A 115,343-nucleotide genomic window follows, 5' to 3' on the forward strand; every position below is an offset into this window, starting at 1 on the left:
AGTGATCGTGATGCCAGTCATGATCACTAACAGCAGAGGCCCGACTCAGTTTGTACCCCACGACGCCTTCGTCCAGCGCATCGGCCCGCATTCGCCGCTACCCGTCGGACATGACGGACGCCGAGTGGGCAGTGATCGAACCACTGCTGCCCACGGCGGCGTGTGCCAGCCCGGCCGGGGGGCGTCCGGAGAAGCACCACCGCCGCGACATCGTCGACGCGATCCGCTACGTCACCGACAACGGAGTGAAATGGCGCGCGCTTCCCGTGGACTTTCCGCCCTGCAAGACCGTGTACGGCTTTTTCGCTCGCTGGCGCGAGAACGGCACGGTGGAAATAATGCGTGATGCGCTGCGTGAACAGGTCCGCCAGCAGGCCGGCCGGCGCCCGCGGCCCACCGCAGCCGCCATCGACGCGCAATCGGTGCGCGCCGCCGAAACAGTCGGTGACTCCACCCGCGGCTACGACGCCGGCAAGAAGGTCAACGGCCGCAAACGCCACATCGCCGTGGACACCATGGGACTGCTGCTGGTCGTCATGGTCACCGCCGCCAACTTGCAAGACCGGCCCGCCGGGCGCCCTCTGCTGTCGCTGCTGCACCGCGCCCACCACAGGGTGCGCCACATCTGGGCCGACGGCGGCTACACCGGAACCCTGCTGACCTGGGCGAAAACAACCCTGGGCATCACCGTCGAGATCGTGAAAAAACTCGCCGAACAAACCGGGTTCGTGCCCCTGCACCGCCGATGGGTCGTCGAACGAACCTTCGCCTGGATCAGCCAAGCCCGCCGCAACACCCGCGACTACGAACGCCTCCCCGAACACTCCGAGGCCTTCATCAACTGGGCCATGATCACTATGATGAGCCGACGACTGACCCGCCCACAAACGCGGGCCCCCACCCCCTAACCAAGATCAAAGACAGGCTCTCAGACGGCGGACCATCCGTTGTCGACTGGCAGGATCACGCCGTTGACGTTGCTCGCCGCGTCGGAGGCGAGGAACACGATCGCGGCGGCGATCTCGTCCGCCTCGCCGATGCGGACGTCGATGTTGGGGCCGAGGGCGGCGGGGCCGTGTCCCTCGGGGTCCGCGGTGACCTCGATGTTGGTGACCGTGCCCCCCGGAGCGACCGCATTGACGCGGATACCCGAGTCCCGATACATGACTGCCGCCGATTTCGTCAGCCCGGCCACACCGTGTTTGGACACGGTGTAAGCGGTTCCGGAGGCGCCGCCACGCAGGCTGGCCTCCGAAGCGGTGTTGACGATCGAGCCCTTGCCCTTCTCCAGCATTCCCGGCACGACCGCACGCAGGAGCAGGAACGGCGCGGTGAGATTGATCCGCAGCAACCGGTCCCACTCCGCGTCGGTGATCTCGTGCGGGGCGCCCATTCCGTCCATGATGCCGGCGTTGTTGACGAGAACGTCGATCCCGCCGAACTCGGTGCGCGCCGTGTTGACGACCTCGTCGACGACGGCGGGGTCGCTGAGGTCTCCTGCGACGCTCACCGCGGTGCCGCCGGAGTCGCTGATCTCCTTCGCGGTGGCGGCGCCGGTGTCCGGGTTCAGATCGGCGATGAGCACGCGGGCACCCGCCTCGGCGAAACGCAGAGCGCTGGCCCGCCCGATGCCCGACCCGCCTCCGGTGACGATGACGCCCGCTTGATCCAGACCCGATGTGCTCACGTGTGCCTCCCGATGCCGTCTCTCCGCTGGCACATCGTGCCATTCGCCTCGAACACCGATTCGCAGCGGTGCGAACGGCACTTTCGCCTCATGAGACGGGGCGAGAGTGCCGTTCGCACCAATCGCGGTTCAGGTGAGGTCGACTTCGAGAGTGCCGGTGGCCAAGTAGAACGGTGCCGGTACGGGCGGCCGACGGAACCGTGCCAGCCGTTGGAGGAATAACTGTGGCCAGCGGGGTGCTGCTCGCGTGCCGGTGACGTAGACCGTCGCGTGCATGGATTCCGGATCGGCGAAGGCGAGTGCGGGACCGTAGGTTCCGCGCGCACACCAGTTCGGCGTGTCGGACACGTCGGTGTCGAGCAGCCGTCTCGGTTCCGACCAGTCGCCCCGGTCGGCGCTGGGGTGAGGTGCGGTGATCCACCACAGCCCCTGCCCGGGGAAGTCGCGGACACCGTGGAGGTTCGACCCGCGTGCGAGAACCATGACCCAACCGTCGCGGCCTCGGGCGAGCGCGTTGTCGAAGAAGCCCTCGGACGAGTCCGCGAAGACCCGCGGCGGTGACCAGTCGGTGAGTCCGTCCTCGCTGTCGACGCAGCGCAGTTCGTAGTCCGGTTGTTCGCCGGGGCCGATCTCGTGCGGATTCGCCTGATACCACATGCGGTAACGACCGTCGGTGTGGATCACGAAGGGTTCGAGCACGCTCGCCCGTGGAGCTTCGCCTTGCAGGACCGGCTCGTTCCTGCGGTGCCAGCTCCCGTCCCGGTACTCGAGGACACCGATCGAGTAGCGGCTCTTGGGGCCGTAGTGCTTCGACGTCGCGCGGCCGGTGTAGTAGATGCGTGGGCCGTGTCGGCCGGATGCGGGAACATAGCTCGGGGTGTGCATCCCGGCGGCGTCCCATCCGTCGCGCGGCGGGTCCGCTGTGAGTGCGGTGACACGGTTCTTGCCGTCGTGATCGACAATCCACGGCCCTGTCGCGAGTGAACCGTCATCGGAAAGCCTCGCCCGGTAGAGGCGATTACGGAACCCGGTCGAAAAGCCCCCGAGAAAAAGCGTCCAGCGACCGTCGATGCGATGCACATCCGGGTCACCCACGCCGAGAAGTCCGCGAGGCATCGGACCGTCGACCATGTCCCAGAAGACCTGCATCTGGGAACTGCCTTGTGCCCGCCACGAATCCGGGCGTGACGTCTGCATGGAACGCGACCTCCGTGACCGCAGCTCCGCTGCGTCGGTGACTCCCCTGCGGCTCAGGTAGGTCGATGACGGCGATGCTAACAGCGATTTCCAGTTCCATCGGCCGTTTCGCGCATGCCAGGCTGGGGTTCGCCCCTGCCCGCGTCACACTCGGGCTGAAGAAGGGAGGGGCTGTATGACGGCCGCGAACGACCGTGCCGAACGGTGGCGGCGCCACTGGGACAAGAGCGCACCGTCCTACGACCGGACCATGGGAGTGTGCGAGCGGCTGCTGCTGTGGGACAGCCGTGACTGGGTCTGTTCCCGCGCGAGCGGCGAGGTTCTCGAGGTCGCGATCGGAACGGGTCTCAATCTCGCATTCTATCCCGGCGAGATCGCCTTGACCGGGATCGAGTGGAGCCCGGCCATGCTCAGCCGTGCCCGGCAGCGCAGCGGAGAACTCGGCCGGGAGACCACGCTGCTGGAGGGCGACGCGCGGTCGCTTCCGTTCCCGGCGGAGTCCTTCGACACGGTCGTGTGCACGTTCTCGTTGTGTGCGATTCCGGATCAGCCCCAGGCTGTCGCGGAAATGGTGCGGGTCGTGCGGCCAGGTGGCCGGCTGCTGCTTGCGGACCACATCGGCAGCAGCTCCCGGCTTGTGCGGGCTTTTCAAAGCGTGCTGGAGAAGGCGACGATTCCCCTTGCAGGCGAACGTTGGGTGCATCGCCCGCGGAAGGAAATCGAAGCCGCGGGACTCGAGGTCGAGTCCTCGCAGCGATTCAATCTCGGCCTGGTGGAACGCCTTGTCGCGCGCAAACCCGAGGACAAGTGACGCTGGTTCTGCGCCACGCCGCGGCGTCGGGGCACCGAGCTGAGCCGGCGGCCGGTCAGGTTGCGACGACGGGCGCTACTCCACTGCGGCAGGTGTCGGCTATGACATCAATCAGGGTAAGGATCCGACGCAGGCTGTGGTCTCCGGTGGAGCCTCCTTCGTGTCGGGTGCCGTGGCCTGCGGCGATCGGTGCCATGTTCGGTGGTCCGGTCGGTGTCGTCGGTGGTGCCCTGGTTGGTATCGGTTTCGGGATCGCTGTCGATTCCGGCTGGAACCTGTTCGATTGAGCAGTCCACAGAGGACGAAAGGAGTGCCGGGTGCCCCAAGTTGCCCCGCAACCCGACAGTGCCACGGGCGAACCGAGGCCACCACAGGCACCCGTCATCACTCCGTGGAAGAACGAGGGCAAAACCGACCGCAGGCGTGCGAAGTTCCCACAATCTCCAGAAGGCGAAGGACCGGTCCCGGAGTGGTATCAACAGACCGAGTACGGAATGTTCAAAGGGGGTTTAGCGCTGGGCGTCCTCGTGATCGCGTTCCTGTGCATTTTTGACGGTGGCTTCTCGTGAATAGCGCTCGTGGTGTCTGTGGCTCTTCGAGGGTTCTACTTCCTCGGACAGAGCCAGGGATTCTCGGCCGGTGCCGAGTGGTTCGCCCCAGCCTCAAGAGTCACGTCAGGCTGTACGAGCTTTCCAAGGTCGAGGTCGAGTACCAGGCTGGTGGTGCCTCGGTCGCCCTCACGCGACGGCAGAGGGCAGCGGCGGCGGTCTCCTCGGACGGCTACCAGGGCTTGTGGCTGGATACTTCGATCTTCCACGGAGACCTGGCGCCGCCGGAGCCGGATCGGGTCAAATACAAGCGGTAGCTTCTCTGCTCACGGAAAGTGCGAATCGGCCACGGCCCGGGTGCACGAAGCCACGGATCATCGACTGACCGAAGGGCTCAGAAGACCACCCTGCGCAGGCCACGGAGTCACAAGCGCTGTGCGAGACTCACTCTGTTCGTTTTGCCTGGTTGCGCCCCCGGCAGGGTTCGAACCTGCGACCTGGAGATTAGATCATTCCACAGTGGACGTGTGACCACGTGTAGCCGGAATCACGCTTCGGCGAGTGCCCGATGTTGGAGAGGGTGTTGCGGGTCACTCTGTGCTGTTCGGGTGATGAGTAGTAACCCGCTCTTGCGTCGAGGCCGTGTTCGATACGGTGTGCTCGCGATGGACAGCGTAGGCAGTGTGACCGGGGTAGCTGGTCGGTTGAGGGGGAAGTATGTCGCCGGGCGCGTTCAGCGCTGACGACGGGGCGGTGGCGCCTGCGGTGTTCGAACCGGAGCACTTCGACGATGTGGACGACTGGGCTGCCCAGCCTGAGCCGGACGCCGAGCAGAACGCTGAGCAGGGTGCCGAGGATGAGGGCACGGTGCTGGTGCCGACGGCGGAGTTCTCGTCGGTGGGCGATGAGGCCGAGATCCAGTTCCGCCGCACCGATACGGGGCAGTTGGCGCTGCCGATCTACACGAGTGTGGAGTCCTTGGTGGCGTGTTGTGGGGAAGAGCAGCCATGGCTGGCGGTGACGTTGGACTCGCTGCCGGAGATCGTGTCCACGGCTGGCGCGGACGGGATCGTGCAGGACCTGCCGCTGCCTGAGATCAGCGGTAACGAACGGGGAGGGAACTGAACGTGGGCTTTCAAGCCGATCAGGCGGACCTGGACGGGCTGTCGAACACCATCAACGAGTCGTTGAACAGCCTCAATGCGGCGGCCGGGGCTCCGGAAGGCGAGGTCGACGCGGGTGAGTCGACGGCCGCGGTAACGGGCATGATGGCTTCGCTCTACGAGTCGTTGACGACGATGACCCAGGACACACAGCAGGCGGCGGCGGAGGTCGCAGACAGCGGCGGGGTCTACACGCGCACGGATGATCAGGCGGCTTCGGGGTTGCCAACTGGGGGAAGTAACTGATGACCGGCGCGATCAACACCGCAGTGAAGGGCCTGCCGGACTCGTGCCGGGCGACGGCGGAAGAGTTGAGCAAGCTCAGCGCGGGATCTGATGAGGTCGGTACCGGCCTTTATCGGGTGCGCAGCGAGTCCGAGTCATGCTGGACGGGCGAGGCTGGGGACGCCTTCCGGGAGGCGATGCAGAAGCGGGGGCGGGCTGCCAGTGACCTGGCGGAGGCCGCGAGTCGTGGCCAGAAGGCGTTGGAAACCTTCGCCGACGAGTTGCAGACGGTGCGCGGGTGGGTACGTCAAGCACGCGAGGTCGCGGCCAAACACGGGCTGACGGTGACACCGACGACGATCGAGCCGCCCGGACCGGCACCTGCGGCGCCCCCAGAGGCCACCGGCCCGCCGCGACTCGGCGAGGGCTCCCTTGAGCCAATGCTCGCGCATGGCGAGGCAATGGCCGATCACGAGCGCAAGGTGCGCGGGTTCAACGAAGCTCAGCACACCGTGGAGCGTGCGCGTAATAAGGAAAGGGACGCGCACCAGGCGCTCACAGAGGCGATGGACTACGAAAAGAACGTCTTCGAGTCCCTGAAGAGTGGTGCGTTCTGGACGCTCGTGGGCGTGAACACGTCTATGGTCACAACGCCGCAGATCAGCGCGGACAAGTTCGCCGCCAAGGCGGAGGGATTCCACGCCAAGGCCACCCACGCCGCTTCGGCCGCGCAGGATGCGGCGTTGACTCCGGCGCAGCAGCGGGCGCAGGCCGCGAAGGCGGGCAAGATGTCGAGCAGGGCCGCGTGGGCCGAGAAACAGTCCGCGAAGTCTCAGGTCGTCATGGATCGGCTGCACAGCCGGACCGGAATCAGCGGTTCGGCTTCGCGCATGCTCGGCTCGTCGGTGAAGGGCGTCCCGATTCTCGGCACCGCCATTAGCGCGGGTGTCCAGATCGAGCAAGTTGTCAATGATGGGAAACCTGTCGGTAAGGCGGGGTTGAGCCTCGCGGGTGGCACGGCTGGTGGCGTCCTCGGAGCCGCTGCGGTCGGCGCCATGGTCGGCGGCCCGGTGGGCATTGTGGTGGGTGCAGGAGTCGGTGCCGTCGCCGCGGGCGTCGGAAGCTGGCTCGGCGAGGAGGGCTACGACCTCGCAACAGAAGGCGGAGACGGATGACCAAGGGTCAGAGAGTGCGGTTCGGAGTCCTCATCGTCCTGAACCTGGCCGCGATCGTGTGGCTGAGTCTAGGAAACCTGCGAACCGAGTTCGGGCCGCTAACGCTGTTCTTCGTCGCGGCTTCCTGCGCCTACGCGCCTGCGCGAATGATCGCTCTGTGGCGAGCGAACCGAGAAGCTCCGGTTGCCTCTCGCCTAGTGCCTCTCCGCGTGTCCATGGGGGTCACAGGCCTCATTACTTTCGGGCCCGCGATCGCTGCGATGGCAGGCTGGGCCGGAATACTCCCTGCCGTCATTTCCTTCCTCGTTGGCATGATCTTGATGTGCTGGACGACCGCGGTCTTCTCCGATGGCTATCAAGGCTTGTGGCTGGATGCGATGATCTTCCACGGGAACCTGACGCCACCTGAACCGGATTGGGTGAAGTACAAGCGATAGTCGCTCACCCGGACAGCACCACGTCACCCACCCGGAACCGGGAACGGCCCGGCGTGGTCCCGGCCCTGCGATATCAACCGTCCACGATGCACATAGCCACGGATCATCGCCGGGGTGGCGCTGCGGCCCAGCAGACTCGGCATCGCACGAGCGATCTCCGACGCCGAAGCCAACCGGTCCGCGACCGCGTCCAGCAGGAACATCCGCCGCGACTTGGTGTCAAAGCAGGCGCCGCACTCGCGACACCACACGGTGACCGCGTCCGGCGGGGCGTACAGATCCTCGTCGCACTGGTCACACGGACCCGCATACCGCCACGGTCGGGGGCGGTCGACCGCACGCCAGCCACGCGAGACCGCGTCGCAAACCTCGTCGTGCAGCTCGTCGGCCCGCGGATGTGTCCGCAACGCCGAAGCGTGGGTGGCCAAGTGACGAGCGGCGTCGGTGGCTGACGGCGATTCGCGTCCGCCCGGAACCTCACGACCACGCCGCAAGCACGTTCACCAGGTCGCCGTGAGCCTCGGCGGCGGCCCCGTTGAACGGCAACGCCGGATCGACCGCCGCACGTGGCGTACGCACCCGCTCACTCATCTGCGCCAGCTTCGCCGTCGCCGTCTCCAACTCGACAACTTGGTCGACAAGCGCTGTGCGAGACGCACTCTCTTCGTTTTGCCTGGTGGCGCCCCCGGCAGGGTTCGAACCTGCGACCTAGAGATTAGAGCGCGCGGCTTGTCGTTGTTTGACGCTGACGGACCGTTATGTGCCGTGACCAGGAAGGATTGGTCGATCCGAGCGTCCATTGTGCTCGGACGTTTGACAACATTCGACGTCCAAAGATGGGGGTAAAGTGGGGGCGCGAGCCGTCTCGCAGCGGAGGGGTTTGCCTCCATCCCGTCGACCTGGCGTAGCCCGATCACGTCGTGGGGAGGGTGCAACCTGTGAGCTTGACCGTAGCCGATGGTGCCCGGTTTGCGCCCTCCCCACGACGTGATAGCCCTCGGGGAGGTCGTCGGGATGGAGGCTTCCCCGGAACCACCCACCTGACCGCATCGTCCGCGCGGTCGCCGCCATCCTGTTGGCCTGCCCGTCCGGCGAGGACATTTCTTTGCGGTGATCTGGCTCGTCGGGTGCGCGTGTGAAGCGATGGTTACTCATCTAGCGGCCCCTGCGTGGTTCCCGGCCGCCTGCTTTCCGCTCGTGGCCGCGCGCGGGTCGCCGGGACCGGCGCTTGCGCCGCACGCCCGGCGTGCCCGCTTGCGCGGCCACACGAAACAGCAGGCAGGCGGCCCCGCAGGGGCCGCCCTTGATGAAGTAAGGAAACTCTGAACACACGCACTCTGCTGCGGTCTGCTGCGGTGTCGTGATTCGCTGGATGAGTCCCACGCGGTGTTCATGAGTGCCACGCGGTGTTCAGTTGATGGCTGACACTGCCGACAGGCGGTGGTGACTGTGTGTTCCGGCGCCGTCTGGGAATCAGATCCCGTCTTCGGCTCCACCCGTGTCTCACGGGGGATCCCCTGTCGTACACACGGCCTCAGTACCTTGCGGCTCGCCGTAGCAACCGGAGAACCGGGCCCAGTGGCGCCGATCAACCTCACCTGGTGCAGTGGGCGCCGCAAACTTGGCAGATCAATCGTTCGATCACGCCCGCGGCGAACTCGTGGGGGCTGTCTTCGGTCAGTGCGTAGTGGCCACAGACCTGACAGGCCAGCTCGGAGGGGGTCTCAAGGGCGGGTCCGTCGCGGGGACCGAAAATCGGCGAAGCCATCTCCATCACTCCCGACATGTGGCCGAAGCGCGTGTGTCGGCAGCTGGAGGCTTAACTGCCCGTATCGGTCAACGAACACCCCGGCGGGGAGTGTTCCCGCTGGCGGCGGGGTTGGTGAACGAGGTCACCGGGCCGCCCAGGCTAGGGGGCGTGGGGACGGTGGTCGCCGTCGGGGTTGTCGTGCTCGTCGATCATCCACTGGGCGACCTGGGACAGTTTGATGTTGGCGTGCTGTGAGGCTGCGACGAGCAGATTGAACGCCTGCTGGGCAGTGATGTTGTCGCGTGCCATGAGCAGACCCTTGGCTTGGCCGATCGCATCGCGGGTGTCCAGCGCCTCGGACAGCTGGCGGGAATGGCGGGCACCGGCCAGTGCGATGGCCGCGTGGGTCGCGAACACTTCCCCGACCAACTGAGCCTCGTCGCCGAACCGCACCCCGGTGTTGCCGTACAGGTTCAGCGCCCCAAGATTGTCGTCTTGTACGTAGAGCTGAAACGAGATGAGGCTGCCCGCCCCGAGCTCGGTGGCGCGGGCGGCAAAGGACGGCCAGCGGGGCTCGGTGGCGAGGTCGTTGACGATCACCGTGTGCTGCTGCCAGATCGCATCCAGGCACGGGCCTTCACCGAGTTGTTCCTGGGCCTGGTCGCACTGGGCCACTAACGGGTCGGTGGGTACTCGTGCGGTGACATGGCGACCCTGCACCTGGCTGATCCCGCCGTAGCCCACGCCGGGCACCGTGGCCACTGCGGCCTGCACGATCCCGCCCAGCGTGTCGTTCTCGTCGGGCTCGGCCTCCAGCTGCCTGGCCACCGTGCTCAATGTGCGGGCCAACTCATGGCGCCTGCCGCCACCGCTTGCCGCCATCGGCCTCATCCCTTATGGGTTAGCTGAGCTGACGCACGGTCATGCCGGCACGTGTGGTGAACCGGCACAACCTTGACTGTCCAACGCCCGGGCGTCTCACCAGCCCATTCACAGTATTCGGCCCGCGCCTCACCCAGGCAAGGCGTCCCAGCTCGCAATGTGACACCCATGGCGCGGCAGCCTGGCCGCTCGAATGCGGGTGCACGAGTCGCCGCGTTGGTCCGCACTCGTGTGCACGGCAAACGCGGGTTAGTCCGTGTCCGCTCAATGGGGCCGCCCATGTGGTGTCGCGACCTGGTCATGGAGGCCGGGGGCTAGCGCCGAAACCGTTCCCGCTGTTCCTCGAGTGCGTGCCGATACCTCGCTTACCAGTCGAAACGATGCTCAGCGCCAGCTCGTGTACCGCTACTACTCAGACCTCCGCCCGGCCAGGCCTACTACTTCTTGGACTTGGAAGTCCGGCGCAGTCGTGTGTTGACGAACTCTCCCATTCCCCAACGGCCGAGCTCGCGGCCGAAGCCGGACCGCTTCACACCACCGAAGGGCAGGCCGGGAAGCGTGGTGCCGTGCTCGTTGATGTAGGCCATTCCTACCTCGAGCTGGTCGGCGATCTCCTGGGCGCGATCGATGTCGCTGCCCCACACCGAGCCGCTGAGTCCGAAGCCCACGTCGTTGGCCAACGTGACGGCCTCGTCGGCCGAATCGACGCCGTAGATCACGGCCACGGGTCCGAAGATCTCCTCGGAGTAGGCGTCCATGTCCTTGGTGACACCGGTCAGCACGGCCGGACGCATGAAGGCACCTTCTCCTTCGACCGCGTCGCCCCCGGCGTGCAGGGTGGCGCCCTGCTGGATGGCGCGTTCGACTTGTTCGACCACGGTGTCCCGCGCGCCGATGGACGACAGTGGGCCGACCTGCGTGCTCGGGTCCGTGGGATCCCCCACCCGGGCCGACTCGAAGGCCTGGGTGACGGTCGCGACGAAGTCGTCGAGCTTGTCGTTCGGCACGATCATTCGTTTCGGAGAGTTACAGGCCTGGCCGGTGTTGGACAGGCGTGCCCGTGCGGCGATCGTTGCGGTCTGCTCGATGTCGCCGTCATCGAGCACGATGAGGGGATCGGAGCCGCCCAGCTCCAGGACGGCCTTCTTCAGATGCCTGCCTGCGGTTTCGGCCACCGATGCACCTGCGCGTTCACTGCCGGTCAGTGAGATGCCGCGTACACGCGGGTCGGCGATCATGTCGGCGATCTGATCGTTGCTCGCGAACACGTTGGTGTAGGCACCCTCCGGCACCCCGGCAGTGTGCACGATCTCGGCCATGACTTCCGACGACGCCGCACAAATGTGTGCGTGCTTGAGGATGATGGTGTTGCCCACCATCAGGTTGGGGGCGACGAATCGGGCCACCTGGTAGTAGGGGTAGTTCCACGGCATCACTCCGACCAGCGGGCCGATGGGCGCGGTCTGGACCAGCGACTCCTCGGATCCCTGCGGATCGAGTACCTCTCGTTCCAGCAGGTCCGGCCCATGCTCGCCATACCAACGGTAGATCGCGCCAGCCAGCTGGACTTCGCCCACCGCCTCCTTCATCGGCTTGCCCATCTCGGTCGAGATCAGCTTGGCCAGCTCCTCCTGGCGAGCATCATAGGCATCAGCAATCCGAATCAGGAGCTGCGCACGCACGCTCACCGGTGTCGCGCGCCACTCGGCGAAGGCAGCGTCCGACCGGCTCAGGACCCTGCTGACACCCCCATCGTCCAGCTCGGTGAACTCCTGCTCGATCTTACCGGTGGCCGGGTTCAGCGTCACGTACGAAGACAAACCGTGTTCCTTTCCAGCGTCTGCAAACAGGTGCTGAGCGGCAGGGCTCCGAGCACACGTGCCGCGGTGTTGCCCCGTGCCGCCGCGTCTCCTGAATTACCCTCACCGCATGATCAGGAAACATCAATCCGGCTGAGGTGTGCCCTAGGAGGGAACCCCCACCCGACACCAAGGCACCCTGTGGGCGTGGACTCACGAGCGTGACCAGCTATGTCTCATTTACCCCGTCCGATCCGCGGGGCGTAGCCAGCCTGGAACAGCTCGGCACAGTGCGTCGCCACCGCGAGATCGTGACTGCCGAGCCCCACGATCACGTCGCACGGGCGAACCTCGTGGTGCATGTCGTGGAACTCCCACAACGTCTCGACATCGGCACGAAAGGCCGTCGGAATCATCGTCTGCGAGGTGGTCAACGTGGCCTCCGTGATCGTCGGGATCACTCGCTCTTCGGTCCATCGTTTCAGGATCGCCGGGCGACTGCGATCGCCTTGTCGTCGTGTTGTTTGGAGCGCGGGAGGTGATGTCCGTGGGGGTCGTGGTTGGCTTCCCAGCTCCGGCAATAGTCGAGGAGCGCTTCGAGTTCACGCGGGCCATGACGGGCGATGCGTGGCCAGTCGTTGAGGTTGAGGTACTCGATGGTGTTGAAGGCGCCATCAGTGGCCAGTACCGACCATGGGGTTGTGTCGATGGGATGACTGATCGTGAGCGCGTGGTTTGCTGCCTCGGGGTCGGCTTCGGCGATCCAGTAGCCACCGGCGCGGTTCCGCCACTGTGCCTGCTGATCTTGTAGCTCGTGCAGAAGTCGACGGTGGTGTTGGTCGTAACCCGTTCCTGATGCGAGGCGCTGACGGTACTGCTGGCGCTGCGGCAGTTCGAGGGCGTCGATCCGATGATCGGCCAACTGGCCGTGCGGGAAGACGATCGGCGAGTCCCCCAGCACAAGACCATCTACGTGGTCGGTGCAGACACGGACCATCGCGACTGTGCTTGACGGCGAATCGCCTCGACGCAAGTTGAGATCACAGGCGGTCTGCGCGATGGCTTCGCCGAGTGCCGTGCGCAGGTCCGTGTCGGGTGTGTTCGTCAACTGAGCAGCAAGATGTCGGCCCAGTTGGTCGGCGTAGGTCGACGCGCTGACTGGGGCCGGCCGAAACGCCGATGCCCCGTCGAGGACGAGCACCGCACTTGGTGTCGTGAATACCTTGTCGTCACTTGCAGCTTTGGCCGGGAGCTGGGCGCTAGCGCAACATACTTGTTCACCAGACATAGGGTCCTGCTGCAAGCTCGCTATGCGTGATCGTGAGTCCGTCGTAGCTGGCACGTACGGCGAGGCTGAACGACGCTTCACCCACCTTGTCGTACAGTTCGCCGAGGTTCGTTGTGAGGTAGTGGGCCGCTCCGAGCGACCCGATCGCATGGATGCCAGCGATGTGCACGAGTACCCGGCCATCGAAGTTGTGTCGAGCGACGTAGGCGAGATCCGCGTCGGCAGGGGCGCCTTCGTCGTCGGATGGGGAGCCGGTGCGTTCGCCGGTCTCCTGGTGCTCGAACCACCACCGTCCGCCGTCCTTGATTAGTCTGGACTTCGGATCTTCGTCCATGAGGGAACCGGCGACCGGGGCGGACTTCGGACCGCAGACGATTACACCATCGCCTTCGGGAAGGTCCGCGGTCTCGGGGCCAACGTGGTAGCGGTCGACGGCGAAACGCATGGCTGTCAGCAGCTTCTCGAGCTCCTGCCCCGTTGTGGAATCTTCGGCTGCGATCAGCGGCCGCTCTCGGTCCGTCGTTTGGTAGCGGTACGGGATCCCCACACTGACCGGCCCAACCCCGAAAAGCACCCGTTCGGGGCCCGCCGCGTCCTTCCTGACCTGGCTGATGCGCCCCTTGGTGATACCGAGGGCCGTTGCGATCTCGGTATAGCTCATGTCGCGCTCGCGATGAGCTTCCTCGATCGCGGCCTTTCGCAACCGTGCGAGCTCGGCCGACCGGTGCTGATACGTGGTGATCAGGTCAGTCGCCCTCTGCCCACGCCGGATGGGGTCGGCCTCACGCCGCACCGCCTCGAACTCGTCCCTCGATGTCACCGGCTCAGTTTAGGCCCCTTGACAACCAAATGCGACGCCCGTAGCTTGTGTTTAGACCCCTTAACATACGGAGCGTGATAACGAGCCGGTCGTTTAGGGGGATAAACCATAGAGTCACGCACCCATGGAGGCGAAGAACGATGGCTGAGACGTTGCGGAACATCCCGGTGGAGTTGAGTGGGCACAAGTTGCTGGTGTCGGAGGCTCCGGTGGCGAAGACGCGGGAGACGGAGAGCGGGGCGTCGGAGGTGGTGACGAACCCGGTGGATGGGTCCACGTTGTTCGTGGTGTTGCTGTTCGCGAAGCCGCGTCCTCGGGATGGCCGGTCGGCGGGTAAGGGTGCCGAGATCAAGGTGACGTTGGAGACCGACCCGGGTGATGAGGTCGAGGACGGGATGCTGGTCGAGCTGATCAATCCTCGTGTCTCGCACTGGGAGAACGAGCTGGGCGGCCGGACGATGTCGGGCCTGTCGTGGCGCGCGACCGGCGTCAAGCTCGCGGGCTGACCTGAGCCCACCCGACGGCAATTACTGATCGCCGATGTGACTTACTAAGCCCTTTTTTGGGGCTGCCTGTTCTTTGATGAATTCCAGAGTGGACCGAGCTATACCTTTTTCCGGCACGAGTTTGTCGTGTCGGGGGAAGTCATGTTGGCCCCCGGCGGCTGTGTGTTCCGGGGGTCTTCATGGCATCCAGAGAGAGGAGATTCGGTGATGGAGCAGATGACGCAGGGTCCGGTGGGTGTGCGGCGGTCGCGGTTTTGGTATTGCGCGGCGTGCTCGCTGGGCGGTTCCTATGTGCACAGTTTCGATGAGTTTTGCGAGTGGGGTGGTCACACGTGAGCGAGCGAGGCCAGGTGTGGCGGTGCCGCGCCCGGAGCAATGAGGTGTTGTCCCGGGTGTCGACGGTGCGTGCCGATGCCGAGAAGTTGTCGCGGGTGCTGGATGAGAACTGCCCGGCCGCGACGGTGAACATTCCTTTTATCGTTTCGGCGCTGTTGGACGCGGAATCACGCTTGGAGGACACGGCTGAGGAACTGGAGGGGTTGTGATGAGCACACGCAATGGGTTTCACGGGTCCGGCTGCCTCGGCGGCGGCCGCTGACCACGCACGACACCGATTGACCAGCAGGCGAAGGGAGGCAGTGGCGATGGGTGGGCATGACTGTACGGCGTTTTTCTATGTGACTCCGGACGGGAGGGCGACATGCCAGACCTGCGGCAACACCTGGCGCGCATGACCCCCGGGGGTATGGAACGGGTCGGTGAACACACGAGGAAAGGAAGAGCATGGCGCATCCGGCGATCAGTAAGCAGATTGCGATGAAAACTCCGGCGGTGAGTCGCCTGCATGTGTTGGGCAGGTTGATCGAGGAGCTGGACAAGGACTTGGACCGGGTCACGCACCTTCGCGGGGAGGTGGTCGACAAGCGCAAGTACACCGAATTGGAGGACCTGGTGGCGAAGGCCCGGACGCGGTTGACGGCGGTGCGGGACGCGCTCGCGAAAAACGGCGGCACGGTTGTAGCGAAGGGATACAAGTAATGGGACTGCAACGGAGTGACGGGGTGCATCACACGGTGCGCCGGATCGACGGTGACATGAAGATCATGAACAACGTGCTCCGCAAGTTCGGCACCCCACGCTCCATCGGGTCCGAACTACGCGGGTTGAAGGGCGCGGTCGGCGATGTGATCGCGAAGATGGAAATGATCGAACGCCGCCGCTAACCACACACAGTACGACTCGGCGAGGCGCCGCACCCCTCACACACGGGGTGCGGCGCCTCGTCGTGTGTCGAGATCACACATGAGGGAGCAGATACACCATGGGCAAGCAACGCGAAACGAACACGAGTCCGGTCCGGGCCACCGCCGGATGGCTGGCGCGGCACCCCCGGATTGACGCCACCGCCCTAGCCACCGGCGCGGGGGTGTGGTTCGTCGGGTATCAGGCCCTGTTGATCGGCGCGGCCGCGACCGTGGTGGCTGGGGTGTCGTGGCGGGTGCTGGACCGCCCGTCGTTTGATCGGCTGGCGGGCAGGTTGGTGCGGGCGTGGTGGCGCCGGTGGGCGGTGTATCAACGCCAGTGGCACCGCATCCTGTTCGCCTGCGGCCTGATCCAGACGAGCCAGAAGGGCACCAGCCAGGTGCCGAAGGTGCTGTCGGTGCGCAGTACCTGGTGCTGGGACACGGTGCGGGTGCGGATGGTGAAGTCGCAGACCGCTGCGGACTACGAGGCGGTGCTGGACCGGCTGGCGGATGCTTACCGGTGCAGGCGGGCGACGGTGCGCCAGCTCAAACCCGGCGTACTCGCGCTGGATTTCCAACGCCACGAACCTTTCGACACCCTGTCCGTGCCGCTACCGGCACTGCCGGAGAGCGTTGACGAGGTCGACCTGGCGACACTGCCGATCGGGGTCGATGAGTACGGCCAGGACCTGAACCTGAACCTCATCGACGGGATCCACCACCTCTTCGGCGGGGCCACCGGCGCGGGCAAGGGCTCGTTCCTGTGGGGCACGCTGCGCCAACTCGCCCCGCTGATCCGCGAGGGCCTGGTGCGGCTGTGGGTCATCGACCCCAAGGGCGGCATGGAGTTCGGCCAAGGCCAAGCGATGTTTCACCGCTACGCCGACACCGACCACGACGGGGTCGCCCTGACCCGCGAGTACGTGGCCCACATGGACGCCCGCAAGAAACGCCTCGGAACGGCCGGGGTGCGCAAGCTGACGGTCTCGGCGGAGAACCCCATGGAGATCCTGATTTGCGACGAGTTGGCGGCGATGACCGAATACGCCGACCGCGACATCAGCCGCGAATTCGAACCCCTGCTCAGTAAGGCGTTGACGCAGTATCGGGCGGTGCTGGGCCGGGTGCTCGGTGCGGTGCAGGAACCCACCAAGGACAACGTGCCCATGCGCGGCCTGTTCCCCACCAAGATCGCCCTGCGGTTGGACGAATCCTCGTATGTGGACATGTGCCTCGGCGAAGGAGTCCGCGACCGAGGCGCCTTCGCCGACCAAATCCCCGGCTACATGCCCGGCATCGCCTACCTCAAACACGAGGGCAAACGTGAACCCCGCCGGGTGCGGGCCGCCTTCACCGACGACGACGACATCACCGAACTCGTCGCCTTCTGCGCCGACGGACCCGCCTTCGCCGCACCAGCCACCGTCACCCCGCTGACCCGCACCACCAAACCCACCGACGACGAGGACGCCGACGAGATCGAGGACATCGAGTTCATCGACGCCGACGACGACGATCAGGAGGACATCGCATGACCACCGCACTCACTCGACCCGCCCCGCACGGCGGGTATGCGGCTCCCACGGTGGACCGGCATACCGGGGCCGTGTGGTCGCAGACCGCCGACCACCGCGAAGAACTCTGCCGCCTCGTGGTCGACACCCGCTACCCCGAGCAGCCGTTCTACCTGCACGCCAAGGCCGCACTCCGGTTGAACACCGAGAAACCCATGGGGCGGCTGCATGCGCGGGTGTGCCCGACCTGGCGGTGGGCCACCGCCACCGACCTTGACCACCTCACCGAAGGGAGCTGACTCATGCAGCCGTTGTTGCACATCACCTTCACCGGCAAAGGCTTCGCCGTTTTCCTCGCCGTGATCCTCGCCGTGATCGCCGCAATCGGGATCGTCTACCTGGTCTTCGGCCCCACCCCGGCGATCCTGCTCGGCATCGCCCTCGCCCTGTTAATCCAGGGCATCAAAGCCCTGGTCCGCTTCGACTAGAAGGGAGGTGAACACCATGGACACCGACCAGGACAGCGAGGACCTGAAGCCGAGTCGGGCGCATCGCTGGTTGGCGCCGGTCTCGCTGCTGATCGTCGCTTTCGCGGCGGTGATGGGCTGGGCTGCCTCGTTCGTCGGGCTCCATGCCTACGGACAGCACGCGATGGCCGGGTTCGGGTTCTGGACCGCCTGGCTGCTGCCTGCGACCTTCGATGGGGCGGCGTTCGCCTGCACCCTGATGACCTATCGGTCGGCCATCCATGGTCGCTCGGCAGCACGCGGCCGCGCCTTGATGTGGGCCTTCACCGCTGTGTCGGCGTGGATCAACTGGATCCACCAACCCACACCCGACACCCGCCTCGTCGCGGCCGGGCTGCCCGTGGCAGCGGTCGCCGTCTTCGACGTCGTACTCGGCGAACTTCGGGCAGACTACGAAGCCCGCCACGGACGCCAGGCATTCCGGCTGCGCCCCGGCCTGTTGGCCCTACGGTGGCTGGTCGACCGCACCGGCACCGCATCCGCATTTCGCCAGCAGATCACCGGAATCCCGGTGGCCGAACTCGCCGGACTTGCCGCGTCACCAGCCACGACCGAGGCGGCCTCCACGACACCGACACCCCCAGTGGCCCCGGCAGCACCGGCAGCCCCATCCGGAGTGAAACTCCCGGCGGACATGGTCGAGGCCATCCGCCACGCCCACCACGAAGCCACACAGGCGGGCCGGGAGTTCACCGCCGCTGACGTGCGGGCCGTGGTCAAGGTCCCCGAGGCCATGGCCGAGCGAATCGCCACGGATCTGCACACCCGCAACGGACACGCCCTCACCAGCTAACCCGGTGGGGCACCACCACAACTGAATCCCCAACTACTGGCTCGGCGGATGTGTCGAGCCACCCGGGGTTCGGCGCCTCCGCCGCCTTCCGCCACTGGAGGTGACCCCGAATGGCGCCGACGCCCACCGTCGACCGCATGACCCGCCGCCTGCAAGCGGCCGACTACCGCACCTGGCGCGAACAGGTCGAACGCACCGGAGGATGCACCCACCCCGTGCGCATGAGCGGCCACCACTTCATCACCGACAAGCACAGCGGAGACGTGCTCTCCGCCCACCGGGGACAGGTCATGGCCCCCTGCGGCAACCGCCGCGAGAGCGTCTGCGTCGCGTGTTCCGACCGCTACGCCGCCGACGCCTTCCACCTCCTGCGCGCCGGACTCTCCGGCGGCACCAAGGGCATTCCGGAGGCCGTCAGCGACAAGCCCCGATTGTTCGTGACGCTGACCGCGCCGTCGTTCGGCCCGGTCCACAACCGCCCCACCACCCGCACCGGCAAACACCGCCCGTGTGCGTGTGGGCGGTGGCATCACGAACATGACCCCGCCCTCGGCCAACCCCTCGACCCCGAGACCTACGACTACACCGGCCACGTGCTCTGGCAAGCCCACGCCGGAGACTTGTGGAGCCGGTTCCGCACCTACCTGGCGCGGCACCTTGCCCGCGCCGCCGGGATCACCGTCCGCGACTTCTCGAAGCACGCCCGGGTGTCGTTCGCGAAGGTCGCCGAATACCAACGACGCGGGCTGATCCACTTCCACGCCGTCATCCGCCTCGACGGACCCGACGGCGCCGTCGACTCCACCCCCTCATGGGGCTCCACCGAAGTCCTGACCGACGCGGTCCACGCCGCCCACGCCACCAGCCGCCTCACCTCCCCCGACGTCAACGGGCACCGCTGGGACCTGGCCTGGGGTGCCCAGATCGACGTGCGCCCGATCAAACCCGCCAACGCCTCCCACTTCGAGGACGAACACGGCGTGATCACCGACGACCGCCTCGCGAGCTACGTGGCCAAGTACGCCACCAAGGGCACCGGCAAATCCGAAGCCACCGACCGCCCCATCCGCTCGGAAGCCCACATCGACCGATTGCAGGTTTCGCAGCATCATCGGCGGATCATCCACACCGCCTGGACCCTCGCCGCCCCGGTGGCGTGTCCGGCTTGCCACCCGCACGGCGAACACCAAGACGAAGGGTGCGGCTGCGATCCGGGCCACTGCGAGACCTGCAGCGGGGGCGGACTCGTCTCCCGCACCACGAGTGCGCAGTATCTCGGGCAGATCGAGCCGGATGCGGTCGACCCGATCGACTCGCTCAAACTCCGCCGCTGGGCCCACATGCTCGCCTTCCGCGGGCACTTCCTGTCCAAGTCCCGCCACTACTCGGTGACCTTTAAGAACCTTCGCGAGGCGCGGTCGGTGTTCCGTCACGAGGCCGCACTCGACGCTCTCGGGATCGAGGACCCGGACTCGGTGCTCGTGGTCAACCACTGGGACATGACCAGCGTCGGCCACCGCGACGACGACGAACGCGAACTCGCCGCCGCCATCGCCGACAACCACCGCCAAACACGCAAACACCGCCACCACACCGAAAGGAGAGACTGATGATCCGCAACCTCTGGGCACCCACCGACGTCGCCGACTACCTCGGTGTGCCGGTCGGCACCGTCTACCAATGGCGCACCCGTGGCGGCGGTCCTCCCGGGCGCCGCGTCGGCAAACACGTCCGCTACAAGCCCGACGACGTCGAAGCCTGGTTCGACGAACTCGCCGAAGGGGTGATCTGAATGGGACGACCATCATTGCCGCTCGGAACGCACGGTGAGATTCGGTGCTACCTGATAGCAGGCAAGAAGTATAGGGCTCGGACGTTGTATCGCGACTATGACGGCAAAGTTCGGCCCGTGGAGCGCGTCGGATCGAGCAAAACCAAAGCGCGGGACACCTTGCGTGCTGCACTTCGTGATCGTGAACGCGCTGTTGTGGGTGATGAAGTCACGAGGAACACGCGCATGGCGGCAGTGGCAACGTTATGGCTTCGCGAGCTCGACGAGTCCTCGAAGGCGTACCGCACGAAGCGGACGTATCAGGAAGCTTGGGAACGTGATCTGTCTGCTGCTGTGGCGGATCTCCGCGTTTTCGAGGTGACCGTCTCGGTTGCGACGCGGGTACTTCGCAGCATTCGCGACACTGCGGGCACTGGCAGCGCGAAGCACGCAAAGGTTGTTCTGAGCGGGGTCCTTGGCCTGGCAGTCCGCCACGACGCGCTGGACAGCAATCCGATGCGAGAAGTGGTGATCGGAACCCCTGCCAGGGACACCGGCAAGGGGCCCGGAGACAAGATGGTGCTGACCAGCGAAGAACTCGTTGGATTGCGGCGACATCTCCGCACCTCGTGTGATGCCAGCCGCTACGAACGACAGGACTTGCCGGACCTGGTGGACATGCTCTCGGCGCTCGGCTGCCGCATCGGCGAGCTTCTTGCGCTGGACTGGTCGAAGTTCGATGCCGGACGGGCGACCCTCGCCATCGAGGGCACGGTTATCCGTGAGAAGGGTGTCGGCCTCAAAGTCCAGTCGCACACGAAGTCGTCAGCGGGAATGCGGACTGTACAGATACCGAAGTGGGCCGCCAAGACACTCGTTCGCCGTAGCCATGAGGCGACGACCGAGTGGGTCTTCCCGGCCGCGAATGGGCGACTTCGTGACCCGGACAACACGAGGAAGATGCTACGTAAGGCGGTAGCGGCGACATCATGGATGGGCCTGCACCCGCACGCGTTTCGACATCTGGTCGCCACGAGGCTGGACGAGGCGGGGCTATCCGCCCGGGAGATCGCTGATTACCTCGGCCATGAGCAGGTGAGCATGACGCAGGACGTCTACATGAACCGCAAGTCGGTGGGAAGCTCGGCTGCCGACGCGCTCGCGGATATCGAGCCGGAGGGCTGAGCGCAAAGGTGGGGGAAAGATGGGGGTTGATCTTAAGCTAGATCAACCCCCATTGCTGTGACCTGGTGTTTTGTGCCCCCGGCAGGGTTCGAACCTGCGACCTAGAGATTAGAAGTCTCTTGCTCTGTCCTGCTGAGCTACGAGGGCCGGTGCACCCCGGCGGGCATCGTCGACGTGCAGCAAGCAAGGGTAATCCTAGGCCCGCCGCGTGGTCGTGTCTGCGTTGTGGCCGTTGTCGAGCCGGTATCGAACGGCAAGCTGATCGACAGCTCCGTGGGTGAGCGTGGGAGGCAGCCGGGACCGAACCTACGGTTGAGTAGCCTCTCCGGCATGGCTGAACTCGTCTACCCGCCCGTGATCCTCGCCTGCAAGGCGATGTTCCGAGTGCTGGACCTGAAACTCGACGTCCGGGGCGCCGAGCACATTCCGCGCGGGGGCGGGGCGGTGATCGCCTGCACGCATCAGAGCTACCTCGATTTCATCTTCTGCGGTCTCGGCGCGCAGCCCGCGAAGCGGCTCGTGCGGTTCATGGCCAAGCAGGAGGTGTTTTCGCACCGCGTGTCCGGTCCGCTGATGCGGGGTATGCGGCACATCCCGGTCGATCGCAACTCGGGAAGGCGTCCTACGACGAGGCCGTCCGGCGCCTGCGTGACGGTGAGGTCGTGGGGGTGTTCCCGGAAGCGACGATCAGTCGTTCGTTCACCGTGAAGGACTTGAAGTCCGGTTCGGTGCGGATGGCTGCCGAGGCCGGGGTGCCGATCGTGCCGATGGCGATCTGGGGCACCCAGCGCCTGTGGACGAAGGGGCGGCCGAAGAACCTCACCCAGCGTCACGTGCCGATCTCCATCCACGCGGGCGCCCCGATCACCCCGGACACCGAGGCCGTCGACGAGGCGACAGGGCAGCTGCGCGGCGAGATGCAGAAGCTGCTCGACTCGGCGCAGGCCGAGTACCCGGCCTCGCCCGCCGACGCGGACGACCGCTGGTGGCTTCCCGCACACCTCGGCGGCACGGCACCGACACCGGCGGAAGCAGCCGAGATGGACCGCGCTCGCCCCGAGTGAACACTCAGCCGGGCGGGAGCTTGCGCAGCGCGGCTCCGGTGAGGCCGTGCAGTGCTTCGGCGGTGTCGGCGGCGCTGGCCCCGTGCAGCGAGAGCAACGTCACCAGTGTGCTGTCCTCACGCACGGCTGTCGTCGCTGCGCACGTCTGGTAGACCTCCCGCTTCTCGCAGTACAGCCACGTCGAGTGCCCCTCGATCGCGGTGGCGGTCCCGCCCGGCTGACGAGCCGCGGCCTCGGCGAACGGCACGCCGAAACCGGCGGCTGCCGCGTTCTGCTCGAACCGCAGGCCGTGCGTGCAGATGCCGGGCCCGGGATCGTCCGGTCGCGGTGGGCCGACCGGCTCGCCCACGGCGGTGAGGTCCTCGGGTGCGAAAAGGACGCACGGGTCGATGTCGGTTCCGCGAGGCTGCGGAATCGTCGGCGGCGGCACCGGGCTCGCGTTCGACGTGGCCGACGCCGCGGTCTCGTCGGGTGCCCCGAAACCGGCGGCGGGTTCCGGATGGCCCGCGATCTGCGTGCCGCACCCGGACAGGCCGAGCGCGACCGCGGCCAGCGGGGCGAGAAGACGACGGACCGGGCGCACGACGAGCACAGTAGTAGCCGCCTGTGTCGTCGCGCACGTGTGATCACCGCCCGGAGGCACGCCTCCTGGTGGGTACGTCCGCACCTGCGGTTACGCTCGGTTCGTGGCATCGGAATCGGCGGGGGAGACCATCACCCGCAGGCATCGCTCCGGATCGAACACCGTCGGAGTTCTCGTCGTCACGGCCGTGCTGCTGGCCGCGTTCGTCGCCGTGGCGCTTACGGCCTTGTCTGCCAGCGACGTCTACAGCCTCTACGGTCTGCCCGACCCGGGCACGTTCACGAAGTACGGGCTGTCCGTTGCCCGGTTGCTGACCGAGGCGGGTGCCGTCGTCAGTATCGGCTCCCTGCTGCTGGCCGCGTTCGGCATTCCCGCGCAGCGGTCCGGCGCGCTCGCCGCCGACGGGTACGCGGCCGTGCGCACCGCCGGGTGGGCCGCGCTCGTGTGGGCGGTGGCCGCCGCGTCGCTGGCGCCGTTCACCGCGGCCGACGCCTCCGGTCGCCCGGTCACTGAGGTGCTCAGTGCCGAGGTGTTCTTCGGCCTGTTCGGTGCCATCGCCGAGGTCCAGAGCTGGACGTTGACCGCGCTGGTCGCCGCGCTCGTCTTCGTCGGCTGCCGCCTCGTGCTGTCGTGGGGCTGGACGGTGACGCTGTTCGCGCTCGCGCTCGGCGGCCTGATGCCGATGATCGCCAGCGGTCACTCCGCGAGCGGTGGTGCCCACGATCTCGCGACGAACAGCCTGCTCATCCACCTGTACTCGGCGACGCTGTGGGTCGGCGGACTCGTCGCGCTACTCGCCCACGCCGCGCGCGGAGGAGCCCACCTCGGTCTCGTCGCGCGCCGGTACTCGGCGGTCGCGCTGGTGTGCTGGGGCGCGCTCGCGTTGTCCGGGATCCTCAACGCGCTGGTGCGCGTCCCGTTGACGCAGGTGTTCACCACGACCTACGGGGCGCTGGTGCTCGTGAAGACCGCGGCCGTGGTCGTGCTCGGCGTGTTCGGCTACCTCCAGCGGCAGCGGGCGGTGCGGCGCATCGCCGACGGCGGCGCGCGATCGCTGATGCAGCTCGGTGCGGTCGAGTTGCTCACCATGTTCGCCACCTTCGGCGTCGCGGTCGCGCTGAGCCGAACGCCGCCACCGGCCGAGCTCGGGCCCCCGCCGGGGCGCACCGAGCTGCTCATCGGCTATCCGGTCGAGTTCGCGCCCACCGCCGCCCGGCTGCTGTTCGACTTCCGGTTCGACCTGATCTTCGGCACGCTCGCGCTGGTCCTCGCAGGGCTGTACCTAGCGGGGGTGCGGCGGCTGTCGCAACGAGGCGACCAGTGGCCCGTCGGGCGCACCCTCGCGTGGCTGTGCGGCTGTGCCACGATCTTCTTCGCCACCAGCATGGGCGTCGGCGTGTACGCGCCCGCCATGTTCAGTGTCCACATGGGACAGCACATGCTGCTGTCGATGCTGGCGCCGGTGTTGCTCGTGCTCGGCGGTCCCACGTCGCTGGCGTTGCGGGCGCTGCCCGCGTCCGGAAAAGATGCGCCCGACGGGGCGCGCGAGTGGCTCGTCGCGTTCCTGCACTCCCCGGTGACGCGGTTCCTGACGAACCCGTTCGTCGCCCTGGCGCTGTTCGTCGGCTCCTTCTACGCGCTGTATTTCTCCGGCCTGTTCGACGCCGCTCTGCCGCAGCATTGGGCGCACCTGGCGATGAACGCGCACTTCCTGCTCGTCGGCTACGTCTTCTACTGGCCGGTCATCGGGGTCGACCCGGCGCCGCGGCCGCTGCAGCCACTGGCGAAGGTCGGTCTGGTGTTCGTCTCGATGCCGTTCCACGCGTTCTTCGGCATCGCGTTGATGATGTCCAACACCGTGATCGGGCAGAACTTCTACCAGTCGCTGGCCCTGCCGTTCATGACCGACCTGCTCGCCGACCAGCGGCTCGGCGGCGGCCTGGCCTGGGCTTCCGGCGAGGTGCCGCTCGTCGTGGTGATGCTCGCGCTGCTCATCCAGTGGTCGCGCGCCGACGCACGTCAGGCACGCCGGATCGACCGCAAGGCCGACGCCGACGGCGACGCCGATCTCAGCGCCTACAACGCGATGCTGCAGCAGCTCGCGGACAAAGACTCCGGCCGCTCGTCGTCGTGACCCCGGGCGGTGCGAAGCCGACACTGACTCGCCACTACGATTGAGCGTATGGCCGAGTTCATCTACACCATGAAGAAGGTGCGCAAGGCGCACGGGGACAAGGTCATCCTTGATGACGCCACGATCCAGTTCTACCCCGGCGCCAAGATCGGCGTGGTCGGCCCGAACGGCGCCGGCAAGTCGACCGTGCTCAAGATCATGGCCGGACTCGAACACGCGGACAACGGTGAGGCCTTCCTCTCGCCCGGCTACACCGTCGGGATCATGCAGCAGGAACCCCCGCTGAACGAGAACAAGACCGTCCTCGGCAACGTCGAGGAAGGCGTCGGCGAGATCGTCGAGAAGCTGCACCGCTTCAACGCGATCGCCGAACAGCTCGCCACGGACTACACCGACGAGCTGATGGAGGAGATGGGCAAGCTCCAGGAGGAGCTCGACCACGCCGACGCCTGGGAGATCGACTCCCAGCTCGAGCAGGCGATGGACGCGCTGCGCTGCCCGCCGCCGGAGGCCGAGGTCAAGAACCTCTCCGGTGGTGAGAAGCGCCGGGTGGCGCTGTGCAAGCTGCTGCTGAGCAAGCCCGACCTGCTGCTGCTCGACGAGCCCACGAACCACCTCGACGCCGAGAGCGTGCTGTGGCTGGAGCAGTTCCTCGCCAACTACGAGGGCGCCGTCCTGGCCGTCACACACGACAGGTATTTCCTGGACAACGTCGCGGGCTGGATCCTCGAGCTCGACCGTGGCCGCACCTACCCGTACGAGGGCAACTACTCCACCTACCTGGAGAAGAAGCAGGAACGGCTCGCGGTGCAGGGCAAGCGCGACCAGAAGCTGCAGAAGCGCCTCAAGGACGAGCTGGAGTGGGTGCGCTCCAACGCCAAGGCGCGCCAGACGAAGTCGCGGTCGCGCCTCGACCGCTACGAAGAGATGGCGGCCGAGGCGGAGAAGACCCGCAAGCTCGACTTCGAGGAGATTCAGATCCCGCCGGGCCCCCGCCTGGGCAACACGGTCGTCGAGGTCGAGAACCTGCGCAAGGGCTTCGGCGACACGGTTCTCATCGACGACCTGTCGTTCAGCCTGCCGCGCAACGGCATCGTCGGCGTCATCGGCCCGAACGGTGTGGGTAAGACGACGCTGTTCAAGACGATCGTCGGTCTGGAGGAGCCCGACTCGGGCACCGTGAAGGTCGGCGACACCGTCAGGCTCTCCTACGTCGACCAGAACCGGGCGAGCATCGACCCGAACAAGAACGTGTGGCAGGTCGTCTCCGACGAGCTCGACCACATCAAGGTCGGCCAGGTCGAGATGCCCTCCCGTGCCTACGTGAGCGCCTTCGGTTTCAAGGGCGCCGACCAGCAGAAACCTGCCGGAGTGCTCTCCGGCGGTGAGCGCAACCGGCTCAACCTGGCGTTGACGCTCAAGGAGGGCGGCAACCTGATCCTGCTGGACGAGCCCACCAACGACCTCGACGTCGAGACGCTGAGTTCGCTGGAGAACGCGTTGGAGAACTTCCCGGGCTGCGCCGTGGTGATCTCGCACGACAGGTGGTTCCTGGACCGTGTGGCCACGCACATCCTCGCGTGGGAGGGCACCGACGAGAACCCGGCGAAGTGGTTCTGGTTCGAGGGCAACTTCGAGGGCTACGAGCAGAACAAGATCGAACGCCTGGGTGCCGAAGCGGCTCGTCCGCATCGCGTCACGCATCGCAAGCTGACGCGAGGCTGAGCGGGGAGGTGCCGTGCACGGTTCGGGCCCGGGCCGGGCGGAGGACGATCTGCTGAATCCGGCCCGCCGGATGCGCTGGCGGGTCCCCGAGCTGACCTTGCTTCTCGGCGACCGGTTGACCGCGCAGGCGCGGCTCGCCGGTGACCGCTCGTTGCGGTTGCGGGCGGAGACGCTGGCCGTGTTCGCCTCGAACCGGCTGGGACGGTCGATCGCGGTGACCGAGCGGGCGATCGCGGCCACGCACGACGCCGCCGAGGGCCGGGCGGGCGTGCCGCACGAGTCCTTGCCGGAGCTGCGGATCGAGCTGGCGTGCTGCGCCCGGGTCGCGGGAAGCGCGCACACCGCGCTGCGGGTGCTCGAGCCGGTCCTCGCGCAGGACCGGATCGAGCCGTCGATTCGCGCCCACGCGCTCGTCGAGATGAGTGCCGCGCTACCGCCGGACAGCCGGAGCACTGAGCGCGCCGAGGCGTGTGCCGAGGCCGAACGGCTGTACTCGGCGGCGCCGGAGCTCGACGAGGACACGGCCATGCTGCTTCGAGCGCGGGTGTCCGCTGTCCGCGCTGGGCACACACGTCGGGAGGGTGCGGCCTCGGAGGCGGTGACCGCCGCGGAGGCGGGCCTGGAGTTGCTGGCCGCGATGCCCGACCCGGAGGCCGACAGCGGCGAGGTGCGTTCGCTGCTCGTGTTGGAGCGGGTCCACGGGTTGCTGGATCTCGGTCGGCACGAAGCCGCGCTCGCCGCGGCCGACGAAGTCCTCAACCGGCCGGTGCGTGCGGCATCGGCGAAGTCGGTGGGCTGGTTGAGACTGGCGATCGCGACACGGGTGCACCTTCCGGCCGGTGACCACGACGCCGCTCTCCGGTTGCTCGCCGAGTCGTCGACGGATGCCGAGCGACACCACTGCGGTGAGGTGCACGCGGAGTCGTTGAGCGTCCTCTCGCAGGTCTACGAGCGCACCGCCGAGTACGAAACGGCGCTGCGATGCCTGCGCGACGCGTACGGAATCGAGCGCCGGTGGCGGACCGCCGCGCACACGGCGCGGGTGCGCGTCCTCGAAGAGTTCCCGCGGATTCCGGCGCCCACCGTCGTACCGCAGCAAGACAGGCGCGAACCGGTGGCCGAGCCCGAGGCGCCTCCGGGCGAGTCCGCCCCCGCCTTCTCCCCGCAACGGTCGCTGCCCGAGCAGGAGAGCGCACGCGATGCGGCGCGGCGACTCATGGAGACGCTCAGCGGCACTGCGGCCTCCTCCGAGGTCGCTGCGGACCTGATCGGCGATCCTCACGACGAGGTACCGGCGGGACCGGACTGGGCGGTGACGGTCGAGGACCGGATGTTCGGTGGGCCGGAACCGGTGCTCGTTGACGACCTCTCGACAGCGGTCGAGGACACGCCGGGTCACGGGGTCGGCGAGACGTCCGACGGACGATCCGAGGACGAGCAGGTGCGGTCGGCCGGTGACGAGCCGACGGCGTTCTCGTCCTTCGCCGAGCACATCCTCGCCACGCTGGCTGAGGAGTCTGCCGGCGAGCGCGCCGAGTCCGAGCCCGCGCCCTCCGGCGGTGCGTCGCTCGACAGGGCCCGGCCTGAGCAGTCCGAGCGTGAGCCTGAGCGGAACGTGTTGTCCGGCCGGGCACCGGGTGTGCTGGCCTCGATGTTCGGGTTCCCGGTGGACGCCGGCGCTGCCGTCCCGTCGTTCACCGGTAGCAGGCGAGTGGCCGAACCGGACGTTGAACCGGACGAGGAACCCGTCCCGGACGAGCGGAGGGCGGGGTTCGAGCCCGAGCGAGAACTCGACGGACCGGCGGAGCGAGCCGAGGTCACCGCGATCATGCCGGTGATCGCCACGCCACCGGCCGACCCGGCCGTCCCGGATTCGGCTCCGGCATCGGAGAACCCCGGCGGCGAGTCGGAGCCGACGCGCGTCGAGGACCCGGCGCCCCTGGGGACGGGCTCGTTCGAGGCGTTTCCGTCGGCGGCGAGTACGGACGGAACCGGCGCCTTTCCGGCCGCCCTGGCCGAGCCTGGCCCGGATGACCAGGCTGGTGAGGGGCGGCGTTCGCGCGGCAAGTCGCTCGCCGAGATCCGGGCGGGCCTCCGTGGGGCTCCCGAGGCGCCTGTCCCCGGTACCGGTGGCCGCCGCAGGCGCGCCGAACCCGACGAGGAGCCGACAGCGCGTGAAGCCGTGCTGCCCGAGCCGACGGGCCACGAGCCCATCGGGGACGCGCCGACCGAGCTCGAGGTCCTGGGCACCGGGTCGACGGGGTCCGAGCCGACGCTCCACGAACCGCCAGAGCCCGAGCCGAGCGGCGATTCCGTCGCGGCGAGCGCCGAGGGGGACGCTCCTGCGGAGCGCGCGCTGCGCGCTGTCGGTTCGGCCAAGCATTCCCGCGCCGGACTCGCGGACCTGCTCACCGAGGCCCTCATGGCCTACGAGACCGGGCGGCGCGGCGAGCCCGTCGCCGAAGAACGCCCCACCGGAACGGACTCGGGTGGGCGTACCGGCGGCGATGTGTCCGGAATCACGCTCGGATCCGAGACCGGCACCGTGTCGGTCCGGGGTGGTCCGCGCAGGTCAGCCGACAGGGAGGAAGGCCGGGACACGCGGGCACGACACCGGCACGGCGGTTCCGACCAGCACACCTGGACACCTCGCGTCCGGTGAGGTCGTGGGGGCCTTCGAGTGGCGCCGCTCCCGGCCGCTCGCCCACGGGGACGTGCGCAGGCTCTAGGGTGGATGCGTCTTGGCACAACGAGGTGCCGTGAAGCGTGGAGCTGCCTGAAGATGACCTCGAATCCCGGACAGGTGGAGACCGAAGTGACCCGGCGAGCCCAGCGGGAGACCGCGATCACCGCTGCGCACGACGACCCGGAGCAGGCCAGGGACAAACTGCTGGACCGGGCCGCGGAGTCGGCGCCGGAACTCTCGGACCTGTTGCACAAGTATTACCGCCACGTTCCCGCCGAGGAACTCGCCGACGACGACCCGAACGACCTCGTGGGGGCGCTGCGGTCGCATCGTGAGCTCGCCCGCCACCGCGCCTCCGGCAGACCGGTGGTGAAGATCTTCAACCCGAGCCGGGCCGAGGACGGCTGGCAGTGCGGGGCGACGGTCGTGCAGACGGTGGTCGACGACATGCCGTACCTGGTGGACTCGGTGATCGCCGAGCTCGGCCGGGACGGTGCGCAGGTGCGACGCATCATTCACCCGATCATCGTGGTGCGCCGCGACGTCGCGGGTGAACTGCTCGAGGTGCTCGCCGACGCCGACCCGTCGTCGCCGCCCGCCGACGCGCTGGCGGAGTCGTGGATGTACGTCGAGGTGGACCAGGTCACCGACCCCGAGCGGGCGCGCACGCTCGAACAGGGTCTGGGCACCGTGCTCAACGACGTGCGGGAGGTCGTCGAGGACACCGAGCGGATGATCAGCACCGCGCGCGGCCTCGCCGAGTCGCTGGAGGAGAACCCGCCGTCATCGGTGGACCAGGGACACGCGGCCGACGGTGCGGGGCTGCTGCGCTGGCTCGCCGACGGGCATTTCACGTTCCTGGGCTACCGGCACAACGAACTCGTCCGCGACGACGACGGCACCCCCGCGCTGCGTGCGGTGCTGGCCTCGGGGCTCGGGGTCCTGCGCAGCGACAGTCTCGCCGCGCGCAGCCTGACTGCGGGTCCGGACACGGCGGCCAACGCGTTGTCGAAGGACCTGCTCGTGCTCACCCAGGGCAGTGCTCCGTCCACTGTGCACCGAGCGATCCACCCGTACTACGTGGGCGTGAAGACCTTCGACGACAACGGCGAGGTCACCGGCGAACATCGGTTCCTCGGCCTGTTCACCACCACCGCGCTGCACGAGAACGTGCTCGACATCCCGGTGATCGAACGCGGGGTGCGTGAGGTCATCCACCGCGCGGGCTTCCCGATGGAGTCCTACTCAGGGCAGCGGATGCTGGAGGAGATCCAGAACTACCCGCGCACCGAACTGTTCTCCACCGACATCGACACGCTGCAGCAGACGATCACCGGGGTGCTCGCACTCGCCGAGCGTCGCAAACTCAAGCCCTTCATCCGGCGCGACCCGTTCGGCCGGTTCTTCTCGTGCCTGGTGTACCTGCCGCGCGACCGGTACACGACGAGTTCGCGGCTGGCGATGCAGGAGGTGCTGCTCGACGAGCTCAGCGGGTCCAGCCTCGAATACAGCACCCGGGTCGGCGAGTCGACACTCGCTCGGGTGCACTTCATGGTCCACACCGACCCCGACCGTTCGGGCGAACCGGATCCGCGCCGGATCCAGGAGCGGCTGGAGCGTGCCATCCGCACCTGGGACGACGAGATGCTCGACCAGGTCGACCAGGATCGGGCACGCAACGGGCACCGGATGGGTGTCTCGGAGGCGCTCAACGAGGTCGCGCAGCGCTACTCGGCGTCGTTCCCCGAGGCGTACAAAGAGGATTTCGACGCGAGCGAGGGCCTGGTGGACCTGGGCCGCCTGCATTCGCTGGCCGAGCCCGGCGATCTCGCGATGTCCTTCTACCTCCCGAAGGACCCCGAGCCGGGTGAACGCCGGTTCAAGATGTACGTCGAACAACGGGTCACGCTCTCGCAGGTCCTGCCGGTGTTGCAGAGCATGGGCGTCGAGGTCGTCGACGAGCGGCCGTACGAGGTGATGCGCGAGAACGGCACCCGATGCTGGATCTTCGACTTCGGGCTGCGGCTCGAACCGGGGCTGCTCGACGCGGCGGGGCCGGAGCGTCTCGACTCGCTGCGGGAACGGTTCGAGGAGGCCTTCCGCGCCGCGTGGCGGGGGCAGGCCGAGGTCGACCGGTTCAACGCGCTCGTCCTGCGCGCCGGGTTGAGCTGGCGCGAGGTGTCGGTGCTGCGCGGGTACGCGAAGTATCTGCGTCAGGTCGGCACCGCCTACGGGCAGGACTACATCGAGAACGTGATCCTCTCGCACAGCACCACGGCGGTCGCGTTGATGCGGCTGTTCCAGGTGCGCTTCGACCCGTCGGTGGACGACGCGACGCGTGAGTCCCAACAGGACGGTCTGGTCGCCGAAGCCACCCGGCTCATCGACGAGGTCACCGGCCTCGACGCGGACCGGATCCTGCGCGGCTACCTGAACCTGATCCAGGCGACGCTGCGGACGAACTACTTCGTCGCCGACGGGCAGGGGAACCTGCGCTCGTTCCTGGCGTTCAAGCTGGAACCGCAGGCGATCCCCGGGCTGCCGGAACCGCGCCCGCAGTTCGAGATCTTCGTCTACTCGCCCCGCGTCGAGGGTGTGCACCTGCGATTCGGCTCCGTCGCCCGGGGTGGCTTGCGCTGGTCGGATCGTCGCGAGGACTTCCGCACCGAAATCCTCGGTCTGGTCAAGGCGCAGGCGGTGAAGAACGCCGTGATCGTGCCGGTCGGGGCGAAGGGCGGCTTCGTGGTGAAGCGCCCGCCGCTGCCGACCGGGGATCCGGGCGCGGACCGGGAAGCGAACCTGGCCGAAGGGATCGCGTGCTACCGCAGCTTCATCTCCGGGTTGCTCGACCTCACCGACAACCTCGCAGGCGATGGGGTCGCACCGGCCAGAGACGTGGTGCGCCACGACGGCGACGACAGCTACCTGGTGGTGGCGGCCGACAAGGGCACCGCGAGTTTCTCCGACATCGCCAACGAAGTCGCCGAGTCGTACGGATTCTGGCTCGGTGACGCGTTCGCCTCGGGCGGGTCCGTCGGCTACGACCACAAGGCGATGGGCATCACCGCGAAGGGCGCGTGGGAGAGCGTCAAGCGGCACTTCCGCGAACTCGACGTGGACACCCAGAGCCAGGAGTTCACCGTCGTGGGTGTCGGGGACATGGCCGGTGACGTCTTCGGCAACGGCATGCTGCTCTCCGAACACATCCGGCTGGTCGCCGCGTTCAACCACATGCACGTGTTCATCGACCCGGACCCGGTCGCGGCGAGTTCGTTCGCCGAGCGCCGGCGGCTCTTCGACCTGCCACGATCCACATGGGACGACTACGACCGTTCGATGATCAGTGAGGGCGGCGGAATCTGGCCGAGGTCGCTGAAATCGATCCCGCTGAACCCGCAGATCCGTGCGGCGTTGGGCATCGACGAGGACGTCCAGCAGCTCTCGCCGCCGGAGCTGATCAAGCACATCATGCTTGCCCCGGCGGATCTGCTGTGGAACGGCGGCATCGGCACCTACGTGAAGGCCAGCACCGAGTCGCACGCCGACGTCGGGGACAAGGCGAACGACTCGGTCCGGGTGGACGGTGACCAGCTGCGGTGCACGGTCGTGGGTGAGGGCGGCAATCTCGGACTCACCAGCCTCGGGCGCATCGAGTTCGCCCAGAACGGCGGCAAGGTCAACACCGACGCGCTGGACAACTCGGCCGGGGTGGACTGCTCGGACCACGAGGTCAACATCAAGGTGATGCTGGACCAATTGGTCGCGCAGGGCCGGCTCGGCGGCGAGCAGCGCAACGCATTGCTCGCCGAGATGACCGACGAAGTGTCGGATCTGGTGCTCGCGGACAACTACCGGCAGAACGCCGTGCTCGGTGTCTCCCGGGCGCACGCCGCGCCGATGCTGTCGGTGCACGCCCGGCAGATCACGGCGCTGGAACGCAACCGGGGCGTGGACAGGGAACTGGAGGCGCTACCGACGCCGAAGCAGGTCAAGGAACGGGACAAGGCGGGCGAGGGGCTCACTTCTCCGGAATTGGCGACCCTGTTGGCGCACGTGAAGCTTTCGCTCAAGGACGACGTACTCGCCTCGGGGCTGCCTGACGCGGACGCGTTCGCCTCGAAGGTGCGGGACTACTTCCCGACCCCGTTGCGTCAGCGCTACGCCGAGGCGATTCCGGCGCACCCGCTGCGCCGGGAGATCACCTCGACGGTGATGGTGAACGAGGTCGTCGACGGCGCCGGTGTCTCCTACGCGTTCCGGTTGTCGGAGGAGATGAGCGCCGAGACCACCGACGCGGTGCGGGCGTTCTTCGTCGCCACCGGCGTCTACGACCTGCCTGCGCTGTGGCGGGAGATCGACGCTCTGGACAGCGTGATCGCCAGCGACGTCGCGGACTTCATGGTGCTGGAGACGCGGCGGCTGCTCGACCGTGCCTCGCGGTGGTTGCTGTCGAACCGGCCGCAGCCGTTGGCGATCGGTGCGGAGATCAGCCGGTTCCGGCCGGTGGTGGCGGAATTGTCCGGCGCGATCCGCGGAATGCTGCGCGGCGGCGCGGCGCAGGCCGCGGCCGAACAGCGGGACAAGCTCGTCGCCGACGGTGTGCCGGAGTCGCTGGCCGAACGCGTCGCGGTGTTGCTGGACACGTTCTGCCTGCTCGACATCACCGAGGTCGCCGAGCTCGCCGAGCGGGACAGCAGCTCGGCCGAGTACACCGCAGCGGAAGCGGCGGAGGTCTACTACGAGCTCTCCGAACACCTCGACATCGAGCGGTTGCTGGTGGCCGTCGGTGAGCTGGAACGCGGCAACCGGTGGCACTCGTTGGCGCGGCTCGCGCTGCGCGACGACCTGTACGCGTCGGTGCGGGCGATCACGGTCGACGTGCTGCGCGCCGGGGACCCGGGCGAAAGCCCGCAGAACAAGATCGCCTCGTGGGAGCAGGCGAACGCGGCTCGGCTCGGCCGTGCCCGCGCGGCATTGGAGGAAATCAAGCGCTCCGGGCGGCTGGACCTCGCGACCCTGTCGGTCGCGGCACGCCAGCTGCGCAGCATGGTGCGCTGACGGTGAACCGGGTGTCCGGTCGCGCCGGACAGCCGGATCCGTCGAGTTCGAACAGAAGGGAAGTCGGTGGGCGCTTACGTTGCCGAGGTGCCGGTTCGGTGGTCCGACATGGACGCCTACGGACACGTCAACCACGCGCGGACGGTCACGCTCCTGGAAGAGGCACGCGCGTGCCTGCTGTTCCAGGAGGCGGGCCGCCGCGGGCTCCGTGGCTTGGCCGACGGCATGGTCGTCGCCCGAGTCGCGATCGACTACCACTCGCCGGTGGTGTATTCGGCGGGTCCGTTGCAGGTGACGATGTCGGTGCGGGAGCTGCGCGCCGCGTCGTTCATCGTCGACTACACGGCCCACGCGGGCTCGGAGGCGTCGGTGGCCACGGCGGAGACGCTGATGGTGCCCTACGACGTGACCGAGGGGCGTCCGCGTCGGCTCAACGACTCGGAGCGGGCGTTCCTGCAGGAATGGCAGGTCGCCACGACGAACACGGAGCCGCTGCGTGGCTGAGTTGCGGATGCCGGACGCAGTCGAGCGCGACGATCTCGGCGCCTTCGTCGCCCGGGTGGTGCGCCTCGACGATCAGGCCGTGGTGCGGATGCGCAATCGTCCCGGCACGGACCGGCTCGACGTGTGGGCCCAGACGCCGTTCGACGCGCTGTGCACCCGGGTGGTGGGTGGCGAGGTCGAACCGTCGGACGTCACCTCGGCGGGCGGTGAGTTGCTCGCGACGTTGACGGTGGCCGGTGGACCGGTGATGGACCCGGGGCCGCCCAAGGACCTGATGTGGCGTTCGCAGCTGCCGCCGGCGGAAGGCTGGAAGCGGGTCGACGACCTCCCCGCCACGGTGGTGTCCGAAGTGGCCGAACACGGCGTCGGGGTGGCGAAGGAGAACGTCGGTCCGAAGGGCACTCCGCCGGCCTCGCTGATGGATCAGGAGGTGTTCACGGTCTCCGGCTCGGGTTACGAGGTGACGGTGCCGCTGCGCTGCCTGTTCGTGCTCTCGGGCATGGGGTTCCTGCCGCAGCAGCCCGATCCGGACGAGATCGTGCGGGTGAGCGCCACCGACGCGTGGCTGCGGCTCGACTCCCGCTTCGGCGCGGTCGTGCGTCGCCGCCACGCCCTCCTCCCCCTCCTGATGTGAGGCGAACGGCACTCTCGCCTCACCACACGAGGCGAACGTGCCGTTCGCCTCACGGGGTGGAGTGGTGCGAACGGCACTCTCGCCTCGTGTGACGGGGTGAGAGTGCCGTTCGCACCACGGGGGGCCCCGTCAGGCGTCGCGGGGCAGGCTCTTGGGCTTGAGGTGGGGGAGGAGTTCGCAGACCCAGCGCACCGACTCGCTCACCGCCGCCTCGAGCGGCCCGCGGACGAACCGGCGGCGCCACAGCACCGCGAACAGCACCGAGAACACCAGGAACACCTCGGACATGTAGACGTTGAGCCACGCCACGAAACCCGTCGGTTGCGAGCCGTCCTCCGGGAAAGCGGGAAGGTTCGCGATCCCTTCGCTGGCCGGACCCAACGCGGCGATCTCGGCCAACTCGGGTGACACGCCGCTGAGCGGCCAGCCGCCCACGGCGACCTGCCACGCCAGCACCATCGCGTGCAGCGCGTAGAGGGTGAGGCCCATCGAACCGGCGAGCGCGAACGGCTTCAGCGCGCGCCCAGCGTGGTCCGCGAGTTCGAGGCACACGGCAAGCACCGCCATGCACACGCCGAGCCCGCCCACCATCTCGAACGTGCTGCCGGTGTGCGGGGTGGCGGCCAGCAGCCAGTCAGCGTGGCCGACGGCGACCGTTCCCTCCGGCGGCATCAGCCCGTCCGGTCCCCACTGCGGCCGCACGCCCGCGAGCGTGACCAGCAGGGACGAGGACGCGTACGCGACGACCGCAACGACGACTCCACCGAGTCCGAGTTTCAGCCGCACCACCCGGTCGCGCAGGTCGCACCGTCCGATGGCCATGCCCGCGAGCACCAGTCCGAGGTACGAAGCGGCAGGGTAGAAGCGGTACAGCATCATGTCGACGAGCCCGAGGTGCGCGATGAGATGCCCCGGGTCTACCGAGTTCACCATGGCCACCATGTTCGTCAACGCCTCGTCGGAGGCCAGCCAGTTCCGCAGCACGAACGACAACTGCGGACCCAGGACGAGCACCGTTCCCGCCGCGATCGCCAGACCACGCGCCGGCATCCCCACGAACGGCAAGGACAGCAGGAAGTACAGCCCGTAGAACGCGATGATGACCGTCAGCAGGAACCCTGTCGCCTCGGTCGCCTTCGCCAGCGCGACACCCAACAGGATGAGCAGCACTCCGCGCACCGCGATGCGCGTCCGCGCCGCCCGCAGCGCCTCACCGGTCGGTGGTGTCGTCCGGCCGGACAGCAAGGCCAACGACACGCCTGCGAGCACCGTGAACAACGCCGTCGAGCGGCCGCTAAAGGCGAAGAAGGTCACGTGTTCCGCACGGCCGTCGACCACCGGGACTCCGAAATGGACGCCGAGCATCCCGACGATGGCGAGGAATCTGGCCAGGTCCAGGCCGACGAGCCGTCGCGTCCGAGGCGTGCTCGCAGCCTCCGGCAGCACAGCAGTCATGGCGTCCACGAACCGGAAACTCGGGGAATCGGAATACCCCGAAAGATACCCAGCCCCGGTCGACACCCCGCACCGCAGGGGGTTCAGGCGAGGCGTACATCACACAGCGGCGAACAGGCGCGCGGATGGATCTGCCAAGAGGGTGCGGAGCGGGGCTGTGGTCAGCAACGGTGCACCGACGGTTGTCTCGCTGGCTGCGCAGAGCCGCCGCGGAACCACCAACGCAGATCACTTCGCGGGCGGAAGCTCTTGGCGCAGGGTGCCCGACCAGTGCCCGATCCGCGCGACCCGAACATCACAGCAGCCATACCGATGTGTCGGGAGGCAGCTCGCGTGACGTCAACGGCCGACTCGACAGCAACACCTCACCGGGCGGCAACGGAACCGTCGTCGTGGACGTGTTCGTCGCACACACTGGTCCACCGCGGCCGCGCTGGAACGCCAGGCACCCCGAGGGAGCGCCGTACCAGTCGACGTCGTCGTTGTCGGTGAATCCCGGGATCTCCCGGCGCAGTTGCAGCGCGGTCCGGTACAGCGACAACGTCGAGTCCGGTGTTTCCATCTGCGTCTCGACCGTGAACTCCGCCCACTCGCGGGTCGTGGCCTCCCAATGACCGGGCGCGCTGGAGAAACCGAACGGGGGTTCGGTGCCCTCCCACGGCATCGGGCTGCGCACGATCGTTTCCGACAGGCCCGGGATCACTCCGTCCGGCAGCGCCAGCTCTTCGCCGTTGTCGAGCCCCGGAATCCCCGGCAGCGCGCACTTCACCAGTGCCATCGCGCGTGCGCGGTCGCGGCCCAGGTCGCCGCCGCCGTAGCGGGTCACAGGCCGGGTCAACGCTTGCCCCGCCGACACCCACACCGCCGGGCTGCCGAGCGCGTGCGAATCGGCGAGCACGCGCTCGATCGTCTTGCGCAGCTCGTCGGCCTCGAAGCTCACGTCCCCCAGACGCAGGTCGGTCACCAGGTTCGACGAGCCGCTCCGGCCATGGTTGGCGAACCAGTCGTCGATCACCACGCCGACACCACGGTTCGGGTAGGTGTCGAACACCGGCCGGAGGAGGTCGACGAGTTCCTGCACCACAGCGTCCGCGGGCGCGCCCATGCCCGGCTGGGTGCCGACCCGGATCCCGTCGAGATCGCTGCCCAGCCAGAAGTGCACGGCGTCGGCGAACCCGGCCGCCGCATCGGGGCCGACCCGGTCGCGCTCGAACGGCAGGTCGATCGTGAGCCGCATCCCGGATTCGTGGGCCTCGGTCGCCAGCAGTTGCAGCGACGCCAGGTCGCCCACGACCGGGTCCACCCGCATGCCGCGTCCACGACCGTCGACGGCTTCCGAGACCACACCGGTCAGCCAGAGCGCCTCCACACCGAGCAGCTCCAGATAGCCGAGGCGATGCCGGATGCCGTTGAGGTCGCCGACGCCGTCGCCGTCGGAGTCGGCGAACAGGCGCAGGTCGACCCGGTAGAACACGGTGTCGTGCCACCAGGCGCGCCGGGTCCCGTCCGGCGGGTGCTCGTTCATCGACTCAGCTCAAGCCCTCTAGAACCACGAGTTGATCATGCTGTTGGCCGCCATCTCCAGGTACTGCCAGAGCTGGTCGCGATGCGCCGGATCCAGGTTCGCCTCGTCCACCGCGATGCGCATGCACCGCAGCCAGGCGTCACGCTCGGCCGGGCCGATCTTGAACGGTGCGTGGCGCATCCGCAACCGCGGGTGCCCGCGCTGGTCGCTGTAGGTGTGCGGGCCTCCCCAGTACTGCATGAGGAACAACCGGAGCCGCTCCTCGGCCGGGCCGAGATCCTCCTCCGGGTACAGCGGCCGCAGCAGCTCGTCCTTGGCCACTTCCTCGTAGAACCGCGCCACGATGAAATGGAACGTCGCCTCGCCGCCGACCTGGTCGTAGAAGGTGTCCGTGGAAGTCACAGGACCCATCTTCCACGGACCGCCCCGTCGGTGTCACACGGTCGGCAGCATGGGGCGCCCTGCGGGGTACGGCGGCTTGATGTCTTCTTCGTCGTAAGCCTGCTTGATCTCGACCCGCAGTCTGCGCTGCACACTCCACTGCTTGCCGGGGCGCACCTTCACCGTGAGCCGCAGGGTGATCGTGTCCGCGGTGATCTGGTCGACACCCAGCATCTCGGGGGGCGCGAGCACGTCCTGGGCGAGTGGTTCGCGTTCGGTGGCTTCGCCTGCCACCCGCGCGGCCACTTCCAGGGCTTTCTCCACGTTGCTCGTGTGCGAGATCGGAAGGTCGACGACGGCGGTCGCGAAGCCCTGGGAGGAGTTGCCGACGCGCACGATCTCGCCGTTGCGGACGTACCAGACCGTGCCGTTGAGGTCCCGGAGCGTGGTCACCCGCAACCCGACCGCCTCGACGGTGCCGCTGGCCTCGCCGACGTCCACCCAGTCACCCACGCCGTACTGGTCCTCGACCATCATGAACATCCCGGACAGGAAGTCCCGGACGAGGTTCTGCGCACCGAAGGCGACCGCCACACCGACGACACCGGCGGAGGCGAGCACCGGGCCGAGTTCGAAGCCCAGGTCGCTGAGGATGTACATCACCGCGAGGCTGAACACGACCAGCGAGGTGATCGACTTCAGCACCGAGCCGATCGTGCGGGCGCGTTGCATCCGGCGCTCCTGCAGCATCGCCTGCGAGGTGGCGTCGCCCTTCCGCTCGCGCAACGGCTGCAGGACCTTCGGGGGAGATCCGTTGCCCTGGGTCAGCTTGGTGATCGCGCGGTGGACGAACCAGCGGATCGCGAAGGCGACCACGAGGGTCGTCAGGATGCTCAGCGGCTTCGCAATGACCAGGTCCGCGGAACGGGCCAGCCAGTCGCTCTTGGTCAGATCGTAGACCGCGCCGCACCAGCTGCCTTCCTCCTGGATGCAGTTGGGCTGGGACAGGCTCGGAGGAATCATGGATCGGGGGTCTCCACGGGGGTGTGTTCAGGTCTGCGGTGCGACGTGGCGCACGGGTCGGGACGGGGGTGCCCGACGGCCCCCTCGGCGCGTCGGCCGAAAGAGCACTCGTCTGTTTCGATCGGTTCCCGTGACGTCAGCGTTACCGAATCGAACCCAGCGGTACGTGTTGTGTTCAGGTGATCGCGGACGGTGCGCTCACTCCCACGCGAGTCCGGTCGCCTCCGCGAGGAAAGTGAGCTGGTCGGCCGCCAGGCCCACAGTGCGCGAGACCGAACGAGCCGAGTGCCCGACCTCGGTCTCCCGCCGGAGCAGCACGGGCCGGTCGGCGGGATCGGAGATCGTCGCGTACTGCATCGCCGCGCACATTTTCCTGGCGTGGTGGGGATCGACCCGTGTGTCCGATTCGAACACCGTGAACAGCACCGAGGGGTACTCCGTGCCGGCCCGGACGTGGTGGTACGGCGAGTACGACAGCAACCAGGCCAGTTCGTCGGGATCGTCGGCGGTGCCGTACTCCTCGTTCCACGTGCGGCCGAGTAGGAACCGTTCGTAGCGCACCATGTCCAGCAGCGGTGCCGAACACACCACCGCCCGGTACAGCTCGGGCCGCTGCGTCAGCGCCGCACCGACGAGCAGCCCGCCGTTGGAGCCGCCGGTGATCGCGAGCTGCTCCGCAGTGGTCCGACCGGTCGCCAGAAGGTGTTCGGCGGCAGCGTGGAAGTCGTCGAAGACGTTCTGCTTGCTCTCGCGCATTCCCGCGCGGTGCCACTGCTCACCCTCCTCGCCGCCGCCACGGAGCGACGGCTCGGCCCACACGCCGCCTGCGGCCACCCAGGCCAGCGCCGAGGGCGCGTAGCCCGGCTCCATCGACAGCGAGAACCCGCCGTAGCCGGTGAGCAGCGCCGGGCGCGGCCGGTCCGGCCGCTCGGTGGGGCTCAGCACGAACATGCGCACGGTCGTGCCGTCCGCGGAGGTGTAGGAGACCTGGCTCGTGTGCACCTCGGGCAGGTCGGCGGCGCCGGGAGCCGCTTCGTCGAGCACGGTCTCGCGGGCGGCGTGCGAGTAGCGATGCACGGACGGGGGCGTCGCGAAGTCGGTCCAGCCGATCCACAGCTGGTCCCGGCCGGAGTCGGTCCCCTCGTCGACCGTCGTCACGTTGGTGACCTGGCCCGTTCCCGGCAGCGGCAGCACCTCGCTGCGTGCGCCGGTCTCGGGGTCGTGCAGTGCGAGTTCGGAGACCGCGTGCCGCGTCCGCAACACGACGAGCTGTGCGGGAGCGTCGTCGCCCCCGTCGAACCAACGCGCGGCCTCCAGCACCGAGTCCGGGTCCTCGGGGACCAGCTCCGTCCAGTTCCGGCGTTCGGGCGTCTCCGGGTCCGCCACGCACAGTCGCCAGCGCGGCGCGTCCCACGTCGTCTGCACGTAGAGCCTGCCGTCGCGCTCGACCCACGCGGAGGCGCGAATGCCCTCCTCGGTGTCCAGGATCTGCCGCAGCTCCGGACGGTCCGCACTCGACGCGTCCAGGTCCGCGATCCACACCGAGTCGCGCCGCGCCGTTCCCGGGCAGCCTTGCACCAGCAGCCAGCGACCGTCACGGGACACGTTCGCCGAGAAGTAGAACGTGTGGTGCAGACCCTCACCGTGCACCAAGAGGTCCTCTCCCGCGTCGGAGCCGACCCGGTGCCGCCAGACCCTGCGGTGGAACTGCTCCTCGCCGTCCGGCAGGTCCTCAGGCGGGAGGCGCCGAACGTAGAAGAACTCCGCACCGCCCGGGAGCCAGCCGATCGACGAGTAGCGGCAGCGGTCGATCGGCCCGTCGAGCAGCTCCCCGCCGGCCACGTCGAGGACGTGCAGCAAGGACTCTTCGTTGCCGCCGACCGAGATCTGGTACGCGAGCCGGTCACCTTCCAGGCTCGGCGACCACGAGTCCAGCGTCGTCCGTCCCGACGGGTCCATCGCGGCGACGTCGATCAGCGCACGTTCCGAGCCGTCGGCCTCCCGCACGAACAGAACGGGGAACTCCTGCTCGCCCAGTCTGCGTGTGAAGAAGGCGCGGCCCGCACGCCAGACCGGCACCCCCACCGAACCCGCCCGCAGCAGCGACCGCATCCGCTCGGACACGGCCTCCCGGCCGGGTAAGACGTCCAGCCACTCCCGTGCGAGGGCGTCCTGAGCGGTCGACCACTCCTGCGTCCGTGGGTCCTCGGAGTCCTCCAGCCATCGATAGGGATCGGCGACTCGATGACCGTGCAGGTCCTCGACGAGCGCCTCACGCTGGGCATCCGGGTACGGCTGGGTCTCGCGCGCAGTGTCGGTCACGCCGTTCGACGATACGGGCGACGGCGTGTCGAACGGTGGGGCACCGCACGAGGGCGTTCGCCGGTGCGTACGCTCGTGTTCACGGTTCGTTCCACTGGACCGGCGTGATCTGTTGCGGATCACACATGCGCAGCGGGCCCGTTGTGTGTTCGACTATGCGCGATACCCCGGTGGAGGTGGTCGCGTGCACGACCGAATACCGACTCCGATCGGCGCAGCGTCAGGGCTGACGTCGCGAGGCCCGCTGTGTCCGCGCAACCAGTCCGGCGCGAACGGACACGCCGGCCCGAGCTGGCGCAAGCAGCGCGTCCTGCTGCTCAACGCCACCTTCGAGCCCCTCACCGCGTTGCCGTTGCGTCGAGCGCTCGTCCTGGTCGTGTGCGGAAAGGCCGAGGTCGTCCACGGGGACGCGGCGGGCATGGTGGTGCATTCGGCCACCACGAGCGTCGAAGTGCCGTCGGTGATCCGGCTCAGCAACTTCGTCCGCGTCCCCTACCGGGGGCGCGTTCCGTTGACCCGGGCCGCGCTGATGCACCGCGACGGTCACCGCTGCGTGTACTGCGGGGGCCGGGCAGAGACGATCGACCACGTGGTGCCGCGCAGCAAGGGCGGGCCGCACTCGTGGGAGAACTGCGTGGCCTCGTGTACCAAGTGCAACCACCGCAAGGCGGACAAGACCCTCAGTGACCTGGGGTGGCGCCTGCCGGTCGTGCCGCAGGCGCCGCGCGGCAGGCACTGGAGGCTGGTCTCGGGGCTGGCCGAGACCGACCCACAGTGGCTGCCGTACTTGGGAGTGTCCGCGGCCTGACGGGCGTCCGACGTCCTCAGGCACCGATCAGTGCCTTCTCACGCCCGCTGATGCGCACGCCCTGTTGGCCGGAGATGCGCACGCCCTGTTGGCCGGAGATGCGGACGCCGTGTTGGCCGGAGATGCGGACGCCGTGTTGGCCGGAGATGCGGACGCCGTGTTGGCCGGAGATGCGGACGCCGTGTTGGCCGGAGATGCGGACGCCCTGCTGACCGGAGATGCGCACGCCACTGTCGGCGGTACTGATGCGGACACCACGCCCCGCTGAGTCACGCTCCGTATTCGTGCTGCGCAGAACCGTCCGGCTGCTGATACGCACTCCGCGATCACGCATTCGGGGAGTCGCGTTCAAACTCGGAGAGTATTCGACGGTCTTCGAGTCGTGAGAAAAAGGAGTCGTGAAACGAGCCTGGATGGCGGTGTTGTTGTTCGTCATGCTGTGACTCCGTCCGGTTGTTGCACACCCTCAGCAAGCGTGTGCAGCGATGCAAGATCCATACAGGTGAAAACTAAGAGTGGTGGCGGGGAGAAACAAGCCACCAACTCGCCCGGCCGGTGCGACCTTCTGGGGCGACTCCATCCAGCCGCCCGGACTGCTCCGAAAGTGCCACGGTGCGGTGAGAGAGTTGCCGCCCGAGGCAACACGGGGTAGCTGCGCTACGGACGAGGAACGGCGCTCGAAAGGTACGGGCGCCGTCCGCTGAGGTGAGGTTCCGCGGCAGAACCACCAACGCAGGTCACTCCGCGCGCCCTCTACGGCTGCGCGAACGAGGTCCGAAACCGCCCTCTGAGAGACGCCGAGGCTCGGCCGGGCTCGCGGGACAGGTCACGCCCACGAGGCGAAGGTCATCGGATACCGTACGGGCGTGACCGTTCTGCAGACCGTCCTTGCCCTGGTGGTGGCCCCGGCCCTCATCTACGGCGTGATCATGCTGCTCACGCTGTGGCCGAAGTTCGTCCGCTCCCGCCCGCAGGCGGGCGAGGACTGGGACTTCGAGCCCGTGCTGTGGGTGGCGAACCCCGCGGGCGTGAGCGCCGACGGGTCGCGGCAGGACAGCGACCAGGATTCGCGGACGACAGCCGCTCGGGGAGGCGCACGTGGCAACTGGTGACATCGCCACCCAGGCCGAGACCGACCGGGACCTTGATGTCGGGGAGGCGCGCACCCCCACCGGCCGGCTCTCCGTCGCGCGCCGCGTCGAACGTTCGCAGCGGCCGTCGCCGTTCCGTCCCGGGGAACTCGCGCGGCTTGACGAGGCGTTGACGCTCTCCAGCCGGAGCACCGGGTTGGAGTTCGCCGTCTACCTCGGGGATCTCGGTGAGCAGACGCGCGAACAGGCGGAGTCCGTGCACGGCGCGCTCGGGGCCCGTGCGGCCGACGGCGTACTCATCGCCGTTTCACCGGCCCAGCGTGTCGTCGAGATCGTCACCGGCGAGGAGTCGCAGCGCAGGGTCCCGGACCGTAGTTGTCAACTCGCGGTCATGAGCATGGTCGCCTCGTTCAAGGAGAACGAGTACGTCGACGGGCTCACCAGCGCGTTGCGCATGCTCTCGGACGCCGCGGGCGACCGCAGGCGCGACTGAGCCGACCACCCACCGCACCGAGCAGGTCGCATCGACGACCTCGCCGACACGACAGCACTGCGCCCCTCCCGGATTCCCGGTGAGGGGCGCAGTGGTGTGCGTGGTCAGGAGCGGTCGAACTCGCGCGCCGCGAGGGCGCGGACGATCCCGGCCCGCCCTTCGGAGACGAGCCTGCGCAGCGAGGCGGGGTGCTCACCATCGAGCCAGGCGTCGGTCGCGTCGACCGTGTCCTGGTGCACCGCCCACGACGGGAACAGGCCGATCACCGTCGGCTGCGCACGTTCGCTGGAGCGTCGCTGCCAGACCTCGTCGATCTCCGCGAAGTAGCGCTGTACGTACGGCGCCAGCAGCGCGCGCTGCGCCGGGTGCTGGAATCCCGCGATGACGGCGTCGCTGACCGCGTTCGGCAGCTCGTCGTCGTGGACCGCCCGCTGCCACGCCCGTTCCTTGGCGTCCTCGGTCGGGATGAGTGCACGCGCCCGTTCCGCACGGCGACGCCCCGTCGCCGTCTGGTCCTGGGCGAGCTCGGCGTCGATCTCCTGCTCGCTCGCGGCCCCGTGCGCGACGAGTGCCTGCAGCAGCGTCCACCGCAGGTCGGTGTCGACGACGAGCCCTTCCAGCGGGGCGGTGCCGTCGAGCCAACCGCGCACGGCGGTCAGGTGCTCGTCGCTCAGTACCGAGCTGGTGAGGGAATTGACGAAGGCGAGCTGGTGGTCCGAGCCCGGCTTGGCCGCGCGCGCCAGCTCCAGCACCCGCGTGCTGTAGCGCTGCCACCCCTCCGGTTGCCAGTCCTCGGCGCCGTAGGAGTTCAACGCCGTCTGGGCCTGCAGCAGGACCCGCTGCACGACTCCAATCTCGCTCTCCGCGCCGATGCCGCTGTCGGTGGAACGACCCAGCACGAGCGACACGAAGTCGCGGGCCTTCAGCTCCGCTTCTCGGGTCATCTCCCACGCCGTCGACCAGCACAGCGCACGCGGCAACGCGTCCTGCACGTCGCCGATGCGGTCGATGAGGCACGCCAGCGACTCGGGGTCGAGACGCATCGTGCAGTAGGTGAGGTCGTCGTCGTTGACCAGGAGCAGACGGCCCCGATGCACGCCGACGAGGTCCGGCACGTCCGTGCGCTCGCCGTCGACGTCGAGTTCGACCCGGTGGGTGCGGACGAGCCCGCCGCTGCCGTCCTCGTCGTAGATGCCGATGGCGAGTCGATGCGTGCGGAACTCACCCGCTCCGGGGCGGGCGGGGCTCTGCACGACCGTGAACGAGGTGAATCGACCCTGCTCGTCGAGGCTGAACTGAGGACGGAGCATGTTCAGTCCCGTGGTCTGCAACCACTGCGCGCTCCACCAGGACAGGTCGCGACCGGAGGCCTCCTCCAGCGCCGTGAGCAGATCGTCCAGGGTCGCGTTGCCCCAGGCGTGGCGCTCGAAGTACACCCGCAGCCCGGACAGGAAGTTCTCCAGACCGACGTAGGCCACGAGTTGCTTGAGCACCGAAGCGCCCTTGGCGTAGGTGATGCCGTCGAAGTTGACCTCCACGGCCTGCAGGTCCTGGATGTCGGCGGCCACCGGGTGCGTCGACGGCAACTGGTCCTGCCGGTAGGCCCACGACTTCTCGACGCTCGCGAACGTCGTCCACGCGTGCGTGTACTCGGTGGCCTCGGCCTGGGCGAGCACGCTGGCCCAGGTGGCGAACGACTCGTTGAGCCAGAGGTCGTCCCACCACCGCATGGTGACGAGGTCGCCGAACCACATGTGCGCCATCTCGTGCAGGACCGTCTCGGCGCGCCGCTCGTAGAGGTAGCTGGTGACCCGCGACCGGAAAACGTAGTCCTCGAGGAAGGTCACGCAACCCGCGTTCTCCATGGCACCGGCGTTGAACTCCGGCACGAAGCACTGGTCGTACTTGCCGAACGGGTACGGGACACCGAACGCCTGGTGGTAGAAGGCGAATCCCTGCTTGGTCTCGGTGAACAGCCGCTGGGCGTCCAGGTGTTCGGCCAGCGAAGCGCGGCAGTAGAGGCCCAGCGGGATCTCGGGCCTGCCGTTCTCGGCGGGGTAGGTGTCGCGCCACTCCGCGTACGGCCCGGCGACGAGCGCCACCAGGTACGTCGACATGGGCTGCGTGGTCTCGAACGAGTGCCTGCGGGTGCGGCCGTCGACGTCGGCGACCTCGGCCAGGGCGTTCGAGACCACTTTCCAGTCCGCGGGCGCGTCGACGGTGAGCCGGTAGGTGGCCTTCAGGTCGGGCTGGTCGAAGCAGGCGAACATCCGCTTGGCGTCGGCGGTCTCGAACTGGCTGTAGAGATAGGTGCCGCCGTCGACCGGGTCGATGAACCGGTGCAGACCCTCGCCGGTGTTCATGTAGCGGCAGTCGGCGCGCAACTCGAGTTCGTTGTCCTCGGCCAGGTCGGGCAGCCGGATGCCGTCCGATTCCTCGTAGCCCGAGACGTCGAGTTCGATCCCGTTGAGCACCGCCGAGTGCACCCGAGCGGCCACGATGTCGATCCAGCTGTCCGCGCCGACGCGCGTGCAGGAGAACCGGACGGTCGTGGTGGAGCCGAAGGTCTCGACGGCGAGACCGTCGGCGCCGCCGGAGAGGTCCAGGTCGACGGTGTAGGAATGGACCTCCAGCAGCGACGCACGCTGTTCGGCCTGCTCACGTGTGAGGTTCGGCGGGGCCAAGGGACACCTCGTTGCTCGTCGTAGGGGCCGGTCTTGCCACCGGCAGGGCGCAAGGCATCCAATCACGCTCGCGGTGTCGGTGCGTTCCCGACACGGCCGCGGTGATCGGCGTGTCGGCCGGGACGCATCCGCGAGCGGTGGCCGGGAAGATTTCGCGCCTTCAGTCCGTTGTACCTCGGTAGCTGCTCACAGCACATCCGTTCACGCCTTGGAGGTTTTCGACGATGACCAGTGCCGACCGTGCCAGGGTCGATTTCTACTTCGACCCGGTCTGCCCGTTCGCGTGGGTCTCGTCGCGTTGGATCCTGGAGGTCGAGAAGGTCCGTGACATCGACCTGCATTTCCGGGTGATGAGCCTGTCCGTGCTCAACGAGGGCCGGGACCTCTCGGACGACTACGTCGACCTGTTGAGCCGGGCATGGGGCCCGGTTCGCGTGGTGATCGCCGCGGCCAAGCACCACGGGGACGAGGTCGTGGCCCCGCTCTACACGGCGATGGGCACGCGCATCCACAACGAGGGCAACAAGGACTTCACCCAGGTCGTCGAGCAGTCGCTCGCCGAGGTCGGTCTGCCGGCTTCGCTCGCCGAAGCCGCATCCAGCACGGACTACGACGAGGAACTGCGGGCCAGTCACCACGCGGGGATGGATCCGGTGGGAGACGAGGTCGGCACACCGACCATCCACGTGGACGGTGTGGCGTTCTTCGGCCCGATCACGACGCGTATCCCGCGCGGCGAGGAAGCGGGCAAGCTCTTCGACGGCGCCCGGCTGCTCGCCGGCTACCCGTACTTCTTCGAGCTCAAGCGCAGCCGCACCGAAGATCCCCAGTTCGACTGAGTTCCCGCGTCCGCCCGCGCGCCGCACGGCTACCGCGGTGCGCGGAGCGCGGCGGGCATCCACGGATACGGATCGTCGAGCATCGAACGGTCGGCCCGGAGTTCGGCCCGGAGTTCATCCAACACCGGTCCCGCGACGTAATGTCTGCCGCGCGTTTCGCCGACTGCTGTGAGCAAGTTGAACTGGACCATACGAGCAAAGTCCCGGGTTGCAGTTCGCCCCTCGAGTTCGGCGCGTCTGAGGTGCCCGGATCGGCGGACTCGATACCCGAGCACCGCTTCGTAGAGAACGTCGGTGACGCGTTCCGGCAGTGCGTGTTTGCCGACGATGTCGTCCAGTCGTAGCCAGATGCGTTCCGCATTGCGGATTCGACGCCGCAGCGTCTGCGCCTGCATGTGGTGGGCGCGGAGGTTGAACTTGATCCACCAGTGCGCGTCGCGGTGCGGGTTCCAGTGCCCCGCTCCGGTCAGTGCGAGTATCCGGTAGTAGTCGTCGGTATTGTGTCCCAGCCACTCCTCGATGCTGGCGAACGCGGGTTCCACGATGGACGTTCGGGCCAGCACGAGCGTCTGCAGGGCACGTGCCATGCGACCGTTGCCGTCGCGGAACGGGTGGATCATGACCAGATTCAGATGCGCCATCGCCGCTGCAGTGAGTGGGTCGCACGCCGTCTGCTCGTCGAGCGAGCGCGCGAACGTGCTCATGAGTTCCGGAACGTTTTCGGCATCGGGGCCTTCGTAGACGTTCGCACCGAGCTTGTCGTCGTGTACGTAGATCGAACGCGTCCGATACTGCCCGGGATCTTTCGACAGGTCGTGATTGAGCAACATGAAATGCATGCTGCGGATCGCTGAGGTGTCGAAGTGGAAGTGCGGGTCGTTCGCCATGCGCAGTACGTAGTTCAGGGTCTGCCGGTAACCGACGATCTCCGCCCAGGTGCGCTCTTCGGCGCTCAGCGGTTCCTCCTCGTCCACAGCCGCGACCGCATCGTCCACCGAAACGACGTACCCCTCGATGCTGTTGGACCCCTGGATGGCGCGAGCCAGCATCGTGCGACGCAGACCGCCTGCCCAGCGTTGTGGCGCGCGGAGTGCGGAAGCCAGCTCGCGACGCATTCGGTGTACGTCTTCGGCGACTTCGTGATCCGCTGCGTCGAGCGTCGGTAGGGCGAAGAGTTCGGTCAATCTCCGCTCCTTCGGTCGGGTATGTGGTCGGGATGTCTCAATGTCCGAAACATTGAGACACACGGTAGGGTCGATGTCTCAATGTCGCAATCATTCGGCCACCTGCTCGCCCGTTCGTGTAAGGGATCGGTCAGCGGGTGGTGCGATCGAGCGCTGTGCGTGTGGTGGGTCCGGGATAGGGGGACTCGGCTTCCGCTTCGGATGCGGTGATCAGGCCGAGTCGGTGGTTGCGACAAAGTTCGGCGAGTTCGGCGATGTTCGCTTGCTGTTCGCGGACGAAGTCGGCTGTCACGGGATTCCCGTGGCCGGGGACGACGACTTCCGCACCGAGATCGAGCAGCGAGTCCATAGTGGATGGCCAGGATTCCGGGTGTGCGTCCTCGAAGTCGGGCGGGGCGCCTTGCTCGACGAGATCTCCCGCGAACACGACCGCATCCGTCTCGACGACGAGGTCGTGATCGGTGTGGCCGGATCCCAAGTGCAGCAGCCGCACGCGGCGGCCGCCGAGGTCGAGGGTCGTGTGTTCGGAGACCAGGTGATCCGGTCGGACCACCGACGTCCCGACCAGTGCTTCGACGGTGTCGGGTGAGCCTTCGGCGCGGTAGTGCTCGGCCCACGTGGTGCGCTGTACTTCTGCGGTCCTGTCGAGGAAGCGCGCGCAGCGCTCGTGCGCCCACACCGGCGCGGGCAGGAACGCCTCGGTGCCGAAACAGTGGTCGAAATGCCCGTGCGTGAGCACGATCTGCCACGGCAGCTCTGTCACTTCGCGCACGGCAGCCGCGAGTTCCGCACCCTGTGCTCGGTCGCCGCGCGTGTCCACGACGAGGGCTTGCTCGGCGCCGACGACGAGGCCGACGGTGAGGTCCAACTCCGTGTAGCGACGGACAAACACCCCGTCCGCCAATTCAGACCATTCGCTCACGCAGCACCACTCTCCACGTCCTTCCTCCCCGCAACAGTGGCTCGATGATCGCCCCCGCGCCCAGCCCGTCCTCATGCGTGAGCCTTTGTGGTGGTCATAGCCACCAAAAAGACTCACGCCGGTCAGCGGCCGCGTCGTTCGCTCGACGGACTCGCCACCTGTGTGGAAGGACTCGGTCGCCGCGTCCGACGGCTACGTCGACACAGGTACTGAACGAGAGCACTCCACCACGACGGGCCAAGAGAGGCGTGAGCCTTTGTGGTTGCTATAGCCACCAAAAAGACTCACGCTCCCCGCCGCGGATCATGCGCTGGAGGATAGCCAGGTTCCGGGGGCGTCACGGCGTTTGGCACACTGCGCGTGTGCGCGTCTATCTAGGTTCCGACCATGCAGGATTCGAACTCAAGAACCACTTCGTGAAGAAGCTCGCCGAGCAGGGTCACGAAGTCACCGATGTCGGCCCGGCGGCGTTCGACGCCGAGGACGACTACCCGCCGTTCTGCGTCGAAGCGGCTCGCCGCGTCGTCGCCGACGAGGGCAGCCTCGGCGTCGTCATCGGTGGTTCCGGCAACGGCGAGCAGATCGCCGCGAACAAGGTCCCCGGCGCTCGCGCCGCGCTGACCTGGAACGTGGAGACCGCTCAGCTCTCTCGCCAGCACAACAACGCCTTGCTGGCCGGGCTCGGTGCGCGGATGCACACCGTCGAGGAGGCCGAGCGGATCGTCGATGCGTTCCTGTCGACCGAGTTCGAGGGCGGCCGTCACCAGCGTCGCATCGACCTGCTCTCCGAGTACGAGCGGACCGGAACGCCTCCGGCGTTGCCGCAGGCGTGACCCTCCGGAGATGACCACTCGACCGACCCCGGCCGGCTGGTTGCTGACGCCCCTGGTGGCGTTCGGCGTCACGCTGGTCGGGGTCGTCGCGCTGTACGCGTTCAACGCCGGAGCGGTGCCGCCGATGCTGGGCGGGATCGAGGCCGTGTGCGGCAGTCCCGACTGCGGTCTCGGTATCGGTGTCTGGCTCATCGCGGGTGGAGCTCTGCTCACTCTCGCCTCGGTGCTCGCCGGAGGTGTCGTCGGCTACCTGCGTCGCTGGCGTCCGGGTGCGGCGCGGCGTGGGCTTGTGGTCGCCGGGTGGTGCCTGCTGGTCTACGTGCTCGAGGCGATCGTCCTGTGGGTGCTGGCCGGTGCCTGAGGGACACACGCTGCACCGGCTCGCTCGGGAGCACCAGGCCGACTTCGGGGACGGTGCCGTCCGCGTCAGCAGCCCGCAAGGCCGATTCACCGCCGGTGCGGCGCAGCTCGACGGGGTCTTGTTCGAACGTGCCGAGGCGCACGGCAAGCACCTTTTCCACCACTACGCCACGGACGCGGTCGTCCACGTCCACCTCGGGTTGTACGGGGGGTTCACCGGTTTCGCGCTGCCCGCCCCGGAACCTCGGGGGCAGGTGCGGCTACGTCTCGAAGGTGAAGAGCGCGGCACGGACCTGCGCGGACCCACCCGATGTGACCTCATCACGCCGGAAGAAGCCGAGTCACGGCGCGCGAAGCTCGGTCCCGACCCGCTTCGCGACGACGCGGACCCCGAACGGTCCTGGCAGCGCATCTCACGCTCGCGCACCAGCATCGCGGCGTTGCTGATGGATCAGACCGTGCTCGCGGGAGTCGGTAACGTCTACCGCGCGGAAGTGTTGTTCCGTCACGGCATCCCGCCCACGACGTCCGGCCGGTCGCTGGGGCGCGAGCGGTGGGAACTCGTCTGGGGTGACCTGGTCGACCTCATGGCCGACGGGGTGAAAGTCGGCCGGATCGACACCGTGCGCCCCGAACACGAGCCGCAGGTGACCGGCAGGGCGCCGCGCGAGGACCGGCACGGTGGCGAGGTATACGTTTATCGGCGGGCCGGCCTGCCGTGCCTGGTGTGTGCCACGCCCGTCGCTCTCACCGACCTGCACGCTCGCAAGCTCTACTGGTGCCCCACCTGCCAGTCCTGACCGCGGCACCCAGCCGCCGACCTGTGGACAACTCCGCCTCCTGTGGATAACCGGGTGGCAAATTCGCGCGAATTTGCCACCCGGGCTCGGTGGGTGGGTCAGAAGCCGAAGTCGCCGAAGCCGTCGAAGAAGCCGCCGTCGCCGCCCATGTCGCCACCGCCGGTGTCGCCGCCTGCGTCCCCGCCGCCGGGGTCGCCGCCGTCACCGGCGCCGCCGTCCATGGCGCCGGCGCCCTCCGCGTAAGCGGGTGCCCCGGCCATGCCCATGAACATGGCGCTCATCATCATGTACGAACCGGCGACCCAGACGCCGCTGGCCAGCGCCGGCTTCCACCACGGATCGCTGTACCAGCCCTCCGGCACCGGCTTGCCTGCGACACGACCGCCCGGGTAGTAGTGCGGCGTCCGCTCGGTCGGTTCCGGAGAGGCGATCTGTCGTTGCCCGTCGACGTCGACCTCGCGGTACTCGGTCACCCTGCCCGCGTTCCGCTGTCCGCTCAGGTCGGGCAGGTCCGGGCCCGGATCCATGTCCATCGCGGTTCGCGCCGCACGTACGTAGTACAGACCTTCCAGCGAAGTCTCCGTCGTGAGACGACACTGCTCCAGCGAGGTCGCCTGCTGCAGCTGGGACGCCGCCGCGTTATGGCGCTCAGAGGCGTCGGCGAGCGCCTGTTTGGCGGCCTCGTTCGTCCCGACCAGATTCAGCACCTGACCGCCGAGGCGTTCCATCCAGCGCCGCGACTCGGCTTGGGCGTCGGCCAGTTCCCGTTCCCGCACGGTCGCGCGATGGCGTACCCACCACACGGACGCGAGGATCACGGCGAGCACGATCACGCCGAACCAGATGGCTGTGTCCATGAGCCCTCCGCAGGTCAGGCCGGTCGGCACCGGTCACGATTCGGATGATTCCGACAGTACGCGTCGTCACCCACCGTTTCCCCTAACAGGCGTACGTCAGCCGAGGGTGATCTCGCCGGCCTTCTCCCATTCGAGGGACGAGTGATCTCGGCTGAGCTTGACCAGGGTGACAGCGGGGACTGTCGCGGTGGTCGCCTCGACGCCCGTTCCGGACAGCACCGCGGCTGCGAACACGCCCGGCCCCTCGGCGGTGGAGTGCGCGAGGCTCACGTGCCGGTCGGTCTCGTCCGGCTCGGCGGGTATGGCGGAGCCGAGGACGCTCTCGGAGGCCGAACGCAACGCCTCGCGCAGGTGTTGCACCGTGGCCTGTGGCTCGGCGGGCAAGGCGAGGGCCTCAGGAAGGACGACGCTCTCGTGAAAGGACAGGGTGAGCGGGTCGATCCCGTTCAGCGACTTGCGGCCGGCCGCCAACAGATCGTCCACTGTGGACTCGGGGAGTTCGTCGGTGAACCCGACCTCCTGCAGCAGAATGTGCATCCACTCGAGCGGGACCAGGTCGAAACCGGGAAGGTCGCGCAGCGCGTACTGGTATTCGTTGACCAGATTGCGCAGGCCGGGTTGTTCGGTGAGGGGGAGCAGCCAGGCGTAGGCGGTGCGCCCGGAACTCCAGTCCTGACGCCAGCGGGAGTGGACGCGAACCTGGTCGGCGTGCTGCATGTCGGTCACCTTTCCGATAGTGCACCGGCGGAGCGTCGTGTGGAGCGTTCATGAGTTATCTCATGAGCGTTTCGGTGCCACGACGACCGGTCCGTCGCTCCCGTGCCGGTCGCCGTGCTCAACCGACCCGTCCGGTCTGTTCGGGTTCGACCGCGCGATGCGTGGGGTCGAGCGTGGGCGCCGCGTCGGAGTCCCGTAGCCGCAACGCGACCAGGACCCCAAGCACACTGAACCCGAGCGTGACGAGGTAGGCGCCGCGAAAACCGGCCATCTGCGCCTGCGCCGCCAGCTCGGGCCGAGCCGGGTCTAGGCCGGCGAGCGCGAGATTCGTGGCCGCGACGAGCACCGTGGCCACGATCGCGGTGCCGAGCGCCATCGCGACCTGGCGGCCGGAGTTGAACAGCGAGCTCGCGCGGCCCATCGACGCGGACGCGATCCGCGCGAACGTGGCCGTCTGCACCGGCGTCATGAGCAACGCCATCGCGACACCCTGGGCCGTCAGGCACGTGATCAGCCACCAGATCGGCGTGGTCTCGGTCAGCGTCTGCAAGGCGAGGCCGACCAGGAGCTGGACGCCGAATCCGGCGAGGATGAGCCGTCGCGGCCCGATGCGTCCGTAGACCCGGCTGACGACCTGGGTGACCAGCAGCATGCTCAGCGCCTGCGGCATGAGCACCAGCCCGGCCAGTGTCGGCGAGCCGTCCCGCACGTTCTGCACGTACAGCGGGGTCAGGAACAGTACGCTGAACATGGCACCCGTCATGCACATGAGCAGTGCGTTGCCGGTGCCGAACATGCGGTCCCGCAGCAGGCGCAGGTCGAGCATCGGGTGCCGCACCGACAGCTCACGCCAGGCCAGGGCGCCGATGAGCAGTGCGGACGCGGCCAGCGGGGCCCAGGACGCCGGGGAGCTCCACCCGCTCCCGGCGCTCTGTTCGAGCCCGACGAGCAGCAACGCCAGTCCGGCACCGGCGAGGACGAAGCCGGGCACGTCGAACGCTCCGGGGCGTTCCTGCCGTTCCTCGCGGAGGAACAGCACCGTGAACGTCAGGGCGAGCGCACCGACCGGCACGTTGATGAAGAAGATCCACCGCCAGCTGGCGAACTGCACCAGCACGCCCCCGATCAGCGGTCCGAGCATCGGCGCGATCGTGATGGGGATCGCGAGGACGGCGGACGCCTTGGCGCGCTCGTGTGGTGGGAACGCGCGGAAGAGCATGGCCTGGCCGACGGGCACCAGCATGCCGCCGCCGACGCCTTGCAGGACGCGTGCTGCGATGAGGGCCCACACGTTCGGTGCGAGACCACAGAGCACGGACGCGACGGTGAAGATCACGACGGCGGACAGGAACGCCCGTTTGCTGCCGAATCGGTCGGCGATCCAACCGGAGGCGGGGATGAACACCGCGAGGCTGACCATGTAGCCGGTGAGGACCCACTGCAGCACGCCCGCTCCGACGTCGAACTCACGGCCGAGCGTGGCGAGGGCGACGTTGAGCACCGTGACGTCGAGGATCTGCATCACGAGTCCGAGGACGAACGTGATTCCGACCAGCCACTTGTACTCCAGGTGTCGCACGCACGTCCCTCGCTGTCGTCTCCGCCGCAATGATGCCGGGCAATCGGCCCACCCCCCAGAATGCGCGCAGCCACCGACAGCGACCAGGTGGGGGCCCACGAGCGGTACAGTGACCATGATCACGACGCGCGGGGTGGGTATGGAGTCGAGCGGGTGGCGGTCCGGATTCGTCGAGTGCGACGAGGGTCGGCTCCGCGTCCTCCTGGCGGGCGAGCGGGGCAGCCCGGTGCTGTTGCTCAGCGGCGCCGGTGTCGACAACGCCCTGTTGAGCTGGCGCCACCTCATCCCCGCGCTCGCCGAACGGCATCGGGTGTTCGCACTGGACTGGCCGAAGCAAGGGGCGAGCAGACCGTGGCGCGGGCACGCCGGTCACGAGCGGATGCTGCGCTGCGTCACCGAGGTCCTCGACCACTTCGGTGTGGACGCGGTCGACCTCGTCGGGCTCTCCCAGGGTGGTGCGCTGACGCTCGCGTACGCCATCGACGAGCCACAGCGAGTGAGCAGGCTCGTGGCCATCGCGCCCGCCGGAGTCGTGTCCTTCCCAGTGGGTGTGCACCAGTTGTTGTGGCTCACCGCGAAGGTCGCCTTGCTGAACCGCACGGTGCCGAACTGGATGCTGCGGTCGCGCGCGAGCGTCCGCTCGTTCGTGCGGCGCGGACTCGTGCCGACCCCGCCGGACGACGTCGACGACCTCGTCGACGAGGTCCAGGCGGAGGTGCGGGCGCACGGTGCGGCTTCCTCCGACTGGCAGAACTCGTCGATCGGCTTCCGGCGGATGCACGTCGACCTCCGCCCACGACTGCAGGAGATCTCCTGTCCTGCGCTGTTTCTCCAAGGTGACCGGGACGTCGCGATCAGGCCGAAACACACCCTGGCGGCTGCGGCGCGGGTGCCGAACGCGCGGCTCGAACTGCTTCCCGGCCACGGGCACTGGCCGAACCGGCAGAGCCCGGCGCGGGTGAACACGATGATCGGGAACTTCCTCGCCGAGTGATCCGGTGCGACCTCCTCGGTCGTCGAGTGGTGCGCCGACGGTTTCCGCTGGCTACGCAGACCGGCCATCGGCGGGTTCGCCCCTCGTGGCTGGCGAGACAGCATCGAGCTGGTGTCAGTGGCCACTCGATGTCGACGATCCCGCAGCCAGCCGGGAGGTGAGGTTCCGCGAGGGAACCGGCTACGCAGAACGATCCGCACACCCTCTCACCGTTGAATCGCGGGCTCGGCCGCGGTCGCGGCGGTCGCCCGTGTGAGTGCCGCCGTGATCGTTTCCGGCGTCGGATCGGTGAGTACCGCGGCGACGTGGGCGTCCGGACGCACTACCCAGAGCTCTGTCGGTGCCGTCGCGAGTGCGTCGCGGACCGTGCCGTCCGGGTCGATCTCGTCGAGTGCGAGCACCCGCACGGGCGTGTCCACGTGCGCGACGGTTCTCCGTGCCGCCGCCGTCTCGACCTCGGCACCCGCCAGCAGCAGGAATCCGTCCCTGGCCAACGCGCGGAGACGACTCGGGCCGTCCGGGGTACGGACCGGGACGTCCGGCAGCAGCACTCCCGGGCCCGCTGGTGGAACCTGCCCGCGTGGCGGTCTGTCCACGGCGGGGCGACGTGGATCCGGGGTCGTCAGCGGCGAGACGCAGTACCAGAACGGCTCGGACAGCCGACCGGAGTCGACGTCGGCCCGAGCGCCGGGCTCGGTGGTGGCGCTCTCCAGGATCTCGGTGCGCCGCTGCGCACGTTCCTCGTCCGGCGGCACGAGGAAGTTCATCGTCGCCGTGGTGACGGCGAGGTTCTCCCTGGCCGCCGCATGGCGTTCGTCGTGGTAGGTCTCCAGTAGGCCCTCCGGTGCCCAGCCACGTCCGACGTAGGCGATCTTCCACGCCGCGTTCTCGGCGTCCCCGACCCCGGAGTTCAGACCGCGCGCACCGAACGGCGAGTACAGGTGTGCCGCGTCCCCGGCGAGCAGGATCCGATCGCAGCGCATCCGGCTCGCGACCCGCGAGTGGAACCGGTACACCGACTGCCACACGATCTCGTACTGCCGGTCACCGATGATCGCCCGGATCCGATCGTCCAGAGCCCCGGAGGCCTCCTCGGCTTCGAGGTCGTAGTCGCCGGGGACCTGCCAGTCGATCCGGTACGTCGAGTCCGGGCACGGGTGGATGAGCACCTGGCGACCCGGGTTCCACGCCGGGTCGAAGTAGAACCGGCGCTCGGTGTCCCAGCCGGGAAGGTCCGCGCGGATGTCGCAGATCAGGAACCGGTCGTCGAAGGAATGCCCGTCGAAACGGACGCCGAGCATCCGCCGCAGCAGCGCACTGTGCCCTCCGGTGCACACCACGAGATAGGAGCTGCGCAGTACCGTCCCGTCGGTGCAGTGGACCTCGACCCCCGTGGTGTCCTGCTCGACGCCGATCGCCTGGGCGCCCCACCGCACGTCGATCAACGGTTCGGCGGCGAGGCAGTCGTCGAGAATCTGCTCGGTGCGGCTCTGGGAGAGGTTGACGAACGGCGGGAAGGCGGGATGACCGCTCGTCGCGAGGTCGACGCTGAACAGTTCGGTGTCGCGGTAGAAGGTGCGCGCCGTGGACCAGGTGAGCCCTTCCGCCGCGATGCGCCCGCCCGCGCCGACGGCCTCCCAGACGTCGAGGACGTCGCGTTGCTGGCAGATGGCCTTGGACCCGTGGGCGTCCCGTCGGGGGCGCTGGTCGACCAGGATCGCGGGTACGCCCCAGCGCGCCAGCAGCAGGGCGGTGGTCTGGCCAACGGGCCCGGCACCGAGGACGAGGACCGGTTCCCCCGGCCAAGTCCCCGGTGTGGGCAGGACGTTCGATGCGGTCTCCGACATCGGTTGCTCCCGTCGTCACGAAGGGACTCATCCCTGCAGCTGGGCCCAGACCTCCCGATCGCGTTCGGCGGTCCAGATCACCGGACGGTCCACACCGGACAGCTCGTCCCACAGTCGTGAGACGTCGAACGGCAGGCAGTGCTCGAAGATCGGCCAGTGCCCGTAGTCGTCGTTGAGCGCGGCATGGGTGGCGTCGAAGGCGTCCTTGAGGCTGCCGCCGCGCCGCCGTACCGCGTCGACCTCGCTGATCATGACCCGCAGGAAATGGCGGGTTTGTTCGATCGCGGCGTCGACCTCAGCGCGTCCGCGGCTGACGGCACCGCGTCCGCCGACGAGCTGTTCGGCCTCCAGTGCCTTGAGTTGGTCGAGCGTGCCGGACGCCCACTCGCGGTGGAAGGCGTCGCCGGTGTAGAGCGCGGCCTGTGCCTCGACGAGATCGCCGGCGAACAGGATCTTCTGGCGCGGCAGCCAGGCGGTGATGTCGCCCTCCGTGTGGCCCCGGCCGTGGTACTGCAGGACCAGCTCGCCCCGGTTGCCGCCGAGGTCGATGGTCATCCGGTCGGCGAACGTCAGCGTCGGCCACGTCAGGCCGGGAACGGTGTCGGCCGCTTCGGCGAGGCGCGGCATCCGGGCGAACTCGCTGTCCCAGTCCTGTTTCCCCCGCTCGGCGACCAGGTCGCGGGTGATCTCGTGCGAGACCACGGCGTCGGCCCCGAACGCGCTCGCGCCGAGGACGCGCACCGCGTGGTAGTGCGAGAGAACGAGGTACCGCACCGGTTTGTCGGTGTGTTCGCGCAGCATGGCCAGCCACTTCCCGGCGGCGACCGGCGTGGCCAGCGCTTCGAAACAGACGAGGAAGTCCTCGCCCTCGATCGCTCCGATGTTGGGGTCGCCCTCGGCGGTCAGCGCGTAGACGCCGTCGGCGAGGACTTCCAGCGTCTGTTCCTTGGCGGCGGTGTCGGCGGAGGAGGCGAACGGTTTGGCCATCGGGATCGTTCCTTTCGTACGGAGGGAGGTGGTGTTCAGTCGGTGGCGAGGACGAAAGCCTCGCGTTCGGCGGCAGGCCGTTCCCGCAGCGCGAGCACGGCGGCCAACGTGACCAGGCAGGTCGCGAGCATGTAGCCGGAGACGGACAGCGAGGTGCCGGTGACGTCGATCAGCCAGGTCGCCACCATCGGGGCGAATCCGCCGCCGAGGATGGCGCCGAAGGCGTAGGCGAACGAGACGCCGCTGTAGCGGATCGGCGTGGGGAACAGTTCGGCGTAGGTGGCGGCCTGCTGCCCGTACGTCAGGCCGAGTCCGAACCCGAGCGTGACCACGGCTAGCAGCATCAACGGCAGTGAGGCGGTGTCGATGAGCAGGAAGAACGGGATGCTCCACACGCCAAGCGCGAGCGTGCCGAGGAGGTAGGTGTGCCGTCGTCCCCAGCGGTCCGACCAGTGTCCGGCCAGCAGGGTGAACACTCCCCACGAGACGGCCCCGACCATGCCGACGAACAGCATCGTCGAGCTCTCCAGGTCGAGTTGGCGCGTGCCGTAGGAGGTCAGGAACGCGATCAGGATGTAGCCGATCATGTTGTTCGCGATGAACAGGCCGATCGCGACGACGAGTTCGCGTGAGTTCGAGCGGAACACCTCAGTCAGCGGGGCCGAGCGCCGCTCGCGCCGTTCGCGGAGCTCGGTGAACACCGGGCTCTCGGAGACCTTGGCGCGCACGAAGAATCCGACGGCGATGAGCACGACCGACAGCAGGAACGGCACCCGCCATCCCCAGGCCTGGAACTGCTCGGGCGTGGTGATCGCGGTGACGGTGAACAACACCAGGTTGGCCAGCAGCAACCCGATCGGGACGCCGATCTGCGGGAAGGAGCCGAAGAAGCCGCGTCGCCCGGGACTGGCGTGCTCGACGGACATCAGTGCGGCACCGCCCCATTCGCCGCCTGCGGAGAATCCCTGCACCAGGCGCAGCAGGACGAGCAGGATCGGTGCCGCGACGCCGATCGTCTGGTACCCGGGCAGCAGGCCGACTCCCACGGTCGCCCCGCCCATCATCAGCAGCGTGACGACCAGCACGATCTTGCGGCCGAACCGGTCACCGAGGTGCCCGGCCACGACGCTGCCCAGAGGGCGGGCGATGAAGCTGACACCGAGGGTGGCGAAGGCCGCGAGCAGCCCTGCCGTTCCGTCGAGTGCCGGGAAGAACAGATCGCCGAAGACCATGCCTGCGGCCGAGGCGTAGATGAAGAAGTCGTACCACTCGATGGTGGTACCCACGAGGCTCGCGCCGACGACGCGGCGGAGCTGGCTGCCGGAGGCGCTCGGCGGCGGTGTCGCCGCCGGCTCGGAGGACGCATGGGGAACGCTGCTCATCGGGGCCCTTCCCGTCGTGCGGGCGGCTTCCGGCTTCGGACTCGGAAACCAATCAAAGGTTTGACAAACGGAGGAAAGCACAGAGAGCTGCGTCACACCAGAGCCCGGCGAACCTGTGACCATTCAGATAGACGTGATGTCCGTCACAGCGAACGGGCGGTTTCGCGAGTTCAGGGCAGGACAGGCGCCTCAGCTCGAGGCGGTGCGCCATGAGGCGAACGGCACTTTCGCCCCACCACACGAGGCCAAAGTGCCGTTCGCTCCGCGCGCTGCCGGCAAGGGGTGGCAAATTCGCGCGAATTTGCCACCCCGCTGTCCACAGGGGGTGGAGTTGTCCCCACTCGGGCGGGTGGTGCTGGGGTTCAGCGCCGGCCGGCGAGGCAAGCGTCGACGTGGTGTAGGGCGTTACCTGATGTCGACGATCCGGCAGCTCGTCGTGAGGTGAGGGGTCCGCTACGGAACCGCCAACCCGCGCGCCTTCATCAGGACCGGTGGCTGACCCAGTTCGCCGTCTGCGCGGCGGAGGCCAGCTTCGTCAGAAGCACGTTCAGCGTGGCGACCTCGTCCGCTGTGAGAAGGCCCGCCCACTCCGCTTCACGAGCGTTGTGCGCCTGGAACGTCGACTCCAACCGCTCGGTGCCTTCGTCCGTCAGCGAGAGCACCACGGCGCGACGGTCGCGATCGGCCGGCGTGCTCCGCACCAGTCCGGACGCGCTGAGCGTCTTCGACAGGCTCGACACCGCCGCGCGGCTCATCCCGGTGAGTTCAGCGGCCCGGCTGGATTCCTGCGGCCCGCTCGCCCAGAGCGTGAACACCAGGCGGAACGCCGACCAGCTCCACCCGGCGGGCCGGTGGACGGTCGACTCCAGGTCGTAGACGACGGTGTTCGCCACACGGTGCAGCAACAACACCATCGTCATCGCGGCACGGTCGACGTCCGGCAGTCGCTCCGCCGTGCGTCCGAGCGCCCTTTCCACGACGGGAAGGGCCCCGCGCGGGGTGTCCTCGAACACCGGGTCGACCCGGTCGGCGTCGTCGCGGTCCGATCCGCCGTCCTGGGCTTGAGACATGGCCCGATGGTAGGCGCGACGTGATCGCCGAGCCCGGACGCGCCGACGACGCACTCGGCCGTCCACTTCGGGCAGTGTCGTGTTCGGCCTGTCTTGATCGGCCCCGTCGCGTACCTCTCGCTAGTGTGTCCCTGTGAAGCTGAGCTGGGAAGCACTGACGATCGACGCCCGCGACCCTTCGGCCTGCGCTCACTGGTGGGCCGAAACCCTCGGCTGGGAGGTCGTCTCCGAAACGTCGGCCGGAGTGGAAGTGCGTTGCCCTGGCAGCGCGACGGCGAGCTTGTTCTTCGTCCCGGTTACGGACGAGAAGATCACCAAGAATCGGCTCCACCTCGATCTTTATGCGGAGGACCAGGCCGCGGCCGTGGAACAGCTGCGAGCTCGTGGAGCGGAACGTGTCGACATCGGTCAGGGCGAGGACGCCGACTGCGTAGTCCTCCGCGACCCGGAAGGCAACGAGTTCTGCCTGCTGGAACCTCGCGAGGGTGCCGACACCATCGACCCGGAGGAACATCGTGCCTGAGCTGCAGAAGCTGACCCCGTTCCTAATGTTTCAGAAGGGCGACGCGGAGGCGGCGGACGGCGGCAACCCGCTGATGCCGTTGGACGACTACGGCTTCGGCTCGTTCGGCTGGACCAGTGACCGGTTCGGTGTGTCCTGGCAGCTGAGCCTCGCAAATGAGGCGTGAGCCTTTTTGGTGGTCATAGCAACCAAAAAGACTCACGCGCTGGTCGGAGCGGGCGACGGGAATCGAACCCGCGTAGCCAGTTTGGAAGACTGGGGCTCTACCATTGAGCTACGCCCGCGTGCAGGGCTTCTCCGAGTGGTCCGGTTGGCCGGGGCTCGGTTGACCTTGCGGGACCCAGCTTAACGGGTCGGGGTAGGCTCCTTGCAACGCACCCGGGTATTCGGGTGCGGACGGGGCGCGACCGGGGTGTGGCGCAGTTTGGTAGCGCACTCGCTTTGGGTGCGAGGGGTCGTGGGTTCAAATCCCGCCACCCCGACGGTCGACGGGTCGGTCATCCGCCACGCGGGTGGCCGATTCCTCATTTCGGCCCTTGTGAGCTGCGATTTCGCTGATGTTCTCCGGCGGTCGGCTGGTCTCGGCTGATTCCTCGTGTGCTGCGACGGAGCGCTGCGGTAACGGTTTGTGCTGCGGTTTCGATGACTCGAACGTGCAGCAAGAGGTTTCGCCCGTTCCCTCGGCGACGTCGGCCCGACTGGTGCGCCCTGCGGTCGTCGTGGTGGCCGCGCTCGCTGTCGTCGCAGCGGCATTGATCGCGGTGTCCGTTCTGGTGGAAACCCCCGACGGCTCGGGCACGCGGTTGCCTGGCGAGGTCGTGACGGCCGTCGCGCCGAACTGATCCGGGGCGGACCGCCGTCATTCGGCGTCGATGCGTTCGACGTGATGAGTCGCCGGGTGCCCCGCGGCTTTGCCGCAGCTGGACGGCCGGGCCGGGTGAAGGTGCTCCGTCCGGGTCGTGACCTCCCACCGGCGTCCGTCCTGATGGGCGATCCGCACGACTCCGTCGTGCTCGCCGAGGACGTCGACGGCGTCGGCGAGGTGCTCGCCGAGCCGGGCGCGCACGGCGAGTTCGGCGGCCTGCGCGGGTTGGCTCCACGTCGCGCGACCCCGGCAGTGGTCGAGGACGACCTTGCCTGCGCTCGCCGACGACAGCACGGCGTCGGCGAGCCGGGCGTCGAACCGCCCGTAGGTGTAGCCGCTGGGGAGGACGACGGCGGCGGGCGCGAACCGGTGACCGCCGGTGTGCGTGGTCTCCCACACGACGCCCGCGTGCCGGGGGCCGAGCTCGGCGATGAGCGTTCGTCCGTGCACCGCGCAACACAGATCGCGTCGGCCGTTGGTGCAGACCAGCAGCACGGGCTCGGGAGCGTGGCGGCCCCAGTCCTGGTGGTCCCCGCGAGCGAGAGCGTCGAAGTCGAGATCCAGCAGCTCGTCGGGTGCGGCCACCTGCGTCGTGCGCAGCCAGCCCTCGCGCGGGTGGGTGCGCGCGAGGTAGACCTGGCGAGCCGTCCCGGGCCCCGTGTCGGGGTGCCGTCCGGGTCGCCGGATGAGCTGAACGCGGATCCCGGCCGCTGCTGCGCGTCCGGCGATCGCCGCGCCGACGTCGGGATCCAAGCGGCTCTCGTGCAGCGCATCGGGACCCCACGGCCCGCGTTGCTCCAGGCACAGCCACGTCGGTGCGACGGCGGCCGTACCCGGAAGCGGCTCGCCGAGTCCGGCCGACAGCGCCGAGCAGGTGTCCGCGCAGCCCGCCGCAGCTGCGCTGCCTGCGATGTTGCTGCTGCCGGACTCCACATCCCCACTGAAGCACGCCCTCGCACGGTCGGACGCGCCGGGCGTCGGGAGGCCGTGCTCCGGTGCCGTGGCAACCCCCGACCGGGCACTCGAGTGCGACGAAATAGACTCGGAGGTCAGCCCGGCGTCGACGGAGCACGAGTCGGCACGTCCGCCCGTCCGCTCCCACCGGCACCGCCGGGACCGCAAGCACGTTCGTACTAGGAGACCACGTGAAGAGCACCGTCGAGCACCTCAGCCCGACGCGCGTCCGGTTCAACGTCGAGGTGCCGTTCGACGAGCTCAAGCCGAACTTCGACGCCGCGTACAAGGAACTGGCCCAGCAGGTCCGCATCCCGGGTTTCCGCCCCGGCAAGGTGCCTGCCAAGGTGCTGGAGAGCCGTATCGGCCGGGCACCCGTGCTCGACCAGGTCATCAACGACGCGGTGCCCTCCAAGTACCTCGAAGCGGTGAACTCCTCGGAGGTCCGCACCCTGGGCCGCCCCGAGATCCAGGTCACCAAGATCGAGGACGGCGACGAGGTCGCGTTCACCGCCGAGGTCGACGTCCGGCCCGAGATCACCCTGCCCGCCTTCGGTGAGCTGTCGGTGTCGGTGGAGGACGTCGAGGTCACCGAGGACGAGGTTCAGGAGCAGCTCGACGAGCTGCGCGCCCGCTTCGGCACTCTCACCGGGGTGGAGCGCCCTGCGCAGCACGGCGACTTCGTCAGCATCGACCTCTCCGCGACCGTCGACGGCCAGGAGGTGCCGGAGGCGCAGACCAGCGGGCTCTCGTACGAGATCGGGTCCGGCCAGCTCGTCGACGGCATCGACGACGCGCTCATCGGCGGCAACGAGGGCGAGACCCACACGTTCACCACGAACCTGGTCGCAGGCGAGTACGCCGGACGTGACGCCGAGGTGAGCGTGACGCTCGAGTCGGTCAAGGAGCGCCAGCTCCCCGAGGCCGACGACGAGTTCGCCCAGATGGCCAGCGAGTTCGACACCGCCGAGGAGCTGCTGGCGGACCTGCGCGAACGCCTCGGGCGTGTCAAGCGCATGCAGCAGGGCATGGAGGCCAGGGACAAGATCCTCGACGTGCTGCTGGAAACCACGGACGTTCCGCTGCCAGAGGGTGTCGTCGAGTCCGAGGTCGAGGCCCGCACGGAGGACGCGATGCAGGGCTTCGAAGGTGACGACGAGCGTTTCGCAGAGCACCTCAAGAGCCAGGACTCGTCGCGGGAGCAGTTCGACGCCGACACCCGCTCCGAGTCGGAGAAGGCGGTCCGAACCCAGCTCATCCTGGACACCATCGCCGACACCGAGGGCGTCGAGGTCTCGGACAACGAGCTCACCGAGCGGATCATCTACCAGGCGCAGCAGTTCGGCGTGAGCCCGGACCAGTTCGTCCAGCACGCCCAGCAGTCGGGTCAGCTCGGCGCGATCTACGCCGACGTGCGGCGCAGCAAGGCGCTGTTCTCGGTCGTGCGCCAGGCCACCGTCACGGACGCTTCCGACAACGCGTTGGACCTCGACGCCCTGTTCGGCACCGAGTCCGACGAGAGCGGTGAGGCGGACGAGGCGGCGGAGTCCGGTGACAACGGTGAGGCCGACGGCGACTCCGACCAGAAGAGCACCGCCGGTTCCGCGGCGGAATGACTTGGGCGGTTCCACCGCGGTGGACCTGCGCGGTTCCACCGCGAAGTGGGACGCGGCGAGCCGTTGTGAGCTGAGAGCGAAAACGGGCGGTACCGGGAAGCTGGTGCCGCCCGTTTTCGTTAGGGTCGTGAGTAACGGATCATCCGCTCACCGCCCGTGGTGATCGTGTGGGTGCGGCCCTCGTTCCGGGACGTACCGATCCTCAAGCACAGACGACATCCCAGAGCTGTCCCGGCCGGACCGATCCGCGGCCGGGTCCACTGTGGAAGAAGGCAGGGAGACGTGACGCAGCACCTGACCGACGCGCAGACACCGCAGATGCGCTCGGCACCCAACGGACTCTCGCTCAACGACTCGGTGTACGAGCGGTTGCTGCGGGAGCGCATCATCGTCCTCGGGGCGCAGGTGGAAGACACCATCGCCAACCAGATCTGCTCGCAGTTGCTGCTGCTGGCCGCCGAAGATCCGGACCGTGACATCTCGCTGTACATCAACTCGCCGGGCGGATCGGTCACCGCGGGCATGGCGATCTACGACACCATGCAGCTGGTGCGGCCGGACATCACCACCGTGGCGATGGGATTCGCGGCCTCGATGGGGCAGTTCCTGCTCTCGGCCGGTGCTCGGGGCAAGCGCTTCGCGCTGCCGCACGCCCGGATCATGATGCACCAGCCGTCCGCCGGCCTCGGGGGTACGGCCTCCGACATCGCCATCCAGGCCGAGGTCTTCTCCAAGCACAAGCTGGAGATGGCGCAGCTGATCGCCGAGCAGACCGGCCAGACCGTGGACAAGATCACCGCCGACTCCGACCGCGACCGGTGGTTCACGGCCGAGGAGGCCAGGGACTACGGCTTCGTCGACCACATCGCCACCGCCGCCAACCTGCCGTCGAGCTGATCGGGCGCCCGAGCACAGGGTCCGCACGATCACGATCAACGAGGAGTCACCGACGTGAGCTCATTCCAGCTTCCGCAGTCCCGGTACGTGCTGCCGTCGTTCGTCGAACGCACCGCGTACGGAGTCAAGGAATCCAACCCGTACAACAAGCTGTTCGAGGAGCGCATCGTGTTCCTCGGCGTCCAGGTCGACGACGCCTCGGCCAACGACGTCATGGCGCAGCTGCTGTTCCTGGAGTCCGACGACCCGGACCGGGAGATCCAGATCTACATCAACTCTCCCGGCGGGTCGTTCACGGCGCTGATGGCGATCTACGACACCATCCAGTACGTCCGCCCGGACGTGCGCACCATCTGCCTCGGGCAGGCCGCCTCGGCCGCCGCGGTGATCCTGGGCGCGGGCACGAAGGGCAAGCGCCTGGCGCTGCCGAACTCGCGGATCCTGATCCACCAGCCCTCCACCGAGGGCATCTACGGCCAGGTCTCCGACCTCGAGATCCAGGCCAACGAGGTGCAGCGGATGCGCGACCTGATGGAGGCGACGATCGCCCAGCACACCGGCAAGCCGCAGGACGAGATCCGCAAGGACGTCGAGCGGGACAAGATCCTCACCGCCCAGCAGGCTCTCGAGTACGGGCTGGTCGACGAGGTTCTTCCGTACCGGAAGCTCTCGGCCCAGACGTAACGAACGGGCGGGACGACACGCCCGGACGTCACGGGAGCCAGCATCCGGGAGGGTGCGGCGAGACTGTGACCCTTGCAGGGAGTCCGGTGTTCGAGCACCGGCTACCACCGGGTCACAGTCTCCCCGAACCCGGGCAACGGCAGGTACCGTCGAGGACGGCATACACGGTCAGGCACCGATATCGACGCGGTGCCGGAGGGGACGAGGTCAGCGGTCATGGCACGTATCGGTGACGGCGGCGACCTGCTGAAGTGCTCCTTCTGCGGGAAGAGCCAGAAGCAGGTCAAGAAACTCATCGCCGGTCCCGGCGTGTACATCTGCGACGAGTGCATCGATCTCTGCAACGAGATCATCGAGGAGGAGCTCGCCGAGGCGGGCGAGGTCAAACTCGACGAGCTGCCCAAGCCCAGCGAGATCCACGATTTCCTCGACCAGTACGTCATCGGCCAGGATCCCGCGAAACGCAATCTCTCGGTCGCCGTCTACAACCACTACAAGCGCATCCAGGCCGGAGAGCGCACCAGTGGCCGGGACAGCCGTGAAGAGAACGTCGAGCTGATGAAGTCGAACATCCTCATGCTCGGCCCGACCGGCTGCGGTAAGACCTATCTGGCGCAGACCTTGGCGAAGATGCTCAACGTGCCCTTCGCCATCGCCGACGCCACGGCCCTCACCGAGGCGGGCTACGTCGGCGAGGACGTTGAGAACATCCTGCTCAAGCTGATCCAGGCCGCCGACTACGACGTCAAGCGTGCCGAGACGGGCATCATCTACATCGACGAGGTCGACAAGATCGCCCGCAAGAGCGAGAACCCGTCGATCACCCGGGACGTGTCGGGTGAGGGTGTGCAGCAGGCGCTGCTGAAGATTCTGGAGGGCACCAGCGCCAGCGTTCCGCCGCAGGGCGGCCGCAAGCATCCGCACCAGGAGTTCATCCAGATCGACACGACGAACGTCCTGTTCATCGTGGCGGGCGCGTTCGCCGGGCTGGAGAAGATCGTCGAGGACCGGGTCGGCAAGCACAGCGTCGGATTCGGCGCCGACCTGCGGTCCAAGGCGCAGGCGGACGAGACGGATCACTTCGCCGACGTGATGCCCGAGGACCTCATCAAGTTCGGCCTGATCCCCGAGTTCATCGGCCGGCTGCCCACCGTGGCGAGCGTGACGAACCTCGACAAGGAATCGCTCGTCCAGATCCTCACCGAGCCGCGCAACGCACTGATCAAGCAGTACAAGCGCCTGTTCGAGCTCGACAACGTGGAGCTGGAGTTCACCAAGACCGCGCTGGAGGCGATCGCCGATCAGGCGATCCTGCGCGGTACGGGCGCTCGCGGGCTCCGCGCGATCCTCGAAGAGGTGCTGTTGCCGGTGATGTACGACATTCCGAGCCGGTCGGACGTGGCCAAGGTCGTCATCACCGAGCAGACGGTCCGCGAGAACGTCAACCCGACGATCGTGGCTCGGCAGGCGTCGCGGCGGGAACGTCGCGAGAAGTCCGCCTGAGTCCACGTTGCGCAGGTGAACGCTAGCCCTGCCTTGGTGCGCGAGGGGCTGGTGGTGCGCGCCTTCCCGTTGGATGATCATGGTGGGACACGACCGTCACAGAGGGGGAGCGGCGCCATGAGCCGGACACAGGTCCTCCTGATCCCTGACCGCTCGGACGTGGGGCCGTGGCACTGGATGCGGTGGCTGGTTCGCGAGCTGGATCATCACGAGGGCGCCGCGGCTGAAGTGGTCGGCGTCGGTCGTGCTCCTCGACCGGAGTGGGACGAGGGCGTTGCCGCGTTGCGGGCCGCGTTGTCCTCGGTGGCCGACGACGCTCACGTGGTGGTGGCCGCACAGGGCAACGCGGCCGCGTTGTGGCTGCAGCACGCGGCCACCGTGGACACGGATGCGCGTCGGGCGGACCAGGTGCTGTTGGTGGCGCCACCCGAGCCGTCGCGACGGGGACCCGCCGCTCGTGGTGTGATCCCGTACCCGGTCGACGCTCACGCGCTGCGCCGCGCGGCGGGAGTGACCCGACTGGTGGCGGGCTCGGGTGATCCCACGTTGCCGCTGTCGAGTGCGCACGCACTGGCGGACGCGTTGCAGGTGGAATTGGACGTGATCCCGGACGGTGAGCGGCTCGACACGGCGGCGGGGTACGGCCGATGGCCGTCGGCATTGCGCTGGGCGCTCTACGGGACCGTGCCGTTGCTGGACCGGTTCGACGGCGAGGTCCACACGGTCGGTTATCTGCCTGGCAAGTTGCGGCCGGCCTGAGAACTTCTTTCAGAAGGGCGCAAGCTCAGCGTCCTTCTCGCTGCGGGATCGATTCGCGAGTAGCGCGCAAGGCCCCTCGAGTCACTCTCGGCGGAGGCGCTGGCCTTGCGCGTGGGCGCCGGTGAACCGGACGGCCTCGGGAAGCGCCTTCCGGTAGTAGCGGCTGTTGTGTCCGCCGGGTGTTGTGGAGGCGAACTCGGGGTCGGCGAGTTCGATGAAGCGCCGGGTCCCCTTGATGAACCGGTCCCGAGTGCCGCACCAGACCCCGAGGGAGACACCGTCGAGGGCGTCGACGTGGCGCAGCGGGTCGATCTCGGCCCATTCGGCCTCGTCGGCGAACGCGCGGCGTTTGCGCATGTCCGACCAGTTGGTGAGGAGTGCGGGCGCGATGACCGATGTGGTCCGGAGGGGGCTGCCGAGTTCGTTCCGTCGGCGGGCGTACACCAGGGAACCGAAACCGCCCATGGACATGCCGATGGTGGCGAACGGGAGCCCGTCGGCCCCGCCGAGGTTGCGTTCGGCGAGCCAGCGCGGCACCTCGTCGAGCAGCATCCACATCGGATCGTCGCCGTCGCGGTGGTGCCAGTAGCTGTTTCCGCCGCCGTCGACGGAGAGGATCGCGTACGGGGGGATCTTGCCCGACCGGACACTGTTGCTGAGCCAGTCGGGGACGCCGGCCGCCGCGTTCCGCGCGTCGCCCCACCGGCCGTGCAGCATGAGGCAGGTGGGCAGCCGTGCCCGGTCCACTCCCTCCGGGTACATCAGGACGAGGTCGACTTCACGGTTCCGGGCCACGGAGTGCACCCGTTCGAGCGAGACGTTGTTGCGGTTCGCGAACGCTTCGACTTCCCCGGGGCCGGAAGCCGCCGTGGTGTCACTGCCGAGACCGGTGACCAGGGCCGCGGAGCCTGCGACTCCGGTGGTGAGCATCGTGCGACGGGACACCATCCGGGTGCGCTGCTCGCGCGTCATGCCACCTCTCCCTCGAATCACTGCTGCGGACCGTCCGGGGGCATGCCGTGGGCGGCGCCGTGCCCGTCCTGGCCCGCGTCCACGCTACCGGTTCCGATGTGCTCCGCGCTCACCCGCTGATGGCCGGTGTAGAGGTTCATCGAACGGCCACGAAGAAATCCGACAAGCGTCATCCCTTGGTCCTCGGCGAGTTCCACGGCGAGGGAAGATGGAGCGGAGACGGCGGCGAGCGTGCTCACACCCGCCATCGCGGCCTTCTGCACCAGCTCGAACGACGCGCGCCCGGACACGAGCAACACGGTCTTCGTGAGCGGGACGCGCCCGTCGAGAAATGCCCATCCGAGGACCTTGTCGACGGCGTTGTGCCTGCCGACGTCCTCGCGGGCGGCGAGCAACGTGCCGGACGCGTCGAAGAGCCCGGCCGCGTGCAGTCCGCCGGTGCGGTCGAACACGCGCTGGGCATCCCGCAGCGTGTCGGGCAGCCCGGCGAGGGTCTCGGCGTCGATGACGAGGGGGTCCTCGGCAGGGGAGTGGTTCGTGGTGAGACGGACCGAGTCCAGGGCGGCTTTGCCGCACACGCCGCAGGATGACGTCGTGTAGAAGTTCCGTTCGACGGAGGTGTCCGGTGGCGCGACGTGCGGCGCGAGGTGGAGGTCGAGGACGTTGTAGGTGTTGCGCCCGTCGGGTCCGGGGCTGTCGCAGTAGCGCGCGGTGGCGACGTCGCCGGACGCGAGCACGACTCCTTCGGTGAGCAGGAACCCGTGGGCGAGTTCGATGTCGTGCCCTGGTGTGCGCATCGTCACGCTCAGCGCTCGCGAGTCGATGCGCAGTTCCAGCGGCTCTTCGGCGGCGAGCGTGTCGGGACGGTCCCGGCTCCCTCGGTCATCGATCCGTACCACCGGACGCCGCACCGTGATCCTGCCCATTGCCTGCCTCCCGAGTCCGCTACTGACTCGATCGTCCCTTTTCCCTGCCCGCGGTTGCCAGCAGGATGATTCGCGTGCCTCGAGTCCGATCGTTCCCGCGATCGGGCTGTGCGAGACTCACCCATCGTGTGTGCCGTCGCCGAGCGAGGGAGGACCGGGTGGACCCGCACAAGTTCTTGGCGGACTTCGAGCGCAAGTCGGAGCAGATGCAGCAGCAGCTCGCCGAGTCCCAGGAGCAGCTGGCCTCCGCTCGCAGCGAGGTGACCAGTTCGGACGGCACCGTCACCGTCACGGTGGCCGGAGGTGGCGGCATCGAGTCGCTCACGTTGAGCCCGAAGGCGACACAGCTCGCGCACACGGTGCTCGCGGACCGGATCATGGACACGATCCGTCAGGCCCAGGTCGAGGCCGCCCGCTCGGTTCAGGAGAGCATGCGGCCGCTGCTGGGTGACGGGGAAGGCATGGACTTCCTGACCGAGCAGGTGGATCAGGGGATCGCCCGGATGCAGCGGTCCGAGCACGCGCCGGGAACCGAACCGCGCCGTTCGGCCGTCGAAGACATCGAGTTGGACTGGGACGACGACGAGGACGACTGGGACGAGCGGGGTGGTCGATGATGTCGGGACTGCAGACGAACACCGAGGCGATGAACGCGCACGGCAAGCAGCTGACGGGTGACATCGCGTCGGGTCTGCAACAGGCGCACGACGCGTCGACTTCGGTGCAGTTGGGGCCGGAGGTCATGGGCGTGCTGTGCCAAGCGTGGTCGTTCATCTTCACCGACGAACTGGACTCGACGAAGCAGATGCTGGGTCAGTTGCCGAAGGCGATGGAGGAGTCGGGGCACAAGGTGCTCGACGCCGCCAAGGACATCCGGGATCGCGACGACCGTGCGGGACAGGACTTCGGGGGTCTGCAGGCATGAACGATCTCGTGGCGAAGGCCCAGGACGACGGGAAGTCGTTCACCGGCGCGGGCCCGTTGGACGGCATCGAGGACATCGGCAACAACGTCGACAACGTCTTCGAAGAAGGCAAGAAGATCGACCCGGTCCAGCTCGGCATCGACGGTGCGGGACTCGCGCTCGACACCGCCGGTGCCGTCGTCGACCCGCTGGGCACGCTCGCGTCGTCGGCGGTGGGCTGGATCATCGAGAACGTCGGGTGGATTCGGGAGCCCTTCGACGATCTGATGGGAGATCCTCCGGCGATCGAGGCCGTCGCCGCGACGTACGAGAACATCTCCCAACGTCTTCAAGAGATCGCCGACCAGCACAAGGGTTCGCTGTCGCAGGTCAAGGACTGGCAGGAGCAGTCGGGCGCGGCGTACCGCGGAGAAGCCGCGCAGCTCTACGAGCACGTGTCCAACGGGGCGGCGGGTGCCGCCTCGGCCGCGAACAAGATCAAGACTGCTGGGGCGCTGGTCGCGGCCACTCGAGCGTTGATTCGTGACGTGTTGGCCGAGATGGCGGGGACGTTGATCGTCTGGGGCCTCGGGGCTCTGGCGAGTTCTGTTCCCACAGCGGGTGCATCGGTCGCCGCGTTCATCGCGCGTGCGGTGGCGAAGGGCGCCGAGGTCGCGGGCCGGATCGCCCAGTTCCTCAAGAAGCTGTTCAAGGCGCTGGACGACCTCGGCGGGTTGGCGAAGTCCTCCAGCGACGCGCTCCGCAAGCGCGCCGACGACCTCGCCGACATCAGCAGGCAGCGCCCGGACGTCGGTCTCGGTGGGCGGCTGAAGATGCGGGAGCAGCACATGGAGGCCGACTTCCGCGCCAAGGCCGACGGGCGCGACGCGCTCGGCGACAAGCTCCAGGGCGACGGGCTCGAGGCTCGCAACCAGAAACTCGACGACTTCACCGACCGGATGAACGACAAGGCCGCCACGAAACGGGACGAAGCCGCCGCGCACGACCGCTCCGCCGCCGAGAACTGGCAGGAGAGCGCACGGGACCGGTGGGCAGGACGCGATCATGCAGGAGCTGGATGGGACCGGTTGACCACGTCCGCGGATCAGACATCGAATGGCCCGCTTAGTGACTCCACCGTCGGGAAGGCTGCTGAGTGGGTTGACAGCAAGCTTGGTAAGACGGCGACCGATGGTCAGAACTGGATCCGTTCGGTGATGTCCGGAGACCTCGGGCATGTCAAACCGGAGGCGCCATGGGTCGGTGACGTGGTACCCGGGGCCAAGGAAGGAGCGAAAGAGTTCAACAAGGCTTTCACTCAGGACGATGACGAGAAACCGTATGATGAAACGCCTCGGCCGTAGCGTGGGCACATCTCGACGAACGCCGATGCGTAGTCGCATGTTCGAGACTGAATAACCAGAAAGAACGTTACCTCCGACGATGAGAAGCGAGAGGCTGGGGTTGTGAGCCGTCGTGAAACGCGCGGGCTGCAGAAGGGTTCGAGAGAAGGTGATCCAGGGGCAGGGGCTCCGGACGGCCTGGGGCGTGGCTACACGCTTCGGGTGCGCCAGCGGGAACTGAAGCGCCCTGGACGAAACATCGTCATCGCGCTGTTGCTGGCATGTGCGACCTTTTATCTCTATTCCCTATTTCTCGCCAACACTTCGTTTTTGCATAGTGGGGACCAAATCGGCGCGAGACAGGAAGGCGTCTTGACCATCGAATCCTGTGAGCCGAACTGGCTTCTGTTCGGTGCGCGGTCGGTGTGCTCCGGTACCATTGTTCCGGAGGGCGCTCAGGGGCGGTCCGACGAGTTCGTCAAGTACGTTAACAAGTATTCTGACTTGAGGGGCGGCGCCGTCGGAACAGCGGTTCCGGCGAAAGAAGTATCGGGCGTGTTCGGAATGAGCTGGAAGGCCGTACCGGTTCCGGAAGCCGGGTTCGTTCCGTCGTTGCTGATCGGCCCGTTGGCGATCGCCGCCTGTTCGCACGGTGTCTTCGCAGCTGGGCTTGCTGTGCGCTGGTGTTTCGGAGTGGTGCGTTCTTCGCTGGCAGGGGCGCGCCGGTAGTGCACGAAACTGTGAACAATCGGGACAGCAATCGGTGACGCAAACGCGTGGGGCGACATCGGTCGAGAGCCCGGGCCGTTCCGGGATCCGGGGGAAGACGATTGCTCTGGGGCTCGTGGTGCTGGGCGTGGCGCTGCTGCACTACGGCTGGTTCCTGGACAGCCGTGGTCACGGCGGCCCGGTGAACGGGACCGGTGAAGTGACCGTGTGTGACTCGAATTGGCGCTATCTCGGTGTCCTGCAGACCTGTGAGGTCCGGCTTCCGGACAGCGCGTTGACGCTGGCGGTTCCGCGGCATGTGCTGGCGGTTGCGTTCGCGATCACGGTGAGCGCGCTGTGGTTCGGTTCCGCACACTTGGTGCACGGCTTCTTCGTCGCGGGTGCCGAGTCCACCGCGCCTCCGACCGGTGTCGCGACTGTCGAGTCTCAGCCTGCCACCGCGACGCGTGGATGTTGGGTCTGGTGTGGACATGCGACGCGGTCATCGTCCACGACAGTGGCCGCAGGATCGAGTACACGTTCCACAACTCGACGCTGACACCCGAGAATCGGCACCGCCCGCAAGCTACAACGACCCCGGCAATGCCTCGGGGCCGAGCGTGGCGTGGGCCCCGCACGGCAACTGGCCCGGCCGGTTCGGCTACGTGATCGCGATCGTGGTCGTGGTCCTGTTGAACCTGGTGGGACTCGGCCTCCTGCTCGGTGCGTGGCGGACGTCTGGGCCTGTCCTGCCGAGCCGTTCCGCCCGTGCCCGAAACGGCGCGAGCACCGAAACCGCCAGTCGTACCGTGACTGTCGCGCGCCCCGTGAGTTGGGAGAATCTCGCTTCGGCCGCGAACTCGTCGAGGCCGTCACGTCCGAAGCCGGACCGGCCGTCGAGGCCGGGGTTCATGTCGACGTGGCCGAGGCCGGTGATGTGGGCACTGCCAGTGGCGCTGGTGTATGCCACGTACTTCAACTACGGGTACATGCTCGGAGACGTGAGCTACGGCGGGACTGCCAACGGCACACTCGTTCTGGAGTCCTGCCAGGCCGACTGGTCGGTGTTCGCGACTCGGTCGACCTGCGTGGGCGAGGTCGTTCCGGACGAGGGCGAGCCCGAATCGTTCCGGCACGAGTTCGCCAGGTTCACCGTGGACGACGTCGGCATGCCGATCCGCGTCACCGACGACCGGACTCAAAGTGGACGGGGCTGGCACACAGTGGACGAGTTCGTGCCGTCCCCGCTGTTCCGCGTCCTGCTGCTGGTGCTGCCGATCGCGGCACTGCTGACGTTCCTGCGAGCTCTCGCAACGGTACGACCGCGCGAATGATCATCTTCCCGCTGTGTGGAAACCTCGGAAGGTGATCGGTGTTCGACATGGTTACCCTGGGCACCCTTTGCGTGTGATGTACGTCGCAACGGAAGGGTGACGTAGTGGCTCTCGGATTTCTCGGGCCGGACAGGATCGTGGCCTCGCCGGGGTGGAGCCGGTGGCTCGTCCCTCCTGCGGCCCTCGCGGTGCATCTGTCGATCGGCCAGGTTTATGCCTGGAGTGTGTTCAAGTCGCCGCTCGAATCGGCGATGGGCCTGTCCGGCACCCTGAGTGCCCTGCCGTTCCAGCTCGGCATCGTGATGCTCGGACTCTCCGCCGCTTTCGGCGGAACGCTGGTGGAACGCAACGGGCCCCGCTGGGCGATGGCGGTCTCGACCGTGTGCTTCGTGGCGGGCTTTCTCATCTCGTCCGCGGGCATCGCGCTCGGTCAGTTCTGGCTCGTCGTGCTCGGGTACGGCTTCGTCGGCGGCATCGGGCTCGGTATCGGCTACATCTCACCGGTGTCCACGCTGATCAAGTGGTTCCCGGACAGGCCTGGGATGGCCACCGGGATCGCCATCATGGGCTTCGGTGGCGGCGCATTGGTCGCCTCACCGTGGTCGTCCGGCATGCTCACCGCGTTCGGCGAGGACCGCGGTGGGATCTCACAGGCGTTTCTGGTGCACGGTGTCGTGTACGCGGCGGTGATGCTCGTGGGCGTGTTCCTGGTTCGGTTGCCTGCCCCAGGATGGAAGCCGAAGGGGTGGGAACCCTCGGAGCCCGGAGACAGCACGATGATCAGCTCCGGGCACGTCTCGGCGCAGAACGCGTTGCGCACGCCACAGTTCTGGCTGCTGTGGGTGGTGCTCTGCCTGAACGTCACCGCCGGTATCGGCATCCTCGAGAAGGCTTCGCCGATGCTGGTGGACTTCTTCGCGGGCACCAGCACACCGGTGGCGGCCACGACCGCCGCCGCGTTCGTGGCGCTGCTGTCGCTGACGAACATGGCGGGCCGGTTCGTGTGGTCGTCCACATCGGACTACGTGGGGCGCAAGAACATCTACCGCCTCTACCTCGGCGGTGGTGCCTTGCTCTACCTGTTCCTCGTGGTCGCGGGTTCCGCGAGCGTGCCGCTGTTCATCATCGCGGCGATGGTGATCCTGTCGTTCTACGGCGGCGGTTTCTCCACGATTCCGGCGTACTTGAAGGACCTGTTCGGGACCTATCAGGTCGGGGCGATCCACGGTCGGTTGCTCACGGCATGGTCGGCGGCCGGGGTACTCGGGCCGCTGATCGTCAACGCGATCGCGGATTCCCAGGAGGCGTCGGGCGCTTCGGGCGCCGGCCTGTACACGCTGTCGCTGTCGATCATGACCGGGTTGCTCGTCGTCGGGTTCGTCGCCAACGAACTCGTCCGGCCCGTCGACCCGAAGTTCCACGAACCCGAATCCGGACCGCAGGCCGAGCCCGCCGCCCGATCCTGAACCGCATTCGGTGAGGCGAACGGCACTTTCGCCCCGTGAGACGAGGTGAAAGTGCCGTTCGCCTCGTGTTCAGCGGGGGTCGAGGCGGACGACGAGGGCCTTCGACACGGGGGTGTTCGAGTCCTCGGCGACCGAGTCCCGCGGGACGAGGGCGTTGGCCTCCGGGAAGTACGCCGCGGCACAGCCCCGCGCCGTGGGGTAGCCGACGATGCGGAACCGCTCGGCGCAGCGTTCCTCCACACCGGACGGACCCTGCCACTCCGAGACGAGGTCGACGAGTTCTCCGTCGGACCGGCCGAGCGCCGCGATGTCCTCCGGGTGCGCCAACACCACCCGCCGCGCGTCCTCGATTCCCCGGTAGCGGTCCGAGAGCCCGTAGATCGTGGTGTTGTACTGGTCGTGGCTGCGCATCGTCTGCAACAGCAACCGCCCTTCGGGGACCTCGATGGGCTCGACCGTGTTCACCGTGAACAGCGCCTTCCCCGCCGGGGTGTCGAAGGTGCGTCGGTCGCGGGGCTGGTGCGGCAGCACGAAGCCGTCCGGCTCGCGGACCTTCGCGTTGTAGTCCGCGCATCCAGGAACGACGTGAGCGATGTGCTCGCGGATGAGGTCGTAGTCGCGCTCGAAGTCCTGCCACCGCACCGGATGCCCGGGTCCGAACAAGCGACGTGCGAGACCCGACACGATCGCGACCTCCGACAACAGGTGCGGCGAGGCCGGGTCGAGGCGTCCGCGTGAGGCGTGCACCGCCGACATCGAGTCCTCGACCGTGACGAACTGGTCGCCGGAGGCCTGCGTGTCGCGTTCGGTGCGGCCGAGCGTCGGCAGGATCAGCGCGGTACGGCCGGGAACCACGTGCGACCGGTTGAGTTTCGTCGAGATCTGGACGGTCAGCCTGCACTGCCGTAGCGCCTCTTCGGTGCCCGCCGAATCCGGTGTCGCCGCGGCGAAGTTGCCGCCCATGGCGACGAAAACCTTCCCCGGTTCGTCCCGCATCGCCCGCAGCGCCGTGACCGTGTCGTGGCCGTGTCGGCGCGGGACCGAAAGCCCGAACTCGGAATCCAGCGCGGCGAGGAAACTCTCCGGCATCTGCTCCCAGATGCCCATCGTTCGGTCTCCCTGCACGTTCGAGTGGCCGCGAACGGGGCACAGGCCGGCGCCAGGCTTGCCGATCATGCCGCGCAGCAGCTGCACGTTCACGATCTCGCGGATCGTCGGGACAGCCTGTTTGTGCTGCGTGAGGCCCATCGCCCAGCACACCACGATCCGTTCCGACTGCACGAACATCCGCGCGACACGCTCGATCTGGTCACGGTCGAGGCCGGTGGCGCGTTCGACGGCGGGCCAGTCGAGGTTCTTCGCGTCGGTGAGGAAATCGTCGAGACCCTGAGTCTGTTCGGCGAGGAACTCGCGGTCGAGCACCGTGCCGGGCGACTCGGCGTCGGCCTCGACCAGGAGGCTGCCGATAGCCTTGAACAGCGCGAGGTCGCCGCCGAGCCGGATCTGGGCGAACTCGTCGGCCAGCGGCGTGCCCGAACCGACGACCCCCCGGGGATGCTGCGGATTGCTGAATCGCATCAGCCCCGTCTCCGGCAACGGGTTCACCGCGAGGATCCGGCCTCCGTTGTGCTTGACGCGTTCCAGCGACGTCAGCATGCGCGGATGGTTCGTGCCCGGGTTCTGGCCGACGACCACCACGAGATCCGCGTTCTCCACATCGGACAGTGAGACCGAGCCCTTGCCGACGCCGATGGTCTGCGTCAACGCCGCACCCGAGGACTCGTGGCACATGTTCGAACAGTCGGGCAGGTTGTTGGTGCCGAACGACCGCACCAGCAGCTGGTACAGGAACGCGGCCTCGTTACTGGTGCGGCCCGAGGTGTAGAAGATCGCGTCGTCCGGACTGTCCAGACCGCGTAGCTCGTCGGCGACGAGGTCGAACGCTTCGTCCCACGGGATCGGCCGGTAGTGCGTGTCGCCCTCGCGCAGCACCATCGGCTCGGTGAGTCTGCCGCGCTTGCCGAGCCAGTGTTCGGTCTTGTCCGCCAGGTCGGCCACCGAGTGCTGCGCGAAGAACTCCCGCCCGATCCGATCCCGGGTGGCTTCCTCGGCCACGGCCTTCGCGCCGTTCTCGCAGAACTCGGCGACGCTGCGGCTGCCGCCGTCGGCGGCCCGGTGCTCCGGCCACGCGCAGCCGGGGCAGTCGAAGCCGCTGCGCTGGTTCAGCAACGGCAATGTCTTGACGGTCCGGGCGAGGCCCATCTCCTTCAGGCTGCGTTGCAGCGACACCAGAACGCCCTTGACGCCTGCCGCGGAGCGGCCTCGCTCGCGGACGCGCAGGTCGGATTCATCGACGTCCTGATCAGCCTGGTGTGCTCGCATGCGATCAGCGTGCGCGGTGTAAGGCATGCTCTGCAACGACCGATGTGTTGAAAGGGTGCGCGGGGTGAGGTTCCGCTACGACAACCACCAACGCAGATCACCCCACGTACCTCGAAGCTAAGCCGACACCGTGCACGACGCCGGTGAGCGGTTCGTAGAATCCGGTCCGTGACTGAGACCTCCGCTACCCAGGCCCGTGAACTCCCGTCGAGCTGGAACCCGGCCGACGCCGAGGCGGAGCTGTATCAACGCTGGGTAGCCGCGGAGTACTTCACGGTCGATGCGCACAGCGGCAAACCGCCGTTCTCGATCGTCATCCCGCCGCCGAACGTCACCGGTAGCCTGCACATCGGCCACGCGTTCGAGCACACGCTGATGGACCTGCTCACGCGTCGGCGGCGGATGCAGGGCTACGAGGCACTGTGGCTGCCGGGGATGGACCACGCCTCGATCGCGGTCCAGGCGCTGGTGGAGAACCAGCTCCGTGCGGAGGGGGTCGACCACCGCGAGCTCGGGCGCGAGGGCTTCCTTGACCGGGTGTGGCAGTGGAAGGAAGAACACGGCGGCGCGATCCTGGCGCAGATGCAGCGCCTCGGCGACGGCGTCGACTGGACCCGTGAGCGCTTCACCATGGACGACGGGCTCTCCCGGGCCGTGCGCACCATCTTCAAGCGGCTCTACGACGACGGCCTCATCTATCGCGCCGAGCAGCTGGTCAACTGGTCGCCGCAGATGCGCACCGCGATCTCCGACATCGAGGTCGAACACCGTGAGGTCGAGGGCGAGCTGGTGTCGATGCGCTACGGCTCCGGGGCCGCCTCGGTCGTCGTGGCGACTACCCGGGTGGAGACGATGCTCGGCGACACCGCCGTCGCGGTGCACCCCGACGACGAGCGCTACCGGCACCTCGTCGGCACCGAGATCGAGCTGCCGCTGACCGGCAGGACGATCCCGGTCGTCGCCGACGAGCACGTCGACCCGGAGTTCGGCACCGGCGCGGTCAAGGTGACCCCGGCGCACGACCCGAACGACTTCGAGATCGGCAAGCGGCACGACCTGGCGATGCTCACGATCATGGACGACACCGGCCGGATCGCCGATTCGGGCACCCGGTTCGACGGCATGGACCGGTTCGAGGCGCGGGAGGCGGTGCGCGAGGCTCTCGCCGCACAGGACCGTGTCGTCGCCGAGAAGCGCCCCTACGTGCACAGCGTCGGGCACAGCTCCCGGTCGAAGGAGCCGATCGAGCCGCGGCTGTCGATGCAGTGGTTCGTCAAGGTCGGCCCGCTGGCCCAGGCCGCCGGCGACGCCGTGCGCGACGGCAGCGTCGCCGTGCACCCGCCTGAGATGGCGAAGCGGTACTTCGACTGGATCGACAACCTGCACGACTGGGCGATCTCGCGGCAGATGTGGTGGGGCCACCGCATCCCGATCTGGTACGGACCGAACGACGAAGTCGTCTGTGTCGGGCCGGACGAGCAGCCGCCGACCGGCGAGGGATGGCGCCAGGACGAGGACGTCCTGGACACGTGGTTCTCGTCGGGGTTGTGGCCGTTCTCCACGATGGGCTGGCCCGAGGACACCGCCGACCTGCGGACGTTCTATCCGACGTCGGTGCTGGTCACCGGCTACGACATCCTGTTCTTCTGGGTCGCCCGGATGATGATGCTCGGGTTGTACGCGATGGACGGCGTCCCGCCGTTCAACGTGATCGCGCTGCACGGCATGGTCCGCGACCCGCACGGCAAGAAGATGTCGAAGAGCGCGGGCAACACGGTCGATCCGCTGGAGTGGATGGACACCTACGGCGCCGACGCGCTGCGGTTCACCCTCGCGCGTGGCGCGAACCCGGGTGCGGACGCGCCGATCAGCGAGGAGTGGGTCGCGGGCTCGCGCAGCTTCGTCACGAAGCTGTGGAACGCCACCCGCTTCGCGCTCGCCAAGGGAGCGGTGGTTCCGGATTCGTTGCCGGAGCGCGGCACGCTCACCGACGCCGACCGGTGGATCCTCGACCGGACGGAGGCGTTGATCGGGGAGGTGGACGAGCTGCTGGAGGACTTCCAGTTCGCCAAGTCCACCGAGGCGCTCTACCACTTCACCTGGGACGAGTTCTGCGACTGGTACGTGGAACTGTCGAAGGTGCAGATCGACGAGGGCGGTGACCGGGCCGAGTCGACGCGGGCCGTGCTCGGGCACGTGCTCGACGTGGTGCTGAAACTGCTGCACCCGACGATCCCGTTCGTCACCGAGAAGCTGTGGACGACGCTGACGGGCGGTGAGTCGGTCGTCGTCGCGGACTGGCCGAAGCAGCTCGGAGTCGAGGCCGACGACGCGGCGGCCGAGCGGGTCGCGGCGATGCAGAAGCTGGTCACCGAGATCCGCCGCTTCCGTTCCGACCAGGGACTCAAGCCCGGCCAGAAGGTCGCGGCACGGCTCGGTGGAGTGGCGGCGCTCGGGCTGGCCGAGCACGTCCCGCACGTCCGGTCGCTGGTGAAGATCACCGAACCGGGTGAGGATTTCACGTCGTCCGCGTCCCTCGAGGTCGCTGTGGCCGGCGGCACCGCCGACGTCGAGCTGGATCTCTCCGGCGCGATCGACGTGACGGCGGAGCGCAAGCGGCTGGAGAAAGACCTCGCGGCGGCGGAGAAGGAACTGTCGGGCACCGAGAAGAAGCTGGCGAACCCCTCGTTCACCGACAAGGCGCCCGCCGAGGTCGTGGACAAGATCAAGATTCGCCGGGACACGGCGCAGGCGGACATCGACCGCATCACCGCGCGCCTGGAGTCGATGCCCGGCAAGTGAGTTCGACACACCCGGAGACCCGGAGTCGCGCACGTCACTGGACGGCACGGCGCCTCCGGAGAGTGGCGGGCGCGAGCCGTAGACTGCGCACAGGCGGAACATTGGCGACGAGCAGGGGAGTCGAAGCGTGTCCGACCCCGACCCGAGTGGGTTGCACGAGCTGCGAGTGGTGGAGGCCGAGCTCAACGAGCGCTGGCCGGAAACCAAGATCGAACCGTCCTTGGACCGGATCCGGGCGCTGACCGACCTGCTCGCAGAACCCCAGCACACCTATCCGGTGGTGCACGTCGCGGGCACGAACGGCAAGTCCTCGACCTCGCGCATGATCGACGCGCTGCTCGGCCGGATCGGTTTGCGCGTGGGCCGCTACACGAGCCCGCATCTGCAGCTGGCCACCGAGCGCATCAGCATCGACGGTGGCCCGATCAGCCCGTCGGACTACGTTGAGGCCTTCCGGGACATCGCTCCGTACGTGACCATGATCGATTCTCGTGGTGACGTGCCGATGAGCAAGTTCGAGGTGCTCACCGGCATGGCGTTCGCCGCGTTCGCCGAAGCCCCGGTCGAGGCGGCGGTGCTGGAGGTCGGGCTCGGCGGTGGCTGGGACGCCACGAACGTGGCGGACGGTGCCGTCGCGGTGCTGTGCCCGGTGGCGCACGACCACGCCGAGTACCTCGGCACCGACCTCGCCGGGATCGCCGCGGAGAAGGCGGGCGTGATCAAGCCGGGGTCGGTCGTGGTGATGGCCCAGCAGGCGCCGGAGGCGGAACGGGTCATCCTGGAGCGGGTCGCCGAGGTCGACGCGACCGTCGCGCGTGAGGGCCACGAGTTCGGCGTGCTCGAACGCCAGGTCGCCGTGGGTGGCCAGATGCTGCGCCTGCAAGGCCTCGGCGGCGTCTACGAGGACGTGTTCCTGCCGCTCTACGGCGAGCATCAGGCGCGCAACGCGGCGCTCGCGCTGGCCGCGACCGAGTCGTTCTTCGGTGCGGGGGTCGCACATCAGCTCTCCGTCGACTCCGTGCGCGAGGCGTTCGCGGGTGTGGTCACCCCCGGGCGCATGGAGCGGGTCCGCGCCGCGCCTGCGATCTTCGTCGACGCCGCGCACAACCCGCACGGGGCTCGTGCGCTGGCGGGCGCGTTGACCTCGGAGTTCTCCTTCCGGCGGCTGGTGGGCGTGGTGAGCGTGCTCGGTGAGAAGGACGCGCGGGGCATGCTCGCCGAGTTGGAGCCGGTCGTCGACGAGCTGGTGATCACCACGAACTCGTCGCCGCGCGCGCTGGATCCGGACGCGCTGGCCGCGATCGCCAAGGACGTGTTCCCGAGCGAGAAGCTCGTCGTGGAGCCCCGGTTCGACGACGCGGTCGAGACCGCCATCCAGATCGCGGAGGAGACCGACGATCCGGACGAGTCGATCTCCGGTGGGGGAGTGATCATCACCGGTTCGGTCGTCACCGCGGGTGAGGGACGGGCCCTGTTCGGCAAGGAGCCCGCGTGAGCAGCGAGGACCCCGACCGCGTGCACAGCGAAGACACCGACCGCGTGCACAGCGAAGACACCGACCGCCCGGAGCTGGGCGTCGACGAGCACGGGATGCCGATCGCCCCGGAGCACGTCCGCGACCCGTGGAAGGGGCTGCGCGGGGTCATGGCCGGGACCTTGGTACTGGAGTTCATCGTGGTGGGCCTCGCACTGCCGATCGTGTGGCAGTTCGGTGCCGGGGTCTCGAGCGTGGGCTTCGGGGTGGTGATCGCCCTGGCGTTGGCGATGCTGGCGACGGCGTTCGTGCAGCGAAAGCCGTGGGGTCTGTGGCTGGCGGTCGGATTGCAGCTGGCACTGGTCGCGTGCTGGGTCATTCACCCGACGATCGGGGCGATGGGACTGCTGTTCGCGGCGGTGTGGGCGTACATGCTGTACCTGCGTCGGGATGTGGCGATCCGGATGCGGGAGGGTCGCCTCGCCGACCAGCTCGGGCACCCGCCGGCCGACTGACCACCGCATCGAGCCCTGGTGCATCATGATGCGGAGTGTCTACACTTGAGTGCATGAATACCCGCACGACCATCACGATCGACGAGGATCTGCTCGATCGACTCAAGATGAGGGCGACTCGCGACAAGACCACCGTGAGTGCACTCGTCGAGGAGGACCTGCGACTGGCCGAGGCACGCCGTGCCGCACAGAGTGATCCGTCTCGACCTCGTTTCACCCTGCCGACGTTCTACATCGAGCCCTTGCCCGGCGTGGATCTCAACGACAACGCCGCTCTGTTGGACCTGATGGAGTCCGACGAGTGATCGCATGCGACGTCAACATCCTGCTGAACGCACAGAACACGGCTCTACCGGAGCATGAGCGCTACAACGCCTGGCTCGAGAATGCTCTGAACGGCACCGTGCCGATCGGGTTTCCGTCGCTCGTGTTCAGTGGCTACCTGCGTATCGTCACCAATCCGAAGGCGTTCGTTCGGACGTTGCTCCCGGCGCAGGCACTGGAGATGGTGGCCGCCGTTCGGACTGCCCCGGCGTTCACGCCGGTCGAACCCGGACCGCGGCACTGGGAGATCTTCACCGAGCTGTGCCGGAAGGCGGAGGCGAAGGGAAACCACGTCCCGGATGCCTACCTCGCCGCGATCGCGATCGAGCACGGCTGCGAGTGGATCACCGCCGATCGCGGGTTCGCACGGTACCCCGGGTTGCGGTGGCGGCACCCGCTCGACTGACGGAACCGATGACGGATGTCATGGTGGGTTGTGCACCCACCCGCCGGGACCGGTGAGGGACAGGACTACTGGGGGAGGACCGGCTCCGCCACGATGGGAGCCATGACGACGCCGATGGAACAGCACGAGCCGAAGCCGTCCGACGGTACGGAGCGGACGGGACAGGCCGCTGACGCGGAGAGGCTGCCCACCCCCGAGGAGAAGAAGGCGCAGCAGCGCGAGGAAGCCGCCGAGGCGTTGCGCAAGATCAAGCCGTGGGGCCCGGGCGCGGCGAGCCGTACCGACAAGGCGTTGATGTGGGCGATCGTCGGCGTGACGGTCTTCGGGATGGCGATGTGGCCCGCACGCCCGTTCCTGCTCGGGTCGCACCCCGTGGTGCTGGAGTTCCTCACCGGCAGCAAGGCCGCGGTCGGGGCCGGTGCCGCCTTCGCGAGAGTGGGCGAGGTCTCGCTCGCACTGGTCGTGTTCGCCGGCGTCGTCGGCATGATCAAGTTCGACTGGTTGTTCTGGTGGGCCGGTCGCCAGTGGGGACGCGGCATCGTGAACCTCTTCGCCCAGACCGAGCGCTCACAACGCTTCGCCGAGCGCATCCGCACGATGAACCCGTGGTGGATCCGTCTCGCGGTGGTCTTCGCGTTCGTGCCGGGAGTGCCCGCCGGGCTCGTGTACGCGCTCGCGGGATGGACCGGGATGCGCCTGACGAGTTTCCTGTTGTTGAACGCGATCGGGTCACTGATCATCACCGGTATCGTCGCCGGGCTCGGGTACGCGCTCGGTCAGTACGCGGTGGACGCGGTGATGGCCGTGGACCAGTACGCGATCTGGATCAGCGTCGGAATCGCCCTGGTGGTCGCGTTCATCGCCCAGCGCGAGGCCAACGCCAAGCAGCGGCGAGCTAGCTGACGTCGACCACGGCACGTCCTCGCGTCTCACCCCGGTTGAGCGCGTCGTAGGCGTCCTGCACCTCGTCGAACGAGTAGCGGCGGCTGATCGCGTCCTGCGGTCGCAGCTTGCCCTTCGCGACCAGGTCGAGCAGGACCGGCATGTCCCGTCGGGGTTTGGCGCCGTAGGAGCCTTTGATCTGCAGCTTGCGGCGGGCGATGGTCGCGAGGTCGAACTCGGCGCTGGTGCCTCGTGGTGCGATCCCGACGATGACGACCTGTCCGCCCTCGACGACGGAGTCGCGGGCGATGCCGAAGGTCGTGACGTTGCCGAGCGCTTCGAACGCGACGTCGACGCCGCGCCCGCCGGTCAGGTCGCGAATCGCTTCGGCAGCGTCGACCTCGGCGGAGTTGACGGTTCGTGTCGCGCCGAGAGACCGGGCGGCGGCGAGCTTGTCGGTGGCGACGTCGACGGCGATCACCTCGGACGCCCCGAAGGTCGTGGCGAGCTGGATCAGCGCCGAGCCCACGCCGCCTGCCGCGACCACCGCCACGGTGTCGCCGACCTGCACGTTCGCGGCGTGGCGCAGTGCCCCGTAGGCCGTCATGGTCGAGCAGCCCACGGAGGCGACGTCGGTGAGTTCGACGCCTTCCGGAACCCGGTACGCGGAGGTGGCGGGCGTGACGCAGCGTTCGGAGAGCCCGCCCATCGAGTACATCCACACCGGCTCGCCGTCGGGACGGAACAGTCGCGTCTCGCCGTCGTAGAGCTGCCCCTTGCCGCGGTTGTAGGCGAAGAAGTCGACGCAGAGATCCTCGTTGCCGCGGGAGCACTGTGCACACGTCCCGCACGGCATGATGAAACTGGTGATCACCGGGTCGCCGACCCGCAGGTTCGCCACACCCGGCCCGACCTCGGAGATCACCCCGGCCACCTCGTGCCCCAGCACCGACGGTGTCGGGAACGGCAACTCGCCCTTGAGGACATGCAGGTCGGTGTGGCAGGCGCCGCAGGAACGCACGTCGATCGCGACCTCACCGGCCTTCGGGTGCGGATCCGTGAGGTCCTCGATCCGCATCGGCTCGTTCGGCGCGGTGTGCACTGCGGCGCGCATCGGCGTCCTCCTGTGGCGGGTGGCCCGACCGGCCGGTCGGTACGGCCGCGCCGACGCTATCGCGGTGGTCTCCGCCACACCAGCCTCGAGCGGTGGGCTCGGGGTGATCCGCGTTGGCGATTGCGTGACGGAACCTCACCTCGCGCCTGGTTGCCCAGGCACCTGCCCCACAGGTGGGAGAGCGACCTGCGTCGCTACGCTTGCGGACACATCGGACGCGTGGCTGTCGACGGACCGCGCGCAAGCACGTGAAGGAGACAAGTCGTGAGTGAGCGCACCCTGGTCCTCGTCAAGCCCGACGGCGTGCAGCGAGGCCTCGTCGGCGAGGTCGTGAGCCGCATCGAGCGCAAGGGCCTCTCGCTGGCCGCGCTGGAGCTGCGCCAGGTCGAGCAGCAGGTCGCCGAGCAGCACTACGCCGAGCACGACGGCAAGCCGTTCTTCGGCTCGCTGCTGGAGTTCATCACCTCCGGGCCGGTCGTGGCGATGGTCGTCGAGGGCCCGCGCGCGATCGCGGCGTTCCGGCAGCTCGCCGGTGGCACCGACCCGGTGGACAAGGCCGCGCCCGGCAGCATCCGCGGCGACTACGGGCTCGAGGTCCAGTTCAACCTGGTGCACGGTTCGGACTCGGCCGAGTCGGCCGAGCGGGAGATCAAGCTGTGGTTCCCGGATCTCGGCGAGTGAGTAGCGGTTTCGTCACCGGCCCGCACCGCGTCGACCAGCCGCATCCCGACCTCGTCGACGGTCTCACCGACCTGTGGGGGCGGGTGTCGGTGGCGGGTGGCGCGGTCGGTTTCCGGCCGTCCGATCCGCTGGAGAAGGTCCGCGAGGCCGCCGCGAAGGTCGTCGACGACGTCTCGCAGCGTCGCGCCTTCCTCATCACCGTCGGCCGGGACCGCGAGCTGGTCGGTGCGGCGGTCCTGACGCCCCAATCATTGCCCGCGCGGGCGCACACCGGGGAACTGTCCTGGCTGATGGTCGACCCCGACCTGCAGGGCACGGGGTGGGGCCGCCAGTTGCACGACGCGGTGCTCGCCCAGGCTCAGGCGGTCGGTCTCACACAGCTGGAGCTCATCACCCGCAGTGGTCAGGACCTGGAGCGCTACTACGAGGCACTCGGCTGGGTCGAACGCGGTCGGTGGCCCGGCGCGGTCCGCCTCGACGACGGCGACACCCGCGACGAAGTCTGGCTCACCCGCGACACCTGACGCCGGGTGGCAAATTCGCGCGAATTTGCCACCCCGCTGTCCACAGGGAGGGGAGTTGTCCACAGGTGGCGGGGTGGTGAGCGCCTCGGTGGGGTGAAGGTTGGCCTCGGTGGGGTGAAGGTTGAGCCGGGGGATGACTGGGCCGGTGGGGTGAGGTCGGTGTCGGCGCGGCACAGGCCTCTACCCTGGGAGCCGTGTCTGTGCAGTCCGTCTACGACCAGCTGGAGCCGCTGCTCTCCCGCGTCTCCAAACCCGTCCAGTACGTCGGCGGTGAGTTGAACTCGACAGCCAAGGACTGGGACGAGACCTCGGTGCGCTGGTGCTTGATGTACCCGGACGCCTACGAGGTCGGCCTGCCCAACCAGGGCGTCATGATTCTCTACGAGGTCCTCAACGAGCTGCCCGAGGTGCTCGCCGAGCGCACCTACTCCGTGTGGCCCGACCTCGAGAACCTGATGCGCGAGCACGGCATCCCGCAGTTCACGGTCGACAACCATCGTCCGGTCGGCGGGTTCGACGTCCTCGGCGTCAGCTTCGCGACCGAACTCGGCTACACCAATCTGCTCTCGGCGCTCGACCTCGGTGGCATCCCGCTGAACGCGGCGGACCGCACGGACGAGCATCCGATCGTCCTCGCGGGCGGGCACGCGGCGTTCAACCCGGAGCCGATCGCGGACTTTCTCGACGCGGTGGTCCTCGGTGACGGAGAGGAAGCCGTCCTGGAGGTCACCTCCCAGATCCGGCGCTGGAAGGACGAGGGCCAACCGGGCGGCCGCGAGGAACTGCTGCTGCGGCTCGCGGAGAGCGGCGGCGTCTACGTCCCGCGGTTCTACGACGTCAGCTACCGCGCGGACGGCGCGATCGACGCGGTCGTGCCGTACCGGGTGTTCAAGCGCACCACGATGGAGCTCGACGAGTGGCCGTATCCGAAGAAGCCGCTGGTTCCGATGGCGGAGAGCGTGCACGAGCGGATGAGCGTGGAGATCTTCCGTGGCTGCACCCGGGGCTGCCGCTTCTGTCAGGCGGGGATGATCACCCGCCCGGTGCGGGAGCGTTCGGTCGAGGGCATCGGCAACATGGTCCAGTGCGGTCTGGAGGCGACCGGGTTCGAGGAGGTCGGGCTGCTGTCGTTGAGTTCGGCGGACCACTCCGAGATCGGTGACATCACCAAGGGTCTCGCCGACCGCTACGAGGGCACCAACACCGGCCTGTCGCTGCCCTCGACGCGGGTGGACGCGTTCAACATCGACCTCGCCAACGAGCTCTCGCGCAACGGTCGCCGCTCCGGTCTGACCTTCGCGCCCGAGGGCGGCAGCGAGCGGATCCGGCGCGTGATCAACAAGATGGTCTCGGAAGAGGACCTGGTCCGGACGGTCGCCGCCGCGTTCGCGAACGGCTGGCGTCAGGTGAAGCTGTACTTCATGTGCGGACTGCCGACCGAAACCGACGACGACGTGCTGCAGATCGCCGAGATGGCCAAGGAGGTCATCCGGACCGGCAGGCAGGCGGCGGGCCACAACAACATCCGCTGCACCATCTCCATCGGCGGGTTCGTCCCCAAGCCGCACACGCCGTTCCAGTGGGCGGCGCAGTGCGATCCGGACACGGTCGACGACCGGTTGCGCAAGCTGCGGGCGGCGGTGAACTCCGATCGCAAGCTGGGGCGCAGCATCGGCATGCGGTACCACGACGGCAAACCTTCCCTGGTCGAAGGCCTCCTCTCGCGCGGCGACCGTCGACTGGGACCGGTCATCGAGCGGGTGTGGCGTGCGGGCGGCCGCTTCGACGGCTGGAACGAGTACTTCTCCTACGACCGGTGGAGGGAGTGCGCGGACGCCGAGTTGCGGCCGCTGGGCGTGGACGTCGACTGGTTCACCACTCGCGAGCGCGGCGAGGACGAGGTACTGCCGTGGGACCACCTCGACTCCGGTCTGGACAAGGAGTGGTTGTGGACCGACTGGCAGGACGCCCTCGACGCCCAGGAGCAGGACGACTGCCGGTGGACTCCCTGCTTCGACTGCGGTGTGTGCCCGACGATGGGCACCGACATCGAGGTGGGACCCTCCGGCCGGCCCCTGCTTCCGATCTCACCGGTGGGCAAGGGCTCACCGGTCGCCAACAGTGCGTTCGGCTGAGGAGGAGCCCTGAGTCGTCAGGACAAGCCCAACCCGTCGGCACCGCCGGTGCAGAAACTGCGGGTGCGCTACGCCAAGCGCGGTCGGATGCGTTTCACCTCGCATCGCGACCTGGCCAGGGCGTTCGAGCGCACGCTGCGTCGCACCGGGGTGCCGATGGCGTACTCGCAGGGCTTCAACCCGCACCCCAAGGTCTCGTGGGCCGGAGCGGTGCCGACGGGTGTGGCCAGCGAGGCGGAGTACGTCGAACTTCAACTCGTCGAGCGGGTGGATCCGGGGGTGGTCCGTGACGAGCTCGACGCGGCGCTGCCTGCCGGGATGGACGTGCTCGACGTCGTCGAGGCCACGTCCGGGTCGTTGGCGGATCGGCTGGAAGCGAGCCGCTGGTGCATTCAGGTGCCCGGTGTGTCCGCCGACGAGCTGCGACATGCCGTGGAGCGGTTACTTGCCGAGTCCGGCGTCGAGGTCGAACGCATGGGCAAGGACGGGATGCGTACTCTCGACGCGCGGGCCGCGGTCGTCGCCGCCGAGGTCGTGGAACCGGTGACCGTCGCGGGTTCCGTGGCTGCGGACAGTGACGGTCACGACACGTTCACCCCTCGGATGGACGATTGGCCGACTAGCTGTGAACCGTATGGGATACTCGTAACGGTCGTACGGCAGACAACACCGGTCGTGCGGCCCGACGACGTACTGAGCGCGTTGCGTGTCGTCGCCGACCTGGCACCTTCCGCCGCCCCTCGGGCGGTGCGGTGGGAGCAAGGCCGGCTCGACGACACCGGGGTGCTGGCCGACCCGTTGGCCCAGGACAGGGCGGCGGCCGGAGCCCGGCGGGGAGAGCCTGCGGCCGGGTGACGGGTGTCGGCGCGGACGTCGCCGTACCCGCCGTGCTGCCGTCCCGGGCGAGGACCCGGGAGCAGGGGGGAACCAAGAATTGCCGTCACCACGGTGGCGGAGAACAGAAGAACACACAGGCCCCTGTGCGGCTCGCGTCGTCGAGGACGCGCCCGGGGGCGGAGGAGCTGGATGTTGAACATGGATACGCCCGCTGGAAACTCCAGCGGGCAGTCGCCCACACCTACCGACGACTCGCCCCAGGCGACGGTCGAGCTTCCCGCGAAGCTCCGGGTGCACGCGCTGGCCAAGCAGCTCGGCGCGAGCAGTCGCGAGGTGATCACGACACTCGAGTCACTGGGTGAGTCGGTGCGCAGCGCGCAGTCGAACATCACCCGTGACGTGGCCCTGCGTGTCGTCCGGGAACTGCGCCCTGAGCAGCTCGTGGACGACACGGACGAGCAGCAGGCATCCGTCGCGCCGAGCGACGGTGGCCAGGTGTCTGCCTCCGCCGACGGCGACCGGGCCGAGCCCACGGAACCGCACACGCCTACCGAGTCGGCGAGCACGCCGTTCGCGGCCGCCGCCGATACGCAACCGAGTGCCGAGCAAGCGCCCGCTCCTGCGGGCCTGTCGCCGCTGTTCGAGGCTCCGCAGGCCACGTTCCTCGCCGCGGCCGAGACGGCACCGGCCAAGTCGAAGCCGGAGCGGTCGGCGACGGAGGACTCCCAGGACACGAGCCAGGGGTCGGACTCGGACGACGAGGACGACACCGACGACGAGGACGGCGACCAGTCCGGCCGCCGCCGGCGTCGGCGTGGTCGGCGTGGCCGTGGCCGGGGCCGCGGTGGTGACGGCGACGACGGCGGCGGTGAGGAGTCGTCGGACGAGCAGCCCGACAAGCCGGGGCGCCAGGACAAGAACGACAAGGGCGACAAGAGCGAGAAGAAGTCCAAGAAGGACAAGAAGTCCGACAAGGACGGCGGGTCCGAGCAGGCGGACGGCGCCGGGCCGAAGGAGGAGAAGTCCTCCGACGACTCGGGTGACGGATCCAGTCGGCGTCGCCGCCGCAGGCGTCGCAAGGGCACGGGCGACGACGAGTCCGGCCGGGACGACGATCCGCCGAACACCGTGGTGCACACGCGCGAGTCCGCGCCGGAGAAGGACTCGGGCGGCGACGACGAGGTCCGTGCGATCAAGGGCTCGACCCGTCTGGAAGCCAAGCGTCAGCGCCGCCGTGACGGTCGCGAAGCGGGGCGTCGCCGCGCGCCGGTGCTCTCCGAGTCGGAGTTCCTCGCCCGCCGCGAGTCCGTCGAGCGCCGCATGGTGGTCCGGGAGCACGGCGAGCAGACCCAGATCGCGGTGCTGGAGGACAACGTCCTCGTCGAGAACTTCGTGACCTCGTCGGGCAGCGGTTCGCTGGTCGGCAACGTCTACCTCGGCCGCGTGCAAAACGTGCTGCCGAGCATGGAGGCCGCGTTCGTCGACATCGGTAAGGGCCGCAACGCGGTCATCTACGCCGGTGAGGTCGACTGGGACTCGGCGGGACTCGCGGGCAAGTCGCGCCGGATCGAGCAGGCGTTGAGCTCGGGCGACAGCGTTCTCGTGCAGGTCACCAAGGACCCGATCGGGCACAAGGGTGCGCGGTTGACCACCCAGATCAGCCTGCCAGGACGCTTCCTGGTGTACGTGCCGGGCGGCAGCGCCACCGGCATCAGCCGCAAGCTGCCGGACACCGAGCGCAAGCGCCTCAAGGAGATCCTCAAGCGGATCGTTCCGGAGAACGCGGGCGTCATCATCCGCACCGCGTCGGAGGGCACTAGCGAGGACTCGCTGGAGCGTGACGTCAAGCGGCTGCAGGCGCAGTGGGACGTCATCAAGGAGCGCTCCGAGCAGCCGAAGGCGCAGGCTCCGCAGCTGCTCTACGAGGAGCCGGACCTGCTGATCAAGGTCATCCGGGACCTGTTCACCGAGGACTTCACGTCGTTGACCGTCCAGGGTGACACCGCGTGGGACACCATCGAGGCCTACGTGAACCACGTGGCACCGGACCTGGTGGACCGGCTGTACAAGCACACCGGCAAGAACGACGTGTTCACCGAGCAGCGCATCAACGAGCAGATCTCGAAGGCTCTGGACCGCAAGGTGTGGTTGCCTTCCGGCGGATACCTGATCATCGACCGCACCGAGGCGATGACGGTCATCGACGTCAACACTGGCAAGTTCACCGGCTCCGGCGGCAACCTGGAGGAGACGGTGACCCGCAACAACCTGGAGTCGGCGGAGGAGATCGTCCGCCAGCTCCGGTTGCGCGACATCGGCGGGATCATCGTCATCGACTTCATCGACATGGTGTTGGAGTCGAACCGGGATCTGGTCCTGCGGCGGCTGACCGAGTGCCTCGGCCGCGACCGCACGCGGCACCAGGTCGCCGAGGTGACCTCGTTGGGTCTGGTGCAGATGACCCGCAAGCGAGTCGGCACCGGTCTGCTGGAGGCGTACAGCAACACGTGCGAGCACTGCCGTGGCCGTGGCGTGCTGGTGTCGACGGATCTGCCCGCCACGGGTGGCGGTAAGCACGAGCACAAGGGCGATCAGAAGTCCGAGCAGAAGCACGACGGTGGCAAACAGGACGGGGGCAAGCAGGACAAGCAGGAGCGTCGTAAACGCGGCAAGGGCCAGCAGTCCGACGCTCCGGCCGCCGAATCCGCTGCGGACGCCACGCAGACGGAGAAATCCTCGTCTCCGTCGGAGGAACCGAAGTCCAACTCCAGCGCGGATCAGCAGGACGGGTCCCCGAAGGGGCGCGATCGGCGAAACAAGGCCGGTCGGCAGGACAAGGCAGACCAGCGTGCGGGTCGCGACGAGTCGCAGGCCGCTCCCGTGTTGGAACCGCGGGGCATGGCCGACTCCGGCTCGCAGAGATCCCGGTCCGAGGAGCCTGTGGCGGACTCGTCCGGAGCCCGTGACCAGCAGGCGGGCACGGCAGCAGCGGCAACGGGAGCGGCGACAGCCGGTGACAAGGCAACCGGTGAGAAGGCGCCCTCCGGCCGGTCACGTCGTCGCAAGGTGAGTCGCCCCGCAGGCAGCGCGGGCGAGGCGGTGACCCCGGTGGTCGCCGAACCGGTTTCCACCGAGCCGACCACTACCTCCGAGCCGACCACTACCTCCGAGCCGACCACTACGTCCCCGGCCGCCGAGCCGAGCACGACGCCGGACGGCTCGGCCCCGTCCACGAGTGGTGCCGCTGGTGACGCCGAGCCCTCGCAGGCTGCCGAGCGCTCGCGTCGTCGCAAGGTGAGCAGGCCCGCAGGCAGTGCGGGCGCGTCGTCCGAGCCGGTGGTCGTGAACTCTGCGGCTGCCGAGTCGTCGGCGGCACAGCCGAACGGCGCCGCCGCACCCGAATCGGCGCATTCGGGGTCGGCCGAGTCCGACGTCGTCACAGCGGTTCCGGAGGCGGCTCCGGCTCGTCGTCCGCGCAGGCGAGCCGCGTCGCGGCCCACCGGTCCCGCCGGGGGCGACGCCTGATCGAAGAAGTACGAGAGCGGGGCGGCGCCGATCCGGTGCCGCCCCGCTCTTTCGTGGCCGGTCGGCGTAGACCGGCGCACTGTGCCTGACCGCTGCTTCGATCCGCGCCCCTCTCAGCTAAGCTGATGGGACTCACACCGGCGCGTGTCCTGGACGGCGTCGCCGCGTGCTGGGGGTCGTGCTCGAGAGGATCCCCCTCGTGGTGAACACGGGTGGGCAGGTCTGTATGATGGTTGAGAACTTCTCGCCGCCGGTGGGGCGGAGAGGCTAAACGCCTGGTGAGTTCGGATCCGCCCGCAGGGGACGGCAGTTGCCCGGATTCGGCCAGGAACCCGCCGTACACGCTGTGCGAACGGCGCGGCCGGATCACGGACCATCCCGGTCGGTGCGGACGCACGTCGCAGACCGGGTGAACAAGCGAAACCGAGCAGCAGGAGACTTCCGACTCATGTACGCGATCGTCAAGACCGGCGGCAAGCAGTACAAGGTGGCTGTCGGGGACGTCGTCGAGGTCGAGAAGCTCGAAGGCGAACCGGGCTCCGAGGTCACGTTCCCGGCGCTTCTGGTCGTCGATGGCTCCCAAGTCACCGCCGACGCCGATGCGCTGGCGAAGGTGGCGGTGACCGGCAAGCTGGTCGAGCAGACCAAGGGCCCCAAGATCCGCATCCACAAGTTCAAGAACAAGACCGGATACCAGAAGCGTCAGGGTCACCGGCAGAAGCTGACCCGCGTCGAGGTCACCGGCATCAACAAGTGAGGACTTGAGTAGGTATGTCAACCAAGAAGGGTGCATCCAACTCCCGGAACGGCCGCGATTCGAACCCCAAGTACCTCGGGGTGAAGCGTTTCGGCGGTGAGGCGGTCAACGCCGGTGAGATTCTCATCCGGCAGCGTGGCACCAAGTTCCACCCGGGCGACAACGTCGGCCGCGGCGGCGACGACACGCTGTTCGCTCTCGCGACCGGTGAGGTGCTGTTCGGACAGAAGCGCGGTCGCCGGATCGTGAACATCGTCCCGGCTGAAGCCTGAGCCGGACTTTTCCTTCGAGCAGGCCCGGCACTCGCCGGGCCTGCTTTGTCGTGTCCGGGTCCGGAGTCAGCGGGCCTGCTCCGAGGGTGCTGGAGTGGCACGCTCGCGGGTAGCGGGACATCCCTTTCCTGATGATGTCTGGAGGCATCCGTGTCGCGGTTCGTCGACCGCGTGACCATCCACGTTGCGGCAGGCAACGGGGGTAATGGCTGCGCTTCGGTCCATCGGGAGAAGTTCAAGCCCCTCGGGGGCCCGGACGGGGGCAACGGTGGCCGCGGCGGGGACGTGACCCTGGTGGTCGACTCGCAGGTGCACACGCTGCTCGATTTCCACCACCGGCCGCACCTGCGGGCGAAGAACGGCAGGCAGGGGCAGGGTGGGCACCGCAACGGTGCCGTCGGCGCTGACCTGGTGCTGTCGGTGCCGGACGGCACCGTCGTGTTGTCCCAGGACGGCGAGGTCCTCGCCGATCTCGTCGGCGTCGGGACCACGTTCGTGGCCTCGCAGGGTGGCCGCGGCGGTCTCGGCAACGCCGCGCTGGCGTCGAAGGCACGCAAGGCTCCCGGTTTCGCCCTGCTCGGCGAGGAGGGCGATCAGGCCGAGCTCGTCCTGGAATTGAAGTCGGTCGCCGACGTGGGGCTCGTCGGGTTCCCTTCTGCGGGCAAGTCCTCGCTGATCTCGGTGTTGTCGGAGGCGAAGCCGAAGATCGCGGACTATCCGTTCACCACGTTGGCGCCGAACCTGGGTGTGGTCACCGCGGGAGAGACGGTGTTCACGGTCGCCGACGTGCCCGGGCTGATTCCGGGCGCGAGCGGTGGGCGCGGGCTCGGATTGGAGTTCCTGCGCCACATCGAGCGCTGCGCGGTGCTGGTGCACGTGGTGGATTGCGCGACGCTCGAACCGGGACGCGATCCGCTGTCCGATGTGGACGCTCTGGAGAACGAGCTCGCCGAGTACACGCCGGCGTTGAGTGCGGAGCTCGGTGCGGTCGATCTCGAGTCGCGGCCGCGCATGGTCGTGCTGAACAAGATGGACGTCCCGGAGGCTGAAGAACTGGCCGAGCTGGTGCGCCCCGACCTCGAAGCGCGTGGCTGGCCGGTGTGGGAAGTCTCCACGCAGAGCCGAAAGGGCTTGCGGGAGTTGAGTTTCGCGCTCGCCCGTACCGTCGAGCAGTACCGCGCCGAGCAGCCGGAGCCGGAGCCTGCACGGGTCCTCGTGCGTCCGAAGGCAGTCGGTGGCGACGCTGACTTCACCGTCGAGCCGGACCCGGAGACCGAGGACGCGTTCGTCGTGCGGGGGGACAAGCCGGAGCGCTGGGTGCGGCAGACCTCGTTCGACAACGACGAGGCCGTCGGATTCCTGGGTGATCGACTCGCGAAGATCGGTGTCGAGGAGGCACTCGCGCGGCACGGCGCGCAGCCCGGCAGTCAGGTCACGATCGGCGGCGTGACCTTCGACTGGGAGCCGTCGACGCCGGCAGGGGTGGCCGCCGTCATGAGTGGGCGCGGCACCGACGCGCGCCTGGAGAGCAACGATCGCGTGCCGGCCTCCGAGCGCAAAGCGGCCAAGCAGGCTCGGTACTACGCGGGCAAGGAGTCCGTCGACGCGGACGAGTTGCGGTGGGCTGAAGAGGAAACCGGCCCCCGCGCGGGCGACCGCGACGACGATGTCTGGGACGACGTGTGGGACGACGACGCGGCGGAGGGCCCCGCCGAGGTAGTCGACGACGCCGACGACCGGGAAGACCGGAGCGGACGATGAACGCGCCCACGAGTTCGTTGACCCGGCACGCGGTGTCCGTGGCCAAGCGGCTCGTGGTGAAGGTCGGGTCGTCGTCGCTGACGACCGCCGGCGGCGGGTTGGACGCCGAACGACTCGACGCGATCGTGGACACGCTCGCGTGCCGCGTGGCGGCCGGGACGGGCGTGGTACTGGTGTCGTCGGGTGCCATCGCGGCGGGAATCGCCCCGCTGAAGTTGCGGCGCAGACCAAAGGACCTGGCCACGCAGCAGGCCGCCGCGAGTGTCGGGCAGCAGGCGCTCGCGCACGCGTATGCGGAGTCGTTCGCGCGGTACCAGCTCACTGTGGGCCAGGTATTGCTGACTGCGGACGACGTGGCCCGCCGGGCGCACTACCGCAACGCTCAGCGGACGTTGCACCGGCTGCTCACACTGGACACGGTGCCGGTGGTCAACGAGAACGACACGGTCGCGACGAACGAGATCCGGTTCGGCGACAACGACCGTCTCGCCGCGATGGTCGCACACCTGGTCGGCGCCGATGCGTTGGTGCTGCTGTCCGATGTGGACGCACTTTACGACGGTGACCCGAGGCTGCCGGAATCCAGTGCGATCCGTGAAGTGCACGGGGAGAAGGATCTCGAGGCTGCGAAGATCGGCGACTCCTCGTCCGGTCTCGGGACCGGCGGAATGGTGTCCAAGGTGGACGCTGCTCGTCTGGCGTGCACGTCGGGTATTCCGGTGCTGCTGGCTTCGGCGGCGGAGTCGGGACGCGCTCTCGGTCCGGCCGACACCGGTACGGCGTTCCGGGCGCGCGGTTCGCGTCTGTCGGTCCGCCGTTTCTGGCTGGCTCATGCGGCGACTGCGCACGGCCGGTTGTGGCTCGACGAAGGGGCCGTGACCGCTGTCGTGGATCGGAGGCGCTCGTTGCTGTCGGCAGGTATCACCGGGGTCGAGGGCGCTTTCCACGGGGGAGACGTGGTCGAGATCGCGGACCCGCACGGCACTGTGGTTGCCAGGGGTCTCTGTTCGTTCGATTCCGAGGAACTGCCCGAACTCGTCGGTCGTTCCACGCACGAGCTCCCCGACGATCAGCGGCGTGAAGTCGTCCACGCCGACGACCTCGTGCCGCTGCCGTGACCTGGCGAGCGTCGGTCAGCGCAGGGGGATGTTCCTGGTTTCCGGCAGCGTGAGGATGATGGCGAATCCGATCGCGGACCCTGCGGCGACGTACCAGAAGAACGCCACGGGTGCGCCGAGCGCGGCGAGTCCCTGCAGCACGAGGGGAGCGGTGCCGCCGAAGACCGCGACGGTGAGGTTGTACCAGGCTCCGATGCCGAGTCCCCGCAGTTCGGTGGGGAACAGCTCCGACATGATCGCCGGGGCGATCGAAGTCATGGCCGTGTACAGCACGATTCCGACGCAGAACACGACGAGCAGCCCGCCGAGCCCGGGGCGTACCAGAGTGGACAGTGGAACGATGAGCACGGCGGTGGCACCGGACCACACCAGCAGCTGCGGTTTGCGTCCGTAGCGGTCCGAGAGCAGCCCGACCGGATACTGCAGCGCGATGAACAGTGCGGTCGCGATCGACAGCGCGAGGAAGACGTCGTTGGCGTCGGCTCCGCGATTCTCCACGGCGAACGGGGTGAGCGCGCTGAAGAACGTGTAGTAGCACAGTGTCGAGACCATGCTGAACCCGACGAGCTGGCCGACCGCCTTCGGGTGCTGGGTCAGCGTGAGCCACAGTGGATTCTTCAGCGCCTTCGCGCGCTTCTTGTTCTCCTCGAACTGTTCGGTTTCGTTGAGCGTGCGGCGCAGCCACAGGCCCACGATGCCGAGGATCCCGCCGATGATGAACGGGATCCGCCAGCCGTAACTGGTGAGTTGTTCGTCCGTGAGTGCCGACGTCAGTCCGAACCCGAGCAGCGACGCGACCAGCAGTGCCGCACCCGTCGAGATGTAGAAGAACGACGAGTACCGGCCCCGGTGCGAGGCGGGGGCGATCTCGGCGAGGTAGGCCGAGGCGTTCGAGACCTCGCCGCCGAGCGAGAGTCCTTGACCGATCCGCGCCAGCACCAGCAGCAGTGGGGCCGCCCAGCCGATGGACGTGTAGGTCGGCAGTAGTCCGATCAGCAGCGAGCCGCCCGCCATCAGCGAGATCGTCAGCAGCATCGCCGTCTTACGGCCCCTGAGGTCCGCGAACCGTCCCAGCATCCACCCACCCAAGGGGCGGAAGAAGAAGGCGAGCGCGAACGTCGCGAGCGTGTTGATCAGCGAGAGGGTGGCGTTGTCACTGGGGAAGAACGCGCCGGCGAAATAGACGCTGAAGGCCGCGTAGATCGTCCAGTCGTACCACTCCACGGCATTGCCGATGCTGGCAGCGACGAGTTGCCGGATGGGGAGTCGGTGCCGCTCGGTGCGCCCGGAACTCACCGTCTCCGTCGCGTCGTCGGTCATCGCTGCCTCCCGCCCTCGCGCGGATCAGTGAAGTGTGGACACAGTACGGCCCCGCTTTCCTCAGGGGAAGAGGGCGATTCACACGGAGCGAACGGCACTTTCGCCTCGTGTGCTGAGGCGAAAGTGCCGTTCGCTTCAGAGTGCATTTTGGAACTGGCTTTTGTGCCCGTAGGGCACGGTCATACGTGCCCAGCCTCGACAGGGTGAGGGGCTCCGGCGTTCGGAGTTCGTGCCTCGCAAGGCTGGGGTTCTCGCCGCGTACGTGTGGTACTCAAGAGGACCCCAACGCGGCGAGGCGCGAACTGGGGCGGCGGTACCGGACCACCCACCCAAGATCCACAACGCCCCCTCAGCGGGAACGTGGCGCGGGAGGCGTCACGCGGCGGTGGCGAGGGTGAAGGGCAGGACGGCAGGGGCTCCCGACTGGCGGAGCATGCGGCTCACGACGGTGACTGTCCATCCGGTGTCGGCGAGGTCGTCCATCAACAGCACCGGGCCGTCCACACCGAACAGCGTGCTCGCCAGCTCGTCCGATACCCGGAACTGGTTCCACACCGACGCGACGCGCTGGGCACTGTTCGTCGCACGACGCACCGGAGCGCTCACGTCCGTGTCGACCTCGCCGAGCAACGGCAGCCGACCGACCGAGGCGATCTTCGACGCGAGGCTGCGCACCAGCTCGGGACGTGTCCGTGAGCCGATCGAGACGACACCCACGGGTCGCTGTTCCCAGTCCCAGGCCGCGAGAACCTGCACACACGCCTGGAACACGTCGTCGGGCAGTTCCTGATCCGGTGACGCGGTGCCGAGTAGGTCGCGGAGCCGGTTGCCCCAGCCGATATCGGTCAGCCGGCCGAGCGCACGGCCCTGCGACGCCTGCTCGTCGGCGGGAATCTTGCCGGCGACGTCGATCCCCAACGCCGCCATGCCACTCGGCCACATCTTGCGTGGGGTGACCTCCACGCCGGGCCGGTTCAGCCGATCGGAGGCTGCCTGCACCGACCGCTCGTCGACGCTCGCGGACAGCGGCGAGCCCGTGCAGTTGTCGCAACGGCCGCAGGGCTGCGCGCCCGGGTCGTCCAACTGCCGCCGCAGAAACTCCATGCGGCAACCGGTGGTCGCGACATAGTCGAGCATCGCCTGCTGTTCGGCCTCGCGGGCCTGCGCGATACGGCCGTAGCGCTCGGCGTCGTAGGACCACTGCTCGCCGGTCGCCTCCCAGCCGCCCTTGACCCGGCGCACCGCACCGTCCACGTCCAGGACCTTGAGCACCATCTCCAGCCGGGACCGGTTCAACTCGACCCGAGGCTCCAACGCCGCCGTGGACAGCGTGCCGCCTTCGGACAGTGCTGCCAGTACCGCGCGGACCGTCGGCTCCGGCGGGAACGCCATCGACGCGAAGTAGCTCCAGATGTCGCGGTCCTCGCGGCCCGGCATGAGTAGCACCTCGGCGCGCTCGACACCGCGCCCCGCTCGCCCGATCTGCTGGTAGTAGGCGATGGGGGAGGACGGTGCACCCAGATGCACGACGAATCCGAGGTCCGGCTTGTCGAAACCCATACCCAACGCCGAGGTCGCGACCAGCGCCTTGACCCGGTTCTGGAGCAGATCGTCCTCCGCCCGTGCTCGCTCCGCCGGATCGGTGCGCCCCGAGTACGAGGCGACCTCGAAACCCTGGTCACGCAGGAAACCCGAGACCTCGTCGGTCGCCGCCACGGTGAGCGTGTAGATGATTCCGGAGCCGGGCAGCTCGCCCAGATGCTCGGCCAGCCACGCCAAGCGGGCTTGTGTGGTCGGCAGCGACACGACGCCGAGCCGCAGGCTCTCCCGGTCCAGGGTCCCCCGTAGCACCACCGTCGAGCTGTCGTCCTCGTGCCCGGTGAGCAGCTGCTCCGAGACGTCGGCGACCACGCGGTCGTTGGCGGTCGCGGTCGTCGCCAAGACCGGGACGCCGTCCGGCAGCTCGGCGAGCAGCGTGCGCAGCCGGCGGTAATCCGGGCGGAAGTCGTGACCCCAGTCGGAGATGCAGTGCGCTTCGTCGACCACCAGCAACCCAGCGGACTGGGTGAGCTCGGGCAGCACGGTGTCCCGAAAGTCGGGGTTGTTCAACCGTTCCGGGCTCACCAGCAGGACGTCGACCTCGCCGACCGCGACCTGCTCCTCGATCGACGCCCACTCCTGCGGGTTCGCCGAGTTGATCGTCGCCGCGTGCACGTCCGCCGCAGCGGCTGCCTCGACCTGGTTGCGCATGAGGGCGAGCAGCGGCGAGACGATCACCGTCGGCCCCTCGCCCAGCTCGCGGAGCAGGGCCGTCGCCACGAAGTACACGGCCGATTTGCCCCAGCCGGTGCGCTGAACCACCAGCGCACGGCTTCTTTCCAGCACCAGGGCTCGGATCGCGCTCCACTGGTCCTCGCGCAACGTCGCGTCGGGACCGGCGAGGGCGCGGAGGTGCTCTTCGGCCTGTTCTCGCAGTACGGCTTCGTCCACGTCCTGATTCCTACCGGATGCCTCCGGCCACGGCCGGGCACCCCTGGGTATCGGCATGTGGGAAAGCCGTGGAGGTCGGTTCTACCCTGGAGAGGTGACCAGCACCGTCCAGTCTCCCGACACTGTCCCCGACGCTCTGCGCGAACAGGTGCACGGAGCCGCACGCCGTGCCCGCACCGCCGCCGGCGACCTCGCTCTGGCCACCCGTGCAGAGAAGGACGCTGCGCTGCACGCCATGGCCGACGCGCTCGTCACGCGCACGCCGGAGATCCTCGCGGCCAACGCGGAGGACGTCGACGCGGCGCGCGAGTCGGGGATGACCGAAGCACTCGTCGACAGGCTCAACCTCACCGCCGAGCGCGTCGCGTCCGTCGCGGACGGCTTGCGCAGCGTCGCCGGGCTCGCCGACCCCGCCGGGGAGGTCGTGCGCGGCAGTGTGCTGCCGAACGGGGTGCAGCTGCATCAGGTCCGGGTGCCGCTCGGTGTCGTCGGCATCGTCTACGAAGGCCGACCGAACGTGACGGTCGACGCGGCCGGGCTCACCTTGAAGTCGGGCAACGCGACGCTGCTGCGGGGTTCGTCGTCGGCGGAGCGCTCGAACACGGCGTTGGTCACGATCCTGCGCGAGACCCTCGCCGCGCAGGGACTTCCCGCGGACTCGGTGCAATTGCTGCCCTGCCACGACCGTGCCTCGGTGACGCACCTGATCACCGCGCGGGGCCTCGTCGACATCGTGATTCCGCGCGGTGGCGCCGGACTCATCCAGGCCGTCGTGCAGCAGGCGACGGTGCCTGCCATCGAGACCGGCGTGGGCAACTGCCACGTGTTCGTCGACGCGAGCGCTGACCTCGACATGGCGCTGCGCCTGCTCGTGAACTCGAAGGCGCGTCGGCCGAGCGTCTGCAACGCCGCCGAGACGTTCCTGGTGCACCGTGACGTCGCCGCCGAGTTCGTGCCGAAGGCCGTCTCCGCGCTCGCCGAGGCGGGCGTGACGGTGCACGGCGACGGCCCGGTGCAGCAGCTCGGGGGCCCCGGAGTCGTCGCCGCCACCGAAGGCGACTGGGACACCGAGTACCTCGCCCTGGACATCGCCGGTCGGGTGGTCGACTCGTTCGGGGACGCCCTCGAGCACATCGCCGACCACGGCTCCGGGCACACCGAGGCGATCGTGACCTCCGACGTGCGGTCGGCGCGGCTGTTCACGAGCCGGGTGGACGCGGCGGCCGTCATGGTCAACGCCTCCACCGCGTTCACCGACGGTGGCGAGTTCGGGATGGGCGCGGAGATCGGGATCTCCACGCAGAAGCTGCACGCGCGCGGGCCGATGGGCCTCACCGAGCTGACCTCGACGAAGTGGGTGGCGCACGGCGACGGGCAGGTTCGCGGCGGGAGCTGAGGCGGACTGCGGCAGCCGGAGGAACCTCGGCGCGATCCGTCCACATCAAGGTCAACAGCACGTACCGTCACCGGCGAGGCCGCTCAGTCCGTGACGGGGGAATGGCATGACCACGCAGCCGCGCCACTATCCGTTCAGTTCCGCGAACCGTCTGCACCTCGACCCGTTCTACGCGCATCTCCGCGAGCACGAACCGCTCTCGCGAGTGCGGCTGCCCTACGGCGACGACGCCTGGCTGGCGACTCGCTACGACGACGTGAAGTTCCTGCTGTCTGACCCGCGTTTCAGCCGCGAGGAGTCGACCCGGCGCGACGAGCCGCGGCTCAATCCACACCAGCAGTCCTTCGGCATCATCGCGATGGATCCGCCGGACCACACGCGGCTGCGCAAGCTCGTCGCCAAGACCTTCACCTCGCGCCGCGTCGAGCAACTCCGGCCACGGACCGAACGGGTCGCCGACGACCTGGTGGACGCGATGGTCGCCCGCGTCGCGGCGGAAGGGGGCCCGCCGATCTCGTCGACGAGTTCGCGATGCCGCTGCCCGTGATCGTGATCTGTGAGCTGCTCGGTGTGCCGCACGAGGACCGCGCCCAGTTCGAACAGTGGTCGGAGGCGTTCACCTCGCTGACGAAGCTCTCGCGGCAGGAGATCGAGGACTACGGCGTCCGGATGTACGGCTACATGGGTGAACTCATCGCCCAACGCCGACAGGATCCGCAGGACGACCTGATCAGCGCGTTGGTCTTCGCCCAGAGCGACCAGGGGCGGATGAGCGAGGAGGAACTCATGCTGCTCTGCGTCGGGATTCTCGTCGCCGGGCACGAGACCACCGGGTCGCAGATCTCGAACTTCGTCTACCTGCTTCTGCAACACCCCGAGCTGCTCGCACAGTTGCAATCGGACCTGGACCTCGTCCCGTCGGCGGTCGAAGAACTGCTGCGGCACGTTCCGCTCGGCGCGAGCTCGGTGTTCCCCCGATACGCCACTGAGGACGTCGACATCGGTGGCGTCACAGTGGGCGCGGGCGATCCGGTGTTGGTGAGCCTGCCCGCGGCCAACCGGGACCGGTCGGTGTTCTCCGAGTCCGAGACGCTGCTCCTCGACCGTCACGACAATCCACACGTGACGTTCGGACACGGTCCGCATCATTGCCTCGGTGCTCATCTGGCGCGCGTGGAACTGCAAGTCGCGGTCCGGACTCTGCTGGAACGGTTACCGGGACTGCGTCTCGCGGTCCCGGAACCGAAGGTGCGGTGGAAGACCGGGCTACTCGTGCGCGGGCCGTTGGAACTGCCGCTCGACTGGGATTCCGGGCGGGACTCATGATGTGGTCCGTCGAGGTCGATCAAGACACGTGCGTCGGTTCGGGCATGTGCAACGCGGCCGCTCCCGAGCTCTTCCTGTTGGAAGGGTCCACGTCGGTCGCGCTGAGGCCCACCGCCGAGCCTGCCGAGGACGTTCGTGACGCTGCCGAGTCGTGCCCGGTGGAAGCCATCACCATCCGTGACACGGACACCGGGGCGATCGAAGCCCCGACCGACACGTGACTCCGACCGAGTGAACTGCGACACGAATCGGACGAAAGCGCGTCATAGCCGCGGCGGCCGGGTATCTCACTCGGTGCGCGCCTGCAACGGCAGCGCCCGCAACCCCGGTGGACCCCCAGTCGCCGGCACGAGGTTGCGAGGGGCCGTGGGCTCGGTCACCGGGGGAGCGGTGGCCGAGCCCACGTGCGTGATCGTGAGTAATTCTCGGCAGAAGACGGTGCGCGGTGGCCGCGGGGTCGATGTCGCGAGTGGCTCCGCCACGGAACCGCCGACGTAGATCAACCCGTGCACCCTTTAAGCTGGGCGACCATGGCTGGACGGCGCCGGATCGGGGTCATGGGTGGCACCTTCGATCCGATTCATCACGGCCACCTCGTGGCGGCCAGCGAGGTGCAGGCCCAATTCGGTCTCGAACAGGTCGTGTTCGTGCCCACCGGGCAGCCGTGGCAGAAGAGCGGCAGCGAGGTCAGCGCAGCCGAGGACCGCTATCTCATGACCGTCATCGCGACGGCCTCCAACCCGAGGTTCTCGGTCAACCGGGTCGACATCGACCGCAGCGGACCGACGTACACCATCGACACGCTCAACGACCTGCGTGCCCTCTACCCGGACGCGGAGCTGTACTTCATCACCGGCGCGGACGCGATGAGCGCCATCCTGTCGTGGCACCGGGTCGAGGAACTGTTCCAGCTCGCCCACTTCATCGGCGTCACCCGACACGGCTACGCGCTCGACGACGACCACCTGCCGGACGGCGCGGTGACCCTCGTCGAGATCCCGGCGATGGCGATCTCCTCCAGCGGCTGCCGCGAGCGAGTCGCCGGCGGCCTGCCGGTCTGGTACCTCGTTCCCGACGGCATCGTTCAGTACATCACCAAACGCGGCCTCTACCGGCCCGACGGGCTCACCACGCCCGAGTGGGGACCATGATCATCCGGTAGGACGTCGGTACAACGCACGCGGTCCTTCTCGCTGAGACAGCGTCATGCTGACGCGCAAGCAGGCTCATCATCCGTAGCGGCAACGTCTCGCTGGAGACCCGTGAAGACAGCGAGACCGGATTCCTAAAGTGCCTGTGACCGGCGAAAAACCGTGTAGGCGGCGTACTGTCAAGAGTCCACCCGGGCACCGCCTGAGCCCGGCGATTTTGGGGGAGCCGTCATGAGTACCCACAAGCAGGACGACCGTGCCCCGGTCACTGCGACCTCGGATCTTCCCTTCGCTGATCTTGCTGTGCCGGGACTCGCCGCCACTGACTCGCGGGTGACGTGCGCGGTCTGCGGGCATAGCGACCACCTGCGTGCGGGAGCACGACCGGCCACGACGCGCTGGGCCTGCCCACACTGCGGGGCGCACCACCACCTCTGGGTATGACCCGCGAAAACACCGAACGGTCGCGGGAGGGTGGGGCCGGTAGCGGCTCGGACGAGGTGGTGCACGCTCCCCCCGCGCACCACCTCACACCCCGAGTCCGCGCTGCCACCGGCACGGCAGGCGGTGGCCCCTCGTGCCCACCACCTCCGACCCGACCGGACACCGCAGAGACCCGGTCGGCCCACGGGTCGTGACTCCCCCTCCGACGTCACGGCCCCTCTGCAGCGTAGAAAGCAGTGGGAACATCGGTAACCCACCTATCGGGTGACAGGGCCTTGCTCAGCAGCACCGTTGTCCCATCGCACCCACCCTGGCGTACACGACGATGATCGTTCCGGTACGCGGGGCACTTTCTCTCCGCCCCCATCGTGGTCATCATTCAGTGGCAGCGTCCTCACTGTCGGCCCCACGAGGCCACCGGTCGGGGCGTCAGGGTTCCGCCCATGACCCTCGTGTGGGCGGAACCAACGAGCGAGAGCAACTCCCAGTGACTTGGAGGGCGTATGTGCGAGGCTGGCGAGCGTGCCCTGACCACTTGCCCATCCGCCGTCACCGAACCGGTGCAGCGCACCTGGCAACGTTGCCGGACCACCACTGACCCGGTCGAACGCGCCGCACTCTATGCTCGGCTGACCAGCGCGCTTGAAGAGGCTGCCGCGGCGGCCACCGGTCCCGCAGCCGCCGAAACGCTCTACGACGCGGCCGCCACAGCTCGCCGCACTGCCTACGCAGCGCGCCGCGACCAGATCACCCGCGCCACCCGTCAACCCGGGAGTTGTCGCTGACGATCACGACGCGGATCGAGTGGCCGCCCGGACGCGAGCTCCTGTGGAGGTTGTCAGAGGAGGTGGCCGACGGCACTGTAGCTGTTGACGGGGGGTTCTTCGCCCGTGCAGTGCGGCCAGTGGTTGGTGGCGACCAGCCCGGGGTCGACCAGGGGCCATCCGTCCAGCAGTGCGGTGACTTCGTCGTGGCTGCGCAGGGTGATCGGTGTGGTGGTGTTGCGGTACAGCCGGGTGCCGGTGGTGGCTTCGACTCCGGTGAGGGTGACCGAGGCGCCGTGGGAGCACACGAGGTAGCTGCCCGGATGGCAGGCGGCGCGGTAGCTGGCCAGTATGCCGATGGGGTCGTCGGCATCGGCGACGAAGTGCAGGACCCCCACCGCGAGCAGCCCGACGGGACGGGTGAAGTCCAGCAAGTCGGCGACGCCGGGGGCAGTGAGGACTCCGTTGACGTCGCGGAGGTCGGCGTGGGTGATGCTGGTCCGCACGTTGCCTTCGAGGAGTGAGTGGGCGTGTGCGACCGCGACCGGTTCGTGGTCGACGTAGGCGACCCGAGCCTGCGGGTTCTGCCGGTGGGCGATTTCGTGGACGTTGCCCACGGTGGGGATGCCTGAGCCGAGGTCGAGGAATTGATCGATGCCCTGCTCGCAGAGGTAGGTCCCGGCTCGGGAGAGGAACGAGCGGTTGGCGCGGGCGGCTTTGCCGACCTCGGGGGTGAGGGCGAGTACCTGATCGGCGGCGTCGCGGTCGATGGCGAAATTGGCGGCGCCGCCGAGGTAGTAGTCGTACATGCGGGCGGCGTTCGCTGCGGTCACGTCGACGTTGGTGATCGCGCCCGGTGAGAACGCGGTGTGCTCGTGGCGATCGCGTCCTTGCATCTCGGTCCCTCCTGATCAGCGCGGCCTGGCCCTCGGTACTCGATCATTCCACGCGAGCCCGCCCGCTCATACGGCATACCGGTCATAAGGCGCAGTTCGTGCCGGTCGTGCGGAACCGCGGATCCGTGAGAGGTGCGTCGGTTAGGGTCTGCGCCGCACGTTTCACATTGAGCTGGAGGCCGTGATGGCCGAACTCGCCGAGAAGTTCCGGGTGTACGACCCGGACGAGACCGATTTGCTGCCTGCGCAGCTCTACCTCGCCTGTCGCCCGGACGAGGACAGCGGCGGGCTGATGCTGGAGACGAGGGAGCTGTCCGGACAACTCGTCGTTCTGGGGTATTCCACGCTGGATACGTTCCTCTCCGGGTGTGGAGCGGATCAGCCGTGGATTCTGCTGCCGGTCGACAAGATCCGTGACTTCGCCTGCATCAGCGAGGGATCGGCCCTGGAGTCCCCGGAGTTCCGTTTCGGCGTGTTGTTGGACGGCCCGATCCCCTCCGAGCTGCGTGGAACCGCAGGCGGTTGGGCTGCAGACGAGGCGGACTGGAACGAGGCTGAGTCTCCGGACTGGACCACCGTCTACCTCGCCTCTCGCCCGTTCAGCGGGCGGCCGGAACAGGTCGGCCTCGAACTGCAACCGATGCCGGGCGAGCGGTTGGCTGTCATGGCATACACCTCGCAGGCGGCTGTGCGTGAGGGATGCGGCCCGTACCAGGCAGCGGCGCCGGTGCCTGCCCGGTTGCTCGGCGATATCCGGCGCCGAAGCGGGGCGCACACGATGTGTCTGGATACGCCGTTGCCGGAGCACCTGCGGCACAGCGGAGGGGAGTGAAACATGTCCGACGAAGTCCGTGTCGGCCAGGAACAGCTGCGTCAGATGGCGTCCGCTTTGCGAAGCAGTACGGACGAGCTTGACAGTGCGGCGAAAAACGCGCCCGGCATGCCGGAAGTGAGTACCTCGGCCGACAAGATGAGTCACACGCTGGGGGAGCTTTCCCAAGCCGCCGCAGGGTTGATCGCCACGATCGAGGAAGTCGCGGGCAAGATCGACGCGAGCGACGGGAGTTACGGCGACGTGGACAACCGCAATGCCGAACGCTTGCAGAAAGAAATCTACGACGAGTACGGCGGCCGGCCGGACTGAGCGGGGAGTGGGACATGGCTGGGGAACTGGAGACCGAGGTCCTGGACGACCCGGGCTCGTGTCGGCGCAGCGCCGAGTGGCTGGGGACGATCGCCGACGGCATTACCCACGTCGTCGATGCGGCCAACCAGCAGCGAGGCGGTTCCGACGGCTTCTGGCGAGGCACGGCGGGTGATGCCGCGCGGGGTGAGCTCGGCCGTGAGGCCAAGAACGCGGACGAGCTGGAAACCGGAATCACGACGATCAAATCGGCGCTGACGGTCTTCGCCGACGAGATCGACACCGTGACACGTCGCATGGCCGATGCGCGCAGCGCCGCCCGGGAGGCGGCATTGGTGATCAACGGCGAGAAGATCCTGCCGCCGAAGCCAACGCCTACCGGTCCTCCCGGGCAACCGGCGGGCCCCAGCGGCGCGGACGAACAGAAGCGAAAGGCGTTCGAGCAAGCAGGAGAGATCGTCGAGGACGCGCGGACCAAACAAGAGCAAGCACACCGCAAACTCGAAGCTGAGCTGAATGACCCGAACGAGACGTTCAACGCGGCCAAGACCCACGCCATGCGGGCCGTGACCGGCGGCTTGACCGCCATCAAGGCCTCCAGCGACGGCGCTGCGGCGCTGTTCGACAAAGCGGACGACTTGCGCGGCACAGCGAAGGAAATGGAGCGGCTCGCGAAGACAGCGGACCACAGCACAGACGCCGCCAAGGCGAAAGTCGCCGCCATGCAGACCCGAGCCAAAGCCAACGTCGCTGAGGCACGCGGAGAAAGAACCGGTCGACTCGCGAACAAGCTCGGTCGCGTAAGTGAGTTCGTCGCCGCGGACGCGAGCATTCATGTGAAGGGCGGTTCCAAACTCGCGACAGGAGCGCGTTCCGCGCTGCGCGGGGTCCCGTACGTAGGTACAGCGATGACGGTGTCCTCAGAGGCTCTAGATTACGGGACAGGGACCGATACGGCAGGCGAAGCTGCGATGGATGCAGGTGCCAGCCTCGGCGGAGCCGCGGTGGGTGGTGCTGTAGGCACCGCGGTCGGCTCGGCGATCTGCCCTGGTGTTGGCACCGTGGTGGGTGGTGCTATCGGCAGCATGGCCGGGGATTTCCTCGCGACCGAAGCAGAAAACTTCCTGACGGGCGAGTAAGAGCAGGGCAAGAAGAACATGTCTGAAGAAATGCCGACGTACCCGACGCAGTTGCCGCCAAAACCTAATCCGCTGACGGGTGAGCCGCGACCGCCGCGGGCGCCTGGATTCTTTAAGAGGGCAAAGCCGCCGAAGGATCAGGATTCCGAGCGGGATCGGGGTGAGCGTCGGAAGCCTGCGCCGCCTGAGGGGTGTGGGCCGGTGCTGGAGTGGTACCGGCACAGTCAGCGGTACGCGATCGGCATGGGCCTCGCGGCGTTTGTGGTGATCGGAATCGGGGTTGGAATCCGGCAAGGGTTCGACTACAGTTTCCTACAGTACTGGTGGATGTGGGTCATTCTCTTCGTGGCCGCGCTGGGAATGTACAGTATTTTCCGCGCAGTGGACCCAGCGGTGGGTTCAGACTGGCTGCGGGTCGGGCGCATGTGGGTCTTATTGTATGAGCTCAAGGAAATCAAGGTCCGCCACCGAGGGCTGTCGATGCACCTCGACGTCAAAGACAGCGGGAACCGAATTCTACAGGTGCGGGTCGATCATTTGCAGGAGGATCGCGATATGTGGGACCTGGTCTATAATGGTCTGATGCATTCGGTCCTTGTGAACGGGGCGAACACTAATCGCGGAGTGCATTCGCGGCTGAAGGTGCCGGAGCCGCCTGAGTGAGAGCGCCGCTGTGGTGGTGGAGAAGCCGGTGGCGTCGGAAGAGTTACCGCCGCGATCTGATCGGTTCACGGGTGAGCCGCGGCCGCCCCGTGCGCCAGGCTTCTTCAAGTGGGACAAGCCGCAGAAAGACCAAGACTCCGAACGTGACCGCAGTCAACGTCGCAAACCTGATCCGCCGGAGGGGTGTGGGCCCGTGCTGGAGTGGTACCGGCACAGCCAACGTTATGCGATCGGAATGGGCGTCCTGGGTGCCATTTTGATCGGTGTTTTTGTCGGTTTGCGGCAAGGACTCGATTACAGCTGGCTTAGCATGCCGTGGACCTGGGCTGCCATCGCCGTGGCGGGGTTGGGTATGTACGGGATTTTCCGAAAGGTTGGGGCTGCTGTGGGAGCGGACTGGTTGAAAGTCGGCAAGATGTGGGTTTTGCTGTACGAACTGACCGACATCAAGGTTCGTCACCGGGGTATGTCGATGCACCTCGATCTCAAGGACAGTAGAAGTCGTAGTCTGCAGGTGCGCGTGGATGAACTCCAGGAGGATCGCGATATGTGGGACCTGGTCTACAACGGCCTGATGCATTCGGTCCTTGTGAACGGCGCGAACACTAACCGCGGAGTGCATTCGCGACTGAAGGTTCCGGAGCCGCCTGAGTGAGTGTGTCGCTGTAGTGGTGGAGAAGCCGGTAACGTCGGAAGAGTTACCACCGAGGCCTGATCGATACACGGGTGAGCGGCGGCCGCCGCGGGCACCGGGGTTTTTCAAAGGTGTGAAGCCGCCGAAGAATCAGGATCCGGAGCGGGATCGCAGGGAACGTCGCAAGCCTGATCCTTCGGAGGGTTGTGGGCCGGTGCTGGAGTGGTATCGGCACAGCCAGCGTTACGCAATCGGCATGGGACTTGCGGCGTTCGTGGTGATGTGTATCGGAGTCGGGTTCCGGCAAGGGCTCGATTTCAGCTTTCTCGGGTTCTGGTGGATGTGGGTATTCCTCGCCGTAGCTGCGTGGGGAATGTACGGGATTTTCCGAAAGGTTGACCCTACAGTGGGAGCGGACTGGTTGAAGGTCGGCAAGATGTGGGACTTTCTGTACGAGCTTGCCGACATCAAGGTTCGTCACCGGGGCATGTCGATGCACCTCGACCTCAAGGACAGTGGAAATCGCATTCTGCAGGTGCGCGTGGATGAACTCCAGGAAGACCGGGATTTGTGGGACCTGGTTTACAACGGCCTGATGCATTCAGTGCTCGTGAACGGTGCGCAAACCAACCGCGGAGTGCATTCGCGGCTGAAAGTGCCCGAACCCGCGGCCACTGTCGGCGTCACCGACGAGCGGCGCAGGCCTCACACCGAGTGCCTGTCATCGCCGACAAGCTCAGAGGTCGCGGACCACGCGGGCGGGGTTGCCGACTGCGACGACGTTCGGTGGCAGGTCGCCGGTGACCACCGCTCCGGCCCCGACAACGGTGTTCTCTCCGATGGTCACCCCCGGGCAGACGATGACCCCACCGCCCAGCCACACGTTGTCGCCGAGAGTGATCGGTCGCGCCGACTCCCACTTGGCACGGCGCGGCTCTGGATCGACGGGGTGGGTCGGGGTGAGCAGCTGGACGTACGGGCCGATCTGCACGTCGGAGCCGAGGGTGATCTCCGCGACGTCGAGCAGCACGGCACCGAAATTGACGAAAGTGCCTGGGCCGATCTTCGTCCGGTAGCCGTAGTCGACGTACAGCGGCGGCCGCACGTCCGCACCCTCGCCGACTTCTCCGAGCAGCTCATTCAGAGCCTTGTGGCGCGCTCGCGGGTCGCTCGCCGGGGACGTGTTGAACCGTTCGCTCAGTTCGGCCGCGCGTTGCTGGTCCGCTATCAGCTCGGGGTCGTCGGCGATGTACTGCTCACCGGCGAGCATGCGGTCCTTATGGTCGCCCACAGCGCTCCCTTCGGCGCGACTCCGGTCGGTTCCGCTCCTCAGTCTGGTACAGCGTTGCCGCCCCTGTGCCTGCCTGCGGCGAGTGATACGTCACTGCGGGCCCCTCGGCCGGGTCAGTCGTCCAGGCCGGGCGGGGATTCGCTGAGGACCCAGTACTCGGTGAACCGTTCGCCGTCGTGGCGGAGGATGTCGTGGCCGTGGAACTCGGTAGGCTTGCCCCGGTAGTGCCCTCGTGCGACCCAGCGCGCGGTGATGAGGCCGCCCTGCGCGACGGGCCCGATCTCGGTGGTGAACGTCAGGTCGTCGTCGAACATCGTCCTGCCTTGACGGACGACTGCCGCGAGTGCGTCGGGTCCGTGGACGAGACCGGGGTTGTTCGGCCAGTTGCCGACGAAGGTCGGGGTCACCACCCGCGCTGCGATGCCTTCGAGCGATCCGAGGTCGCCGCTCCACAGCTGGTCCAGCCAGCGTGAGTACAGCTCGTCGGACATGCTGCTCCTTCCGTCGTGTGCTCTCGCTCCGAACCCTAGAACGTCACACCGGCATGCGTCCGAACAGCACCGCACCGGAGGAGCCGTTGCCTGCTCGACGTGTGCAGGTCCATACCTGCGCCGGGTGCTGGAGTGCGTGCTGCGCTGGATATCCTCTAGGGCGGCGTGGGTCGGACGGTGCCCACCTGGAAGGAGAGACGTGGCAGCCACCGAAGAGGCCCGCACGCTTGCCCTGGTCGCAGCGCAGGCCGCGGCGGACAAGAAGGCCACCGACGTGGTCGTGCTCGACGTGTCCGGCCAACTGGTCATCACCGACTGTTTCGTGATCGCGTCCGCCTCCAACGAACGGCTCGTCGGGGCGATCGTGGACAACGTCGAGGAGAAGATGCGCGCCGCCGGTCACAAGCCTGTGCGCAGGGAAGGGGCACGTGAGGGGCGTTGGGTGCTGCTCGACTACGTCGACGTCGTCGTGCATATCCAACACGCCGACGAGCGCTCCTTCTACGAACTGGAACGTCTCTGGAAGGACTGCCCCCGCGTCGACTTCGTCGACGCCACGGGTGGTCGCGGTGCGGACCCCGACGAGGACCGGCAGTGAGTTTGCACCGCCTCGTCCTGTGGCGACACGGCGAGACGGACTACAACCTCGCTGGTCGGTTGCAGGGGCACTTGGACAGCGCCCTGACCGACAACGGCCGTCAGCAGGCGCTGGTGGCCGCGGAAGCCGTCGGCGAGTTCGAACCCGATGTCGCCGTGAGCTCGGACCTGCGCCGGGCGCGGAGCACAGTATCGGCGTTGGGCGAGGTCAGCGGGATTCCGGCCGCGTTGGACAAGCGGCTGCGGGAAACGAACGTCGGAGACTGGCAAGGACTCAGCGGCGCCGAGATCGAACATTCGTGGCCCGGCGCGATGACCCTGTGGCGCTCCGACGCGACGTGGGCACCGCCGGGCGGAGAGTCCCGGGTGGAGGTCGCCGAGCGCGCACTGTCCGTCGTGACCGAACTCGACCACTCCCACCACGGCACTGCGTTGTTGTGCACGCACGGAGGACTGATCACCTCGCTGACCGCGCGGCTGCTGGACCTGCCCGTGCGACTGTGGCCGTCGATCGGCGGCGTCGGGAACTGTCACTGGGTGGTTCTCGTTCGCAGGGACCGGCACGATCACACGTGGCGGCTGATGACCTACAACCACGGCGTCACGAACTGACCGGCCCGACGTCGAACTGTCTTCTGCCCCGGCCGAGAAAGTGAGGTCCTCGTGCGCATCGCCGTGGTCACCGACTCGACCGCCTATCTCCCCGGTGGGTACGCCGAGCGGTATTCGGTGCGGACGGTTCCGCTGCACGTCAGCGTGGACGGCGCCGAG

At 68.0% G+C, this 115,343-nt stretch carries 107 protein-coding genes, 3 tRNA genes and 2 pseudogenes (1 of these 112 running past the window's edge); 76 read left to right on the forward strand and 36 right to left on the reverse strand.

Annotated elements, in window-relative coordinates; all coding sequences use genetic code 11:
* Window positions 1-110 precede the first annotated feature (110 nt).
* Window positions 111-908, forward strand: a complete 798-nt coding sequence (locus GIY23_RS05955) for an IS5 family transposase (protein WP_154075648.1) — start codon at window positions 111-113, stop codon at window positions 906-908.
* A 20-nt stretch (window positions 909-928) separates the two neighbouring features.
* On the opposite strand, the gene GIY23_RS05960 is transcribed toward GIY23_RS05955, so the two are convergent.
* Window positions 929-1,687 (reverse strand): SDR family NAD(P)-dependent oxidoreductase, encoded by a 759-nt coding sequence (locus GIY23_RS05960; RefSeq protein ID WP_154075741.1) that lies wholly within the window; start codon window positions 1,685-1,687, stop codon window positions 929-931.
* A gap of 129 nt (window positions 1,688-1,816) precedes the next feature.
* Entirely contained in the window at window positions 1,817-2,884 is a 1,068-nt protein-coding gene (locus tag GIY23_RS05965; protein ID WP_222850247.1) for a hypothetical protein, read from the reverse strand.
* A 175-nt stretch (window positions 2,885-3,059) separates the two neighbouring features.
* On the opposite strand from GIY23_RS05965, the gene GIY23_RS05970 reads away from it, so the two are divergent.
* From GIY23_RS05970 to GIY23_RS05995, 6 genes are all read left to right on the forward strand, one after another.
* Entirely contained in the window at window positions 3,060-3,695 is a 636-nt protein-coding gene (locus GIY23_RS05970; protein ID WP_154075742.1) for a class I SAM-dependent methyltransferase, read from the forward strand.
* Between the two features lie 646 nt (window positions 3,696-4,341).
* On the forward strand, window positions 4,342-4,560 hold the full coding sequence (locus GIY23_RS05975; RefSeq protein ID WP_154075743.1) for a hypothetical protein: 219 nt from the start codon (window positions 4,342-4,344) through the stop codon (window positions 4,558-4,560).
* A gap of 400 nt (window positions 4,561-4,960) precedes the next feature.
* The gene (locus tag GIY23_RS05980; protein WP_154075744.1) at window positions 4,961-5,368 is read left to right on the forward strand and encodes an SAV_915 family protein; all 408 of its coding nucleotides are present in this window, start codon (window positions 4,961-4,963) and stop codon (window positions 5,366-5,368) included.
* 2 nt (window positions 5,369-5,370) lie between these two features.
* The gene (locus GIY23_RS05985; RefSeq protein ID WP_154075745.1) at window positions 5,371-5,652 is read left to right on the forward strand and encodes a hypothetical protein; all 282 of its coding nucleotides are present in this window, start codon (window positions 5,371-5,373) and stop codon (window positions 5,650-5,652) included.
* Window positions 5,652-6,806, forward strand: a complete 1,155-nt coding sequence (locus GIY23_RS05990; protein WP_154075746.1) for a WXG100 family type VII secretion target — start codon at window positions 5,652-5,654, stop codon at window positions 6,804-6,806. Before GIY23_RS05985 ends, GIY23_RS05990 begins: the two co-directional genes overlap by 1 nt.
* Window positions 6,803-7,243: a hypothetical protein gene (locus GIY23_RS05995; protein ID WP_154075747.1), complete on the forward strand. Its 441-nt coding sequence runs from the start codon at window positions 6,803-6,805 to the stop codon at window positions 7,241-7,243. The genes GIY23_RS05990 and GIY23_RS05995 overlap by 4 nt, the downstream gene beginning before the upstream one ends.
* Window positions 7,244-9,152: 1,909 nt before the next feature.
* On the opposite strand, the gene GIY23_RS06000 is transcribed toward GIY23_RS05995, so the two are convergent.
* The 5 genes from GIY23_RS06000 to GIY23_RS06020 all read right to left on the reverse strand — a co-directional run bounded on the left by GIY23_RS06000 (window position 9,153) and on the right by GIY23_RS06020 (window position 13,782).
* Window positions 9,153-9,875: a GAF and ANTAR domain-containing protein gene (locus GIY23_RS06000; RefSeq protein ID WP_154075748.1), complete on the reverse strand. Its 723-nt coding sequence runs from the start codon at window positions 9,873-9,875 to the stop codon at window positions 9,153-9,155.
* Window positions 9,876-10,312: 437 nt separating this feature from the next.
* On the reverse strand, window positions 10,313-11,695 hold the full coding sequence (locus tag GIY23_RS06005) for an NAD-dependent succinate-semialdehyde dehydrogenase (RefSeq protein ID WP_154075749.1): 1,383 nt from the start codon (window positions 11,693-11,695) through the stop codon (window positions 10,313-10,315).
* A gap of 215 nt (window positions 11,696-11,910) precedes the next feature.
* Window positions 11,911-12,108: a hypothetical protein gene (locus GIY23_RS06010; RefSeq protein ID WP_407646833.1), complete on the reverse strand. Its 198-nt coding sequence runs from the start codon at window positions 12,106-12,108 to the stop codon at window positions 11,911-11,913.
* A 47-nt stretch (window positions 12,109-12,155) separates the two neighbouring features.
* A complete protein-coding gene (locus tag GIY23_RS06015; RefSeq protein WP_267313237.1) occupies window positions 12,156-12,875 on the reverse strand; it encodes a protein phosphatase 2C domain-containing protein in 720 nt (239 codons plus the stop codon).
* A 76-nt stretch (window positions 12,876-12,951) separates the two neighbouring features.
* Window positions 12,952-13,782 (reverse strand): hypothetical protein, encoded by an 831-nt coding sequence (locus tag GIY23_RS06020; protein ID WP_154075751.1) that lies wholly within the window; start codon window positions 13,780-13,782, stop codon window positions 12,952-12,954.
* 140 nt (window positions 13,783-13,922) lie between these two features.
* Between GIY23_RS06020 and GIY23_RS06025 the strand changes: the two genes are divergently transcribed.
* The 11 genes from GIY23_RS06025 to GIY23_RS06075 all read left to right on the forward strand — a co-directional run bounded on the left by GIY23_RS06025 (window position 13,923) and on the right by GIY23_RS06075 (window position 21,322).
* Entirely contained in the window at window positions 13,923-14,288 is a 366-nt protein-coding gene (locus tag GIY23_RS06025) for a hypothetical protein (protein WP_154075752.1), read from the forward strand.
* Window positions 14,289-14,680: 392 nt separating this feature from the next.
* A complete protein-coding gene (locus GIY23_RS06030; protein ID WP_154075753.1) occupies window positions 14,681-14,833 on the forward strand; it encodes a hypothetical protein in 153 nt (50 codons plus the stop codon).
* Between the two features lie 286 nt (window positions 14,834-15,119).
* Window positions 15,120-15,326, forward strand: coding sequence for a hypothetical protein (locus GIY23_RS06035; protein WP_187352043.1), 207 nt, complete (start codon window positions 15,120-15,122; stop codon window positions 15,324-15,326).
* Window positions 15,326-15,511: a hypothetical protein gene (locus tag GIY23_RS06040; RefSeq protein ID WP_154075755.1), complete on the forward strand. Its 186-nt coding sequence runs from the start codon at window positions 15,326-15,328 to the stop codon at window positions 15,509-15,511. The genes GIY23_RS06035 and GIY23_RS06040 overlap by 1 nt, the downstream gene beginning before the upstream one ends.
* Before the next feature lie 98 nt (window positions 15,512-15,609).
* Complete coding sequence (locus tag GIY23_RS06045; RefSeq protein WP_154075756.1) at window positions 15,610-17,067, forward strand: FtsK/SpoIIIE domain-containing protein; 1,458 nt, start codon at window positions 15,610-15,612, stop codon at window positions 17,065-17,067.
* On the forward strand, window positions 17,064-17,345 hold the full coding sequence (locus tag GIY23_RS06050; RefSeq protein WP_154075757.1) for a hypothetical protein: 282 nt from the start codon (window positions 17,064-17,066) through the stop codon (window positions 17,343-17,345). The genes GIY23_RS06045 and GIY23_RS06050 overlap by 4 nt, the downstream gene beginning before the upstream one ends.
* 3 nt (window positions 17,346-17,348) lie before the next feature.
* Window positions 17,349-17,534, forward strand: a complete 186-nt coding sequence (locus tag GIY23_RS06055) for a hypothetical protein (protein ID WP_154075758.1) — start codon at window positions 17,349-17,351, stop codon at window positions 17,532-17,534.
* Window positions 17,535-17,550: 16 nt separating this feature from the next.
* The gene (locus GIY23_RS06060) at window positions 17,551-18,366 is read left to right on the forward strand and encodes a DUF2637 domain-containing protein (protein WP_154075759.1); all 816 of its coding nucleotides are present in this window, start codon (window positions 17,551-17,553) and stop codon (window positions 18,364-18,366) included.
* Between the two features lie 110 nt (window positions 18,367-18,476).
* Complete coding sequence (locus tag GIY23_RS06065; RefSeq protein ID WP_154075760.1) at window positions 18,477-19,976, forward strand: replication initiator; 1,500 nt, start codon at window positions 18,477-18,479, stop codon at window positions 19,974-19,976.
* Complete coding sequence (locus GIY23_RS06070; protein WP_154075761.1) at window positions 19,976-20,158, forward strand: helix-turn-helix domain-containing protein; 183 nt, start codon at window positions 19,976-19,978, stop codon at window positions 20,156-20,158. Before GIY23_RS06065 ends, GIY23_RS06070 begins: the two co-directional genes overlap by 1 nt.
* Before the next feature lie 117 nt (window positions 20,159-20,275).
* Entirely contained in the window at window positions 20,276-21,322 is a 1,047-nt protein-coding gene (locus GIY23_RS06075) for a tyrosine-type recombinase/integrase (RefSeq protein ID WP_187352044.1), read from the forward strand.
* A gap of 73 nt (window positions 21,323-21,395) precedes the next feature.
* Here GIY23_RS06075 and GIY23_RS06080 read toward each other — a convergent pair.
* Window positions 21,396-21,469, reverse strand: a tRNA-Arg gene (locus GIY23_RS06080).
* Window positions 21,470-21,697: 228 nt separating this feature from the next.
* Here GIY23_RS06080 and GIY23_RS06085 point away from each other — a divergent pair.
* A pseudogene (locus GIY23_RS06085) lies at window positions 21,698-22,386 on the forward strand (lysophospholipid acyltransferase family protein).
* 4 nt (window positions 22,387-22,390) lie between these two features.
* On the opposite strand, the gene GIY23_RS06090 reads toward GIY23_RS06085, so the two are convergent.
* Window positions 22,391-22,969 carry a DUF3558 domain-containing protein gene (locus GIY23_RS06090; RefSeq protein WP_228717572.1) on the reverse strand — a complete coding sequence of 193 codons (579 nt, stop codon included), beginning with the start codon at window positions 22,967-22,969 and terminating at the stop codon, window positions 22,391-22,393.
* A 130-nt stretch (window positions 22,970-23,099) separates the two neighbouring features.
* Here GIY23_RS06090 and GIY23_RS06095 point away from each other — a divergent pair, with 130 nt between their 5' ends.
* The 6 genes from GIY23_RS06095 (at window position 23,100) to GIY23_RS06120 (ending at window position 35,710) form a co-directional block, all read left to right on the forward strand.
* A complete protein-coding gene (locus GIY23_RS06095; RefSeq protein ID WP_407646864.1) occupies window positions 23,100-25,103 on the forward strand; it encodes a cytochrome c oxidase assembly protein in 2,004 nt (667 codons plus the stop codon).
* 48 nt (window positions 25,104-25,151) lie between these two features.
* Complete coding sequence (gene ettA, locus GIY23_RS06100) at window positions 25,152-26,828, forward strand: energy-dependent translational throttle protein EttA (RefSeq protein ID WP_154075764.1); 1,677 nt, start codon at window positions 25,152-25,154, stop codon at window positions 26,826-26,828.
* 13 nt (window positions 26,829-26,841) lie between these two features.
* The gene (locus GIY23_RS06105) at window positions 26,842-29,490 is read left to right on the forward strand and encodes a hypothetical protein (protein ID WP_154075765.1); all 2,649 of its coding nucleotides are present in this window, start codon (window positions 26,842-26,844) and stop codon (window positions 29,488-29,490) included.
* 120 nt (window positions 29,491-29,610) lie between these two features.
* Window positions 29,611-34,572 carry an NAD-glutamate dehydrogenase gene (locus GIY23_RS06110; RefSeq protein WP_154075766.1) on the forward strand — a complete coding sequence of 1,654 codons (4,962 nt, stop codon included), beginning with the start codon at window positions 29,611-29,613 and terminating at the stop codon, window positions 34,570-34,572.
* Window positions 34,573-34,638: 66 nt separating this feature from the next.
* The gene (locus tag GIY23_RS06115; RefSeq protein ID WP_154075767.1) at window positions 34,639-35,076 is read left to right on the forward strand and encodes an acyl-CoA thioesterase; all 438 of its coding nucleotides are present in this window, start codon (window positions 34,639-34,641) and stop codon (window positions 35,074-35,076) included.
* On the forward strand, window positions 35,069-35,710 hold the full coding sequence (locus tag GIY23_RS06120; RefSeq protein ID WP_154075768.1) for a hypothetical protein: 642 nt from the start codon (window positions 35,069-35,071) through the stop codon (window positions 35,708-35,710). The genes GIY23_RS06115 and GIY23_RS06120 overlap by 8 nt, the downstream gene beginning before the upstream one ends.
* 129 nt (window positions 35,711-35,839) lie before the next feature.
* On the opposite strand, the gene GIY23_RS06125 is transcribed toward GIY23_RS06120, so the two are convergent.
* The 5 genes from GIY23_RS06125 to GIY23_RS06145 all read right to left on the reverse strand — a co-directional run bounded on the left by GIY23_RS06125 (window position 35,840) and on the right by GIY23_RS06145 (window position 42,416).
* Window positions 35,840-37,165: a heparan-alpha-glucosaminide N-acetyltransferase domain-containing protein gene (locus GIY23_RS06125; RefSeq protein ID WP_154075769.1), complete on the reverse strand. Its 1,326-nt coding sequence runs from the start codon at window positions 37,163-37,165 to the stop codon at window positions 35,840-35,842.
* Window positions 37,166-37,460: 295 nt separating this feature from the next.
* Entirely contained in the window at window positions 37,461-38,690 is a 1,230-nt protein-coding gene (locus GIY23_RS06130) for an alpha-amylase family glycosyl hydrolase (protein WP_154075770.1), read from the reverse strand.
* Between the two features lie 18 nt (window positions 38,691-38,708).
* A complete protein-coding gene (locus tag GIY23_RS06135) occupies window positions 38,709-39,092 on the reverse strand; it encodes a globin (RefSeq protein ID WP_154075771.1) in 384 nt (127 codons plus the stop codon).
* 33 nt (window positions 39,093-39,125) lie between these two features.
* On the reverse strand, window positions 39,126-40,094 hold the full coding sequence (locus GIY23_RS06140; RefSeq protein WP_154075772.1) for a mechanosensitive ion channel family protein: 969 nt from the start codon (window positions 40,092-40,094) through the stop codon (window positions 39,126-39,128).
* Window positions 40,095-40,292: 198 nt separating this feature from the next.
* Window positions 40,293-42,416, reverse strand: a complete 2,124-nt coding sequence (locus GIY23_RS06145) for a prolyl oligopeptidase family serine peptidase (RefSeq protein ID WP_154075773.1) — start codon at window positions 42,414-42,416, stop codon at window positions 40,293-40,295.
* Window positions 42,417-42,600: 184 nt separating this feature from the next.
* Here GIY23_RS06145 and GIY23_RS06150 point away from each other — a divergent pair, with 184 nt between their 5' ends.
* The gene (locus GIY23_RS06150; RefSeq protein WP_187352046.1) at window positions 42,601-43,224 is read left to right on the forward strand and encodes an HNH endonuclease; all 624 of its coding nucleotides are present in this window, start codon (window positions 42,601-42,603) and stop codon (window positions 43,222-43,224) included.
* A 16-nt stretch (window positions 43,225-43,240) separates the two neighbouring features.
* Here the strand turns inward: GIY23_RS06150 and GIY23_RS06155 are convergent, their stop codons facing one another.
* Window positions 43,241-43,576: a hypothetical protein gene (locus GIY23_RS06155; protein WP_187352047.1), complete on the reverse strand. Its 336-nt coding sequence runs from the start codon at window positions 43,574-43,576 to the stop codon at window positions 43,241-43,243.
* A 514-nt stretch (window positions 43,577-44,090) separates the two neighbouring features.
* Here GIY23_RS06155 and ctaJ point away from each other — a divergent pair.
* Complete coding sequence (gene ctaJ, locus GIY23_RS06160; RefSeq protein ID WP_154075774.1) at window positions 44,091-44,336, forward strand: aa3-type cytochrome oxidase subunit CtaJ; 246 nt, start codon at window positions 44,091-44,093, stop codon at window positions 44,334-44,336.
* Window positions 44,323-44,808 (forward strand): DUF5130 family protein, encoded by a 486-nt coding sequence (locus tag GIY23_RS06165; RefSeq protein ID WP_154075775.1) that lies wholly within the window; start codon window positions 44,323-44,325, stop codon window positions 44,806-44,808. The genes ctaJ and GIY23_RS06165 overlap by 14 nt, the downstream gene beginning before the upstream one ends.
* Window positions 44,809-44,912: 104 nt before the next feature.
* On the opposite strand, the gene pepN is transcribed toward GIY23_RS06165, so the two are convergent.
* Window positions 44,913-47,492: an aminopeptidase N gene (pepN, locus tag GIY23_RS06170; RefSeq protein WP_154075776.1), complete on the reverse strand. Its 2,580-nt coding sequence runs from the start codon at window positions 47,490-47,492 to the stop codon at window positions 44,913-44,915.
* A gap of 224 nt (window positions 47,493-47,716) precedes the next feature.
* Here pepN and GIY23_RS06175 point away from each other — a divergent pair, with 224 nt between their 5' ends.
* Entirely contained in the window at window positions 47,717-48,331 is a 615-nt protein-coding gene (locus GIY23_RS06175; protein WP_154075777.1) for a mycothiol-dependent nitroreductase Rv2466c family protein, read from the forward strand.
* Window positions 48,332-48,360: 29 nt separating this feature from the next.
* Here the strand turns inward: GIY23_RS06175 and GIY23_RS06180 are convergent, their stop codons facing one another.
* Complete coding sequence (locus tag GIY23_RS06180; protein WP_222850248.1) at window positions 48,361-49,515, reverse strand: Fic family protein; 1,155 nt, start codon at window positions 49,513-49,515, stop codon at window positions 48,361-48,363.
* Between the two features lie 130 nt (window positions 49,516-49,645).
* On the reverse strand, window positions 49,646-50,437 hold the full coding sequence (locus tag GIY23_RS06185) for an MBL fold metallo-hydrolase (protein WP_154075778.1): 792 nt from the start codon (window positions 50,435-50,437) through the stop codon (window positions 49,646-49,648).
* A 362-nt stretch (window positions 50,438-50,799) separates the two neighbouring features.
* On the opposite strand from GIY23_RS06185, the gene GIY23_RS06190 reads away from it, so the two are divergent.
* From GIY23_RS06190 to GIY23_RS06200, 3 genes are read left to right on the forward strand one after another with little or no spacing between them, the layout of a single operon-like run.
* Window positions 50,800-51,270 carry a ribose-5-phosphate isomerase gene (locus GIY23_RS06190; RefSeq protein ID WP_154075779.1) on the forward strand — a complete coding sequence of 157 codons (471 nt, stop codon included), beginning with the start codon at window positions 50,800-50,802 and terminating at the stop codon, window positions 51,268-51,270.
* Between the two features lie 10 nt (window positions 51,271-51,280).
* A complete protein-coding gene (locus GIY23_RS06195) occupies window positions 51,281-51,631 on the forward strand; it encodes a hypothetical protein (protein WP_154075780.1) in 351 nt (116 codons plus the stop codon).
* Window positions 51,624-52,430 carry an Fpg/Nei family DNA glycosylase gene (locus tag GIY23_RS06200; RefSeq protein ID WP_154075781.1) on the forward strand — a complete coding sequence of 269 codons (807 nt, stop codon included), beginning with the start codon at window positions 51,624-51,626 and terminating at the stop codon, window positions 52,428-52,430. Before GIY23_RS06195 ends, GIY23_RS06200 begins: the two co-directional genes overlap by 8 nt.
* A gap of 98 nt (window positions 52,431-52,528) precedes the next feature.
* Here the strand turns inward: GIY23_RS06200 and GIY23_RS06205 are convergent, their stop codons facing one another.
* The 3 genes from GIY23_RS06205 to GIY23_RS06215 all read right to left on the reverse strand — a co-directional run bounded on the left by GIY23_RS06205 (window position 52,529) and on the right by GIY23_RS06215 (window position 55,583).
* Entirely contained in the window at window positions 52,529-53,287 is a 759-nt protein-coding gene (locus GIY23_RS06205; RefSeq protein WP_154075782.1) for a hypothetical protein, read from the reverse strand.
* A gap of 96 nt (window positions 53,288-53,383) precedes the next feature.
* The gene (locus GIY23_RS06210; RefSeq protein ID WP_154078651.1) at window positions 53,384-54,004 is read right to left on the reverse strand and encodes a 2'-5' RNA ligase family protein; all 621 of its coding nucleotides are present in this window, start codon (window positions 54,002-54,004) and stop codon (window positions 53,384-53,386) included.
* A 118-nt stretch (window positions 54,005-54,122) separates the two neighbouring features.
* The gene (locus GIY23_RS06215; protein WP_154075783.1) at window positions 54,123-55,583 is read right to left on the reverse strand and encodes an MDR family MFS transporter; all 1,461 of its coding nucleotides are present in this window, start codon (window positions 55,581-55,583) and stop codon (window positions 54,123-54,125) included.
* A 115-nt stretch (window positions 55,584-55,698) separates the two neighbouring features.
* On the opposite strand from GIY23_RS06215, the gene GIY23_RS06220 reads away from it, so the two are divergent.
* Complete coding sequence (locus GIY23_RS06220; protein ID WP_228717573.1) at window positions 55,699-56,577, forward strand: alpha/beta fold hydrolase; 879 nt, start codon at window positions 55,699-55,701, stop codon at window positions 56,575-56,577.
* Window positions 56,578-56,783: 206 nt separating this feature from the next.
* On the opposite strand, the gene GIY23_RS06225 is transcribed toward GIY23_RS06220, so the two are convergent.
* From GIY23_RS06225 to GIY23_RS06240, 4 genes are all read right to left on the reverse strand, one after another.
* Window positions 56,784-58,424, reverse strand: a complete 1,641-nt coding sequence (locus tag GIY23_RS06225) for an FAD-dependent monooxygenase (RefSeq protein WP_154075784.1) — start codon at window positions 58,422-58,424, stop codon at window positions 56,784-56,786.
* 27 nt (window positions 58,425-58,451) lie between these two features.
* Complete coding sequence (locus GIY23_RS06230) at window positions 58,452-59,411, reverse strand: MBL fold metallo-hydrolase (RefSeq protein ID WP_154075785.1); 960 nt, start codon at window positions 59,409-59,411, stop codon at window positions 58,452-58,454.
* A gap of 35 nt (window positions 59,412-59,446) precedes the next feature.
* Window positions 59,447-60,793, reverse strand: a complete 1,347-nt coding sequence (locus GIY23_RS06235; RefSeq protein ID WP_154075786.1) for an MFS transporter — start codon at window positions 60,791-60,793, stop codon at window positions 59,447-59,449.
* A 482-nt stretch (window positions 60,794-61,275) separates the two neighbouring features.
* Complete coding sequence (locus GIY23_RS06240; protein WP_154075787.1) at window positions 61,276-61,863, reverse strand: MarR family winged helix-turn-helix transcriptional regulator; 588 nt, start codon at window positions 61,861-61,863, stop codon at window positions 61,276-61,278.
* A 133-nt stretch (window positions 61,864-61,996) separates the two neighbouring features.
* Here GIY23_RS06240 and GIY23_RS06245 point away from each other — a divergent pair, with 133 nt between their 5' ends.
* Together GIY23_RS06245 and GIY23_RS22955 are read left to right on the forward strand one after the other, a co-directional pair.
* On the forward strand, window positions 61,997-62,386 hold the full coding sequence (locus GIY23_RS06245; protein WP_154075788.1) for a VOC family protein: 390 nt from the start codon (window positions 61,997-61,999) through the stop codon (window positions 62,384-62,386).
* Window positions 62,379-62,552, forward strand: coding sequence for a VOC family protein (locus tag GIY23_RS22955; RefSeq protein WP_228717574.1), 174 nt, complete (start codon window positions 62,379-62,381; stop codon window positions 62,550-62,552). The genes GIY23_RS06245 and GIY23_RS22955 overlap by 8 nt, the downstream gene beginning before the upstream one ends.
* A 47-nt stretch (window positions 62,553-62,599) precedes the next feature.
* On the opposite strand, the gene GIY23_RS06255 is transcribed toward GIY23_RS22955, so the two are convergent.
* Window positions 62,600-62,670 (reverse strand) — tRNA-Gly (locus tag GIY23_RS06255).
* A 124-nt stretch (window positions 62,671-62,794) separates the two neighbouring features.
* Here GIY23_RS06255 and GIY23_RS06260 point away from each other — a divergent pair.
* Both GIY23_RS06260 and GIY23_RS06265 read left to right on the forward strand, forming a co-directional pair.
* Window positions 62,795-62,868, forward strand: a tRNA-Pro gene (locus GIY23_RS06260).
* A gap of 171 nt (window positions 62,869-63,039) precedes the next feature.
* Window positions 63,040-63,228, forward strand: coding sequence for a hypothetical protein (locus GIY23_RS06265; protein ID WP_154075789.1), 189 nt, complete (start codon window positions 63,040-63,042; stop codon window positions 63,226-63,228).
* Between the two features lie 17 nt (window positions 63,229-63,245).
* Here GIY23_RS06265 and GIY23_RS06270 read toward each other — a convergent pair whose 3' ends face one another.
* Window positions 63,246-64,184, reverse strand: coding sequence for a sucrase ferredoxin (locus tag GIY23_RS06270; protein WP_228717575.1), 939 nt, complete (start codon window positions 64,182-64,184; stop codon window positions 63,246-63,248).
* A 212-nt stretch (window positions 64,185-64,396) separates the two neighbouring features.
* Between GIY23_RS06270 and tig the strand changes: the two genes are divergently transcribed.
* The 5 genes from tig (at window position 64,397) to GIY23_RS06295 (ending at window position 69,664) form a co-directional block, all read left to right on the forward strand.
* Entirely contained in the window at window positions 64,397-65,821 is a 1,425-nt protein-coding gene (gene tig, locus GIY23_RS06275; protein WP_154075790.1) for a trigger factor, read from the forward strand.
* Window positions 65,822-66,139: 318 nt separating this feature from the next.
* Window positions 66,140-66,718 (forward strand): ATP-dependent Clp protease proteolytic subunit, encoded by a 579-nt coding sequence (locus GIY23_RS06280; RefSeq protein WP_154078654.1) that lies wholly within the window; start codon window positions 66,140-66,142, stop codon window positions 66,716-66,718.
* A 54-nt stretch (window positions 66,719-66,772) separates the two neighbouring features.
* Window positions 66,773-67,402: an ATP-dependent Clp protease proteolytic subunit gene (locus GIY23_RS06285; protein WP_154075791.1), complete on the forward strand. Its 630-nt coding sequence runs from the start codon at window positions 66,773-66,775 to the stop codon at window positions 67,400-67,402.
* Window positions 67,403-67,618: 216 nt separating this feature from the next.
* Window positions 67,619-68,905 (forward strand): ATP-dependent Clp protease ATP-binding subunit ClpX, encoded by a 1,287-nt coding sequence (gene clpX / locus GIY23_RS06290; protein WP_154075792.1) that lies wholly within the window; start codon window positions 67,619-67,621, stop codon window positions 68,903-68,905.
* Window positions 68,906-69,022: 117 nt separating this feature from the next.
* The gene (locus GIY23_RS06295; RefSeq protein ID WP_154075793.1) at window positions 69,023-69,664 is read left to right on the forward strand and encodes an RBBP9/YdeN family alpha/beta hydrolase; all 642 of its coding nucleotides are present in this window, start codon (window positions 69,023-69,025) and stop codon (window positions 69,662-69,664) included.
* An 81-nt stretch (window positions 69,665-69,745) separates the two neighbouring features.
* Here the strand turns inward: GIY23_RS06295 and GIY23_RS06300 are convergent, their stop codons facing one another.
* Both GIY23_RS06300 and fdhD read right to left on the reverse strand, forming a co-directional pair.
* On the reverse strand, window positions 69,746-70,636 hold the full coding sequence (locus GIY23_RS06300; RefSeq protein WP_228717576.1) for an alpha/beta hydrolase: 891 nt from the start codon (window positions 70,634-70,636) through the stop codon (window positions 69,746-69,748).
* Between the two features lie 17 nt (window positions 70,637-70,653).
* Complete coding sequence (gene fdhD, locus GIY23_RS06305) at window positions 70,654-71,562, reverse strand: formate dehydrogenase accessory sulfurtransferase FdhD (protein ID WP_154075794.1); 909 nt, start codon at window positions 71,560-71,562, stop codon at window positions 70,654-70,656.
* Window positions 71,563-71,720: 158 nt separating this feature from the next.
* Here fdhD and GIY23_RS06310 point away from each other — a divergent pair, with 158 nt between their 5' ends.
* The 7 genes from GIY23_RS06310 (at window position 71,721) to GIY23_RS06340 (ending at window position 77,317) form a co-directional block, all read left to right on the forward strand.
* Window positions 71,721-72,179, forward strand: a complete 459-nt coding sequence (locus tag GIY23_RS06310; RefSeq protein WP_187352048.1) for a YbaB/EbfC family nucleoid-associated protein — start codon at window positions 71,721-71,723, stop codon at window positions 72,177-72,179.
* The gene (locus GIY23_RS06315) at window positions 72,176-72,487 is read left to right on the forward strand and encodes a type VII secretion target (RefSeq protein WP_154075796.1); all 312 of its coding nucleotides are present in this window, start codon (window positions 72,176-72,178) and stop codon (window positions 72,485-72,487) included. The genes GIY23_RS06310 and GIY23_RS06315 overlap by 4 nt, the downstream gene beginning before the upstream one ends.
* Complete coding sequence (locus GIY23_RS06320) at window positions 72,484-73,830, forward strand: WXG100 family type VII secretion target (RefSeq protein WP_154075797.1); 1,347 nt, start codon at window positions 72,484-72,486, stop codon at window positions 73,828-73,830. The genes GIY23_RS06315 and GIY23_RS06320 overlap by 4 nt, the downstream gene beginning before the upstream one ends.
* 201 nt (window positions 73,831-74,031) lie before the next feature.
* Window positions 74,032-74,538 carry a hypothetical protein gene (locus tag GIY23_RS06325; protein WP_154075798.1) on the forward strand — a complete coding sequence of 169 codons (507 nt, stop codon included), beginning with the start codon at window positions 74,032-74,034 and terminating at the stop codon, window positions 74,536-74,538.
* Window positions 74,539-74,572: 34 nt separating this feature from the next.
* Entirely contained in the window at window positions 74,573-75,076 is a 504-nt protein-coding gene (locus GIY23_RS06330; protein ID WP_154075799.1) for a hypothetical protein, read from the forward strand.
* Window positions 75,077-75,428: 352 nt separating this feature from the next.
* The gene (locus GIY23_RS06335) at window positions 75,429-75,851 is read left to right on the forward strand and encodes a hypothetical protein (protein ID WP_154075800.1); all 423 of its coding nucleotides are present in this window, start codon (window positions 75,429-75,431) and stop codon (window positions 75,849-75,851) included.
* A gap of 104 nt (window positions 75,852-75,955) precedes the next feature.
* Entirely contained in the window at window positions 75,956-77,317 is a 1,362-nt protein-coding gene (locus GIY23_RS06340) for an L-lactate MFS transporter (protein WP_154075801.1), read from the forward strand.
* A gap of 69 nt (window positions 77,318-77,386) precedes the next feature.
* On the opposite strand, the gene GIY23_RS06345 is transcribed toward GIY23_RS06340, so the two are convergent.
* A complete protein-coding gene (locus tag GIY23_RS06345; RefSeq protein ID WP_154075802.1) occupies window positions 77,387-79,699 on the reverse strand; it encodes an FdhF/YdeP family oxidoreductase in 2,313 nt (770 codons plus the stop codon).
* Window positions 79,700-79,867: 168 nt separating this feature from the next.
* On the opposite strand from GIY23_RS06345, the gene GIY23_RS06350 reads away from it, so the two are divergent.
* The 6 genes from GIY23_RS06350 to GIY23_RS06375 all read left to right on the forward strand — a co-directional run bounded on the left by GIY23_RS06350 (window position 79,868) and on the right by GIY23_RS06375 (window position 86,123).
* Window positions 79,868-82,501 carry a valine--tRNA ligase gene (locus GIY23_RS06350; protein WP_154075803.1) on the forward strand — a complete coding sequence of 878 codons (2,634 nt, stop codon included), beginning with the start codon at window positions 79,868-79,870 and terminating at the stop codon, window positions 82,499-82,501.
* A 100-nt stretch (window positions 82,502-82,601) separates the two neighbouring features.
* The gene (gene folC / locus GIY23_RS06355; protein WP_407646865.1) at window positions 82,602-83,996 is read left to right on the forward strand and encodes a bifunctional tetrahydrofolate synthase/dihydrofolate synthase; all 1,395 of its coding nucleotides are present in this window, start codon (window positions 82,602-82,604) and stop codon (window positions 83,994-83,996) included.
* Window positions 83,993-84,490 (forward strand): DUF4233 domain-containing protein, encoded by a 498-nt coding sequence (locus tag GIY23_RS06360; RefSeq protein ID WP_228717577.1) that lies wholly within the window; start codon window positions 83,993-83,995, stop codon window positions 84,488-84,490. Before folC ends, GIY23_RS06360 begins: the two co-directional genes overlap by 4 nt.
* Window positions 84,491-84,543: 53 nt before the next feature.
* A complete protein-coding gene (locus GIY23_RS06365) occupies window positions 84,544-84,795 on the forward strand; it encodes a DUF6364 family protein (protein WP_154075805.1) in 252 nt (83 codons plus the stop codon).
* On the forward strand, window positions 84,792-85,220 hold the full coding sequence (locus GIY23_RS06370) for a type II toxin-antitoxin system VapC family toxin (RefSeq protein ID WP_154075806.1): 429 nt from the start codon (window positions 84,792-84,794) through the stop codon (window positions 85,218-85,220). Before GIY23_RS06365 ends, GIY23_RS06370 begins: the two co-directional genes overlap by 4 nt.
* A gap of 102 nt (window positions 85,221-85,322) precedes the next feature.
* Window positions 85,323-86,123: a DedA family protein gene (locus GIY23_RS06375; RefSeq protein ID WP_222850249.1), complete on the forward strand. Its 801-nt coding sequence runs from the start codon at window positions 85,323-85,325 to the stop codon at window positions 86,121-86,123.
* Here GIY23_RS06375 and GIY23_RS06380 read toward each other — a convergent pair.
* The gene (locus tag GIY23_RS06380) at window positions 86,116-87,216 is read right to left on the reverse strand and encodes a zinc-binding dehydrogenase (RefSeq protein ID WP_154075807.1); all 1,101 of its coding nucleotides are present in this window, start codon (window positions 87,214-87,216) and stop codon (window positions 86,116-86,118) included. The two genes, GIY23_RS06375 and GIY23_RS06380, sit on opposite strands and share 8 nt — an antisense overlap.
* A gap of 264 nt (window positions 87,217-87,480) precedes the next feature.
* On the opposite strand from GIY23_RS06380, the gene ndk reads away from it, so the two are divergent.
* The 9 genes from ndk (at window position 87,481) to proB (ending at window position 98,826) form a co-directional block, all read left to right on the forward strand.
* Window positions 87,481-87,897, forward strand: coding sequence for a nucleoside-diphosphate kinase (gene ndk, locus GIY23_RS06385; RefSeq protein WP_154075808.1), 417 nt, complete (start codon window positions 87,481-87,483; stop codon window positions 87,895-87,897).
* The gene (locus GIY23_RS06390) at window positions 87,894-88,421 is read left to right on the forward strand and encodes a GNAT family N-acetyltransferase (RefSeq protein ID WP_154075809.1); all 528 of its coding nucleotides are present in this window, start codon (window positions 87,894-87,896) and stop codon (window positions 88,419-88,421) included. The genes ndk and GIY23_RS06390 overlap by 4 nt, the downstream gene beginning before the upstream one ends.
* Before the next feature lie 194 nt (window positions 88,422-88,615).
* Window positions 88,616-90,556 (forward strand): TIGR03960 family B12-binding radical SAM protein, encoded by a 1,941-nt coding sequence (locus GIY23_RS06395; protein WP_154075810.1) that lies wholly within the window; start codon window positions 88,616-88,618, stop codon window positions 90,554-90,556.
* 48 nt (window positions 90,557-90,604) lie between these two features.
* Window positions 90,605-91,411, forward strand: coding sequence for a TIGR03936 family radical SAM-associated protein (locus GIY23_RS06400; protein ID WP_154075811.1), 807 nt, complete (start codon window positions 90,605-90,607; stop codon window positions 91,409-91,411).
* Window positions 91,412-91,582: 171 nt separating this feature from the next.
* Window positions 91,583-94,918 (forward strand): translation initiation factor IF-2 N-terminal domain-containing protein, encoded by a 3,336-nt coding sequence (locus GIY23_RS06405; protein ID WP_154075812.1) that lies wholly within the window; start codon window positions 91,583-91,585, stop codon window positions 94,916-94,918.
* Between the two features lie 448 nt (window positions 94,919-95,366).
* Window positions 95,367-95,675: a 50S ribosomal protein L21 gene (rplU, locus tag GIY23_RS06410; RefSeq protein ID WP_154075813.1), complete on the forward strand. Its 309-nt coding sequence runs from the start codon at window positions 95,367-95,369 to the stop codon at window positions 95,673-95,675.
* A 14-nt stretch (window positions 95,676-95,689) separates the two neighbouring features.
* Window positions 95,690-95,947, forward strand: a complete 258-nt coding sequence (gene rpmA / locus GIY23_RS06415) for a 50S ribosomal protein L27 (RefSeq protein WP_154075814.1) — start codon at window positions 95,690-95,692, stop codon at window positions 95,945-95,947.
* Window positions 95,948-96,085: 138 nt separating this feature from the next.
* Window positions 96,086-97,708, forward strand: coding sequence for a GTPase ObgE (obgE, locus tag GIY23_RS06420; protein WP_154075815.1), 1,623 nt, complete (start codon window positions 96,086-96,088; stop codon window positions 97,706-97,708).
* Window positions 97,705-98,826 carry a glutamate 5-kinase gene (gene proB / locus GIY23_RS06425; protein WP_154075816.1) on the forward strand — a complete coding sequence of 374 codons (1,122 nt, stop codon included), beginning with the start codon at window positions 97,705-97,707 and terminating at the stop codon, window positions 98,824-98,826. The genes obgE and proB overlap by 4 nt, the downstream gene beginning before the upstream one ends.
* 15 nt (window positions 98,827-98,841) lie before the next feature.
* Here proB and GIY23_RS06430 read toward each other — a convergent pair whose 3' ends face one another.
* Both GIY23_RS06430 and GIY23_RS06435 read right to left on the reverse strand, forming a co-directional pair.
* Window positions 98,842-100,146, reverse strand: coding sequence for an MFS transporter (locus GIY23_RS06430; RefSeq protein WP_154075817.1), 1,305 nt, complete (start codon window positions 100,144-100,146; stop codon window positions 98,842-98,844).
* A 375-nt stretch (window positions 100,147-100,521) separates the two neighbouring features.
* Complete coding sequence (locus GIY23_RS06435) at window positions 100,522-102,636, reverse strand: RecQ family ATP-dependent DNA helicase (RefSeq protein WP_154075818.1); 2,115 nt, start codon at window positions 102,634-102,636, stop codon at window positions 100,522-100,524.
* A 94-nt stretch (window positions 102,637-102,730) separates the two neighbouring features.
* Between GIY23_RS06435 and GIY23_RS06440 the strand changes: the two genes are divergently transcribed.
* The 4 genes and pseudogenes from GIY23_RS06440 to nadD all read left to right on the forward strand — a co-directional run bounded on the left by GIY23_RS06440 (window position 102,731) and on the right by nadD (window position 106,509).
* A complete protein-coding gene (locus tag GIY23_RS06440) occupies window positions 102,731-104,032 on the forward strand; it encodes a glutamate-5-semialdehyde dehydrogenase (protein ID WP_154075819.1) in 1,302 nt (433 codons plus the stop codon).
* 106 nt (window positions 104,033-104,138) lie between these two features.
* Window positions 104,139-105,358 (forward strand): annotated as a pseudogene (locus GIY23_RS06445) (cytochrome P450).
* Entirely contained in the window at window positions 105,355-105,579 is a 225-nt protein-coding gene (locus GIY23_RS06450) for a ferredoxin (RefSeq protein ID WP_154075820.1), read from the forward strand. The pseudogene GIY23_RS06445 and the gene GIY23_RS06450 overlap by 4 nt, the downstream one beginning before the upstream one ends.
* A gap of 309 nt (window positions 105,580-105,888) precedes the next feature.
* Entirely contained in the window at window positions 105,889-106,509 is a 621-nt protein-coding gene (gene nadD, locus GIY23_RS06455; protein ID WP_154075821.1) for a nicotinate-nucleotide adenylyltransferase, read from the forward strand.
* Between the two features lie 1,282 nt (window positions 106,510-107,791).
* On the opposite strand, the gene GIY23_RS06460 is transcribed toward nadD, so the two are convergent.
* On the reverse strand, window positions 107,792-108,613 hold the full coding sequence (locus GIY23_RS06460; protein ID WP_154075822.1) for an SAM-dependent methyltransferase: 822 nt from the start codon (window positions 108,611-108,613) through the stop codon (window positions 107,792-107,794).
* Window positions 108,614-108,797: 184 nt separating this feature from the next.
* Between GIY23_RS06460 and GIY23_RS06465 the strand changes: the two genes are divergently transcribed.
* The 5 genes from GIY23_RS06465 (at window position 108,798) to GIY23_RS06485 (ending at window position 112,214) form a co-directional block, all read left to right on the forward strand.
* Window positions 108,798-109,445 (forward strand): SAV_915 family protein, encoded by a 648-nt coding sequence (locus GIY23_RS06465; RefSeq protein WP_154075823.1) that lies wholly within the window; start codon window positions 108,798-108,800, stop codon window positions 109,443-109,445.
* A 3-nt stretch (window positions 109,446-109,448) separates the two neighbouring features.
* Window positions 109,449-109,757: a hypothetical protein gene (locus GIY23_RS06470; RefSeq protein WP_154075824.1), complete on the forward strand. Its 309-nt coding sequence runs from the start codon at window positions 109,449-109,451 to the stop codon at window positions 109,755-109,757.
* A 14-nt stretch (window positions 109,758-109,771) separates the two neighbouring features.
* Window positions 109,772-110,896 (forward strand): hypothetical protein, encoded by a 1,125-nt coding sequence (locus tag GIY23_RS06475; RefSeq protein WP_154075825.1) that lies wholly within the window; start codon window positions 109,772-109,774, stop codon window positions 110,894-110,896.
* A 201-nt stretch (window positions 110,897-111,097) separates the two neighbouring features.
* Window positions 111,098-111,559 carry a hypothetical protein gene (locus GIY23_RS06480; RefSeq protein WP_154075826.1) on the forward strand — a complete coding sequence of 154 codons (462 nt, stop codon included), beginning with the start codon at window positions 111,098-111,100 and terminating at the stop codon, window positions 111,557-111,559.
* Between the two features lie 10 nt (window positions 111,560-111,569).
* Window positions 111,570-112,214: a hypothetical protein gene (locus GIY23_RS06485; protein WP_222850250.1), complete on the forward strand. Its 645-nt coding sequence runs from the start codon at window positions 111,570-111,572 to the stop codon at window positions 112,212-112,214.
* A gap of 715 nt (window positions 112,215-112,929) precedes the next feature.
* Here the strand turns inward: GIY23_RS06485 and GIY23_RS06490 are convergent.
* Both GIY23_RS06490 and GIY23_RS06495 read right to left on the reverse strand, forming a co-directional pair.
* A complete protein-coding gene (locus GIY23_RS06490) occupies window positions 112,930-113,484 on the reverse strand; it encodes a sugar O-acetyltransferase (RefSeq protein ID WP_154075827.1) in 555 nt (184 codons plus the stop codon).
* A 113-nt stretch (window positions 113,485-113,597) separates the two neighbouring features.
* Window positions 113,598-113,975, reverse strand: a complete 378-nt coding sequence (locus GIY23_RS06495; RefSeq protein WP_154075828.1) for a nuclear transport factor 2 family protein — start codon at window positions 113,973-113,975, stop codon at window positions 113,598-113,600.
* A gap of 199 nt (window positions 113,976-114,174) precedes the next feature.
* Here GIY23_RS06495 and rsfS point away from each other — a divergent pair, with 199 nt between their 5' ends.
* The 3 genes in view from rsfS to GIY23_RS06510 are tightly spaced (at most 51 nt apart) and all read left to right on the forward strand, a layout consistent with a single transcriptional unit that may run on beyond the window.
* A complete protein-coding gene (rsfS, locus tag GIY23_RS06500; RefSeq protein ID WP_154075829.1) occupies window positions 114,175-114,573 on the forward strand; it encodes a ribosome silencing factor in 399 nt (132 codons plus the stop codon).
* On the forward strand, window positions 114,570-115,184 hold the full coding sequence (locus tag GIY23_RS06505) for a histidine phosphatase family protein (RefSeq protein WP_154075830.1): 615 nt from the start codon (window positions 114,570-114,572) through the stop codon (window positions 115,182-115,184). Before rsfS ends, GIY23_RS06505 begins: the two co-directional genes overlap by 4 nt.
* Window positions 115,185-115,235: 51 nt before the next feature.
* Window positions 115,236-115,343: the start of a DegV family protein gene (locus GIY23_RS06510; protein ID WP_154075831.1), read on the forward strand. Its footprint extends 753 nt past the window's final position; 108 of the gene's 861 nt are visible here — the first part of the coding sequence; it begins with the start codon at window positions 115,236-115,238; the stop codon falls past the right edge of the window.

It is taken from the genome of Allosaccharopolyspora coralli (assembly GCF_009664835.1).
GTDB classification, from domain to species: Bacteria; Actinomycetota; Actinomycetes; order Mycobacteriales; family Pseudonocardiaceae; genus Allosaccharopolyspora; species Allosaccharopolyspora coralli.

Excerpts from the sequence above, each read along its gene's own strand:
- GIY23_RS06335 (WP_154075800.1), top strand. The coding sequence starts at position 75,429 with ATGTCGACGTGGCCGAGGCCGGTGATGTGGGCACTGCCAGTGGCGCTG.
- GIY23_RS05955 (WP_154075648.1), top strand. The coding sequence starts at position 111 with ATGACGGACGCCGAGTGGGCAGTGATCGAACCACTGCTGCCCACGGCG.
- GIY23_RS06110 (WP_154075766.1), top strand. The coding sequence starts at position 29,611 with ATGACCTCGAATCCCGGACAGGTGGAGACCGAAGTGACCCGGCGAGCC.
- GIY23_RS06450 (WP_154075820.1), top strand. The coding sequence starts at position 105,355 with ATGATGTGGTCCGTCGAGGTCGATCAAGACACGTGCGTCGGTTCGGGC.
- GIY23_RS06140 (WP_154075772.1), bottom strand. The coding sequence starts at position 40,094 with ATGATTCCTCCGAGCCTGTCCCAGCCCAACTGCATCCAGGAGGAAGGC.
- GIY23_RS06225 (WP_154075784.1), bottom strand. The coding sequence starts at position 58,424 with ATGTCGGAGACCGCATCGAACGTCCTGCCCACACCGGGGACTTGGCCG.
- GIY23_RS06465 (WP_154075823.1), top strand. The coding sequence starts at position 108,798 with ATGGCCGAACTCGCCGAGAAGTTCCGGGTGTACGACCCGGACGAGACC.
- GIY23_RS05980 (WP_154075744.1), top strand. The coding sequence starts at position 4,961 with ATGTCGCCGGGCGCGTTCAGCGCTGACGACGGGGCGGTGGCGCCTGCG.
- GIY23_RS06315 (WP_154075796.1), top strand. The coding sequence starts at position 72,176 with ATGATGTCGGGACTGCAGACGAACACCGAGGCGATGAACGCGCACGGC.
- rpmA (WP_154075814.1), top strand. The coding sequence starts at position 95,690 with ATGTCAACCAAGAAGGGTGCATCCAACTCCCGGAACGGCCGCGATTCG.
- GIY23_RS06175 (WP_154075777.1), top strand. The coding sequence starts at position 47,717 with ATGACCAGTGCCGACCGTGCCAGGGTCGATTTCTACTTCGACCCGGTC.
- GIY23_RS06380 (WP_154075807.1), bottom strand. The coding sequence starts at position 87,216 with ATGCGCGCCGCAGTGCACACCGCGCCGAACGAGCCGATGCGGATCGAG.
- GIY23_RS06070 (WP_154075761.1), top strand. The coding sequence starts at position 19,976 with ATGATCCGCAACCTCTGGGCACCCACCGACGTCGCCGACTACCTCGGT.
- rplU (WP_154075813.1), top strand. The coding sequence starts at position 95,367 with ATGTACGCGATCGTCAAGACCGGCGGCAAGCAGTACAAGGTGGCTGTC.
- GIY23_RS06475 (WP_154075825.1), top strand. The coding sequence starts at position 109,772 with ATGGCTGGGGAACTGGAGACCGAGGTCCTGGACGACCCGGGCTCGTGT.
- GIY23_RS06300 (WP_228717576.1), bottom strand. The coding sequence starts at position 70,636 with ATGACGCGCGAGCAGCGCACCCGGATGGTGTCCCGTCGCACGATGCTC.
- fdhD (WP_154075794.1), bottom strand. The coding sequence starts at position 71,562 with ATGGGCAGGATCACGGTGCGGCGTCCGGTGGTACGGATCGATGACCGA.
- GIY23_RS05995 (WP_154075747.1), top strand. The coding sequence starts at position 6,803 with ATGACCAAGGGTCAGAGAGTGCGGTTCGGAGTCCTCATCGTCCTGAAC.
- GIY23_RS05970 (WP_154075742.1), top strand. The coding sequence starts at position 3,060 with ATGACGGCCGCGAACGACCGTGCCGAACGGTGGCGGCGCCACTGGGAC.
- clpX (WP_154075792.1), top strand. The coding sequence starts at position 67,619 with ATGGCACGTATCGGTGACGGCGGCGACCTGCTGAAGTGCTCCTTCTGC.
- GIY23_RS06195 (WP_154075780.1), top strand. The coding sequence starts at position 51,281 with ATGACCACTCGACCGACCCCGGCCGGCTGGTTGCTGACGCCCCTGGTG.
- GIY23_RS06040 (WP_154075755.1), top strand. The coding sequence starts at position 15,326 with ATGGGACTGCAACGGAGTGACGGGGTGCATCACACGGTGCGCCGGATC.
- GIY23_RS06060 (WP_154075759.1), top strand. The coding sequence starts at position 17,551 with ATGGACACCGACCAGGACAGCGAGGACCTGAAGCCGAGTCGGGCGCAT.
- GIY23_RS06025 (WP_154075752.1), top strand. The coding sequence starts at position 13,923 with ATGGCTGAGACGTTGCGGAACATCCCGGTGGAGTTGAGTGGGCACAAG.
- ettA (WP_154075764.1), top strand. The coding sequence starts at position 25,152 with ATGGCCGAGTTCATCTACACCATGAAGAAGGTGCGCAAGGCGCACGGG.
- GIY23_RS06220 (WP_228717573.1), top strand. The coding sequence starts at position 55,699 with ATGATCACGACGCGCGGGGTGGGTATGGAGTCGAGCGGGTGGCGGTCC.
- nadD (WP_154075821.1), top strand. The coding sequence starts at position 105,889 with ATGGCTGGACGGCGCCGGATCGGGGTCATGGGTGGCACCTTCGATCCG.
- GIY23_RS06125 (WP_154075769.1), bottom strand. The coding sequence starts at position 37,165 with ATGACTGCTGTGCTGCCGGAGGCTGCGAGCACGCCTCGGACGCGACGG.
- GIY23_RS06470 (WP_154075824.1), top strand. The coding sequence starts at position 109,449 with ATGTCCGACGAAGTCCGTGTCGGCCAGGAACAGCTGCGTCAGATGGCG.
- GIY23_RS06405 (WP_154075812.1), top strand. The coding sequence starts at position 91,583 with ATGTTGAACATGGATACGCCCGCTGGAAACTCCAGCGGGCAGTCGCCC.
- GIY23_RS06460 (WP_154075822.1), bottom strand. The coding sequence starts at position 108,613 with ATGCAAGGACGCGATCGCCACGAGCACACCGCGTTCTCACCGGGCGCG.
- GIY23_RS06000 (WP_154075748.1), bottom strand. The coding sequence starts at position 9,875 with ATGGCGGCAAGCGGTGGCGGCAGGCGCCATGAGTTGGCCCGCACATTG.
- GIY23_RS06430 (WP_154075817.1), bottom strand. The coding sequence starts at position 100,146 with ATGACCGACGACGCGACGGAGACGGTGAGTTCCGGGCGCACCGAGCGG.
- proB (WP_154075816.1), top strand. The coding sequence starts at position 97,705 with ATGAACGCGCCCACGAGTTCGTTGACCCGGCACGCGGTGTCCGTGGCC.
- GIY23_RS06365 (WP_154075805.1), top strand. The coding sequence starts at position 84,544 with ATGAATACCCGCACGACCATCACGATCGACGAGGATCTGCTCGATCGA.
- GIY23_RS06375 (WP_222850249.1), top strand. The coding sequence starts at position 85,323 with ATGACGACGCCGATGGAACAGCACGAGCCGAAGCCGTCCGACGGTACG.
- GIY23_RS06065 (WP_154075760.1), top strand. The coding sequence starts at position 18,477 with ATGGCGCCGACGCCCACCGTCGACCGCATGACCCGCCGCCTGCAAGCG.
- GIY23_RS05990 (WP_154075746.1), top strand. The coding sequence starts at position 5,652 with ATGACCGGCGCGATCAACACCGCAGTGAAGGGCCTGCCGGACTCGTGC.
- GIY23_RS06045 (WP_154075756.1), top strand. The coding sequence starts at position 15,610 with ATGGGCAAGCAACGCGAAACGAACACGAGTCCGGTCCGGGCCACCGCC.
- GIY23_RS06050 (WP_154075757.1), top strand. The coding sequence starts at position 17,064 with ATGACCACCGCACTCACTCGACCCGCCCCGCACGGCGGGTATGCGGCT.
- GIY23_RS06235 (WP_154075786.1), bottom strand. The coding sequence starts at position 60,793 with ATGAGCAGCGTTCCCCATGCGTCCTCCGAGCCGGCGGCGACACCGCCG.
- GIY23_RS06055 (WP_154075758.1), top strand. The coding sequence starts at position 17,349 with ATGCAGCCGTTGTTGCACATCACCTTCACCGGCAAAGGCTTCGCCGTT.
- GIY23_RS06210 (WP_154078651.1), bottom strand. The coding sequence starts at position 54,004 with ATGCAGCACGCCGACCAGGTTCGCGTCCACTCCCGCTGGCGTCAGGAC.
- GIY23_RS06295 (WP_154075793.1), top strand. The coding sequence starts at position 69,023 with ATGAGCCGGACACAGGTCCTCCTGATCCCTGACCGCTCGGACGTGGGG.
- GIY23_RS06345 (WP_154075802.1), bottom strand. The coding sequence starts at position 79,699 with ATGCGAGCACACCAGGCTGATCAGGACGTCGATGAATCCGACCTGCGC.
- GIY23_RS06495 (WP_154075828.1), bottom strand. The coding sequence starts at position 113,975 with ATGTCCGACGAGCTGTACTCACGCTGGCTGGACCAGCTGTGGAGCGGC.
- GIY23_RS06205 (WP_154075782.1), bottom strand. The coding sequence starts at position 53,287 with ATGGACACAGCCATCTGGTTCGGCGTGATCGTGCTCGCCGTGATCCTC.
- GIY23_RS06320 (WP_154075797.1), top strand. The coding sequence starts at position 72,484 with ATGAACGATCTCGTGGCGAAGGCCCAGGACGACGGGAAGTCGTTCACC.
- GIY23_RS05965 (WP_222850247.1), bottom strand. The coding sequence starts at position 2,884 with ATGCAGACGTCACGCCCGGATTCGTGGCGGGCACAAGGCAGTTCCCAG.
- GIY23_RS06240 (WP_154075787.1), bottom strand. The coding sequence starts at position 61,863 with ATGTCTCAAGCCCAGGACGGCGGATCGGACCGCGACGACGCCGACCGG.
- GIY23_RS06280 (WP_154078654.1), top strand. The coding sequence starts at position 66,140 with ATGCGCTCGGCACCCAACGGACTCTCGCTCAACGACTCGGTGTACGAG.
- GIY23_RS06130 (WP_154075770.1), bottom strand. The coding sequence starts at position 38,690 with ATGAACGAGCACCCGCCGGACGGGACCCGGCGCGCCTGGTGGCACGAC.
- GIY23_RS06230 (WP_154075785.1), bottom strand. The coding sequence starts at position 59,411 with ATGGCCAAACCGTTCGCCTCCTCCGCCGACACCGCCGCCAAGGAACAG.